The sequence below is a fragment of the Paenibacillus artemisiicola genome (assembly GCF_017652985.1).
GTDB lineage: Bacteria > Bacillota > Bacilli > Paenibacillales > Paenibacillaceae > Paenibacillus_Z > Paenibacillus_Z artemisiicola.
Map to the genome: position 1 here is coordinate 1 of NZ_JAGGDJ010000009.1, position 115,343 is coordinate 115,343.

General features: G+C 64.7%; 91 protein-coding genes (1 of these 91 running past the window's edge). 15 read left to right on the forward strand and 76 right to left on the reverse strand.

Going from position 1 to position 115,343, the window contains the following annotated elements; genetic code table 11:
- The 3 genes from I8J29_RS13960 to I8J29_RS13970 all read right to left on the reverse strand — a co-directional run.
- Nucleotides 1-576 (reverse strand): response regulator (locus I8J29_RS13960; protein ID WP_208848192.1); only part of this gene is annotated, 576 nt, incomplete at its 3' end.
- On the reverse strand, nt 551-2,314 hold the full coding sequence (locus I8J29_RS13965) for a sensor histidine kinase (protein ID WP_208848193.1): 1,764 nt from the start codon (nt 2,312-2,314) through the stop codon (nt 551-553). The genes I8J29_RS13965 and I8J29_RS13960, both read right to left, overlap by 26 nt.
- 228 nt (nt 2,315-2,542) lie before the next feature.
- Nucleotides 2,543-3,082 carry a GNAT family N-acetyltransferase gene (locus I8J29_RS13970; RefSeq protein WP_208848194.1) on the reverse strand — a complete coding sequence of 180 codons (540 nt, stop codon included), beginning with the start codon at nt 3,080-3,082 and terminating at the stop codon, nt 2,543-2,545.
- Between the two features lie 155 nt (nt 3,083-3,237).
- Here I8J29_RS13970 and I8J29_RS13975 point away from each other — a divergent pair, with 155 nt between their 5' ends.
- A complete protein-coding gene (locus I8J29_RS13975) occupies nt 3,238-3,414 on the forward strand; it encodes a hypothetical protein (RefSeq protein WP_177222377.1) in 177 nt (58 codons plus the stop codon).
- A 118-nt stretch (nt 3,415-3,532) separates the two neighbouring features.
- Here the strand turns inward: I8J29_RS13975 and I8J29_RS13980 are convergent, their stop codons facing one another.
- The 3 genes from I8J29_RS13980 to I8J29_RS13990 form a co-directional block, all read right to left on the reverse strand.
- Complete coding sequence (locus I8J29_RS13980) at nt 3,533-4,024, reverse strand: DinB family protein (RefSeq protein WP_208848195.1); 492 nt, start codon at nt 4,022-4,024, stop codon at nt 3,533-3,535.
- A gap of 190 nt (nt 4,025-4,214) precedes the next feature.
- The gene (locus tag I8J29_RS13985; protein ID WP_208848196.1) at nt 4,215-4,604 is read right to left on the reverse strand and encodes a VOC family protein; all 390 of its coding nucleotides are present in this window, start codon (nt 4,602-4,604) and stop codon (nt 4,215-4,217) included.
- Nucleotides 4,605-4,627: 23 nt separating this feature from the next.
- Nucleotides 4,628-5,752: a helix-turn-helix domain-containing protein gene (locus I8J29_RS13990; protein WP_240546184.1), complete on the reverse strand. Its 1,125-nt coding sequence runs from the start codon at nt 5,750-5,752 to the stop codon at nt 4,628-4,630.
- A gap of 231 nt (nt 5,753-5,983) precedes the next feature.
- Here I8J29_RS13990 and I8J29_RS13995 point away from each other — a divergent pair, with 231 nt between their 5' ends.
- Entirely contained in the window at nt 5,984-6,232 is a 249-nt protein-coding gene (locus I8J29_RS13995; RefSeq protein ID WP_208848197.1) for a hypothetical protein, read from the forward strand.
- 183 nt (nt 6,233-6,415) lie between these two features.
- Here I8J29_RS13995 and I8J29_RS14000 read toward each other — a convergent pair whose 3' ends face one another.
- The 3 genes from I8J29_RS14000 to I8J29_RS14010 form a co-directional block, all read right to left on the reverse strand.
- A complete protein-coding gene (locus I8J29_RS14000; RefSeq protein ID WP_208848198.1) occupies nt 6,416-7,222 on the reverse strand; it encodes a phytanoyl-CoA dioxygenase family protein in 807 nt (268 codons plus the stop codon).
- A gap of 191 nt (nt 7,223-7,413) precedes the next feature.
- Complete coding sequence (locus tag I8J29_RS14005) at nt 7,414-7,977, reverse strand: FAD-dependent oxidoreductase (RefSeq protein WP_090646759.1); 564 nt, start codon at nt 7,975-7,977, stop codon at nt 7,414-7,416.
- Between the two features lie 123 nt (nt 7,978-8,100).
- A complete protein-coding gene (locus I8J29_RS14010; protein ID WP_208848199.1) occupies nt 8,101-9,219 on the reverse strand; it encodes a Gfo/Idh/MocA family protein in 1,119 nt (372 codons plus the stop codon).
- 156 nt (nt 9,220-9,375) lie between these two features.
- Between I8J29_RS14010 and trpB the strand changes: the two genes are divergently transcribed.
- Together trpB and I8J29_RS14020 are read left to right on the forward strand one after the other, a co-directional pair.
- On the forward strand, nt 9,376-10,539 hold the full coding sequence (gene trpB / locus I8J29_RS14015) for a tryptophan synthase subunit beta (protein ID WP_208848200.1): 1,164 nt from the start codon (nt 9,376-9,378) through the stop codon (nt 10,537-10,539).
- A gap of 259 nt (nt 10,540-10,798) precedes the next feature.
- Nucleotides 10,799-12,052 carry an MFS transporter gene (locus I8J29_RS14020; protein WP_208848201.1) on the forward strand — a complete coding sequence of 418 codons (1,254 nt, stop codon included), beginning with the start codon at nt 10,799-10,801 and terminating at the stop codon, nt 12,050-12,052.
- Nucleotides 12,053-12,363: 311 nt separating this feature from the next.
- On the opposite strand, the gene I8J29_RS14025 is transcribed toward I8J29_RS14020, so the two are convergent.
- The 11 genes from I8J29_RS14025 to I8J29_RS14075 form a co-directional block, all read right to left on the reverse strand.
- Nucleotides 12,364-13,461 (reverse strand): LacI family DNA-binding transcriptional regulator, encoded by a 1,098-nt coding sequence (locus I8J29_RS14025; protein WP_338113165.1) that lies wholly within the window; start codon nt 13,459-13,461, stop codon nt 12,364-12,366.
- Nucleotides 13,462-13,483: 22 nt separating this feature from the next.
- Nucleotides 13,484-15,637, reverse strand: a complete 2,154-nt coding sequence (locus I8J29_RS14030) for a beta-galactosidase (RefSeq protein ID WP_208848203.1) — start codon at nt 15,635-15,637, stop codon at nt 13,484-13,486.
- Between the two features lie 6 nt (nt 15,638-15,643).
- Nucleotides 15,644-17,794, reverse strand: a complete 2,151-nt coding sequence (locus I8J29_RS14035) for an alpha-amylase family glycosyl hydrolase (RefSeq protein WP_208848204.1) — start codon at nt 17,792-17,794, stop codon at nt 15,644-15,646.
- 28 nt (nt 17,795-17,822) lie between these two features.
- Nucleotides 17,823-18,902 (reverse strand): Gfo/Idh/MocA family oxidoreductase, encoded by a 1,080-nt coding sequence (locus tag I8J29_RS14040; RefSeq protein WP_208848205.1) that lies wholly within the window; start codon nt 18,900-18,902, stop codon nt 17,823-17,825.
- Nucleotides 18,903-18,923: 21 nt separating this feature from the next.
- Nucleotides 18,924-19,874: a zinc-binding dehydrogenase gene (locus I8J29_RS14045; protein WP_208848206.1), complete on the reverse strand. Its 951-nt coding sequence runs from the start codon at nt 19,872-19,874 to the stop codon at nt 18,924-18,926.
- Nucleotides 19,875-19,894: 20 nt separating this feature from the next.
- Nucleotides 19,895-20,731: a carbohydrate ABC transporter permease gene (locus I8J29_RS14050; protein WP_208848207.1), complete on the reverse strand. Its 837-nt coding sequence runs from the start codon at nt 20,729-20,731 to the stop codon at nt 19,895-19,897.
- Nucleotides 20,728-21,672 carry a carbohydrate ABC transporter permease gene (locus I8J29_RS14055; RefSeq protein ID WP_208848208.1) on the reverse strand — a complete coding sequence of 315 codons (945 nt, stop codon included), beginning with the start codon at nt 21,670-21,672 and terminating at the stop codon, nt 20,728-20,730. Before I8J29_RS14055 ends, I8J29_RS14050 begins: the two co-directional genes overlap by 4 nt.
- Nucleotides 21,673-21,779: 107 nt before the next feature.
- On the reverse strand, nt 21,780-22,511 hold the full coding sequence (locus I8J29_RS14060; RefSeq protein ID WP_208848209.1) for a phytanoyl-CoA dioxygenase family protein: 732 nt from the start codon (nt 22,509-22,511) through the stop codon (nt 21,780-21,782).
- A 60-nt stretch (nt 22,512-22,571) separates the two neighbouring features.
- Nucleotides 22,572-23,471, reverse strand: coding sequence for a helix-turn-helix domain-containing protein (locus tag I8J29_RS14065; protein WP_208848210.1), 900 nt, complete (start codon nt 23,469-23,471; stop codon nt 22,572-22,574).
- A 93-nt stretch (nt 23,472-23,564) separates the two neighbouring features.
- Complete coding sequence (locus I8J29_RS14070) at nt 23,565-24,950, reverse strand: ABC transporter substrate-binding protein (protein ID WP_208848211.1); 1,386 nt, start codon at nt 24,948-24,950, stop codon at nt 23,565-23,567.
- A gap of 384 nt (nt 24,951-25,334) precedes the next feature.
- On the reverse strand, nt 25,335-26,201 hold the full coding sequence (locus I8J29_RS14075) for an SDR family oxidoreductase (protein ID WP_208848212.1): 867 nt from the start codon (nt 26,199-26,201) through the stop codon (nt 25,335-25,337).
- Nucleotides 26,202-26,710: 509 nt separating this feature from the next.
- On the opposite strand from I8J29_RS14075, the gene I8J29_RS14080 reads away from it, so the two are divergent.
- Nucleotides 26,711-27,103, forward strand: a complete 393-nt coding sequence (locus I8J29_RS14080; protein ID WP_208848213.1) for a hypothetical protein — start codon at nt 26,711-26,713, stop codon at nt 27,101-27,103.
- A 146-nt stretch (nt 27,104-27,249) separates the two neighbouring features.
- Here I8J29_RS14080 and I8J29_RS14085 read toward each other — a convergent pair whose 3' ends face one another.
- The 10 genes from I8J29_RS14085 to I8J29_RS14130 form a co-directional block, all read right to left on the reverse strand.
- Nucleotides 27,250-27,432 (reverse strand): DUF6954 family protein, encoded by a 183-nt coding sequence (locus I8J29_RS14085; protein ID WP_208848214.1) that lies wholly within the window; start codon nt 27,430-27,432, stop codon nt 27,250-27,252.
- A 113-nt stretch (nt 27,433-27,545) separates the two neighbouring features.
- Nucleotides 27,546-28,100, reverse strand: coding sequence for a GNAT family N-acetyltransferase (locus tag I8J29_RS14090; RefSeq protein WP_240546185.1), 555 nt, complete (start codon nt 28,098-28,100; stop codon nt 27,546-27,548).
- A 114-nt stretch (nt 28,101-28,214) separates the two neighbouring features.
- Complete coding sequence (locus I8J29_RS14095) at nt 28,215-28,790, reverse strand: class I SAM-dependent methyltransferase (RefSeq protein ID WP_208848215.1); 576 nt, start codon at nt 28,788-28,790, stop codon at nt 28,215-28,217.
- Between the two features lie 142 nt (nt 28,791-28,932).
- Nucleotides 28,933-29,931, reverse strand: coding sequence for a phosphotransferase enzyme family protein (locus tag I8J29_RS14100; protein WP_208848216.1), 999 nt, complete (start codon nt 29,929-29,931; stop codon nt 28,933-28,935).
- 39 nt (nt 29,932-29,970) lie between these two features.
- A complete protein-coding gene (locus I8J29_RS14105; protein ID WP_208848217.1) occupies nt 29,971-30,552 on the reverse strand; it encodes a hypothetical protein in 582 nt (193 codons plus the stop codon).
- A complete protein-coding gene (locus tag I8J29_RS14110; RefSeq protein ID WP_208848218.1) occupies nt 30,549-31,049 on the reverse strand; it encodes a hypothetical protein in 501 nt (166 codons plus the stop codon). Before I8J29_RS14110 ends, I8J29_RS14105 begins: the two co-directional genes overlap by 4 nt.
- 135 nt (nt 31,050-31,184) lie before the next feature.
- Nucleotides 31,185-32,372 carry a hypothetical protein gene (locus I8J29_RS14115; protein WP_208848219.1) on the reverse strand — a complete coding sequence of 396 codons (1,188 nt, stop codon included), beginning with the start codon at nt 32,370-32,372 and terminating at the stop codon, nt 31,185-31,187.
- A 153-nt stretch (nt 32,373-32,525) separates the two neighbouring features.
- Nucleotides 32,526-33,122 carry a P-loop nucleotide/nucleoside kinase family protein gene (locus tag I8J29_RS14120; protein WP_240546186.1) on the reverse strand — a complete coding sequence of 199 codons (597 nt, stop codon included), beginning with the start codon at nt 33,120-33,122 and terminating at the stop codon, nt 32,526-32,528.
- Between the two features lie 290 nt (nt 33,123-33,412).
- Nucleotides 33,413-34,603: a GNAT family N-acetyltransferase gene (locus I8J29_RS14125; protein WP_208848220.1), complete on the reverse strand. Its 1,191-nt coding sequence runs from the start codon at nt 34,601-34,603 to the stop codon at nt 33,413-33,415.
- A 78-nt stretch (nt 34,604-34,681) separates the two neighbouring features.
- Nucleotides 34,682-35,275, reverse strand: a complete 594-nt coding sequence (locus I8J29_RS14130) for a TetR/AcrR family transcriptional regulator (protein ID WP_208848221.1) — start codon at nt 35,273-35,275, stop codon at nt 34,682-34,684.
- A 233-nt stretch (nt 35,276-35,508) separates the two neighbouring features.
- On the opposite strand from I8J29_RS14130, the gene I8J29_RS14135 reads away from it, so the two are divergent.
- Nucleotides 35,509-37,005 (forward strand): DHA2 family efflux MFS transporter permease subunit, encoded by a 1,497-nt coding sequence (locus I8J29_RS14135; RefSeq protein WP_420831122.1) that lies wholly within the window; start codon nt 35,509-35,511, stop codon nt 37,003-37,005.
- A gap of 124 nt (nt 37,006-37,129) precedes the next feature.
- Here I8J29_RS14135 and I8J29_RS14140 read toward each other — a convergent pair whose 3' ends face one another.
- Complete coding sequence (locus I8J29_RS14140) at nt 37,130-37,912, reverse strand: alpha/beta fold hydrolase (protein ID WP_208848222.1); 783 nt, start codon at nt 37,910-37,912, stop codon at nt 37,130-37,132.
- A gap of 126 nt (nt 37,913-38,038) precedes the next feature.
- Nucleotides 38,039-39,292: an ATP-binding protein gene (locus tag I8J29_RS14145; protein WP_208848223.1), complete on the reverse strand. Its 1,254-nt coding sequence runs from the start codon at nt 39,290-39,292 to the stop codon at nt 38,039-38,041.
- A 198-nt stretch (nt 39,293-39,490) separates the two neighbouring features.
- On the opposite strand from I8J29_RS14145, the gene I8J29_RS14150 reads away from it, so the two are divergent.
- Nucleotides 39,491-39,886 carry a hypothetical protein gene (locus tag I8J29_RS14150; RefSeq protein WP_208848224.1) on the forward strand — a complete coding sequence of 132 codons (396 nt, stop codon included), beginning with the start codon at nt 39,491-39,493 and terminating at the stop codon, nt 39,884-39,886.
- Nucleotides 39,887-39,990: 104 nt separating this feature from the next.
- Here the strand turns inward: I8J29_RS14150 and I8J29_RS14155 are convergent, their stop codons facing one another.
- The 17 genes from I8J29_RS14155 to I8J29_RS34205 all read right to left on the reverse strand — a co-directional run bounded on the left by I8J29_RS14155 (nt 39,991) and on the right by I8J29_RS34205 (nt 67,659).
- Nucleotides 39,991-40,821, reverse strand: coding sequence for a phytanoyl-CoA dioxygenase family protein (locus tag I8J29_RS14155; protein ID WP_208848225.1), 831 nt, complete (start codon nt 40,819-40,821; stop codon nt 39,991-39,993).
- A 30-nt stretch (nt 40,822-40,851) separates the two neighbouring features.
- Nucleotides 40,852-44,247: a GH36-type glycosyl hydrolase domain-containing protein gene (locus I8J29_RS14160; protein ID WP_208848226.1), complete on the reverse strand. Its 3,396-nt coding sequence runs from the start codon at nt 44,245-44,247 to the stop codon at nt 40,852-40,854.
- 36 nt (nt 44,248-44,283) lie between these two features.
- Nucleotides 44,284-45,525: a glucoamylase family protein gene (locus I8J29_RS34470; protein WP_208848227.1), complete on the reverse strand. Its 1,242-nt coding sequence runs from the start codon at nt 45,523-45,525 to the stop codon at nt 44,284-44,286.
- Nucleotides 45,526-45,556: 31 nt separating this feature from the next.
- Complete coding sequence (locus tag I8J29_RS14170) at nt 45,557-47,974, reverse strand: beta-galactosidase (RefSeq protein WP_208848228.1); 2,418 nt, start codon at nt 47,972-47,974, stop codon at nt 45,557-45,559.
- A gap of 53 nt (nt 47,975-48,027) precedes the next feature.
- The gene (locus I8J29_RS14175) at nt 48,028-49,014 is read right to left on the reverse strand and encodes a carbohydrate ABC transporter permease (RefSeq protein WP_208848229.1); all 987 of its coding nucleotides are present in this window, start codon (nt 49,012-49,014) and stop codon (nt 48,028-48,030) included.
- Between the two features lie 58 nt (nt 49,015-49,072).
- On the reverse strand, nt 49,073-49,945 hold the full coding sequence (locus tag I8J29_RS14180) for a carbohydrate ABC transporter permease (RefSeq protein ID WP_208848230.1): 873 nt from the start codon (nt 49,943-49,945) through the stop codon (nt 49,073-49,075).
- Nucleotides 49,946-49,953: 8 nt separating this feature from the next.
- A complete protein-coding gene (locus I8J29_RS14185; RefSeq protein ID WP_208848231.1) occupies nt 49,954-52,278 on the reverse strand; it encodes a DUF5696 domain-containing protein in 2,325 nt (774 codons plus the stop codon).
- On the reverse strand, nt 52,271-54,343 hold the full coding sequence (locus I8J29_RS34475) for a YIP1 family protein (protein ID WP_208848232.1): 2,073 nt from the start codon (nt 54,341-54,343) through the stop codon (nt 52,271-52,273). The genes I8J29_RS14185 and I8J29_RS34475 overlap by 8 nt, the downstream gene beginning before the upstream one ends.
- Before the next feature lie 18 nt (nt 54,344-54,361).
- Nucleotides 54,362-55,237: a carbohydrate ABC transporter permease gene (locus I8J29_RS14195; protein ID WP_208848233.1), complete on the reverse strand. Its 876-nt coding sequence runs from the start codon at nt 55,235-55,237 to the stop codon at nt 54,362-54,364.
- Nucleotides 55,238-55,285: 48 nt separating this feature from the next.
- Nucleotides 55,286-56,179 carry a carbohydrate ABC transporter permease gene (locus I8J29_RS14200; protein WP_208848305.1) on the reverse strand — a complete coding sequence of 298 codons (894 nt, stop codon included), beginning with the start codon at nt 56,177-56,179 and terminating at the stop codon, nt 55,286-55,288.
- A gap of 62 nt (nt 56,180-56,241) precedes the next feature.
- Nucleotides 56,242-59,337 (reverse strand): extracellular solute-binding protein, encoded by a 3,096-nt coding sequence (locus I8J29_RS14205; RefSeq protein WP_208848234.1) that lies wholly within the window; start codon nt 59,335-59,337, stop codon nt 56,242-56,244.
- 75 nt (nt 59,338-59,412) lie between these two features.
- Entirely contained in the window at nt 59,413-60,897 is a 1,485-nt protein-coding gene (locus I8J29_RS14210; RefSeq protein WP_208848235.1) for an extracellular solute-binding protein, read from the reverse strand.
- Between the two features lie 156 nt (nt 60,898-61,053).
- Nucleotides 61,054-62,058, reverse strand: coding sequence for a LacI family DNA-binding transcriptional regulator (locus I8J29_RS14215; RefSeq protein ID WP_208848236.1), 1,005 nt, complete (start codon nt 62,056-62,058; stop codon nt 61,054-61,056).
- A gap of 1,024 nt (nt 62,059-63,082) precedes the next feature.
- Nucleotides 63,083-64,165 carry a Gfo/Idh/MocA family protein gene (locus I8J29_RS14220; RefSeq protein ID WP_208848237.1) on the reverse strand — a complete coding sequence of 361 codons (1,083 nt, stop codon included), beginning with the start codon at nt 64,163-64,165 and terminating at the stop codon, nt 63,083-63,085.
- 165 nt (nt 64,166-64,330) lie between these two features.
- Nucleotides 64,331-65,533 carry an enolase C-terminal domain-like protein gene (locus tag I8J29_RS14225; RefSeq protein WP_208848238.1) on the reverse strand — a complete coding sequence of 401 codons (1,203 nt, stop codon included), beginning with the start codon at nt 65,531-65,533 and terminating at the stop codon, nt 64,331-64,333.
- A gap of 38 nt (nt 65,534-65,571) precedes the next feature.
- Nucleotides 65,572-66,366 (reverse strand): SDR family NAD(P)-dependent oxidoreductase, encoded by a 795-nt coding sequence (locus tag I8J29_RS14230; RefSeq protein WP_208848239.1) that lies wholly within the window; start codon nt 66,364-66,366, stop codon nt 65,572-65,574.
- Between the two features lie 351 nt (nt 66,367-66,717).
- The gene (locus I8J29_RS34205) at nt 66,718-67,659 is read right to left on the reverse strand and encodes a hypothetical protein (protein ID WP_276316284.1); all 942 of its coding nucleotides are present in this window, start codon (nt 67,657-67,659) and stop codon (nt 66,718-66,720) included.
- Nucleotides 67,660-67,973: 314 nt separating this feature from the next.
- Here I8J29_RS34205 and I8J29_RS14240 point away from each other — a divergent pair, with 314 nt between their 5' ends.
- The 3 genes from I8J29_RS14240 to I8J29_RS14250 all read left to right on the forward strand — a co-directional run bounded on the left by I8J29_RS14240 (nt 67,974) and on the right by I8J29_RS14250 (nt 70,979).
- Complete coding sequence (locus I8J29_RS14240) at nt 67,974-68,633, forward strand: response regulator transcription factor (RefSeq protein WP_208848240.1); 660 nt, start codon at nt 67,974-67,976, stop codon at nt 68,631-68,633.
- Nucleotides 68,630-70,069 (forward strand): sensor histidine kinase, encoded by a 1,440-nt coding sequence (locus tag I8J29_RS14245; RefSeq protein WP_208848241.1) that lies wholly within the window; start codon nt 68,630-68,632, stop codon nt 70,067-70,069. Before I8J29_RS14240 ends, I8J29_RS14245 begins: the two co-directional genes overlap by 4 nt.
- Before the next feature lie 103 nt (nt 70,070-70,172).
- Nucleotides 70,173-70,979 carry a hypothetical protein gene (locus tag I8J29_RS14250; RefSeq protein ID WP_208848242.1) on the forward strand — a complete coding sequence of 269 codons (807 nt, stop codon included), beginning with the start codon at nt 70,173-70,175 and terminating at the stop codon, nt 70,977-70,979.
- Nucleotides 70,980-71,119: 140 nt separating this feature from the next.
- On the opposite strand, the gene I8J29_RS14255 is transcribed toward I8J29_RS14250, so the two are convergent.
- The 5 genes from I8J29_RS14255 to I8J29_RS14275 form a co-directional block, all read right to left on the reverse strand.
- Entirely contained in the window at nt 71,120-73,099 is a 1,980-nt protein-coding gene (locus I8J29_RS14255) for a glycoside hydrolase family 127 protein (protein ID WP_208848243.1), read from the reverse strand.
- A 43-nt stretch (nt 73,100-73,142) separates the two neighbouring features.
- Complete coding sequence (locus I8J29_RS14260) at nt 73,143-73,928, reverse strand: HAD family hydrolase (RefSeq protein WP_208848244.1); 786 nt, start codon at nt 73,926-73,928, stop codon at nt 73,143-73,145.
- A 64-nt stretch (nt 73,929-73,992) separates the two neighbouring features.
- The gene (locus I8J29_RS14265; protein WP_208848245.1) at nt 73,993-75,033 is read right to left on the reverse strand and encodes a Gfo/Idh/MocA family protein; all 1,041 of its coding nucleotides are present in this window, start codon (nt 75,031-75,033) and stop codon (nt 73,993-73,995) included.
- Nucleotides 75,030-76,067, reverse strand: a complete 1,038-nt coding sequence (locus tag I8J29_RS14270) for a zinc-dependent alcohol dehydrogenase family protein (RefSeq protein ID WP_208848246.1) — start codon at nt 76,065-76,067, stop codon at nt 75,030-75,032. The genes I8J29_RS14265 and I8J29_RS14270 overlap by 4 nt, the downstream gene beginning before the upstream one ends.
- 438 nt (nt 76,068-76,505) lie before the next feature.
- Entirely contained in the window at nt 76,506-77,516 is a 1,011-nt protein-coding gene (locus I8J29_RS14275) for a LacI family DNA-binding transcriptional regulator (RefSeq protein ID WP_208848247.1), read from the reverse strand.
- Between the two features lie 380 nt (nt 77,517-77,896).
- On the opposite strand from I8J29_RS14275, the gene I8J29_RS14280 reads away from it, so the two are divergent.
- Complete coding sequence (locus tag I8J29_RS14280) at nt 77,897-79,054, forward strand: hypothetical protein (RefSeq protein WP_208848248.1); 1,158 nt, start codon at nt 77,897-77,899, stop codon at nt 79,052-79,054.
- Between the two features lie 166 nt (nt 79,055-79,220).
- On the opposite strand, the gene I8J29_RS14285 is transcribed toward I8J29_RS14280, so the two are convergent.
- The 7 genes from I8J29_RS14285 to I8J29_RS14315 form a co-directional block, all read right to left on the reverse strand.
- Nucleotides 79,221-80,009 (reverse strand): enoyl-CoA hydratase-related protein, encoded by a 789-nt coding sequence (locus I8J29_RS14285; protein ID WP_208848249.1) that lies wholly within the window; start codon nt 80,007-80,009, stop codon nt 79,221-79,223.
- Nucleotides 80,010-80,025: 16 nt separating this feature from the next.
- Nucleotides 80,026-81,570: an acyl-CoA carboxylase subunit beta gene (locus tag I8J29_RS14290; RefSeq protein WP_208848250.1), complete on the reverse strand. Its 1,545-nt coding sequence runs from the start codon at nt 81,568-81,570 to the stop codon at nt 80,026-80,028.
- Nucleotides 81,571-81,587: 17 nt separating this feature from the next.
- Nucleotides 81,588-82,733: an acyl-CoA dehydrogenase family protein gene (locus I8J29_RS14295; RefSeq protein WP_208848251.1), complete on the reverse strand. Its 1,146-nt coding sequence runs from the start codon at nt 82,731-82,733 to the stop codon at nt 81,588-81,590.
- Nucleotides 82,734-82,866: 133 nt separating this feature from the next.
- On the reverse strand, nt 82,867-83,235 hold the full coding sequence (locus I8J29_RS14300) for an AtuA-related protein (protein ID WP_208848252.1): 369 nt from the start codon (nt 83,233-83,235) through the stop codon (nt 82,867-82,869).
- Entirely contained in the window at nt 83,232-84,602 is a 1,371-nt protein-coding gene (locus I8J29_RS14305) for an acyclic terpene utilization AtuA family protein (protein ID WP_208848253.1), read from the reverse strand. The genes I8J29_RS14300 and I8J29_RS14305 overlap by 4 nt, the downstream gene beginning before the upstream one ends.
- Nucleotides 84,603-84,880: 278 nt before the next feature.
- Nucleotides 84,881-87,889, reverse strand: a complete 3,009-nt coding sequence (locus I8J29_RS14310) for an S-layer homology domain-containing protein (protein ID WP_208848254.1) — start codon at nt 87,887-87,889, stop codon at nt 84,881-84,883.
- A gap of 264 nt (nt 87,890-88,153) precedes the next feature.
- Entirely contained in the window at nt 88,154-88,771 is a 618-nt protein-coding gene (locus tag I8J29_RS14315; protein WP_208848255.1) for a polysaccharide deacetylase family protein, read from the reverse strand.
- A gap of 195 nt (nt 88,772-88,966) precedes the next feature.
- On the opposite strand from I8J29_RS14315, the gene I8J29_RS14320 reads away from it, so the two are divergent.
- Nucleotides 88,967-90,640, forward strand: coding sequence for a ribonuclease J (locus I8J29_RS14320; RefSeq protein ID WP_208848256.1), 1,674 nt, complete (start codon nt 88,967-88,969; stop codon nt 90,638-90,640).
- Between the two features lie 264 nt (nt 90,641-90,904).
- Here the strand turns inward: I8J29_RS14320 and I8J29_RS14325 are convergent, their stop codons facing one another.
- The 7 genes from I8J29_RS14325 to I8J29_RS14355 all read right to left on the reverse strand — a co-directional run bounded on the left by I8J29_RS14325 (nt 90,905) and on the right by I8J29_RS14355 (nt 102,597).
- Nucleotides 90,905-91,984: a Gfo/Idh/MocA family protein gene (locus I8J29_RS14325; RefSeq protein WP_208848257.1), complete on the reverse strand. Its 1,080-nt coding sequence runs from the start codon at nt 91,982-91,984 to the stop codon at nt 90,905-90,907.
- Nucleotides 91,985-92,280: 296 nt separating this feature from the next.
- Nucleotides 92,281-94,323, reverse strand: coding sequence for a glutaminase family protein (locus tag I8J29_RS14330; RefSeq protein WP_208848306.1), 2,043 nt, complete (start codon nt 94,321-94,323; stop codon nt 92,281-92,283).
- A 209-nt stretch (nt 94,324-94,532) separates the two neighbouring features.
- Nucleotides 94,533-96,821 carry a 5-methyltetrahydropteroyltriglutamate--homocysteine S-methyltransferase gene (gene metE, locus I8J29_RS14335; protein WP_208848258.1) on the reverse strand — a complete coding sequence of 763 codons (2,289 nt, stop codon included), beginning with the start codon at nt 96,819-96,821 and terminating at the stop codon, nt 94,533-94,535.
- A gap of 141 nt (nt 96,822-96,962) precedes the next feature.
- Nucleotides 96,963-97,868 (reverse strand): LysR family transcriptional regulator, encoded by a 906-nt coding sequence (locus tag I8J29_RS14340; RefSeq protein ID WP_208848259.1) that lies wholly within the window; start codon nt 97,866-97,868, stop codon nt 96,963-96,965.
- 547 nt (nt 97,869-98,415) lie between these two features.
- Entirely contained in the window at nt 98,416-100,521 is a 2,106-nt protein-coding gene (locus I8J29_RS14345) for a transglycosylase domain-containing protein (RefSeq protein ID WP_240546187.1), read from the reverse strand.
- A gap of 259 nt (nt 100,522-100,780) precedes the next feature.
- The gene (locus I8J29_RS14350; RefSeq protein WP_208848261.1) at nt 100,781-101,980 is read right to left on the reverse strand and encodes a multidrug efflux MFS transporter; all 1,200 of its coding nucleotides are present in this window, start codon (nt 101,978-101,980) and stop codon (nt 100,781-100,783) included.
- Between the two features lie 47 nt (nt 101,981-102,027).
- Entirely contained in the window at nt 102,028-102,597 is a 570-nt protein-coding gene (locus I8J29_RS14355; RefSeq protein WP_208848262.1) for a cysteine hydrolase family protein, read from the reverse strand.
- 132 nt (nt 102,598-102,729) lie between these two features.
- Here I8J29_RS14355 and I8J29_RS14360 point away from each other — a divergent pair, with 132 nt between their 5' ends.
- The gene (locus I8J29_RS14360; RefSeq protein ID WP_208848263.1) at nt 102,730-103,365 is read left to right on the forward strand and encodes a TetR/AcrR family transcriptional regulator; all 636 of its coding nucleotides are present in this window, start codon (nt 102,730-102,732) and stop codon (nt 103,363-103,365) included.
- 154 nt (nt 103,366-103,519) lie between these two features.
- Here I8J29_RS14360 and I8J29_RS14365 read toward each other — a convergent pair whose 3' ends face one another.
- The 5 genes from I8J29_RS14365 to hutH all read right to left on the reverse strand — a co-directional run bounded on the left by I8J29_RS14365 (nt 103,520) and on the right by hutH (nt 109,627).
- The gene (locus tag I8J29_RS14365) at nt 103,520-103,885 is read right to left on the reverse strand and encodes a TFIIB-type zinc ribbon-containing protein (RefSeq protein ID WP_208848264.1); all 366 of its coding nucleotides are present in this window, start codon (nt 103,883-103,885) and stop codon (nt 103,520-103,522) included.
- Between the two features lie 163 nt (nt 103,886-104,048).
- Nucleotides 104,049-105,032: an agmatinase family protein gene (locus I8J29_RS14370; RefSeq protein WP_208848265.1), complete on the reverse strand. Its 984-nt coding sequence runs from the start codon at nt 105,030-105,032 to the stop codon at nt 104,049-104,051.
- Nucleotides 105,029-106,333, reverse strand: a complete 1,305-nt coding sequence (hutI, locus tag I8J29_RS14375; protein ID WP_208848266.1) for an imidazolonepropionase — start codon at nt 106,331-106,333, stop codon at nt 105,029-105,031. The genes I8J29_RS14370 and hutI overlap by 4 nt, the downstream gene beginning before the upstream one ends.
- A 56-nt stretch (nt 106,334-106,389) precedes the next feature.
- Nucleotides 106,390-108,063: a urocanate hydratase gene (hutU, locus tag I8J29_RS14380; protein ID WP_208848267.1), complete on the reverse strand. Its 1,674-nt coding sequence runs from the start codon at nt 108,061-108,063 to the stop codon at nt 106,390-106,392.
- Nucleotides 108,064-108,097: 34 nt separating this feature from the next.
- Nucleotides 108,098-109,627, reverse strand: a complete 1,530-nt coding sequence (hutH, locus tag I8J29_RS14385; RefSeq protein WP_208848268.1) for a histidine ammonia-lyase — start codon at nt 109,625-109,627, stop codon at nt 108,098-108,100.
- Nucleotides 109,628-110,028: 401 nt separating this feature from the next.
- Between hutH and I8J29_RS14390 the strand changes: the two genes are divergently transcribed.
- The gene (locus I8J29_RS14390; protein ID WP_338113161.1) at nt 110,029-110,478 is read left to right on the forward strand and encodes a GlcG/HbpS family heme-binding protein; all 450 of its coding nucleotides are present in this window, start codon (nt 110,029-110,031) and stop codon (nt 110,476-110,478) included.
- A gap of 132 nt (nt 110,479-110,610) precedes the next feature.
- Here the strand turns inward: I8J29_RS14390 and I8J29_RS14395 are convergent, their stop codons facing one another.
- Nucleotides 110,611-112,131: an ABC transporter substrate-binding protein gene (locus tag I8J29_RS14395; RefSeq protein ID WP_208848269.1), complete on the reverse strand. Its 1,521-nt coding sequence runs from the start codon at nt 112,129-112,131 to the stop codon at nt 110,611-110,613.
- Between the two features lie 69 nt (nt 112,132-112,200).
- On the reverse strand, nt 112,201-112,806 hold the full coding sequence (locus I8J29_RS14400) for a TetR/AcrR family transcriptional regulator (protein WP_208848270.1): 606 nt from the start codon (nt 112,804-112,806) through the stop codon (nt 112,201-112,203).
- Nucleotides 112,807-112,982: 176 nt separating this feature from the next.
- Here I8J29_RS14400 and I8J29_RS14405 point away from each other — a divergent pair, with 176 nt between their 5' ends.
- A complete protein-coding gene (locus tag I8J29_RS14405; protein WP_208848271.1) occupies nt 112,983-114,197 on the forward strand; it encodes an MFS transporter in 1,215 nt (404 codons plus the stop codon).
- Between the two features lie 54 nt (nt 114,198-114,251).
- Here I8J29_RS14405 and I8J29_RS14410 read toward each other — a convergent pair whose 3' ends face one another.
- Nucleotides 114,252-115,343 carry the 3' portion of a sensor histidine kinase gene (locus I8J29_RS14410; protein WP_208848272.1) on the reverse strand. It continues 84 nt past the right edge of the window, so 1,092 of the gene's 1,176 nt are visible here — the last part of the coding sequence; its start codon lies beyond the right edge, outside the window — the gene reads right to left on this strand; its stop codon occupies nt 114,252-114,254.

The window sequence follows — 115,343 nt, forward strand, 5'->3', positions numbered from 1 at the left end:
GCTCAGCCGCCAGCGGTCCATCGCGAACTGCCAGATGTCCCGGCCTTGCGCGGCGTCCGGCTTCCGGTGCGCGATCGCCTCGAGAAGAGCGTCGAACTTGGCGTCGTCCATGATCCATAGCACGCCGCCCGCCGTCTCGGCGATTCGCCGCGCCGCCGGCGCGTCCGCCGCGTTGTCCGGACGCGGTCCGGGCGATTCCGCCCGAACGGCCCGAACGATCCGTTCCATCGCCTGGTCGAGATCCATCTCTTCCAGCTGGGTTTTCACGATATAGTCGACCGCGCCCAAGCGCAGCGCCTCTTGAATGTAGTCGAAGTCCTGATGGCATGTCAGAATGACCGCTTTAATGGCCGGATCGTGCCGATGCGCCTCCCGGATTAGCTCGAGGCCCGACATGCCGGGCATCGTAATGTCGGTCAGGAGCAGCTGGACGGGATGCGTCCGCAGCAGCTGCAGCGCCTTCTCGCCGCTGGCCGCCTCCCCGGCGATCTCCACCCCGTACTTCTGCCAAGGAAACAGCAGCCGCATGCCTTTGCGCACCAAATGCTCGTCATCCACGATCAACGCTTGAATCAATGCCGGTCCCTCCCGTCGTGTCCAGGGGAAGCCGGATCGTAATGACCGTCCCGTTCCCCGGCTTGCTCTCCATCGTCAAGGCGGCCGCGGCGCCGTAGTACACCGCGAGCATCTGCTTCACGTACCGCAGGCCGATCCCGAGCCCCGACGCGTTCGCCGGCTCGCGCCGGTCCAGCAGCTCCGCCAATTGCGCCTCGGGAATGCCCCGCCCGTTATCGCGCACCTGCAGCAGCAGGCTGCTTCCGTCCCGGCGGATGAGGACGTCGATCTCGCCGCCTTCGTCCGCGTCGAAGCCGTGATAGAGCGCGTTCTCGACGATCGGCTGCAGGATGAACCGCGGGATGGGCAGCTCCAGCAGGGCGGCATCGACGTCGACCCCCACGTTGAAGGAATGATCGTAGCGGATATTTTGCAGCTCGATGTAATCCCGGATCGCCTCGACCTCCTCCCGGACGGTCACCAGCATGTTCTTCTTGCCGAGGTTGTAGTGCAGCACGCGGGTGAATACGGACACGAGCCGGGAGATATTCGTCTGGCCCTGCATGCGGGCGAGCCACTGGATCGTGTTCAGCGTATTGTGCAGAAAATGCGGGTTGATCTGCACGAGCAGCTTCTCCACCTCGAGCTGCCCCCGGCGCTTCTCCTTCTCCTCCACGTCCGCGATCAGCTCGCCGATGCGCCGGCTCATCTGCTGGAAGTTGGTCAAGATCCGGTTGAATTCCGTCAGGCCGGTGGCGGAGACGTTCGTCGTCGACTGGTTATAGCCGAACCGCGTAATCTCCTTGTTGATGATGCGGATCGGACGGTACACCATGCGCCAGATCAGCCACGCCAGGAACACGCCGAGCAGCAGCGAGAGCGAAGCGAACAAGCCGAATTCCCGCAACCAGCGGTTGAGTTCGCGGTTATACGAGGCTTTGGGGATCAGCTGCAAGATGGTCCAGCCGTGAAGCCCATCCGCCCGGAAGGATTTGTAAGCGGTTCCATTATCCCGGAAGCGGCTGCCTGCCGGCGCCGCGCCGCCCAGGGTGCTGTAGGCGATGCCGCCGTCCGGATCCGTGAGCACGTAATAGACCGGGGCGTCCGAGTCGGCCGCGGTCCGGCCGCCGCCCGGCGCGAACATGTCCTCGAGTCCCGTCGTATTCGTTTCGACGTAGGCGTACAGATACTGGCCGTGCCCGTATTCCAGCTTGCGCAGCAGCGAGAAGACCGGGAATTTGCGCTCCCCGGGGTCGAGGGAAGCGTGGGGGCCGAAGAAGGTAAACAGCTTCTGCGTGTAAAACACCGGCAGCGCTTTCGGATCGAACGCCAGCTTCGCGTTCGTGTTGGGGAACAATAGCGGCTCTTCGAGGTTCGGCGCATAGAAGAACATGACGCCGACGTTCGGATTGGAGAAATTGACGTTCGCCACGGATTGGGAAATATTCCGGTACAACACGGACCGCTGGTAGGAATCGCGGCTCGATATGAATTGGACGACCTCCCGGCCGATGCCGCCTTCGACGTCCAGCAGCTGGGACACCCGTCCGAGCTCCTCCAGCTTCCGGTCGAGCTCGTCCCGGTCCCGCGAGACTTTGGCCAGCCAATCCTTTTCGATTTTTTGCGTCTGCACGACATAGATCCAGCGATACGAAATATACCCGGTCAGCAAGCTCGGAATGACCGCGGCGATAAGCAGGATCACGATTAGCCTCCCTTTGAGGGACGGCAGGACCGCGTAACGGCGAATCAGGTTCATGGGCAGGCAGCCTCCGCTGAACAGCGCTTTCATAGTTGCCGCTATTATAGCAGCAAATCCCGCGTTTGTGGCGACGGCCGGTTAATTTTTCGATCGGCCGGGGCGAGGCAATCGAGGCAAGGGAATCAAAGCGAGGCAATCAAAGCGAAGGCAATCAAGGCGAGGGCATTCAAAAGCGAGGCAGCCGAACCGAACGGCCGCCCGCTTCGAAGCCTGCTTCGGCGGTGCCTAGCCGTCCTCGGGATTGATGATCGCCAGCACCTGATGATCCTCCCACACCCCGTTAATCTTCACGTTGCTGCGCGCGATTCCTTCCTTTTGGAAGCCGGCGCGCTCGAGCACGCGGATCGAGCCGGGATTCCGCGGCGACGCCTCCCCGACGATCCGGTGAAACTTCAGCGTTTCGAACGCATAGCGGACCACCTGCTTCACGGCCTCCGTCATGTAGCCCTTGCCGTTGTGCGCTTGATCCAGGCTGTAGCCGATCATGCAGCTCTGCAGCGCGCCCCGCGCCACGAAGGACAGCTGCACGTCGCCGATCACCCGGTCGTCCTCCGCAAGGCAGACGAGGAAGTTATAGCGGCGATCGGCCTCCCTGTCGGCCTGCGTTTCGATTATGGCTTGGCGCTGGTGCGCCTCCGTGTAATGCGCATCCGGCCTGCCGGGCGAGAAGGCTTCGAAAAACGCGCGGTTGCGCGCGTGCATCGCCGCCAATTCCGCGGCGTCGGCTTCCTGCGCGAACCGTACGTAGACGGGTTGTTCCATCATCCTGCACCTTCCTTTCGATCTTGGCTTAACCTTTGCGCGGCCACCGGTTCTCCGGCGAATCTATTTTATTTTGATTGGCGCGTATACAAGCCCAAACCATCCGCCTGCTTTCTCATATTAATAGAATCGGAGGCTTGTTGAAAGGAGGGATCTCCATGCTTAGTCTTCTGAAGCGCTATCGCGGCAAATTCATCGTGATCAAGACCACGTCGGGGCACGAAATCGGCGGCCGCGTCCTGATCGTGCGCAACGGCATCGTGGTGCTGAAAACCCCGCTGGGGACGAAAATATTCATTCCGCTCCGGAAAGTCCTCGCGGTTATCGCGAAATAACGAAAACGGGATGACCCGTTCGCCCATTGCGTGCGTTCTCTTCAATAAGCCGCAGATGGAAAACCGCGCGACAAAAAGGCCGTCGGCTAACGACGGCCTCTTTCCATGGATCGGCGGATCAGTTCGCCTCTTGCGTCTTGTACAAGCCCCGTCGAATCAAATTCGCGGTCACCGGCTGCTTGCCGAGCTCGCGGGACCAGACGGACAGCTGGCCGACGTGATGAATCTCGTGGGCGATGACATGCCGCATCACTTCCCCGTACGCGAAGCTTTCCCGCTGTCCGGGCGGCCCTTCGCCGGTCAACACCAGGTGCTCCATGCCATCGTTCCACGCCTGCACGAACGGCGCGACCGTCGCATGGCATTGCTCCGAGAACGCCTTTACCTTCCGCAAGCTCGCGTAGTCCTCGAACGGCGGCTCTCCTTGGTCCGGGTTCCCCTGCAGCGAGTTGATCCAAGCGAATTCGCATTCCGCGATATGGAACAGCGTGTAGAGAATGCTTCCCGGCCCGCCCGTCCGCCGCTTCAACAGTTCCTGCTCGTCCACCGTCTCGCACCAGTCGAACCACTCGTTTCGCACCTGCCAGTTGTATTCGAACAGTTTCTTCATCGTTTCGCCTCCCTTATCAATCCGTACATCCGGTCGGTTCCGTACATACTTCGACAACCGAAAGCCAAACCCTGCTAATATCTGTAAAACGCGGTCCGTTTCGCTCGCGCCGGCCAGGTCTTATACCGCAAAAGAAAAGCGAAGGAGGCAGCCGCGGCTGCTTCCTACGCGTCTGCCTATGTGCGCCGCTTCATCTCCCGATCGGAGTCGCGAGCATCCACACATGGCCGAAGGGATCCTCGATCTTCCCGACCCGGTCGCCGTGCGGTTGGTCTTGTACCTGACGAAGAACCTCCGCCCCTTCGAGGATGGCCCTCGTCACGGTCTTGTCGACGTCGCCGACGTATACGTACAGGATAACGGGCGTGCCGCCGAGCGACGCGGCCGACTGGTTATGTCCGGGAAACTCGTCCGCGACCATGATCCGGGCTTCCCCGACCTTCACCTCGGCATGGGCGATTTTCCCGTCGTCCGTCGTCATCCGGCTGATTTCTACGGCGCCGAAGGCGCGCTTGTAAAAGGCGATGGCGCGCCCGGCGTCATCGACCGCCAACATCGGAATCGCAGCGGTTCTGCTCATCGTTCGGGCTCCTCCTCCTCGGCTCACTCCGCGGCGCGCGACAGCGTCCGCTCCAGCATGCGCCGGACGAGCCGTTCCAGCGACGCCTTGTCCATGAACGGCGCCAGGCTCGAGAGGACGTCGGCGCCGAGCGCGCCGGACTCCGCATGCTCCAGCAGCTTCCCGATGCTTTCCCGGGACAGGAACGGCGCTAGGCCGACGATATGCTCGACGTCGATGGTGCCGTCGATGACCCGGTCGGCGAGACGGTCCAGCGTGCCGCGGCCGATGAACGGCGCCAGCGCGTGAATGGATTCCCAATCGAGCGTGCTCGCGTCGCTCTTCAGCACGAGCCGCTCGAGCTGATCGCCGTCCAGGAACGGCGCCAGGCCGACGAGATGGCTCATCTCGAGCTTGCCTGCGGCCGCGCGGTCCACCATGCGGGAGAGCGAAGCTTTGCCGATGAACGGAGCGAGCGCGTGCAGGACGTCCGCATCCAGCAGACCGTCCTCGACATAGCCGAGCATCGCGTCGATCGTGTCGCTGCCGAGAAACGGCGCGAGCTGCAAAATCGAATCCAAAGTCGGAAGTCCTTCGCGGCGCTTGTCGCGGGCGGCCTCTTGCTCCCGCTCGGCTTCCGCGCGTTCGTCCGCTTCGCCGATCGCGTCTTCGTCTTCTGCGACCGCTTCCGCGACCGCTGCGGCTTCCGCCTCCGCTGGCGGCGCCGCGATTTCTTCAGCCGCTGCTTCCGCGGCCGGCGCCGCTGCAGCCTCTTCTTCCGCCTCCGCTGCCGGCACGGCCTCCGGTTCCGCCGCCTCGCGCTCGGCCGCTGCCTCCACGGCCGGCGATTCCGCCGCTTCTGCTTCCGCCGCCTCAGCCTCCGCCTCATCCGCTGCGGCCTCCTCAGCCGCGGCGACGGCGGCTTCCGCGGCAACCGCCTCTGCCGGCGCGGCTGGCGCCCGTCGCTCGCCTTCGAGCAGCTCGTCGATGGACGTGCCGAGCAGCCGGGCAATGGCCGGCAGCGTGCCGATATCCGGAAGCGACTCGCCGCGCTCCCATTTCGATACCGCCTGATGGCTCAAGTTTAACCGTTCGGCGAATTCCGCCTGCGTCATGCCTTTTTCTTTTCTTAATCTGGAGATATAAGCGCCGATCTTCCGCATTTCCATTCCGAACCGCCTCCGATAACGAAATTTACAGTGCGCACTGTCTGGGTTCAGCATAGCATGCCGTCCGCTTCCGCTCTATCAAACGTCGGTTGAAGCGGCCGATTCAACCGGCGGTAGAATCGAAAGCGGCGATGGAATTCCTTTCCCGGACGTACGGCCATTATGCCGGATGGGGGACATGCGCCAATTCGGGCATCCATCGCCGGACATAAGCTGGAGCAACGACTAGCTATGAGGACGCTGATGCGAATGGCCTGCTGGATTCAAACCGCGATTATCGTAACCAACAACGGGACGATCCTGTTCGGCAACGCCGACATTCTCCCGATCGTCGGACGCGACCAAACGAAGGACGTCGTCGAAAACAACGAAGAAACGAACAGCCCCGCCGGCGGGGAAGCGGCCGAGGGCGTCGCGGATACCGCGTCGTACCGGCGCGGGTCGCGGCGGAAGCGGCGGCGGTATTCGAAGCGGCGTTAGTGCCTGCCGCCATGCGGCGCTATGCGCTCAGCGGCGCCTGGCCATGCAGCGGTACGCCAAGCGGCGTTAGCGCCGCAAGGACATGGCCCCCGCCGCCGCAGCCAAGCGGAGCTTCGGCGTGCAGTGCCGGCGCCGCGCGGTCACGGCCGTGCCCCGCATCCGCTCCCTCGACGGCCGGCCGCCTCAGCCCCGCGCCGGCTCCGCCATCTCGAGGCGCGCCTTGGCGCTCAGCGCGGCCAGATGGCCGTCGTTCGCCATCACCTGCTCCAGATGAACGAGCCGCTCCGGCGTCGCCGTGCGCATCATCGTCTCGGAATAGGCGCGATCGATCCAAAATCTCGCCGCCGTCCCGATATAATCCCGCAGCTCCTGCAGATCCTCCTCGGCGTACCGCTGGCATAGGTTGATCGTGAACATGCGGCGGTTCGCGCTGCCGTTCCACGACGAGTGGAACGTATTATGGTCGAACACGAGCAGATCGCCGGGCACGACGTCGAGCACGACCGCGGGCACGTCGGCGCCTTCGATCTCCCAGGACGCGCGCGGATTCCGCATGCGCGCCGTCAGGTCCCCGGCGTAGTTGTCCCGCAGCCGGTGGCTGCCCGGAATGACGCGCAGGGCGCCGCTTCCGCCGTCCAGCCGGTCGAGGTAGAAGGCGATTTTCAGATGCCGGTACTTCTCGTGGTAGCCGTCGCGGTGCCAGCCGGTATCGCCGGTATAGTAGTTGCCGTCGCTCCCCATGTAGTTGAAATCGTCGCCGAGCAGCGACCGGCCGATCGCGAGAATGCGCGGATCGTCGAGCAGCACGGACATGCGCTGGTCGATGAACGGAACGACGCAGGTGCGCTTCGTGCCGTCGTGCTTGTTCGTCCCGGGAAACGTCTTCGCGAATTCGCCGACGATCCAATCCAGCCGGTCAACCATCAGTTGCGGAAACTTCAGTAAGCCGAACGTCTCGAAATAATCGATTTGCGCTTGCGTCAGCCGCATGCCGAACCCCTCCGATACTGGTTTGCGCGCGGGACGGCGCGCCTCTCGTTAAAGCGTTTGCAACTAACACATTCCCCGATCCGCCCGGCGTTTCCTGCCGGCGGGCAAATAAAAACTCCCCGTCCTCTGGGGCGGCGGCGGCTGCCGGCGCTCCGGAGGACGGGGAGGTCACGTCGTTCGGATAAGGCCGATTATTTCAACAAGTCATGGTCGACGTACCGCGCGCCGTTCAGCTCGCTGATGACGTTGATGGCGACCTTCGCGCCGTCGCCCGCGGTCACGATCGTATGCACGCTGACGCCCGCGCATGTGCCGGCCGCCCAGATGCCCGCCACGTTCGTGCGGCCTTCGGCGTCCGCGTCGAGAATCGTCTTGATCCGCGGCTCCGTGCCCGGTTTCGTGCTCAGGCCGGACTTCTCCGCGAAGTCCAGGAAGAGGCCGGACGCGACGATGACGACTTTGGCGTCGTACGATTGGCCGGATTCCGTCGCGATCCGGAAGCCGTCGTCCGTCTTGGCGATCTCGGTCACTTTGCCCTGCACGTACTCGGCGCCGAATTTTTTCGCTTGGTTAATGCCGGTCTCGACCAGGTTCGGGCCCGTGATCTCCGGCACGCCGTAGTGGTTCTCGACCCAGGCTTTCTTCGTGATGCTCTGATCGCTGTCGATCAGCAGCGTCTTCTTGCCGGCCTTGGCCGCGAACAACGCGGCGCTTCCGCCCGCCGGTCCTGCTCCGATGATTGCGATTTCCGTCATGTTCTCGCCTCCCGAATGGAATGTAAGATACAAGCGCTTTCATACCCTATATTACGCTTTGAAGCCGGGTTGTTCAACTTCTCCCGTCGGTATGTCGCGAACGTCGCCGGCACGCCCGATTCGTTACGAAACCGGGCTCGCCTGCGCGCGGGCCGCCCGCTGCTCCGCCTCGTCCATCGCTTCGACCAGCATCCGGAACAGCGTCAGATCCTCCGCCGCGTCCTCGGGCGTCGTCTTGATCGGCGCGCCGTGCGCGATGGCGTCGTGGAACTGCCGCAGCTCGATCGTATACGAGTCCGTAAACGTCGGGCGGATCACCTGCTCCTTGTACGTCTCGCCGTCCGATTCCGTCACCGTCAGCGTCGTCGGCAGATGGCGGATGTAGGCCGTGTCGTAGTCGACCTTGACCGTGCCCGTCTCGCCCATGACCTCGATCGTGGCGTCGAACCGCCCCTGATGGTCGATGCCGGTCTCGAACAGCGCGTTGAAGCCCGCGTCGTACTGAAACATCGCGCTCATGAACTGGCCGTCGTTCCAGCGGGACGCCGCCAGCACCCGCGACGGCATGCCGAGCATCTCGCGCATCGCGGACAAGTCGTGGCTGCTCAATCCCGCCATGAGACGGTACGTGCCGTAAAACCGTTCCGCCCGTTCGCCCAGCGCCTCCTTCACCTGCGCGGCGCCGCGGACGAGCCGATCCTCCGCCTGCTCGGCCGGAATGTCGTCGAAGCGAACGACGTTCGCGGTCTGGCGGATGAAATAGCTGTTCGGCCCGATGATGTCGCGCACGCGCGCGTAATTGATCCGGCCCAGCTTCTTCGCTTCCGCCACGCCCTGCACGAACGCCGGCGCGTACCGGCGCATGTAGCCGACCATCGCCTTGCCGGCGGACGCGTTCTTCGCGGCGATGATCCGCCGCGCGTCGGCCTCGTTCAGGCACATCGGCTTCTCCACGAAAACATGCTTGTTCCGGTGCAGCGCGCCGACGACGCAGTCCGCATGGTATTCGTCGCTGTTCAGCACGAGCACCGCTTCCACTTCCTCGTCGTCCAGCAGCTCCTCCGCCGACGTGTACCGCCGCGCGACGCGATACTGTTCCCCGACCGCGTGCGCGAGTCCCGGCGAGACGTCGCAAACCGCCGTGATTTCGAACTTGTCCCCCATCGCTTGCAGCACGGGCAGGTGAATGACCTGCGCCGCCTCGCCGAGCCCGATCAATCCGAGCTTTACGACTTCGCTCATTGCGAGTATGCCTCCTTCGTTTTATCCCGATTTCGGACGATGATCGCGTTTCCAAGATTTCGCCCGCGTTCCGAGTTTTTACCAAGACCGTTGCTATGAATTATGCTACCATAGAACTGAAAGAGATGACCATACTAAATTGGAGGCGCTTGCAAAATGACGGAAAACGTAAAGACCGACGGCTACTTCGGCGAGTTCGGCGGCAGCTTCGTCCCGCCCGAGCTGCAGGAAGTGCTGGATTACTTAAGCGATCAATTCCATACATACAAGGACGACCCGGCGTTCAACGAAGAATTCCGCTACTACCTGCGCGAGTACGTTGGCCGCGAAAATCCGCTGACGTTCGCCAAGCAGCTGACGGAGGCTTGGGGCGGCGCCAAAATTTACCTGAAGCGCGAAGACCTCAATCACACCGGCGCGCATAAGATCAACAACGTTATCGGCCAAATCCTGCTCGCCAAACGGATGGGCGCGAAGCGTGTCATCGCGGAGACGGGCGCCGGACAGCACGGCGTCGCCACCGCCACGGCCTGCGCCATGTTCGGCATGGACTGCGTCATCTACATGGGCGCCGAGGATACGCGCCGCCAGGCGCTCAACGTCTTCCGCATGGAGCTGCTCGGCGCGACCGTCGTGCCGGTCGCCAAAGGCCAAGGCCGCCTGAAGGACGCCGTCGACGAAGCGCTGAACGACCTCGTCGCCAATTACCAGAACACGTTCTACCTGCTCGGCTCCGCCGTCGGCCCGCATCCGTTCCCGACGATGGTCAAGCACTTCCAATCCGTCATCAGCGAGGAGTCGAAGCGGCAAATTCTCGAGAAGGAAGGCCGTCTCCCGGATGCCGTGCTCGCCTGCGTCGGCGGCGGCAGCAACGCGATCGGCGCGTTCGCGCATTACTTGGACGAGCCGTCCGTGCGGCTGATCGGCGTGGAGCCGGACCAGGCGGCGACGCTGACCGAAGGCGTGCCGAGCCTGATCCACGGCTTCAAATGCCTGGTGCTGCTCGACGAGGAAGGCAATCCGAAGCCGACGTATTCCATCGCGGCCGGTCTCGACTACCCGGGCATCGGGCCGGAGCACAGCCACCTGAAGGTGACGGGCCGCGCCGAGTACGTCACCGTCTCCAACGAGGAAGTGCTGGCGGCGTTCCAGGAGCTGAGCCGCGTCGAGGGGATCATCCCGGCGCTCGAAAGCGCGCACGCGATCGCCCATGCCAAGAAGCTCGCCCCGACGATGGACAAGGACCGGATTCTGATCGTCAACCTGTCCGGCCGCGGCGACAAGGACGTCGAGCAAGTGTTCCGCATGCTGAATAAGTAAGCGAGCGGCCCCCTTGCCGGCCGTGAACGAAGCCCAAGCCAAGGCGAGCGCGCCCCGGCTTGGGCTTTTTCGCCGGCGAGGCCGCTCCGCGCCGCCGGCGCATCCCCGGTCGCATCCTCCGCCGGCCCCGCCTTCCGTCGGTCTCCCGATGGAGGACGCTTTCATCCCGGCGCACCTTTCGGGCATCCGGCCGGTTTTGTAAAGTGGAAGAGGACACCAAACGATAGCGCCTATTACGATAGACGGAAGGATGAAAAGGATGACGGACGATCGGCCGGCTCCGGCCTCTTCGCTGCTTCGCAACCGGTTCGTGCAGACGATTGTAATCTCGACGTTGTTTTTGGAAATCGGGATCTGGGTGCGCAATATCGCGATTTTGCTGTACGTCAAGCACATGACGAACGACGACGCCTTCGCGGTGTCCCTCATCTCGGTCGCGGAGTTCGCGCCGATCTTCGCGTTCTCGTTCGTCGGCGGCGCGTTCGCGGACCGTTGGCGGCCGAAGCGGACGATGGTGGGCAGCGACCTGCTGAGCGCCGCCTCCATTCTCGCGATCTTGGCGGCCATGGCGCTCGGTTCCTGGCGGGCCGTCTTCTTCGCGACGCTGGTCTCGTCGATCCTGTCGCAGTTCTCGCAGCCCGCGAGCATGAAGCTGTTCAAGCAGTACGTCCCGGAACGGCTGCTGCAGAAAGGGATGTCGCTCCATCAAACGATGTTCGCCGTCTTCATGATTTTCGGGCCGGTCATCGGCATGTTCGTGTACCAGCGCTTCGGCATCGAGACGTCCATCGGCATCATGGGCGTCGCGTTCCTGCTGTCGGCCGCCACGCTGTCGCTTCTGCCTCGGGAAAGCCGGGAAGCCGAAACGCAGGAACGGCGCAGCGTGCGGGAGGACATTCGGGCGGGCTTCGCCTATATTCGGTCCAGCCGGGTGCTTCGCAAGCTCGGCGGCGGCTTCTTCGCCGTCGGGTTCGGCCTCGGCCTGATACAGCCGATGGGCATCTTCCTCATTACGGAGCGGCTGGGGCAGCCGGAAGAAGCGCTGCAGTGGTTCTCGCTGGTCAACGGCGCGGCGATGATCGTCGGCGGCGTGCTGGCGATGGCGTTCGCGAGCAAGCTCGCCCCGGCGAAGCTGATGACGAGCAGCATGGCGATCGTCGGCCTGACGATCATGGGCATGGGGCTGACCACGAACTATACGGCGGCGCTCGCGTTCCAATTCGCCAGCGGGCTCGTTATCCCGAGCGTCAACGCCGGCATCAACACGCTCATGCTGCAGCATACGGAGGATGCGTTCCTCGGACGGGTGAACGGCTTCCTGAGCCCGCTCTTCACCGGCTCGATGGTCGTGACGATGATGCTGTCGAGCGTGGTCATGACCGCGCTGTCGCTCGTGTCCGTGTACGTGCTGGCGGGACTTTTCATTCTCGCGGGGGCGGTCGTGCTCCTGCCGTTGATCAAGCTGAAGACGGCCGCCGCGAAGCCGGAGCTGGAAAATGCTTTGGGCGGATGAGCCGTACGGGCGGCGGGGGTTGGTTGGCTATCCCCGCGGTCGAACGCGATTACCGATTGCGGATCCCGGACGCATCTCCGAAATGGTCCGCAATTGCTGGCAATTACCGCAGCGGCTGTAAGGTCGCAAAGAAACGAACGGCCGATCGTATCGATCGGCCGTTCTCTATTGTCCGTGTCCCCGCGCGAGTCATCGCGTGAGCCGAACCGGGCGCTTGAGCGTCGCCGACCCGTAGGCGGCGGGCGCGACCTCCAGCGCGCGCAGGCCGTCCGTGCCATTGACGCCGTCGTCCGCGCCCGCGCAGACCCGCCTCATCGCCGCGCCTCGGCGCCCTGCCGCAAGGCGGCGCCCGAGCTCTCGCGGACGATCAGCTCCGTCGGAAGGACGATCTTCCGCACGGTCCGCCGCTCCGGCTCCGTCTCCAGCGAGGCGAGCAGCAGTTGAACCAGCTCTTCGCCGATATCCGGGATCGGCTGCCGGACGGTCGTGAGCGCCGGCTTGAACAGCCGCGCGGAGAAGATATCGTCGTAGCCGACGACCGCGACGTCCTCCGGCACGCGGATGCCCGCCTCCTCCATCGCCTTGATCGCGCCGAAGGCGAGCAGATCGTTGCCGCAGAAGAGCGCGTCGAACGCGAGGCCGCTCGAGCGCAAAGCGCGCAGCCCTTCGTGCCCGTCCGCGAACGATTGGCCTTTCACGAGACGGATCAAGCCCTCGTCTACCCGATAGCCGTGCATCATGAGCGCCTTCCGGTAGCCGAACTCGCGCTCGATCGAGACGGCCGGCCCGCCGATATAGGCGATCCGGGCGTACCCGGCGCGAATCAGATGCTCGACCGCGGTCAGCGTGCCCTGCAGATGGTCCCCCACGACGCAGCTCACGCCCGCGATGTTCGGGTCGAGCGAGACAAGCGGCACCCCGGCTTCCTTGATCGCGTCGAGCCCGTCCCGCGCTTCCGGGCCGCAGTACGGGGACGAGCAATAGATGACGCCGTCCATCCGGCGCTCGAGGCACATTTTCAAGTACGCCTCGTCTTTATCCGGCTCGTTGTCCGTCGAGCAGATCAGCGTCGTATAGCCGCGCATCCACAGCGCGTCCTGGATCACCTCCGACATCAGCGCCCAATATTCGTTGGACAGCTGGGGGACGATGAGCCCGATCGTGCTCGTCTTCTTCATGATCATCGTGCGCGCGACGAAATCCGGCTGGAACTGCAGCTTCTCGATGACCGCCCGGACGCGGTTGATCGTATGGCGGCTGACCCGGTCCCGTCCGTTCAGCACCCGCGACACGGTGGAGATCGACACGCCCGCTTCCTTGGCCACTTCCTTGATGGTCATTTTCATCGTCATCCCGCCTTCGTTCGGTATCCGGGCGGCTTCCCGAAGGAGCGCTTTCCGGGACTTGATTCGCGGGAAACGCGCACCCGCCTTACTTCGGCCGGCATTCGACGAGCGCGTACAACGGCAGCGCCGGCAGCCGGACGGACAAGTACCCGTCCTCCCAGCTCCACTCCGCCTGCACGGTCTCGCCGCTCACCGTATGCACGGCCAGCGCATCCGCGCCTTGAGGCATCCGCAAGCGGAACGCCGCCGGCTCCGGCACGACGCGATCCAGCTCCCGGTCGAAACGGTAGTTCACGAGATGGACGGCAACGCCGCCATCCGGGAGCGCATGGGGATGCAGGCCGATATCCGGCATGCCCTCGACCTCGATCTGGAAGCGGGCGTCCGGCAGCGCGCCGCGAACGGCGGACACGAACCCGTACAGCTTATCCGCTTCCTCGCTGCGCGCGGTGCCCGGATGCGCCAGCACCCGCGCGGCCAGCTCGCGCGCGTCCGCGTCCGCGGCATCCGCCAGGCGACCGTAGACGACGACCCGGCCGCCGCCGGCCAGATACGTCAGCACGGCGACCAGCTGCTTCGCGGTCATGATCTCGTTGTCCGGGAGCACGAGGCATTTATACTTAGCCAGCCGCTCGGGCGCGAAGTCGTCCCGGAACAGCTCGCCGTCGTCCGAGACGACGACGTCGAAGGGCGCGTGCTGCCTGCTCAGCTGCCGGATAATGTCCCAGAACGGCATGACGACGTCCTTGTTGACCGCGGAGGACAGCATCGTCGCCTGGCCGCCGTCGTCGCCGACGGCGTCGTTCTCGCGGTGCCAGTAGCTCGGATAGCTGTAGTTGACGGCGATCTCGGCGCCGGATTCGGCCGAGATCAGATGATCGTGCGCCTTCAAAAACCGCTGCACCGCCATCGTCGGTTCCTTCGGCGCGTAGAACGCGTCGCGGATCGTATTGCCCATCCAGCCGCCGTACGGAATCGACAGGTTGCAGCCGAACGTCGTCGCCTCGAGCAGCAGCAGCTGGAATTGCTCCGCCATGCGGCCGGCCTTCAGCTGCTCGAGCAGCTCGGGCACGATGCCGCCGTACGGATTCTCCACGACGGTCATCGGCTTGCCCGCGGCGAAGCCGTTCGCGTACCGGTACCAGTAGGCTTGGCGGTACAGCGTATTGCGCATTTCCGTCGCGATGACGTCGACCTCCGGCTGGAGCGGCATGTATTGGTGCATGACGTGGAAGAAGTTGCCCGAGACGAGCACCTCCCGGCCCTTGGACCGGCCGTAGGCGCGAACGTGATCGGTCAGCTCCTTGAAATGGCCGGTCATGATTTTCATTTGGAAGCGGAAGTACTCGTGGAACAGCGGGACCGCCCCCCGGTTGGCGCCGGGAAAATCAATGCCGTTCGCCTTCAGGTACTCCGCGTAACGGAACGCGTCGAAGTCGGTCGACGCGAACGCCTCCGGCAGCAGGCCGAGCCGCTGGCGCTCCTTCAAGTACGCGTTGAACGGCTTCATGCAGTCCTTGCAGAAGCAGCCGCCATAGTTGATCGCGGTGATCGGCAGCTCGCACTCGTCGAGATGAACCCCGTGCACGCCGGCGTCGATCTGGATCTCGATGATTTTCTTCAGGTACGCCCGCCAGACCGGATTGTTCCGGCACATTTGATAGCAGATCTGCTCATGGCCGACGACCTCGACCCACGCGGCGTGGACCGGGGTGCCGTCCCATTTGCGCGCGGCGCATTCCTCCCACAGGTCGTCGACCGGCTCGCCGTCACTGTTATGCAGGCCGTCCGGAAAATAATCGCGGAACGTCTTCTTGAACAGCTTCGGGTACTTGTCCTGGCTGAACTCGCGCAGGCCGTACCACGTACGCTTGCCTTCGCCGCGCAGCGCGTTCAGGCCGAGCAGCCGCGTCTCGTCCGCGCTGAGCTCGGCCGGGAATTCCCAGCCCTGCACCTCGAAGACGACGCCGAACACCTTGATGCCGCGCTTGCCGCATTCGCGGATGAACTCCGCGTCGTTCATGTAGCCGTAGACGCGCAGGCGCTGCGGCACGTCGCCGAACGCCTCCTCCTCCAAATACGGGAGCGACAGGCTGCCGCCGCCGAGCGCGGACCAGACGAGCAGCGTCGCCTCGTAATCGGCCAGATCCTCCACCATCTGCGTCCTGCGCATCGGCAGGCTCGGGTGGAAGCAATGTTCGTCCCGGTACCATGCGTCGAAATAAATGCCGCGTTCCATGGCCACTCATCCTTCCCGCTTGATAGGCTGATTGAAGCGCGTCAGCGCGGACGGCGACGGGTCGAAGTCCGGCTCCTCGGCCGCGGCCGCCGTCCCCTCGCTCGCCGCCTCGCCAAACGCCCAGACGGCGCTGCCGTACGCGCCGAGCGACGCCTGTTTGCCGTGCAGCTCAGCCGCTCCATAGACGAGCGCGCCATCGGCCATTGCTTCCGGCAGCGCGAACGCGGCCGGTCCATCCGACAGATTGACGGCGACGAACCGCCGCCGCGCGCCCTCGCCCCGCCAGAACGCCGCGACGGGCGTACCGGTATAGACGTAGTCCGTCTCCATCGCATTGTCGAAATATCGCCGCCGCATCCCGAACAGTTCCTGGAAGAAGCCGCGCAGCTCCGGTCCCTCCTTGCGGCAGATCCCGGCATCCTCGTCTCCCTGATAGAGCATCGGCATGCCGTCGATGCAGCCGAGCAGCACCCAGAGCGCCTTTGCCCGTTCTTCGCCGTACCAGGCGGTCGCGCGCGCCTTGTTCCATACCCACGTCACGGTGTCGTGGTTCCCGAGAAAGCGGAGCTTGACCTGGCCCGGCACGGAGCTCAGATGCTCCGCTTCCAGCCAGCGGGTCAGCTCGCGCGCGAAGTCCGCGGGCGCGAGGCGCGCTTCCTCCATCTCGTAGAGCGCCCGGAAGAGCGCCATGTCGTAGAAGACGTCGGTCACCGGCGCATAGGCCGGGACGGGATTGAAGTTCTCCGGCATCGAGAGCGGCTTCCGTCCGGACGCGATGAAGCCCTCCCGGATCGCGCGGCTGATCGCGATGCCGCCCTTCAGGTTGGAATTGCTCGGCCGGTTCGCGCCGTATGGCCGCCAGTTCGTCAGGCCGCCCATCGCGCAGTCGATGCGCGCGCCGTCGACGCCGAAGCGCTCGGCATGCTCCCGGACGAGCGCCTTCGTATACGCCAGATAATCGGGATTCGCCATGTCGAAGCTCAGGCAATTCCATTCGATCTGGAGCTCGCCGTTCCGGCGGACGGACGCCCATTCGCGGCGGGCCTTCCCGAGCGGATCGTCCGGCTCGGGGCCGTGCGGCACGTAGTCGAACAGCAGCGTCATGCCGAGCTCGTGCAGCTTCCGGCCGAAGCGCGCGACGTCGTCGTCGGTCCCGTACCGGGGATCGATGATCCGCTGGTCGGTCGGATGATAGACGCCGCGGTCCAGATGCTCGAAGATCGGCAGCACCCAGACATGGTCGACGCCCATGTCGCGAAGCGCCGGCAGCTCCTCCGCGAACGCCGCCATGCCGCGGCGAAGCGGGAAGTCCGCGTCCATCGTGCCGTGCGGATGGCAGGCATAGAGCACCCCGTCGCGGTGCCCGTCCGCCGGCGGCGTCCAGCCTCGCGCGGCGTAGAGCTCGCGGATCGGCGCGAACGGATCGCCGGCGCCGACCGTCTGCACGTACAGCGTGCCGCAGGCCAGCGTTGCGCCGGGCGCCAGCTCCGCCTCCACGGCCGCGAGGTTGACCAGCCGCAGCGCGGCGCCGTCCCGGTATGCGCCGGTCCCCCACTTCTCCTCTTCGTCCATGAAGATCAGATTCGTCCTCGCGCCGCCGTCGTTCAGCCGGATGACGGGATTGACGAGCCCGGTTTCGACCGGCTCCCGGTCGGCCAACGCCGCGGCGTCGAAGACCCGGTAAGGCACGTTGCCCGGAAAATCGAACGAGACGCCGGCCGCTCCGATCGGCTGGCTGGTTATGAAGGCGACGCCGTTCACGTAGACCGCCGCCGGCCCGAGGTTCTCGAATGCCGCGTCGACGGCTGCGTTCCTCCCGACCGCGCGATAGCGGACCGCCAGCGCCAGCGTGCCGTGGCGGTAGCGGGCGACGACGGCATCCGCCGTCTCTTCCCAACCCTCGAACGACCAATCCGCTTCCAAGCCGCCGCCCGGCACGATGCGCGGCAGCTCCCACGTGCTCGCGTCCTCGAAGCTGCGCCAGGCGAGCCGTCCCGCCGCGTACCGGCCGTCGCGGCCGATGTCGAGCGACAAGCAGCCCCGCCATTCGCCGCCGGCCGCGCGCACGGCGCGCAGCCAACCGTCGCGCGCGCCGAACGCGAACGCGACCTCCCCGAGCGTCCGCTCCCGGAGGGGCAGCGCGTCTGTATCCAGCATGCCGATTCCTCCTTTTCCCGCGCGGCCGTTAGCGCCCGCAGGCGATCAGCGCTTGCGCGATCATCTTGAACAGCTCGAGGTCCTGCTTGTAATCCTCCGGCGTCGTCTTCGGAGCCGCTCCGTTCGCGACGACGTCGTAGAACGTCTCGAGCTCGACCGTGTACGGATCCTTCAGCGTCGGACGCTTGACGTACTCATGGTACGCCTCGCCGATCGTTTCCTTCACTTCCAGCGTCGTCGGCAGGTGGCGGATGTACGGCGTGTCGTACTTCACGGTCAGCTGCTTGCATTTGCCGAACACCTCGATCGACGCGTCGAACCGGCATTGCTCGTCGACGCCCGTCTCGAAGGTCGCGTAGTACCCGTCGAATTCGAGCGTGGCCGCGATATAGCCGCCGCCGTTCCACTGCGTCGCCGACACGACGCGCTTCGGCATGCCGAGCAGCTCGCGCATCGCCGACAGATCGTGGCTGTTCAGCCCCGCGAGCAGTCCGTACGCGTTATAGACGTCCTGCGGCACGTCCCCGATCGCGTCCCGGATCATCGCGGCGCGGCGCGTCCAACGTTCTTCCATCTTGTCCTGCGGAATATCGGAGAAGCGGTACACGCGGCTCGATTGGTCGATGATCTTCCGGTTCGGGCCGATGATGTCGCGGATTTTGGCGTATTGAATCGGGCCGAGCGTCTTGATTTCCTCCAACGCTTCCGTAAACGCCGGCGCGTAGCGGCGCATGTAGCCGACCATCACCTGCACGCCCGCCTCGTCGCGCGCCCGGATCATCGCGTCGGCGTCGGCCGCGTTCAAGGTCATCGGTTTCTCGATCAGGACGTGCTTGCCGTTCTTCAGGGCCTGGATGGCGGAGTCGGCATGGTATTCGTCGCTGTTCAGCACGAACACGGCGTCGAGATCGGCTTGCGCCGCGAGCGCCGCATAATCCGTATACAGGTTCGCCACGCGGTGCTTCTCGCCGAGCGCCGCCAGCAGCGACGGGGAAATATCGCACAGCGCCGCGATCTCGTACCGGTCCGCCAATTGTTCCAAAATAGGCAAATGCGTGATTTGGGCGACTTCTCCGAGTCCGATCAAGCCGACTTTCAATCTTCTCATGGTCGAGTTCTCCTTTGGCGGTTAGAATGTGACGACGGCCTTCAGGAAGCCGTCCGGTTTGCTTGCGGCCGTCCGGAACGCGGCGTTGATGTCCTTCAGTTCGAAATAATGGCTGAGCAGCGGCGCCACGGTCAGCTGGCTGGCTTCCAGCAGCTTGATGCCGGTCCGGATGCCCTTCAAATACGCCTGCGGGTCCCGCTCGTGCGCGTTCACGACGTCGAGTCCCTTCCAATTCCAAGCCTGCACGTCGATCGTGCGCTTGCCGCCCTGATGGTAGCCGAAAATAATGAGGCGGCCGCGGATGCGCGCCGCGTCGGTCGCCGCGTCGAGCGCCCCCTGCTTGCCGGTCGCTTCGATGACGACGTCCGCCCCTTCGCCTCCCGTCAGCTCCAGGATGCGGCGCGCGGCGTCTTCCTTCGACGCGTCGACGACGACGTCCGCGCCGAGCGCGCGGGCCAGCGCCAGCGATTCCGGCCGGGCGTCGACGGCGATGATGCGGGACGCGCCCTTCAGACGGGCGCCCTGCAGAATCAGGCCGCCCATGAAGCCGACGCCGATCAGCGCGACCGTGTCGCCGACCTCGATGCCGGAGCGCGCCGCGCCGTTCATCGCGCAGCCGATCGGCTCGCCGAGCGCCCAGTCGAAGGGCGTGCCCGCGTCCAGCCTGACCGCCCACGCCTCCGGCACGGCCACGTATTCGGCGTAGCCGCCCCGGTCGGTAAAGATCGTCACCCGGTCGCCGACCGCGAACCGGCTGGCTCCTTCTCCGAGCTCGGCGACGACGCCGCTGACCTCATGGCCGAAGAAGATCGGCTCCTCCGTCTTGAACGCCGGGTCGGCCCACATGCCGAGCTCCGACGAGCACAATCCGCATGCTTTCACTTCGACCAGCACTTCGCCGGGCTCCGGCGCCGGCCGGTCGATGTCCAGGACCCGCACGTCTCCGGGCCCGTATATGGCGGCAGCTTTCATGGTCATCCCCTCCTTTGCCTTTAGCCTTTGATGCCGAGGCTCGCGATGCCGCCGATCAGGTTCTTCTGCGCCACGTAGTAGATCACGAGCAGCGGGATGAGTATGACCGTGGACGCGGCCATCAGCAGGTTCCATTCGGTCGACCGGGACGAGACGAAGTTGGCGAGCCCGATGGCCAGCGTGAACTTCTCCGGCGAGTTCAGGTAGATGAGCGGCGACAGGAAATCGTTGTAGACGCCGGTGAACGTGTAGACGACGATGATGGTCAGCGACGGCCGCAGGATCGGGACAAGCACCCGCCACAGGATCTGCAGCTCGTTCGCGCCGTCGATTTTGGCCGCCTCGTCGAGATCCTTCGGGATGGTCAGCAGAAACTGCCGCATCAGGAACACGTAGAACGCGTTGCCGAAGAAGGCCGGCACGACCAGCGGCAGGTACGTATCGATCCAGTTCAGCTTGCTGTAGAACAGGAACGTCGGGATCATCGTCACCTGCTCGGGAATGAGCATCGTCGCCAGCATGAGGAAGAACAGCGCGTCGCGGCCGCGGAACCGGAACCGGGAGAAGCCGTAGGCGATGAGCGTGCAGGAGATGACCTGGCCCGCGATCGTCAGCGCCTCGAGCGTCAGCGTGTTCGCGACGTAGGTGCCGAACGGCGCCAGCGTGAACGCGTCCTGGTAGTTGTGCCAGAGCGGCGGCGACGGAATCCAGCGGGGCGGAAATTCCCACATGCCCGCCTTCGTCTTCAGCGAGGTGGAGATCATCCACAGGAACGGCACGAGGCACGCGGCCGACAAGGCCGCCAGCACGAGATGCGAGACGGTCGATCCCGCCAATTTGCGAATGCGGTAGGTCATGCCGGTTTCCCCTTTCCGCTGCCGTCGTCGGCGTCGTAGAACACCCAGCGGCTCTGGGATTTGTACACGATGATCGCGAGCACGAACGAGATGAGGCCCCCGACCCAGGCCATCGCGGCGGCGTAGCCCATGTCGAACGTCTTGAACGCCTTCTGGTACAGGTACAGCATGTAGAACAGCCCTTCGTTGTTCGGGCCGCCGCCGCTCGCGCTGCCGGCACGGCCGTTCATGATGAACGCGGACGTGAACACCTGGAACGAGCCGATGATGCCCATGAGCAGCTGGAAGAACAGCGTCGGCGTGAGCAGGGGCAGCGTGATCCTGGAGAAGCGCTGCAGCACGCGCGCGCCGTCGATCTTGGCCGCTTCGTACAGATGGCCCGGAATGTTCTGCAGCCCGCCGAGGAAGATGATGGCGCCGCCGCCGATGCCCCAAAGGCTCATGATGACGTACGTCGTCAAAATCCAGTTCGGATCCTCCAGCCACTTCGGCCCGTGAATGCCGACGAGCGACAGGAAGTAGTTCAGCAAGCCGTAATCGCTGTTGAAAATCCATTTCCACACCATGGCGATCGCGACGCCCGAGATGACGGAGGGCAGGTAGAACAGCGTGCGGTACGCGTTGATGCCCCGGATGTTCAGGTTCAGCAGCAGCGACAGCGCGAGCCCGAAGACGAGCCCGAGCGGAATCGCGAACGAGCTGTAGACGAGCGTTACGCGCATCGACTTGTAGAACAGCTTGTCGCGGAACAGATGGTTGAAGTTGTCCCAGCCGACCCAGGACGGCGACTGGTAGATGTCCCATTTCATGAAGCTGATGAGCAGCGACGCGACGATCGGAAACGCCGCGAACGCCGCGAACCCGATCAGCCAGGGCGAGATGAACGCATAACCGAGCCGTTCTTCCCTGCGTTCGGCCCTGCTCAAAATCGTTTTGGCCATGACCGGTCCCCCGTTCCTTCAGAGTTTGTCAAAACGTTTGCGCAAGCGGACGCGCCGAAGGGAAGGACGCGCCGTCCTTCCGCCGCCCTCGCGGGCGCGATCCCCTGTTAGGCGTTCACGTACGCATTGCCGGCGCGGTCCCGCCCTCGCGCCAGGAAGATCTGCCAGTTCTCGTTCTTCTCCGGCACGACCTTCGTGTCGGCCGAGAGGAACCGCATCGTGTAGCCGCAGCGCCGGTACGGGCTCGCATTGGCCGTCGCGCCGTGGATGATGCGGGAATCGTGCAGCGAGCATTCGCCCGGCTCGAGCTCGAAGTAGACGGCCCGCGATTCGTCGATGTTCTTGATCGTCGCGTGGAACGTGTTCACCGCCATGTCGACGGATTCGTACTCGGAGAAGCCGTTATGGTGCGTGCCCGGAAGAACCCGCATGCAGCCGTTCTCCTTGGTGCTGCGGTCGATGGCGAGCCAGACGGTGACGATGTTGTCGTACTTGTCGAAGCGGCCGTTCCAGTAGGCGGAATCCTCGTGCCACGGCGTCTGGCGGCCCTTGTACGGGTCTTTGCAGATGAAGTGGCTGGACCATAGGATGATGTCCGGGCCGATCAGCGGCTCGACCAGGTCGAGCACCTCGTCCGCCAGCAGGAATTCCAGCAGGCGCGGATCGCGGAAATGCGGCGTGTCGAGCTCGTCGGACAGCTTGTCGCCTTTCTCCGCCAGCTGCTCCTCGAAGATCGAAGCCAGCTTCGCCAGCTTCTCCGCGCCGAACACCGGCCGTTTGTACAGGTGATACCCTTGTTCGCGATAAAACGCGACGTCCTCCGCCGTTAAGTGGGCCATTGCGTTCCCTCTCCCCTCATGTGTTTGAAAGCGGTTGTAAAATCGTTTTGACGGCTTGGCCTAGACGGTACGGATGTTGGTTCTATGCGGATACGCCTGCTTCGAGGACGGGATCGCCTCTTTGCGGTTGCGCTTGCGGTATTTCGCCGGCGTGCAGTCGAAGCGCTCCTTGAACAGGTGATAGAAATGGCTTAAATTCTCGTAGCCCGCCTCCATGCACACCGAGACGATCGCCTCGTCGGTTTGCGCGAGCAGATTGGCCGCGTATTGCAGCCGAATGTCATGGATCCACTCCGTCGGCGTTTTGCCGAAGCGCTTCTTGATCACGCGGGTCAGATGCTCCGGGCTCTTGCCCGAAAGCTCGTAGAGCCGCGGCAGCCCTTCGGCGAAGTTCTCCTTCACGCGCATCTCGTTCGCGAGGTCGACCAGCCATTCGGGCACGGCGGCGGACGGCGCGGCGTCCGGCCGGCCGGAGAAGCAGCTCATGAAGATATCCGCGGTGAGCACGCGGATCTCCGCGCGGATCTGCCGCTTCCGCATGCCCGGCAGTACCGTGATCTCGTGGAGCTTATCCTTGATAAGCTCCGTCTGGTACGCGCCGACCTGCCTGACCGGCGGCATCGGATCGCCGAGCAGCCGCTCCGCTTCCACGCCGTCGCCCACGTACGCGAACATCGCCTCGGCCATGCGTGAGGAGAACGCGAGGTTCAGCAGCTCGACCGGCCGGTTGCCGTCCCCGGCGTAGCAATGCGCGTCCGACGGCCGGATGAAGCACAGCGTCCCCGCTTCGAGCAGCTCCTTCCGGCCGTTGATCAGATGCAGCACGGAGCCCTTCGTGATGAGGAAGATTTCGTAGAAATCGTGGTCGTGCATGGCCGTGATCGATTTGATCGATTTGTGATAGGCGTAATGAATTTCGGTTTCCTTATCCAGAAGGTCGTTCTCCAGCAGCTTCTCCACGCGATCACATCCCCGGTTCGTGTAAGAAACCGTCCTGGCGCCGGCTTCCGGGCGCCGAGGGCGGCGAAAACGTTACGACAAGCTTGGCGGAGCTTACTGCCCGGCGAGCAGCTCGTCGATTTTGGCCTGCATCTCGTCCGCCGTTTTCGGCAGCACCTCCGCCGGATCCTTGTAAGATTTGCCGTCCACCGGGTTGACGACGTCCGTGTACGCCTGGCTGAACATCGACGCGACTTCGTTCCAGGTCCGGTTGCGGTCGTAGGACGGCGCCTTGGTCGGCAGCTTCGCCTGCTCGAGGAACACCTTGAGCAGTTCGTCCTGCTCCAAGCCCTTCTCCTCCCAGACGCTCGGCATCGGCGGCCCCCACATGAACCGGGTGTCGATCGCCTGCTTGCCGACCTCCGGGCTCGACAAGTACTTCATGAACGCCCAGGTCGCGTCTTTCTTCTCGCTCTTGTTGTTCATGTACCAGCTGACCTCTTCGGTCCAAGCGAAATTGCCCGTGCTTCCCTCTTCCTTCGGAAAGCCGACGGCGCCGGCCTTGAAGCTCGCCTTCTTGATGTCGTTGTAGCCCCACAGGAAGCCGAGCGACATGCCGATCTTGCCGGCGGAGAACGGCCCTTGGTCGCCCGCGGTCTGCATGACCGACGACGGCGCGCTCACCCCTTCCTTGGACAGCGTCTGCGCGTATTGGAACAGCTTGATCATCTGCGGGGAATCGACGAAGCCCTTGACCTTCTTCCCGTCGTCGCTCGCGACGTCGCTGCCCATGTTCCAGATGATCGGATTGCCGGTAATGGCGTTGAAATCGCTCGCGAACAGGTCGGTGCCGTAGATGCCCTCGTCCGCGTGCGTGATTTTTTTGGCCGCGTCGCGGAAATCGTCGAGCGTCCAATCCGGCGTCGGGTACGGCACGCCGTATTTGTCGAACAGGTCCTTGTTGTAGTAGATGACCGCGTTGGACATGTCCCGGGGCAGCCCGTAATAATGGCCGTCCGTCCCCTTCAGGCGGAGCGCCGTCGCGGGCTGGAAATACTTGTTCATGTCGTAGTCGTCGCGGGCGATGAATTCGTCGAGCGGCGCGATGTAGCCGCGTTCGAATTCGTCCGGGGAGTACCAGCCGCCCCACATGTCGGGCCCCTTGCCCGCCGCGAACGCCGCGTTCAGCTTCTCGAAGAAGCCGTCCTCCGGAATGTTCGCCATTTTGACCTTGATGTCCGGGTGCGCCTGCTCGAACTGCTTGATCAGCGTCACGTAGAAGTCCTGCGTGCCCGTGCCGTCGAGCTGCCAGAAGTCGATCGTCGTCGTCTTGCCCGACGGCTTGTTCCCGCTCCCCGCGTCCGCGGCGTTGGAGCCGCCGGCATCGTTCGCGCCGTTCGTGCCATTGGAATCGCCGGCGCCGTTCGAACCGCCGGAGCAGCCGGCGAGGACGCCAGCGGCCAGCGCGACCGCGAGAGTGAGGCCTGCCCGTTTTCTCATAATGAATCCTCCCTTTTCTGTAGCAAGGTATCCCGATTCAAGAATTGACAAGTTGCGAAAACGTTTCGACAACGCGCGGGCGGCTGCCGTTAAAGCGTTTTCATGATCCTAATTATAGCGGAACGCCCGGTGAAATCTTGTACTATATTGATCTTCGTCTTTAAAAACGAAAAAACGTTCGCGGGCGCGAACGTTTCGTTTTGTCTGGCGAACATAGGCGTGCTTGCCGCCTGGATAGGCGGGCGGCGCGGCGGATTCAAGCTTGCTAGTTGAAGCTCCGCCGCTGCGAGGGGCTTCGTTCCGTTCGCCGCGGAGCCGCCGATCCCAGCTCAAGCTCCGGATGCGCAAGCGGCGCCGCCGGTTCTCGGGAACGCCGGCGCTGCCTTAGGCGTTCAGTTCGCCGATCAATCGGCGCAGCGCTTGATCGATCGGCGTGACCGGCCGGCCGAGCACCTTCTCGAAGTCGCTGTCCGCGATCTCCAGCAGTCCTTCCCGGATGCCCCGCTGGATCTCGACGAGAATCGGCACGACGAAGTCCGGCACGCCGGCGTCCCGCATCGCGGCGCCGTAGGCGGCATCGTCGACGTGCGCGACGGGCACGTCCTTGCCCAAGGCCGCGCCGACGGCGGACGCCAGCTCATCCTGGGTCAGGAGCGGGCCGGATAATTCGTAGATCGCGTTCTCGTGCCCTTCGCCCGTCAAGACGGCCGCCGCCGCTTCGGCGTAATCCTGCCGCGCCGCCCACCCGGTCTTGCCGGAACCCGCGGCCGTCAGCCACGGCACGCCCGCCATCGCGGCTCGAATGCTGCCGAGTTCGTTCTCGAGGTACCAGTTGTTGCGAAGGATCGCGTACGGAATGCCGGTCGCGAGAATTGCCTTCTCCGCCGCTTGATGAGGCGGCGCGAGGAAGAGCGCGCTGTCGCGCGCGTTCGCCAGGCTGGTATAGGCGATGAACTTCACGCCCGCGCGGGCGGCCGCTTCGACCGCGTTCATATGCTGGCGGATCCGCGTTTCGTTGTCCCCGTCGGCGGAAATGATCAGGATGCGGTCGATGCCCGCGAACGCCGCGTCCAGCGTCTCCGGACGGTCGAAATCGCCCTGCCGGACGTCGACGCCGCGCGCGCGGAGTCCTTCCGCCTTCTCCGGATTCCGCACGCTGACGGCCACGTTCGCCGCCGGAACGGTTTGAAGCAGCGTCTCCACGACTTTCGCGCCCAGCATGCCGGCGGCGCCGGTAACCAATAGTTTCATCGATGATACCCTCCAAACGAATGATTTGACCTTATGTAGGCCGCTCGTTGTAACCATTATAGTTACAACTTGATTCGGCTGTCAATCCCCATTCGGTCGCCAGCTTCAATCCGCCTCTTCGTTGCCGGCAGGGGTGCAAGGACGACAAAAAGACGGCCGATTCCGGATCGGCCGTCTTCAAGGCGCTGCTGATTGCATGGCATTGCTTCCTCTTTATCTCGGGGAAGCAGTCCTTTTACCAGGCCCGCCTCTCCTCCCCTTGCCGGCTCTCCTCCGGGAACCGCCGCGTCCGCCGCTCCGACGTCTCGTCGCATGGCTTTGTTTCGGTAACATGGACCACCCGCGCTTTCTTCCTCGCAGCCGCTTCCGCGCCGGCCCGATTTGCCAAGCCCTGATAGGTATCCAAGCATTTGGACCGCCGGGTCATATCCTGTTACAAGGGTCGCCCGCGCGCCGGATTCGCGTCCGGCCGCTTCGGCTATTCAATTCGTCGCGGAAGGAGGAATACGATGCCACTGTTCGTCCCGACCAATATGCAAGGCGCCAGCAGCTCCGACGAGGTGACGATCCCGCTCGGGGAAGACCCCTTCGTCGTGCTGGAATGGGGCCATTTGATCGAAAGCGAGACAAGCCTCTTGTTTGCCCAAGGCAAGATCGAGCTGCAAGCGTTCTCGACCGACGGGCCCGTCACGTTCAGCTACGTGCTGATGGTGGACGGCGTCATTATCGACATCGCGGAAAGCTCGGCCACGACGCCGCTGATCCTCCCGATCGGCGCCCGGCAAGAAGACTTGCCCGCGGAGCATCTGGTGTTTCAAGTGCTGGTGACCGGCGAAGGAGCGGGTTCGTTGGTCGTCGGAAACCGGGAATGCATGACGATTTCCGGCCCCGCCATTCTCTAAAATCCGCAGCCTTTCGCATCATGAAGAACCGTCCTCGGTTCCCGTCTTCGGAGGCAGCCTAACCATCGGCTGCCTCTTTGCGCGCCTGCCAAAGCGCGCCGCATGGACGCTTCGGACGAAGCCGTCGGCATTCCAGCGGCCGCGCCTTATCGCTTCCGGCGAAATACCCCGTACGCGGCAATGGCGAGCAGCGCATAAGCGGCTACGACCGAGCCGAGGGTCAGCAGCCGCTCGTGCCGGCTCCCGTCGGCGAACAGAACCGGCCCGAGGCCGAAGAACGTCACGACGGCGAACAATAAGAAGAGGACGATACCCAGTACCGTTTTCATGGCAACACCTCCCGTTCGCGGCGGAGTCGCTTCGTGCGATCGCGGATGCGTCCGCCCGTCTTCGACCGGCCCGGCTTCTGCGCGGCGCTCGTCTAGAGGCGCATGCGCCCGGCTCAAGTTGCGCTTCCGGCCGGCCTTTCCTTAATCAGCCACAAGGCCAATTCGTGTCCGACGTATACGGTCGTCTCCGGTTCCACGGGTACCCCGTGATCGGCGATGCCCCTTCCGTCCGGAATATAGCCGCGTTTCGCGTACAGCCGCTGCGCGTTTCCGTAGGCATGATAGAGGCCAACGCCGATGCCGACTTTAGCCGACCTTTCGAACGCGCGCGCTTCGATCGCGTCCATCAGCGCGTTCCCGATGCCGAGCCGCCGTCTTGCCGGCACCACGTCGAAATTGTTGATTTCCGGTATCCCTTGTTCGGCGAAAGGAGGATATACGGAGGTCTGCAGCAAGTGCAGCCAACCGGCAAACCGTTCTTCATGCCAGGCAATCAGCGTCGTTCTTCTCCCAGGATCTTGCTCCTGCCAACACCGCTCTATGTAGTCCAAGGGCTTGCCGATCCCGTGCTCGTTCAAGGCTTCGTAGACCGATGCCGCGTCTCCGCTCTGCATGGGCTTGATCAGAAGTCCGGCTACGATGGTTCTCCCCTCCTTCGATCGGCGCATGATTGTCCGTCGCCTAGATCCTCTCCCTCTCAACATTCGGACTCCCGCCAAGGCAGGCTGCCGGCGACCGGCAGCCTGGCGGCGGGCAAACCCTTCGCAAACAAACGACGGGGCTCACACGTTCTTGATGGCAAGCAGCGCGTCCACGGGCGGGTGGTCCTCGCCGAACGATCGGACGAATACCGGGTTGCGCCGGTCATGCTGTCCCTTCATCACGACGACGTCGAACCCGAGCTCCTCGAATTCTTCCGGCTCCCAGCCGCTGCGGTGCGTTTGGAATTCTTCGCCGTTCAGCCCGTAATGGTCCACGTTGGCCTGCGGGAAAAAGCCGCGCGGCGTGAACACGATGACCTGCTTCTTCGCGATCAGCTCGGCGTCGCGGAGCATCTTGAGCGCGTCGTGCTTGCCGAAATGCTCGATCGAATCCATGAAGGACACCGCGGAAAACGTCTTCGGAATAAAGAATTGCTCCATCAGCCGCGCATCCGCGTTGAGCGGCAAAATATGACCGGACGTCGTCGCGCGGTTCAGCAAATACGGCCGGTGCACATCCATGGCGACGATATGCGCGTACGGCAGATCGTCCAGGATCAAACAAGGTCCGCTGCCGACATCGAGCAAGCTCTCCGTCTCGGTCAGCCGCTCGGTCAGCAGCGCCAAAAAATTGCGATTATCCGTTACGTAGGCCACTGGCTTCGCCTCCTTTGCTCGAACTCTGTTACCAGTGTATGAGCATGTCCGGGATCCGGCGCGGGCAGATGCGCAGCCGACTGTCATGACTTTTGCCGCGCCGCTCCGGCAAGCCGGTGCGTATGGCGCGGCAGCAGTCCGGTCAGAGCGGGTCCAATTGATCGGCGAGCGTATCCCAATTCGCCTCGAGCCAGTGCATCTCCTCGACGAAGCGGGCCAGCAGCCCGCGCAGCTCGCCGTCGCGGCGCACCTCCGTGCGAAGCCACCAGCCGGATTCGATCACGTACAGCAGGCGCATCGCGCGGCTGAGCATCCCGCGCGGCGCTTCCGCGTGCGCGCGGTACCCGTCCAGGAAAGCCCGGGCTTCCTCCTCGCGGATCCGGCCGTCCCGCAGCGCGCCCGACAGGAGCGCGCGGGCGACGTCGATCTCGGGATAGGCGACGTCCATCCGGTCGAAATCCACGATGCCGGCTACGCCGCGCGCATGCAGCATCAGGTTGTCGACCCACAGATCCCAGTGCAGCCAGCCTGTCCGGCTCGGCGCGAACAGCCCGAAATCCAGCGCGTCCACGATCGTCCGCGATCGCTCCAGCCAGGACAACACCGTCCCGTCCCCCGCCGCCTCCGCCGCGTCCCAATTCCGCTGCCATTCCCGCCGGTACGCCGCTTTGTCGGGCGTCCAGACGGGCACGGCCGCCGGTGCGCCGGCGTTCAGCCGGCGGTGCATGCGGCCGACCGCCGCGCCGAGCGCGGACAGCTGCGCGGCATTCATGCCCCCCGCTTCGGCCGTTTGCCCCTCCACCCAATCGAGCGCGGCGAAATGCAAGCCGGAAGGCGTTTCCTGCAAGCATTGCCCCTCGTGCGCATAGACGCCCGGGCACGGAATGCCCGCGACGCTCAGCCCGTGCTGAATCCGGAGGTTCCGTTCGATCCCCTTGCGCCGCTCCGGGTTCGCGTGCAGCTTATAGCGCTCCGGATGATAATATTTGACGAACAGCGGCCCTCGGTCCGTGGTCATGCGCCACTTGACGTTGAGCCAGCCCTTGTCGATCGTGACGGCTTCCTGCGCGATTAGCCCGAATCGGCGCTTCAGCTCACCGGCGATTTCCTGCGCCAGCCTCTCGTTTTCGTTTTCGCCCATCCGCTGGCCCCTCCTTTCCTTGCTTTGCCGCCGCGGACGCTACCTCAGCTTCGCCTCGTACACGAGCTTCCCGCTTGCGTCGAGTCCGCGAACGGACTGCCACTCGCCATTATTGCCGTTGTCGGCCTCCCATAGAAACAAAAACATCCGATCTTCGCCGATCGGCGAATGCATGGAAGCCACGTTGCCCGATTTCTTCTCGGTCATGACCAGTTCGACCGCCGCAATCCGGTCGTCGGACACGTAGCCATAGAATTTGAAGGCCATCAAGCGATCGTGCGTCGCCGATCCGCTCCAGCTGTAGGTAAACGGTTTGGAAGGGTCGATTTCGACGCCGCCCACGCCGTCGCCCGGCACCCAGCCGCCGTGTCGGCGCTTCACGGTATCCGCGGAAAACCATGTCTTGTACGTCCCGAGGAACACGACCTGATCCTTGTCGAAGGGCGCCACGACCTTGCGCGCGACCGCGGTTGGCCCGTAATGGAAGCTCTTCTCCGAGAGGCGGTGCGCTTCCTCCGGCGTGCGGCTGCCCGTGTAAACGGGAAGCGTCTGGACGAACAGCCAGGCGAGCAGCAGGACGGCTGCCCACTCGGCGGCCGCGATTGCCGTGCGTCTCCTCATGCCTCCGCGCCTCCTTCGGCTAGCGGGATGTCCAGCCCGGCGCGCCGATCGTACAGCTCGTAGAACAGCGTCGCGCGGGTGGCCGGCGTCATCGGCGCGTCGTACCATAAGTAGCCGCGCTGGCCTCCCGGAAAGCCGCTCGAGCCGGATTCATGATTCTCCAGCACGCGGCCGTCCGGCAGCCGGAGCTTGAACGCGGTCGTCGGGAGCGACCAGCTATTGCGCGTGATTGTCGAACGGTACGTGTATGTCACCAGAATATGCTCGTCATCGACGTACACCTCGTCGACGGTGAATGTGTCCTCGTCGATCGCCATCGGCTTTCCGACGGAAATACGTATGTATGCGCCGTCGGCGTGCACCGCTTCCATCGGGTCATTGATGCCGCGGCCGCGCTCCTGCGTCCACCGCTCGATATAATACGGCAGCAGCAGCAAGGCCAGGACGACAAGGAGCGTTCTTCGGACGATCGCGAGGACCCGCCGGGTTCGCTTCATTCGGCTTCGCCGCCTTCCTTATTTTACCTGAAACAATAGACGCGATGAGCCCGGAAAGGTTGCGTGCCGGAAGCGGCGCGCGAAAAAGACAGCCGCTCCCGGCTGCCTCTCCGTTCCCAAATAGATGCGCCCCGTTCAGGCATCCGGTTCGACGCCGACGTAAACCGGCAGTCTCATTCCTTGCTGTTGGTCCAAATCGTCTTGCGGAACGAGCACGAGATGGAGTTCCGCCTTCCCGGCGCGCTCCCCGGTCAACATAATCCGGAAGGCATGCATGCGCTGGTTCATCTGCGCCATCCATTCGCGCATAACGCCCAGCTTCGCGGCGTCGGCCGGGTACAAGCTCAACAACCCGCCATCGGGAAATTCGAGTTCGGGAAACGCATACCGGTATCCGATGATCGACTCCCCGCCGGCCTCGAGCTCGAGCCGCTCCGGCTCGGCCGCGAACGCCTCCCGTTCATCGAATTGGACCGATCTCCGTTCGAGCATGCCCGCTCCCGCCGCGATCAGCCGCTCGTCGAGCGCCGGTCCCCAGAGGAGCACGGTCAGTCCGGTGAACGCTTGTCCTTGGCTTTGGAAGCCGAACGAAAGCTTGAACTCGCCGCCCGCGTCTCCCGTCACGAAAGATTCCCGGCTCGTAAACGCCAGCTTCGGCCCGTCCGGCGCTTCAATAAACGCCGACGGGCTTACGAGGCTGCGAAAGCGGAGGACTCTGGACTCGGCATCGGCCGCGCCGCCCGGTTGAACCTCCGCCTCCGGCTCATGGCCCCGGAGCGCCGCGCCGGCGGGAATGGCCAACAGCTCCGCCGCCCGGGCGAGCGCATCTTCCGCGAACAGCTCCTCGCTCTCCCAAATCTCCTTCAATCGTCCCGGCTCCACGCCCGCCGCGCATACCTCGGCCCACCTCGAAGGCAGCCCGTTCCGCTTCCGCTTGCGGCCCCCTTCCATCATCGCGTTGAAGGCGTCCAAATCGTTGACGATCGTATCGGCGGTTCCCCCGTTCCGATAGAGCCGCATCAGGAGCCAGTCGCTGTCATGCACGATGGAGCCGACGGCCGGAACCCCCAATCGCGATATGGCCGTGCCGATGGCGTCCATGGCATGGACATCCTGCTCGTCGAGCCTCTGGTCGTAGACGGAAATCCATCGGTCGGACGCTGCCCGCAGCAGCAGCGAACGGTCCGCCGAAGCGGCATCGTCCGCGAGCTCGTAGACGCCGTTAATGAGTTTATCGGTGATTGCCGTTTCAAGCTCGTCCAGCAGCGCCGAACGGTTTCTTCCCTCCGCCAGTACTTGAATATTGGCAATAAACGTCCCCATGCGCGATGCTCCTTTTCCATTCCGTTTCGCTGGAAGAATTCCTATGGTTATTCGCCGCCCGTCCGTCATTCGTTAAGGGCCGCAACCGGCCGTTGCCGCTTTCCTTCCGTCCGGCAGCGGAGTCCCCTCCGGCTTGATGGCGGATCCGCGGAATCAGATCCGCGCCAAAACCCAGTCCCGGATCAGACCGGCCGCCTGCTCGGGCGTCCGGTCGGTCGTATCGACCGTCACCAAGGGCGGATCGAACGCGGTCTCGCCGTTGTCGAGCAGCCAGCGCGCGAAGTTCTTGTGATCCTCGACGAACGCGTCCGTCGTGCCTCGCCACGCGGGACGTCCGCGCAGGCGGGCTTCCCGCGCCGCGTCGTCGCAATGCAGGTTCAGGTAATGCACCTCCCGGAAGAACCGGTAATGGTCGCAGCGCTCGACGTCCCCGGGCATCTGGGTGCCGCACAGCACCGTATGCCGCCCGCTCTGGCCGATCTGAAACGCGACCTTGAGCCAGTTGGACCGGGCTTGGTCCCAGTCCGCGGCGTGCATCTCGTCGGTATCGAAGACGTCGCAGTCCGGCAGCGCCTTGCGGAGATGCTTCGCGACCGTCGTCTTGCCCGCCCCGCTCGTGCCCGTCACGATAAACAGCGGCACCATGCGGATCGGCTCCGCGAATTCGCATTCGGGACAGACGCGCGTCCGCTCGTCCCGGTTCACCTTCGTCTCTACATATTCGCCGCATCCGCCGCATACGATCGGCATCCGGCAGCGCCCCTTTCGGATGGATGATTCGGAATTGGAAATGCCGCCCATCGCCAACCTTAGACGCTTCTGCCCGGCCAAAGTTGCGGCGGGCGGATGCGAGGCGTTAGCCGATGCCGGACGCCGAACGAAAAGGCAGCCGAACCCTGCAATCAGGGGACGGCTGCCTTTTCGGCTTGCGTTCGTTTCTCATAAGCTGCGGTTGCCGCTTGCTTCCGGTTGCTCCCGGTTGCTCCCGGCCGCTTCCGGCCATGCTACGTTGCAAGCACGCCCGCCACTAAAGGGATGAATCAGAAGAAATCCAGCAGGAACGTCGTGCGCCGCGGGAGCGCCGCTTCCAGCCGCGCGACCAGCTCCGGCGACCCCTGGAGCCGGCCGATGCCGGCCATGAAGCCCGGGGTCTGGTAGCCGAGGAAGAGGGCCGCCAGCGTCTGGATCGAGCAGCTCAGCAGGCCTTCTTCGTCCGGCGCTTCCAGCCCGGACAGCCGCGCGGCCTGCGCGCTCGTCCCGCCGCCGCCGAACTGCAGGCGGAAGATGCCCTGGTTCCACTCCGCATGCGGATCCGTGATCCGCAGATGCAGCGGTTCGGCGTCCGGCCGCGGCGCGTAGGCATACTGGGCCAAGAACGATTCCGCGTCCACGATGCGCGCCATGAAGTACGCGAGCTTCTCTTGCTTGATCGTCGGATCGTGCAGCAGGAACGGCAGCTGGTCGTCGCTCGGCGCCTTGACGACGATCTTCGCGATCATCGAATCGTGGTCCGCGATGAATTTCCACAAGCCCCGTCTCGCTTCCTCGTCCAGGAAGACGAGCTCGTGAATCGTCGCCGTCCGCTCTTTCACTTGATAATGCACATAGCCCCTCGGCTCGCCCTGCGCGTTCGCATAGACGGCGACCGTGCCCTTCTTGGACTTGAAATGGCGCTTCGTCCACCAGTCCTCGTCCCGCTCCAGCATGCCGTTGTAGCGCTTCGCGTATTCGACGTACAGCGGGTTCAGCCGCTCCCAGTCGGACGCGATGCGGCGGACCGTGCCCCCTGCCGGCGCCTCGAACTTCGGCAGCTTGTCGGCGGGAATCTCGTAGCGCATGTAGTCGACATACGTCTCCCAGCCGTACCTGCGATAGAATTCGAACTTGAACGGCGCGAGAAACGAAAGCGTCTGCCCCTGCTCCCGCATCGTCTTCAGCGTCTGCCCGAGCAGCCGCGCGACCATGCCGTTGCGCCGGTATTCCGGCCACGTGGCCACGCCGGCGATGCCGCCCATCGCGAAGCGGCGTCCGTTCAGCCAGGTGTGGAAATTCAAGAGCTGCAGCTTGGCCGCGAGCCGGCCTTCCTCGAAGAAGCCCCAGTGCTGGTCGGGATCCATCTTGCCGGCCTGCTCTTCTCTCTCCGCATCGGAGAGCTCGTACTGAAACGCGAACTCGGACAGCGTCACGCTTTCCGGAAGCTCCTCCCGGCGTAATTTGCGAATTTCGCTCATGCGATCACCTCATTAGGGCAGAATACCGACTTACTTCGCCGCCGCCCGCCGAAAGACCTGCACGCCGACCGGAATCGCTTACAGGCGATCGAATTGCCGCGCGTGCTTCCGCAGCAGCGTGAACTGGCCGGCGAGAAACTGCGGCGTATACGGGATGTCCTTGCGCAGCCAGGACACGATCGTGCCGATCAGCGCGGACGAGCCGTACCAGATCGCGATCTCCTTCTGAATGCCGGCCTTCTCGAGCGACGCGGCCCTGCCCCCGCTTTCGATCTTGTCCGCCACCAGCTGGCCGAGCAGCTTCAGCAGCCGGTCCGTGAAGACCGGCGTCCGCTTCGAGGCGAGCACGAGCTTGTAAAACTTCGCCTGCCCGGCGATATGCTCCAGCAGCCGAACCAGCATCGGCCAGTCCGCTTCCGCGGATGCCGGGACGGCGGGCGGCGTGCGCAGGATAGCCTCGAATTCCTCGATCATCTCGTCGGCCATCCGCTCCATCATGTCCGGGATGTCCCGGTAGTGCAGGTAGAACGTCACGCGGTTGATCGTCGCCCGTTCCGCGATCCGGTTGACCGATATTTTCTCGACGTCCATCTCCTCGAGCAGCTCGATGAACGCGTCCCGAATGAGCTGGCGCGTCCGGAGAACGCGGGGATCCGTCGCCTTCTTTTCCATCCGTTTCCGCCTCTTTCCTTGTCCGGCGCGAACGACAATTTGCCCGCTTCCGTCGTATATTCCGCCAGTGCGCGACGATTCGGCGCCGAGTGTCGACTAACCGACGGTTTCGCCCGGAATCGTCGCTTGTCATCCGCCCCGTTCCGGCTATAATCTACGTTATGCATTGTTGACTATACAACAGGTTGTAAATTAAATCTACGGAGAAAGAGAAACGAAAGGATGGAGTAGCTGTGAGCAAGCCGAACGAAACGAACGGCGGGGCAATTAAGAAAGGTCCGATCTTATTCATCATGATTCTGGGCGCTTTCCTCGCGACCTTGAACCAAACGGTCATGAGCGTCGCCGTACCGGAATTGATGGGGGATTTCAACATTACGGCGGCGACGGCCCAATGGCTGACGACCGGGTACATGCTCGTGAACGGCGTGCTCGTGCCGATTACGGCTTATTTCATGCAGCGGTTCTCGACGCGCCAGCTGTTCCAGGCGTCCATGCTGATCTTCCTGGCCGGCACGATCGTGTCGGCGATCGCGTCGAGCTTCCCGGCGCTGCTGACGGGACGGATGATCCAAGCGGCGGGCGCCGGCATCATCATGCCGCTCTTGATGAACGTCATTCTGACGCTGTTCCCGCCCGAGAAGCGCGGCGCGGCGATGGGGATGGTCGGCTTCGCGATCATATTCGCGCCGGCGATCGGCCCGACGCTGGCCGGGTACGTCCTCGAAAACTTCGCGTGGGAAACGATGTTTTACGGTATGATCCCGCTGGCCTTGATCGTCATCGTCTGCGGCTACGTTTATTTGCGGAACGTCTCGGAGCCGGTGCAGGCCAAGATCGACGTGCTCAGCGTGGCGCTGTCCACCGTCGGCTTCGGCGCCATGCTGTACGGCTTCAGCCGGGCCGGCAGCGAAGGCTGGTCGAGCGCGGAGGTCATCGGCTCGATCGCCGGCGGCGTCCTCGCGATCGGGCTGTTCGCTTGGCGGCAGCTCGCCTCGCGCCGGCCGCTGCTCGATCTCCGGGCCTTCAAGTACAACATGTTCTCCTTGACGACCGTCATCAATATCGCGGTCACGATGGTCATGTACGCCGATATGATGCTGCTGCCGCTGTATCTGCAGAACGCCCGCGGCTACTCCGCGCTGGAGTCGGGCCTGCTGCTGCTGCCGGGCGCGCTCGTGATGGGCTTCCTGATGCCGGTGGCCGGCAGGCTGTTCGACCGGTTCGGGGCGAAATGGCTCGCCGTCATCGGCATGGCCATCACGATCGTCACCACGCTCGGCTTCATCGACTTGACGGATTCGACGGGCTATACGTACCTGGTGCTCATGTCGACGGGCCGGCGGATCGGCATGGCGCTGCTGCTCATGCCGATCCAAACCGCGGGTCTCAATCAGCTCCCGTCCCGGCTTAACGCCCACGGCACCGCGATTTCCAATACGATCCGGCAGGTGGCCGGCGCCGTCGGCACGTCGCTGCTCGTCACGATCATGACGGACCGGACCAAGGCGCATCTGACCGACATGGCGGCCGCCGGGACGCAGGATTCCCAGGAGCACCTGATCGTGGAAGCGTCCATCCAGGGGATCAACGACGCGTACGTCGTCATCATCGGCATCGGCGTCCTCGCGCTGCTGCTCTCGTTCTTCATCCGCCGCACGGCGCAGGCGGTCGAGACGGAGCCCGTGAAGTCGCAGCCGCTGGCCCGGGAAATCGCGCCGGAAGCGTAAACCGCCCGCTAGCCCCGGTCAACCGCCGATCTCCGATTGAACGCGCAGCGCAGACAGGCAGCCGGACACTTGCCGGCTGCCTGTCGTCTTTTCCCCGATTATCCCACTACGCGGTTTCCTCGCGTTAACCGACGAACTCCCGCATCAGCTGGTTGAACTTGTCGCGCTCGTCGTAAAACGATCCGTGGCCGCTGAACATGAACGGCACGAGCTGCGAATGGGGAATTTTCCGGTGCATCTCCTCCGCCTGGGCGTACGGAATGACCTGGTCGTGAATGCCGTGCACGATCAGCGTCGGCACCTGGATGCGCGACAGATCGGCGCTTAAATTCAAATCCCGCAGCATGACGATGACCGCGGCCGTCGACCAGCCGGCAGCCTCCATGCCCATCCGGTTGAACCAGTCCGAGAACGGCTTGGAGATGTACCGGAAGAAGAAGATGTCCGTCACGCCGAGCATCATGTTCGCCCGGTCGTTCAACGTCTGCTTCAGCATCCGGGCCGCCGTCTCCTGCGTAAAGCCCGTCGGGGCCGCCGCGTCGATCAACACGAGCTTCGACGCGCCGCCGCCGTTGTACCGCGCGACGTACTTGATCGCGATCGCGCCGCCGGTCGAATGCCCGGCGAGGACGAAGTCCTTCAGCTGCAGCGCGACGACGACGGCGCGGATGTCGTCCGCGAGCCGTTCCAGATTGTATCCGTCATAGGGCCGGTCCGACTTGCCGAAGCCCCGCCAGTCGATGCCGATGCAGCGGTAGCCCATGCCGGGCAGCACGTCGAACTGGTATTCGAACTGCTCATGGCTGAGCGGCCAGCCATGTAAAAACACGATCGTCTTGCTTCCTGCCGGGTTGATGTCCTCCACGTAGAGCTTCACGCCCGGCTCCACCGTAACGTAGTATCCCACCGCCGATGCCTCCGTGAAAATAAAATCCGTTCCCGATAGGATACGCGCCCAGCGCCCAAACGTGAATGACGAGGCGGCGCTGCGGCCGGACGAATGGAACGGCGGCGGCGAAACGACGCGTCCGCGCTAGATGCTCGGAAGACTCGCGACCACCTCGGTCCCCTTGTTCTTCTCGCTGAAGACGCGCAGCGTGCCGCCGAACGACCGGATGATTTGGAAGCTCACCATCATTCCGAGCCCCGTCCCGCTCTTCTTGAGCGAATAGTACGGCGAACCGAGCCGCTCGACCTCCTCCTTCGACATCCCCACGCCCTCGTCGCTCACGCGGATCTCGATGCGGGACTCGTCGACGGCGATGCAGGACGCCCGCACGGCGCCCCCGTCCGGCATCGCTTCGATCGCGTTCTTCATGATGTTGATGAGGAATTGGTTGAGCCGCTGGACGTTGCCGCTGATCATGCAGTCCGGTTCGATCGTCGTCTCGATCGTGACGTTTTTGCCGAGCGCGTAATTCTCGATCAGGCTCGCGGTCCGCCGCAGCTGCCGGCCGACGTCGACTTCCTCCCGGTTGTCCGAGACCGGCTTGCCGAGCAGCAGAAACTCGCGGATGATCTCGTTCGCCCTGTCCAATTCCTCGATCGACAGCCGGATGTACTGCGTCTTGGAGGCCGGCGGCAGCTCGGGCGCGTCCAGCAGCTGGAGGAAGCCGCGGACGACCTGCATCGGATTGCGGATCTCGTGCGCGAAGACGCCCGTCAAGTCGCCGATCAGCCGAAGCCGTTCGGCGTCCTGCAGTTCCTTGCGCATCGTATGGATCTCGGCCATCGTCTCGATCAACCCGGTCATCGTCCAGACGATGCCGACGACCAGGCCTAGGTGGAAGAGCTGCACGACGAAGGTTTGCGCCGTAACGCCCTGAATCAAGCTCGCGAAGAAAGACCCCGTGACGCAATAGAAGACCGCCAGCAGAACCGCGATGCGCAGCCGCTTGCCCTTGGCGGCCTGCTCGAACATCCGCTGCGCGTACAGCACCGCGGAGAAGCCGAAGAGCAGCGACAGCGAGGTGGTCCAGAAGCCCGGTCCGGCGCCGACGGCGTAGAAGCGGTAGAGCAGCACGAATAAGCCCAAGCAAAGACCCGCCCTGCGTCCGGCATAGAGCGTGCCCATCATGAGCGGAACGATGCGAAGGTCGAGATGGCTGCCGTTGCCGTAGGTCACGGGAAACGACATGCAGAGGGCGATCGAGCTTCCCCATAATACGGCGAAGAGCAGCGTTTGTTGTTTGATCGGGCCGATATGGCCGAGTACGTAAGCGAGATAGATGCCGAGAGGGAATCCGACCAGCGAAAGTTGAAGCAAGAAATCTTTTGTGATGTTCACGCGCGGCCGCCCTTCACAAAATCCGATGGGATTCGATCCTACTTGAAAGTATTCGCGAACGAACGAAACTCTCCTGCCGTCGGGCGGGGCGGAAAACGATTTGAAAGATTTGGAGGCGGCCCGGCATAGCTTCCCTATGAACGGGCGATACTAGATCATAGAATGAATCTTTTCATAGACGGTAGGGGGATGGAAACGATGAATGGGCGCGGACCGGTCGATATGCAGGAGCTGTTCAGTTTTCTGGGAAGGGCGGGCGAGCAAGAGCCGCTGGTGGAGCTCGGCGTGGCGAGCGAGCGGCTGCGGCGCGCGTTCGCCGCGCACGAGGAGCGGCGGGAGGCGCTCGAGGCCGAGCTGCAGGAGGCATCCGTGAACGCGCTCGTCGCGATCCGGCGGCAGTACAGCGCGCGGGTGCAGACGCTGCAGGAGGAGCACGACGCGATCTGGCGCGAGATCAAGGATTCGCTCGGGCTGCCGCGCGACATGAAGCTCGCGATGGATCCCGGCACGGGCAAGATCGCCGGCCGGGGCGGACGTCGGCCGAGCGCGCCGGCCGAGGTAATCCCGTTCCCGGGCCTGCTCGGGCGGCCTTGATCGACGCAGGCAAAGAAGCTGCCGGCGATGCCGGCAGCTTCTTTTGCGCGCGGGGGTATGGGAGCGGCCGGGCGATCGGTAACCGCCGGCCGCTTCGGCAGCACTCAATCCGGCCGCGCGGCGGGGAACCCGATCTTCTCCTTACGCAGCAGCCGCCTTGCTTTCTCGGAAAGCCCGTCGTACGTCTCCCGCGGGATGGCGATGCTGCCTTCGCCTGGCCCGTTGGCCGCCGAGGTGTAGATCAACGCCATATTCGTCCGCGGCCGATCCGAACGGTTCGGCGTGCCGCGATGCCACATCCGGTCGTCACGGATCAAGATGGAGCCGGCCGGCATCGTCGCCTTGAACGAAAGCATATGCTCGGCGAGCCGCGACTTATCATGGGCGTTCGGACCGTACCACCGGTCCGGATGCAGGTGCGTGCCGCCCGGCCATGCCTCCATCGGGCCGTTCTCCTCCGTCACGTCGACGAACGGATAATTGACGACGAGATGGGTGATCGGCAGATTGGCGCCGCAGCGGTCGCCGAACCTCGCGCCCATGTCGGCATGAACATGCTGGGCTTTCGTCCCGCCCGGCATGGACGTGTTCGAGGCGAAATACGTGAGCAAGCAGTCCTCGCCCAAGATGCGGTCGACCACGTCGGTGACGAACGGATGGGCAATCAGCGATTCATGGCAAAACGGCTGTTCGAAGGGCAGATGCAGGCCGATATGGTTCGTTCCGTCATGGAACCCGTCGCGCAAATTGAAGCCTTTCTCTTCCATGAAGCCTTGAAGCAGCCCCTCCATGCGCGCGTACAACGCCTCCGTCTGCGCGCGGGGCAGCACCTCCTCGAATAGCACGAAGCCATTCACTTCGATGAGCCTTACCGCCAATTCGAGCGATTCCGGCGACAATCGGCCGGCGGCCAATTCTTCCGCGGTTACATTCATGCGATTCCCCACCATTCCCGATAGATTACGTTACGATTGCGTTGCATGCGACGATGGCCGGCCGAACGACATCCATAGCTCGATGACGTTGCCTTCTTCCTTCAGCGCGTGGACAAGCAGCTCCCGGGCGACCCGCAGCCCTCCGCGGCGATAGCGGTTCGCCGTCGGCGCGGCGGACGCCACGATCCCGTTCACGGCGATTTTCCGTTCGCCGGCGTTTCCGAGACGGTAGACGAACTCCACCGGCCAGTCCATGAACCGATAAGCGAATCGCAGACCGTTCAAGGCATCCGGCAGTACGGGATCGACGACCAGGTCCCCGTCTTCCTGGCGAATGCCCAGGCAATTCGAGACGAGCTGGTTCATGTAGATGCCCGGGCCGCTGGAGTAGATCCGCCAGCCGCCCTTGACCGGCACCCGGCCGTCCCGCAGTCCCTCGAACCCTTCCTGCGCCGCGTAGCGGTCGTTGAACTTCCCGTCCGAGCTGCTGAAGTACGCGTTGCGTTGGCGAGGCTCCGCGTTCGGCACGACGCCGGACAGGCCGACCGGGTTGATCATTAGCAGCGCCTTCCAGGCTTCGTCGCCATAGCCGAGCTTGGCCGAGGCTTCGACGAAGCGGATATGCGCGTGGACGTACTGCAGCCCGATTTCGCGGCCGAAGTTGGCCGCTTGCTCGGCTCGCTTGAACCGCACGCTGACGCCGCCCGCATACCGCGCCGGACGATCCATCAGCCGGACGCCGTCCGGAAAATACAGCTTCTCCTTAATCACGGCGTAGTGCTTCTCCGCCTGCTCCTTCGTCAACAGTTCGCCGATCATGCTCCGGGTCATCGGCAGCAGGCGATAGCGAATGCCCGTCGCCGTATCCTCCGGGTGAAGCATGGGTTCCGGCGCGCTCGGATTCTCCATGTACAAGAAGCCCGGAATGACGTCTTTGGCGAGCATGAACCGGTTAAAATCCAATTGAATCCCCTCCGCCAACGCTTGCAGCTCCGCTGACAAACCGGCGTCGTGCGGCTTGATCGCCGCCGCGAAGCCGCCGATCGCCTGATAGGTCAGCGCGACCGTCCAGCTGCTCACCATGTACCGCTTCAGCAGGGCGTTCGCCGGCTGCAGCGTGTCGTCCCAATCGCCGTCGCCGTACGCCGATAGATGCGTGCCGTGCACGAAGTGCCCGCGAATATAAGCGATTTCCTTCCGGACATGCGCTAACAGGCTCGCGTTGGCCTCCGTGAAGGCGAACGGCCCGCGCGCCATATAGGGAACCGGCTCCGCCAAAATGCCGAAGTCCCCCGTCGCCCGCAAATAATCGCCGAGCACCTTGAGCGGCCAGACGACGATATCGCCGTGGCTCTCGTCGGCCTGAATGCTCGCGTACCGGTCGAACATGAACCATTGCGGCCAATGGCCCGTGTCCTCGTACTGCTGCGCGTACACGCGCAGCAGGATCTCCCGGACCGTGCCATAGCGTTGCGCCGCCAGGAAATATTCGGCCGGTCCTTGGCAGACGTCCCGCGTTCCCCAGGCGGCGCCGCCGTACTGCTCCAGCCCGTGCGGCGCGGAGAAATGGACAAGCATGTTGTGCGCGTACCACCAAGCCAGCGTATTCATGCTCTCCAATTCGGCGGAGGCGCCGCCGTCCGAGGACAAGCGGAACCCGTTCAAAACCCCGCCGAGAAACGCGCGGTACCGCTCCTTCTCCTCGTCCGCCGACCGTTCCGCGAACGGCAGCGGCTCCCCGTGCAGCAAGCCTTGGACGGTCAGGCTCCAGGACGGGCTCGCGGACAGCGCCAGCACGGTGAGCGACGCCTCGCCCGGCTGCGTATCGTCGGCCAGCAGCCGTTCGTCGCCGACGTTCATGACGGCGCCCGTCACCCGCAGGCGATAGCGAAGCTCCGGGTACACAGAGGCGCTGAGCGCGCCCGCCGCGGCCCGGAACGTCAGCGTGTCGCCTTCTTGCGCGACCGACGCGGGCAGCTCGTATTCGTTCGCGTTCATGATGGCCTGGTTCGTGACGAGACAAGGGTAGGCGATACCTCTCTCCGATTCGAATCGCAGGCAAACCTCCGGCGTATCCGCGGACGCGAAGCACGTCACGAGGATGACGTCGTCCGCCAGCTTGTACCGCCAGCTGGCGTAATTAAAGCCCATCTCGAACAGCGAAGGCAGCGCGAGCAGCCGGTAGCGGCCCTCGAGCTCGACGTAAATGCGCTGGCCCGATGCCTTCATGACGTTCAGGGCGCTGCGGGTATTGGACAGCAGCTTGTGGAACGTCGTATTCCCGACGGCGAGCTGCGAGTTGAACACGCCGTACATGTAAACGGTGGTCGTCAGCACGTCATCGCGCACACGGTCGTTGCCGCCGGTCATCAGAATGTGCCCGTGCGGGCGCTCCACCCGCAGCTCCTTCTCCTTCAGGACGACATGCTCGCGTCCAGGCGTGAAGAACGACAAGAGCTCGCCGCCGCCGTATTCTTCCTGCAGCCGCTCGGGATACAAGCCGGCGAGCTCCGCGTCCGTCAAGGGCAGCGCGCGCAGCGGCGAAGCGATCGACGCCTTCCGCTTCGTCGTCTCCACGTCCTCTCCCGGCCCGAGCGGACGGTCGCCGGTCTGCCGCCATGCCTCGGCCACGTCCGCGCCGAACGCGGGCGCGTCCGCCGCTTCCGGATGATCGGCTCTCAGCAAGCCGTAAAAGACGACCCGGGCTTCGCCGTTCAGCCGGATACGCTCGGACTGCAGCGCGACGTAGGCGAATTCGTATTGATAAATCTCGTTGGCCAGCGACGCCATCGCTAGCCGCGCGGGCACGTCGGTGTCCTTGTACGAGAGGCCGAAGAACTGGAAGCCGTCGGTCGAGTATCCTGCCGCGCCGGTTAGCGCGCCCTGCTGCAAATAGGGAAACTTGCCGCCCTGCGGCTGATTTTGGCGCGAGCAGACGACGTAGCCCTTCGCGGGATCGCGGAAGACGGAGTGCCCGATATACTGCGAAACGTACGCCTCGTTGGAGCGGACCGCGCCGCGGTCGGCCAAGCCGACGTCCTGGCCGTAGATGACGTCGAGCTCGAGGCCGGCGTTGCCGGACAAGGCGACGTCCCAGAACCAGACGCCCTGCTCCGTCAGCCGGAACGTCACCCGGTAAGCCGCTCCCCACGCTTCGCCTTCCCACGCGAGCGCCCGCGCATGCCGGCGCAGACGGCTGGCGGAACGAACGCCGAGCAGCGGCACGGCCTCGATTCCGTCCGCCGCGAACCGGCGAAGGAACAAATTGCTCAAGGCGCCGTCGAGCGGGTTAGCCTGTAATTGGTTAATGAGCGTATGTTCGCCGTAAGCGGCCTCGAACAGATCGCCGCTCCGCAGAAACGTGAACCGGAACGGCCCTTCTTGCACGTGAAGCTTCGAATCCGTCGTCTGGAGTATGATGCTCACCCTGCTCTCCTAAGGTATTGATTCTCTCTCTGACGCTTACGCGATCGATCCGGCGCCGGCGCCTGCATCCGCTTCCGTTCCCAGGCACAGATCCATGCCGAGGCGGGCCGGCGGAACTTTCATGAAGTGGCGCCAAACGAAGCCGGTGCGATAATTCTCGATCATGAGGAGCGTGATGCCCTTGTCGATGCCGATGACGTCCTCGGCGTACCAGGCCGGCGTCTCGTCCAGGTTGAACGCGTCCTTAAAGCCGTAAGGTCCCCACAGCCGCGGGTGGTTCTCGTAATAATGGCGCAGCGCGGCGATCGATTCCCGCGGCGTGAAGACGATCGAGCCCGCGGCCCCGCAAGGCGGAATCGTGCCGTCCGCATAGTCCCGCTTCGTCGTGTTCGGATCGGCGCCGTAACCGCCGCTGTAACCGCGCGGGCCGTCGCAGGCGGTAAGCCCCCACGCGTTCGGGCCGAACGTCTTCGAGCGGTCTGCGCGGTCGATGCAGAATTGCCGGTTCGCGAGCGTCGCCCGCACCGAATTCTCGTACCAATCCACCCCGTATCGGTCGCGCCGGCCGCGGAAGTCGAACCAGGCATGCGAGAACTGATAGACGAACAGCGCACCGCCCGTGCTGTGGATGACCGGCCCGTGCCCGCCGTAGTAGCCCACGTACCGCACGAAATCCTCGAACATCGAAGCCGGTACGGGATGCGTCGGCGACGCGGCGCCAAGGAAGTACATCATGAACTGCTCCGCGTAATGGTCCCACGTGCCGAAGTGTTCGCCTTTCTCGTCGCTGTAGCCCATGTAGAATTGATTCGTCTCCGGATCGCGGTACCAATCCCACTCCACGCGCTCGTAGATCGCTTGCGCCAGCCGCTTGACCTCTCCGCCGAAATATTCGCCGGCCGTCAGCGCGCCGCAGATGCAGATGGCCGTATCGATCACGGACACCTCGCAGCCGCGGTACTGCTTCGCCGTATCCCTGTCGAGGAAGTGAAAGAAGAAGCCGTGCCGATGCTCGGCATTGCTCCAGCAGGTACGAAGGGTACCGACCGCGCGCGCATCGGCTTCCTCGCGCGAGATCCATTCCCGCTCGGCGCCGATCGCAAGCGCGGTCAGGCCGTAGCCGACGGAGGCGACGCTCGCCATCTCCGGCCGGCCGGGCGCCCGGTCTCGGATCAGCCCGTAGCCCGGGCTGCCGGGATCCGTGTTCGCCTGCTCCCAAAAAAATTGAAAACTTCGTTTGCTCTCCAGTTCGAGCAAGGTATCGTCCGATAGTGCCACGCTCGTTCTCTCCTCTCTCGCGATGCTCGCGTTACGCCTCGAAACGGACGATCAGCTCGTCTTCGACCTTCGCGTGCCGCAGCGATACGATCCGCTGCGCCGCGCCGCGGCGCTCGACCTTATAGGCTTCGCTCGGCGCGATCCGGCGCGCCGTCTCGAGCGCGATCCAATCCTGCGCCTGCGTCAGCCGGAAAGCGAGATGCGCCTCGCCGATCTCCATAATCTCCGCCGTGGAAGCCAGAATCGTCGCGCCCGCGGCCTTGACGCCGACCGGCAGCATGACGCCGTCCTTGGCGGCGATCGTCAGCTCGCGGCCCTCGAACAGCGCCTCGCCTCGATCGTAAAGGCGCAGCGTCTTGTCGAAGCCGTCAAGGTTCAGCAGATGAAGGAACCGTTCGCCGTCCGCCGACCGCGTCGAGGTCAAGAACAGGCCGTGCTCCGGGCAGTCGTGGGTCAAGCCTGCCTTCGCCCCCAGCCGCTCGAGCGCGTCCCGGAACAAGCCGATGTCGGTCCGGTAGCGCGCCGTCATGACGATCGCGCGCCCGCGGCCGACCGCGCAATCGAACCCGCACGCCTGTCCGCTGCCCTGCAGGCGGAAGAACGGCTCGGCGCCGCGCACGGCCTCGAAGGTCTGGGCGAAGTGCGTGCGCACCTCCGGCCGCGGCGCTGCCCAGCCTTCGGCGACGACGGACGGGTAATAATCCGGCCCGTCGCGATGCTCCGCCGCGAAGCGCAAGCCGAGGCAGTCCGACAGGATCGTGCATGGCCGGGCTTCCATGTCATACTGCGGCACCTCGCCGTACAGCAGCACGTTCCCGCCTTCCATAAGGTAGTCCGCGAGCTTGCGCTGCAGCGCCTCGTCCATGTAGCTTGCGGACAGCAGCGCCAGCACGGGCACCTCGGCAGCGCGGAGCGGCTTGTTCTGGATATCCGCGGCGCCGAAGCGGTAGCCCGCGAGCAGCATGGCGCGGGCCATCGTCTCCCAGCCCGAGTGCGCCCGATTCGCTTCGAGATTCGCGTACATCCTCCGCATCGCTTCGCTGCCCGCGTACCGGTATTCCGTCATGTAATAATCGGGAATGAACGCGAAAGCGACCGCGTCGCGCTCCTCGCGCATGACGGCGACTTTGTCCGCGACCGCCATCATCGCCCGGATGCCGCGCGCCATCCGCGGGAACGTGTAATTCGGCTCCCCTTCCGGGCCGATCGGGGCGGCGAAGCCATGGCGCTCGCCCGTGAAGGCCGCCCGGCCATTGCCGTCGTCTCGTCCGTGGTCGAGCAGGCCGTTGCGGCCGCCGCAGAACAAATAATAATTGACCAGCCGGTTGCCCTGTGCCACGCACATGCGCAGCTTGAAATCCGCGGCCGACACGTCGTACCGCGCGCCGAGCGTCTCGCCGAAGTTGCCGTCGCCGCAGTTGAATTCCATCGACGCAAGCGGCTGATGCTCGCCGTGCATCGCGTCCATGAAGCCGTTGATCAGGTACAGGTCCTGGAACGTGTTCATGTCGAGATCGCCGAAATAAATATCGGAGCCGGACAGGAAGCCCGGCTTCCCTTCGTACGTCTCGTACAGCTGGCTGATGCCGATCGGGAACGTGAACCCGCGGCCCCCGCCGGTGCCGTGAATGTTCACCGCGAACGGCACGCCGCGCGCGCCGAATTCCTCGGCGAATCCGCGCAGCGCGTCCACGTACCGGGCGAAACGGCCGCGCATGTAATGGCCGAGGTCGAGGTGCAGCGCCGGCGCATACGCCTCCCGCGGCGAGCGGATTGCCGCGGTCCGGACGGCCGGTTCCCCCAAGTCGAACGGGTACCGCTCCGCCAGCGACTCGGCCGGATAAACCTCCGTCAGCCATCGCGCAAAATCGTCCAAAACAAGCGGCGTCAGATCCGGACCGTTGCTCACCCAGGACAGCATGCCGATCTCGTTGTCCAGTTGAATCGCGATGACGTTCCCGCCGTTCGGCTGCAGCCGGGGAACGGCGACCGCCATCACCGCTTCGTACCAGCGGCGCGCCGCCTTCAGGAAGGCCGGCGCCAGGTAATCGACCGTCTTCGTCGTCGCCGGCCGGCCGTCCCAGCCGACCGGCACGATCTCCGGATATCGCTCGTAGAGCCAATAGGGCAGCCCCTCGTTTTTCATTTCCGCCATGATGAACGGCCCGGGACGGAGGAAGAAATACAGCCCGTTGTCTCGGCACAGGTCGATGAAGCCCGCCAAATCGTATTCGGGACGCTTCGCGCCGCGCAGGTCGATCTCGCCTTCGCGCTCTTCGTGGCAGAGCCACGGCACGTAGGACGCCACCGCGTTGCAGCCGGCTAGCTTCAACTTGTCGAGGCGGTCCTGCCATTCGTCCCGCCGCAGCCGGTAATAGTGAATTTCCCCGCACAAAATCAGCTCCGGCCGGCCGTCGATCCGGATTTCTTTATCGATGATTTCGATCACAGTCGCACTCTCCCCGTCATGTCATGGCTCCGCCGCATGCCTCGGCCAAGCCGCTATTCCCCGGTCAATCCCGTCTTGTCGACGACCTGGGTGAAATACTTCTGCGCGAACAGGTACAGCGCCAGCAGCGGCAGCACGATCAGCAGCGTGCCGGCCATCCGAATCGCTTCGTTGACGTCCGTCACCTTCGCGCCGCCGGTATACATCGCCTTGAAGGCGTCGTTGAACGTCTTCAGTTCCTGCGGCAGCGTCGTCATGGCGTTGCCCAGATACAGCGAGGCCAAGTACGTCTCGTTCCAGTGCCACACCATCGAGAACAGGTACACCACGACGATCGCCGGCACCGAAATCGGCAGGATAATGCGGACGAACGTCTTGAACGCGCCCGCGCCGTCGATGGCCGCCGCCTCCTCCAGCGCGACGGGAATCGTGCGGAAGAACTGCACGTAGATCAGGATGAACAGCGCCCCGCGAAGCCCTTGGGCGAAGAGGCCCGGCACGATGAACGGCAGCGGCGTTTCCAGCATGTGGTACTGCTTGAACAGCAGGAACATCGGAATCATGATGACCTGCTTCGGCACGACGAACGTGATGAGCATGAGCGCGAACAGCACCGGCTTGCCGGGAAATTTGTACTTGGCGAAGCCGTAGCCCACGATGGCGCACGAGACCGTCTGCGCGACGGCCGGCAGCACCGAATTGAGCAGGGAGACGCCGAGCGCCTTGAGGTAATGCAGCACGTGCCACGCCTGAACGTAGTTGTCCCAGTCGAGCTGCCGCGGGATCCAGCCGACCGTCGGGTCGAGCAGATCCTCGAGGCTTTTGAAGCTTTGCGAGATCATGAACAGCAGCGGATAGACATAGACGAATCCGACGATGACCAGCAGCGCGTACACGACGGTCTTGAGCAGCAGCCCGTCGTTGCCCTGCCGGCCCCACAGCAGATGCGTCGTCTTGTCCGTCCAGCGGCGGAGCGATGTCCGCCAGTTCGCCGCCCGGCGCGTCTCCCGCGCGAGCGGCTTTGCGGCTGCGTCTCTCATAGTCGTTCTCCTCCTCGCATTAGGGCTTTCGGTCTGCCTAACCTTCTGAATTGACCGTCTAATATCCGGCCGTTCTGCCTTCCCGGTTGCGGAAGAACCACGCGACGATCAGCAGCACGGCCAGAATGACGGCGAAAAAAATCCAGGCCAGCGCGCTGGAGTACCCGAAGCCCGTGTCCACTTGGAACATGTTTTTCTGAATGAGCGTAATGACGTCGCCGAACGTATTCGTGAACAGGTCGACCGTCGTATAGATGAGGTTGACCAGAATAAACGGCTTCACCTCCGGCAGCGTCACCTTCCAGAAACTGACCCACGGCGAAGCGCCGTCGATGGCGGCGGCCTCGTACACCTGCGGGTTCACCTTCTGCAGCGCCGCGAGGAAGATCAGAATCTGAACGCCGGAATACCACAGGATCAGGATGAATTTGTCGATGACCGCGATCAGCGGATTGCCCCACGCTTCGGGCAGCGACGTCTTCAAGTAGTCGATGACGCCGGACTGGTCCATCAGCGGAATCGTCGCCGCGCCCTGCGAGAACAGCTCCTGGACCACTTCGCCGCTCGTGATGACGACCGGCAGGAAGAAGATCGCGCGGAACAGCTGCCGTCCCCGAATCGGTTGGTTGATCAGCAGCGCCACGAACAGGGAGAACACGATGACGATCGGGATCATCAGCACGGTGGACTTGACGAAGAGCAGCAGCTGCTGAATGAATTCCGGATCCGTCAAAAACGCTTCCTTGTAATTGGCCCCGCCCACGTACGTCGTCTTGATGCCGTCCGGCGTGACGGCGACCTTATTGAAGCTCATGAAGAGCGAGAAATAGAGCGGATACGCCATGAACAGCAGGAATCCGGCGATCCACGGCAGCACGAGCGCATAACCGATCAAGGCCTCGCGCCTTGCTTTGGGCAATCTCAATTTCATTCCCGTCCTCATGGCTCGCCGCCTCCCGTCACCGCAAAGCCGCGCGCTTTCACCGCGACCGCGCCGCTCCGGTAATCCTGTCCGGTGTAGTTCACCCAGACCGCGGCGCCGTTGGAATAGCTTACTTTCACGACGCCGTACTCGGGCACCTCGCGTCCCGTCATGTACGCGCCTTGAACCGGCTTCAGCGCTTCGTTCGCCAAGTCGTACCGGCGCTTGATCTCCGGCGCCCAGTCGCCGTACGCGGTGGAGAACTGGTCGCTTGAAGGCGTATTCTGCAGCTTCCAGGACGGCTCCTTCGTGATGACGAAGGACGGATACGCGCCGTACTCGATCATCCGGAGCACGTCCTCCGCCGGGTCGGCCTGATGATTGGCGTCCTTCGCGTAGTAGTCGACGACGCCGTGAAGCACCATTTCAACGAACGGCACCGTGTCGGTCGCGTACATGAACTGCGACGATTCCAGCGGCATGCCGAGGTACGCGGATGCGCCTTTCAGCATGTAATCGTTCGGCCGGTTCACGAGGAGCCGGAGCGACTGCTTGCCCGCTTCCTCCAGCAGCTTGCCGTACGTCCCCATCGCGTCGGTGCGGGTAAGCGGCGTCTTGCCGCCGTAATCCGAGAACAGCGTGGAGCCGGTGCCGTTCAGCGCCAAGCTCGTCAGCCCGTCTTCGCGGAAAACGCCGAAATCGTCCTTCGCGAGTCGCAGCGCGGACTGCGGACGCAGGAAGTACCCGTTCAGGTCCTTGTACAGGCTGCTGACGAACTTGCTCACGAACGGATATTCCACCAGCCGGTCCGTGATCATCCGGGCGGCGTCCGTGCGGACGTTGGTCCGGGGGCTGCCCTTCAGCAGGTCGGTGTAGTCCGTTTCCAGGCTGAGCGCGATGCCCTGCGCCGCGGCGTAGTCGCGCAGCGCCTCGAAGCCGGAGCGGCCGCCGAGCTCGCCGGCGAACGACGGTTTGGCGGGACGCGCGCCGTTCAAGCCGCCGCTGTTCCACCCTTTCAGCACCGCCGTCACGCGGGTAACCCCTTGCTTGCGCAGATCCTCGAGGATCGCCTTCGCCTCCTCGAAAGACGTCAGCTTCAGCACATGCCGCCCGATCAGGCCGGGCTCGACGTCGCCGCCGAGAAAATCGATCTCCACCGGCACATCCCGATCCGTATCGGATGCCGCTGCCGCCGGTCGCTCCGGCAGTTGGCCGCCGCGCCGCAGGTAGGCGCGATACGCCGCGGCCATGCCGGCGTAATCCGCTTCGCGGCCGCTCAGGAACACGTAACGCGTGGATTTGTCGCCTTCGGTTCGGGCCTTCGTGAACGTATTGATCCCGCCCATCGATTGGCTGGTCGGCTGGAAATACGCGGACCGGATCTTGAAGCGCGGCGACACCCAGTAATAGTTCGTGTTGACGCCGCTCGGATACGCGACGATTTCCGCGTTCGCCTTCCCCTGCTCGACGACGCCCATCAACGCGTTTTGCCCCGCGCCGTGCACGATGCCGAACACCGGGTACGAGACGGCGTTCGCGAAACCGAAGCCGGTCGTCGCGACGTCGCTGCCGTAAATTTCTCCGACGTACGGCTCGTCGAACCTCGACTGCTGGTCGCGGAACCGGATCAGCGCGCCGCTGCCATCGGGAATGAACAGGTACCCCGGTACGTCCGCTTGACGTACGGAGCCAAGGAACGGATACGGCTGAACGGAGGCCAGCCGCCCGCTTCCCTTCTCCGCGATCGCGTCGTTCGGGACCGAAACGACGAGTCCCTGGTCGTCGAGGACCGTGCGGACGGTTAGCGAGATGCCGAGGTCCGGCAGCGCGTAGGTCACGTCCATCCCGCCCGGGACCGGCTTGGCCGACAGGGCCTTGCCATGCTGCGAACGGTAATTGCCCGACGCCGGCGTCGCGTCTCCCTCCTGAAAGTAATCGAACAGGAACGGCGACTGCATGGCGTTCAGCCAGTCCTCGTTCAGGTCTTCGCCGCGCATTGTCTTCGAATCGGGCTGCGAGGACCATACGTAGCCGGTGGCCTTGTTCTTGACCGCGATTGCGTACGTGGTCTGGTCCATGTACAATTCGAGTCCGGCATTCTCGCCGATGCGCGCGTATCCTTGGCCGATCGTCGTCTTCGGCACGTCCGCGCGCGCGGGCTCCGGCATCGTGAACCGGTTGGACCGGAAGAAGGCCTGCTCTTCCTGTTCGCCCGGCGCGGCGCCGGGAACCGGCCCGCCCCGGGAATCCGGCGTCTGCCCGAAGGCGTGCGCGATGGAACCCGCGAGCGCGATCGCCGCCAGGCCGAGCCCGATTCGAACGGCTTGCTTTCGTTTAGCCACGGTATTTCACCTCTTCCGCGATGCTCCGCACAAAGTCCCATACCTGACTGGACAAGCCGAAGAAAATAAAGGCGATGACCGCCATGATGACCATGCCGGACACCGTGATCGCGATGTTCTTGAACGTTTCCTTGAATTCGTAGCCGTGGATTTCCTTCACCATCAGGATGAACAGCACGGCGCACCACGCCACGATAAAGATGCGGCCGTAATCGTACACGACCGACTCCATCAAGGTCAGCCCCTTGGACAGAACGGTCAGCGGCGCGCCGAACAGCAGGTACGGGCTGAGCGCGTAGACCGAGCCCTTGAACACGTCCCGGAATTTGCCCTCGCCGTCGTTGATGACGCTGACCATGTAATTGCAGACGATCCATCCCAGCAGCGGCACGAACAGCTTGAGCAGCTCGGTCGGTATGCTTATCCGCAACGGATCGACGCCGCTGAAGATGAAGCTCGTCTGGAACACCTCGTAGAGCCGAACCGCCGCGAACAGCGCGAGCAAGATGGCGGCGGACAAGACGGACGCCTTTCCGTTCGTCAGCTCCTCGAACCCGTCGATCGGATGCCGCAGCATGCGGAAGACGTGGAGCAGCTGGCCGACGAGCCGGACGCGGCCGGTTCTTCTCGCCGCGTTCACGACGGGCGCCCCGAAGCCGAACCGGCGATGCAGCCGCTTCAGGATCATCCACGCGACGGCGAATCCGACGAGCACCGACAGCACCGTCGAAGCGTGCTTCATCAGCCACTCCCGCCGAAGCTCCCAATACGTGTTGGAATACTCGCCTGCGTTCTTCGCGAACTTCAGTTCGTCGAACGCTTCGTCGAAACGACCCTGCTTGTAGTAGGCAAGGCCAATGCCGAGGTGAGCCAGGTCGAACAGGCTGTCGAGGCGCAGCACCTCGCGCCACGGCTCCAGGCTGTCGACGTATTTGCCGTCGAGGTAGAGCGACACCGCCTTGTTCACGAGCGTCGCGAACGGCGTCGGCTTGAAGATCTGAATGTTGCCGCGCTCCTTGTCGAGCACGTACAACAACCCGCTGCCGCTCACCGCGATGCCCGAGGGCGACGTGAAGTACCCGAGACTCTGATAGCCCGCGTCCATGCCGCCGAAGCCGAACAGGAGGCTGCCGTCCTTATCGTAGACGTAGATGAAGCCTTCCACGGCGTCCGCGGCGTAGATGTTGCCCATGCGGTCGACGGTCACGTCCGCGATATTGCCGCTCATGTACGAGGACGAGTGCAGCAAATTATCGCCGGCGACGTTCAGTTTCTTGATGCCGGCCCCCTCGAGACCCACGGTTGCGGTGAAAACGAGGCCGTCCTCGCCGATGGCCACGTTGCTCGGCGAAGGCGGCAGCTTCTGCGACAGCTGGCTCAGCTGCTTGCGCGTGAAGAGCAGCTTCTGCAGCGAACGCTCCAAGCTGAAGCCCACGCGGTTCGCCCCGAAGTAGCCGAGAAAGCCGCCGTCCGGACTCAGCTGGGCCAGGCCTTGGACGAGTCCCTCGCCGACGACGTACAGGTTTCCCCGCAGGTCGGCGGTGATTTTGCGCGGCTTGAACGCATTGCTCTTGCCGAAGAGCAAGGACGCCGGCTTGCCGATCTCCGTCAGCTTCCGGCCGTCCGGCCCGTAGACGAACACCCGCTCCGCGCCGTGGTCGGCCACGTACAGCTTCCCTTCGCCATCGACGTAAATGCCCGTCGGCTCGTCGAGCTCGCCTTCGCCGAAGACGCGAATCACGCTTCCCCGCGCGTCCAGCTCCAGCACGCGGCCGTTGCCGGTATCCGCGACGTAGATATGGCCGCGCGCGTCGATGAACAGATCCTGCGGCTGGTCGAGCGCCGCCGTCAGCTCGCCTTTCTTCTCCCGCTCCGCGGCGCCCGCGCCGAACATGCCGTAGCCGTCGATGGCGCCCATCGGCACGTACGCGGTCTGCGTCAGCCGCGGCTGTCCGTTCTGCTTGAACGTGAAGGCGTCGTAGCCCGCGGCGCCGGCGGGGCGCGGAATGGCGGCCGCCAGCAGCGCGAAGGCGACGGCCGCCGCGATAAGCGATTTCCATTTCACGTTGAGCGTCTCCCTTCCCTACTTCAGCCCCGAGTGCGCCATCGTGTCCATGACTTTGCTCTGCATGAAGATGAAGATGATCAAATTCGGAATGAACATGATAAGCGCCGCGGCCGCGGCCACCCCTTGGCCGGCCACGTTGTTGCCGACCGTCGAGCTGAGCGTCGTCATATAGAACGCGAACGTCTTCAGCGTCTCCTTGCTCATATACAAGCTCGACGTCTCCGCGTTATTCCAGACCGTCTGGAACGCCAAGATCGCCACGGTGGCCATGGCCGGCGCGATCAGCGGCAGGACGATCCGCGCGAACACGTACCGGTCCCGCGCGCCGTCCATCGCCGCCGCCTCAAGCAGCTCGTTGGGAATCTGGTCCACGAACTGCTTGACCAAAAACACGCCGACGGGCAGCGCAAGCAGCGGGAGCAGGTGCCCCCAGTAGGTATTGATCAGCCCGAGCTTCTCGATGATCAAGTACCGCGGAATCGTCACCGCCGCCGGGACGAACATGAGCGCGATCGTATTGATCTCGAAGATGACCTTGCGCAGCCGGAACCGCTTCTTCGACAGCGCGTAGCCCGCCATCGCGCTCGTCAGCAGCGAGAGGGACACGACGACGCCCGAGACGACGATGCTGTTGAACAGGTACTTCGTCACCGGAATGACGCTCATGTCCTTCAGGCTAAGCAGCGAGGAGAGATTCTCGAAGGTCGGCTTGCGCACGAGAAACGTCGGCGGAAACAGGAACAGCTCGTCCAGCGGTTTCAGCGCCTGCGAAAACATGAAGACGATCGGCAGGGTCATGACGAAGCCCAGCGGCACCAGGACCGCGTAAAATTTCAGCTGCCCGAAGCCGAAGCGGCTCGGATTGATTTTATTGCCGTGAAAGGATGCCACCGGACCACCTTCTTACTCGTATTAGTCGATTCGCGGCCATCGCCGCCCTCAGTCCTTCTCGCCGAACAGCCGCCAGGCCAGCTTGGAGAAGCCGTAAATGATCAGCAGCAGCACGACCGAGACGGCGGAGGCGTACCCCATGTCGTACCGGATAAAGCCGTAGTCGGCGATATGGTTGATCAGCAGCTGCCCCGAATATTGCGGGGTCGGATTCGTGCCCGACAGCTGAACGCCGATTTCGCCGGCCTGGAACGTGCCGACGACCGCCATGACCGCGCCGAACAGCATCTGCGGCTTCATCGACGGAATCGTGATGTACCATACCTCCTGCAGCCGGCTCCGGATGCCGTCGATATACCCGGCCTCGTACATCTCCTTGTTGATGTTCAAAATGCCGGCCAGCATCGCGAGGAAGCCGACGCCCATGCTGTTCCAGAGCGTGACGATCACCATGATCGGCATCAGATAATGCGGCGATTGCGTCCATTGAATCGGCTGATGGATGACGCCCAGCTTTAGCAGCGTCGCGTTCAGATAGCCCGCGCTGTCGCCGCTGAACAGCGTGAGCCAGATGACGGTCATCGCCACGCCGGCCGTCATGGACGGCGAATACAACACGAGCGCCAGCACGGTCCGCGGCTTCCGCGAGACCTGCGACAGCAGCCACGCCAGCCAGAAGGACAGCAGGTAGCCGCCAGGGCCGACGAGCAGGGCAAACTTGATCGTATTCGGCAGGACGTACATCATGAATTCGCTGTCCTGCGTCAAGAGATTCACGTAGTTTTGCAGGCCGATGAACGAAGGCCGCTGCACCGTGTTGAAGTACGTGAAGGAGAGCACGATCGCCGCCCCGACCGGAATGATAATGAAGAGCGCGAACAGAATCAGGAACGGGCCGAGGAACAGATAGGCCGACAGCTCCTCCCGCGCCGAGCGCTTCATCGTTTTCTTCGCGGCCGGCCGGGCGCCGGCGTCGGCGCTTGCCCGCGCAAGGGTGGATTGGCTCACTGGTCATCCCGCCTTTCCGCGCCGGGGAGCTCCGGAACCTGAAGCTTCTTCACCCAGGCGCCGTTCTTCATGTAGCCGAATTCCTCCAGCTTTTTCGCGAGCTCGCGATTGGTCAAGATCGTCGCGTCCTCGATGGCGCGCCGCGGATTGACGCCATTGAACACGATTTTGTTCCAGGCGTCGCTGAGCTGCCGCTCGAGCATATAATCGCCCGGAATATGCGGCGTATCCTTCAGCCACTTCCACTGTTCCCGCACGACCTTGATATCGTCGGCCGGCCAGGCCATCTCCTGAAAGGCATCCAAGTTTGCCGTGTTCCACATGAAGGTCGGCCCGTAGATCGTCTGCATCCGGTTGCCGAACTGCTCCTGCGTCGCGGCGGAGGTCCACCATTTCAACAGTTCCCACGCTTGCTGCTGCTTCGTGCTGTTCTTGAAGATCATCGACGTCTGCGCCGTTCCCGCCGCCCATCGTTCCACCGTGCCGTCTTCGTTCTTCACGCCGGGCATCGGCGCGATTTTCCACAAGCCGCTGATTTCCGGGGCCGCCGACGTCAGCTGGACGTACGTCGTGAAATTCGAGATGCCGATCGGCAAGCTGCCGTCGCGGAAGTGGTTATAAAAGTTCGGCACGTTGAGCGGCAGATTGTAGACGGTGAACAGGTCGGTCATTTCCTTGATGCCCGCGATCGCCTGCTCGCTGTCTATGGCCGTCTTGCCGCCGTCTTCCGAGAAAAGTTCGCCGCCGTGCTGGAAGATGAACGGCGACGTGAGCCAGATCTGCTTGTTGCCGCCGGTCTGCGCGAGCGGATCGTAGAAGTTCAAGCCGTACCGCTGCAGCTCCGGGAGCAGCTTCTTCACGTCGTCCATCGTGTCCGGTACCGGCAAATGAAGGGCGTCCATGATGTCCTTGCGATAGAACAGCACCCAGAAATCCTGGGTTTCCGGCAGCGCGTACGTCCCGCCGTCGAACTGGTACGGCGGCATCGTCCCCGGGGAGAACCGCTTCATGACGTCCTCGAAGTCCGGGAACTGCCGCAGATCGGTCAGCGTCCCGCGCGCCGCGAGGTTGAACGGGGTCGTCGTGTTGATCGAGAGCGCGGCATCGGGCGAATTGCCCGCGGCGTTCGCGAGGATGAGCTTGGTCTCGTCAGGCATGAGGGAGAACGACACCTTGATGCCCGTCCGCTTCGTGAAGTCTTCGTTCGCCATCTGCTGCATCGCCATCACGTATTGGCGCGGACGGTTGACCCAGACTTGCAGCGCGTCGTTTCCGTTATCGTTGATTTTGCCGTAATCCTTCGTGAAGGAGCCGAAGAACACGGAGAGGTACGATTTCGCCCGGTCGAAGAAGCTTGCCTTCGCGGACGGAAGCGCCTTGCCCGAGTAGACGTAGAACCGGTCGAGCGTCAGCGGCTGGTTCGGCAGTTTCGCCAGCGTCTTGCCGAGCAGCTGCATGACGGAATTGGAGCCTCCGGACAGCTGGTCGGTCTTGTACGGGATTTCGTTCGGGTCCTTGGCGAGCGCGCGCAAAACGCGCGCGGAGATGACGAGCGATTTCGACGCGTCCGTCGTCTTGCCGACGAGCGCCATCAGCTCGGCGTTGCGCTTCTCAAGCAGATCGGCGTACCGCGACAGCCGCTCGGGCGCGTCCGGGATTTGGTCCGTCAGGTCCCAGTCCCGGTTCGCGTCCTGCCCGTTGCCCGTCGCCATCTTCAGCTCGATGATGAAGTCGTTGACGCCCTGCATCGCATCCTGAATCGCGCGGATCGTATCGCGGTACGGCGCATCGTCGGCGGTCAGCGTCAGCGTGTGCTCGCCCTTCGTCAGACGGAACCGGTACGGCTCGCCGTCCTTGCCCGACGCCGCCCGGTTGGTCCAGCCGTCCGCGTACGGGAACGCGACCTCGAGCGCTTCCCGGAACGGCACGGCGCCATCGAGGCGGAGCGAACGGTACACGGGCATGTCGGTGCCCGATTCGCTCGTGATCGGGTCCTGCTTATACTTGAACGCGAGACGGTAATCGCCGTCCTCCGGCACCCGGAACGTCCACGTCACGCTTTGCCCGCCGACCTGCCAGGAGTCGCCGCCGAGCGCGTTCAGGCGCAGCCGCTTGCTGCTGAACGGCACCGCGGACGGGTTGCCGTCCGCTTGGGCGCGAATGAACGGCTCGTTCTTCATCGCGATGTCCTCCGCTTCCACCGCGCCCAGGTACGCGGGCGCCTCGGTCCCGGACGCGCCGCGATAATCGGCGTAGGCCGGAAGCGGCGACGCGCTTTCGACGGCGACGTTCCCGAGCAGCGCCGGCTCGCTGACGAACGACAGCGCCACGACGTTGTCGCCCGCGCGAAACCGGAACAGCAGCGGCAGATCGTCCGCCGACGCCGGCGCCTGCACGTCCTGCGAGCGCCAGCCCGGCAGCATGACCTGATCCGGCAGCACGTCGTTGCCGAGCAAATCCTGCGCGAACGGATAGGCGCCGTTTTTCCAAAACTTCGGCAGCTCGAACTGCCGTGCCTGAAAATACGGGTAAGCTCCGTTAATCCGGATGCCGCGCTGGATGTCGATCACCTTGTCCGACAGCGGATAATAATCCAATCTCACCTGATAGAGCCCTTCCTGCGGCACCCGGACATGAAACGCGACCTCGGACGTCCCCTCGTCCCACCGAAAAACCGGCGCGCCGTAGCCTTTGCCGTCCGCCGCGGACGTCAGCGGCGCCTTGCTTCCGCCGACGGTGAACGCCTCCGGCGCCACCTCCGCGCGGAATCCGGCGACTTCGCGCACGCCGTCCGCGCGCCACCGCTTCAGAACGTCCGCGTAATCGTCGCCGACGATCGGCCTGGCGCCTTCCTCCTGCTGCCGCGGCCCGTCCTGCCCGCCAGGCTGCGCGGTCTCGGGGCCGCCCTTCGAGGGACCGCCGAACAGGGCATCGAGCACGTCCGAGTTGTCGGTGTCCGCTTGTCCGCCCGCGCCGCTCCCGTTTCCGTCGTCCGCGTAAGCCTTGGACGGGAACGCCGGCGCGCCGGGCGAGGCGGCGACGCCGGACAGCGTCGCCGCGATCAACATGACGGCTGCAAGCCTTCTTTTCATGTGCGTGCTCCTTTACTGCCAAATGATAGGCTCCTTCCTCACGCGTCGCGCGAAAGAAAGGAGCCGGCCTCGCGGTTACTTCGTCGCCGCGTCGATTTGCGTTTTGTTCTTGTCGAAGATCGCCGTCGCTTTTTGCTGAATGTCCTTCGCGACGTCTTCCGGCTTCACTTTGAGCGTCACGAGGTCCTTCTTCGTATCGTACGGGTTCAATACTTTATCGATGATCTCCGCGTCTCCCGGCAGCCACTTGTAGCCGTCGACGAAGCCCTCGCCGATCATGGAGATGACGTCCTTGATGCCCGGCGCCGTGAACGTCGTCTTCAGGTACGCGTCCCAAACGTCGCGGTCGTTGACCAGCGGCATCGTCTGGATCGGCTTCTCGATTTCGTTGATGCGCTGCATCCAGCCGTCCTTCGAGAACGTCAGCCATTTGATGAATTCGTACGCTTCCTTCGGATGCTTCGTGTTCGCCGCCATGCCGACGTAGTCCGTCACGATCGGCACGCGCTGGCCCTTGTCGGCCGGCAGCGGCAGGAAGTCCCACTTGAATTTCGCGTTCTTCGCGAGGTCGGCGAACGCCCAGTTGGCGTCGATCTTCATGCCGACCTTGCCGGCCACGAAGCCGCTTTTGTCCTTGCCGTACCACTTGTCCTGCTCCGCGCGCTCGTACAGGTCCACCGACGTTTTGTCGTTGTACACGATGTTGTTGATCCAATGAATCGCGTCGGAGAACGCCGGATTGTCGAAGTTGAACTTCGTGCCGTCGTAGGTCAGCCAGCCGAGCGACGGGTCGAACTGCGGCACGAACGCTTCGCGGGCGCCGACGATGTTCTCCACGCCGAACTGGCGGTCGCTTACCTTCGTCAGCTTCTTCGCGATGTCTTCGAACTCTTTCGTCGTCCAGTTTTTCTTCGGAAGCGGCACGTTTTCTTTGTTGAACAGGTCCTCGTTGATGAGCACGCCCGTCATGAACATTTGATGCGGCAGCATGTACTGTTTGCCGTTGTACTGCCCCGTCTCGCTCAAGTTGCTGAAAATCTTGTCCGGACTGTAGTCCGAATCCGCGTCCAGGTACGGTTTCATGTCCGCGAGCCAGCCGTTCGCCACGTCCGCCGGCCCGTTGAACACGAAGAACACGTCCGGAAGCTTGCCCGCCGCGGCCGCCGCGCCAAGTTTCTCGTCCCACGGCCAGGTGACGGATTTGTCGATTTCGATTTTGATGTTCGGATGGGATTTCATGAAGGCGTCGATCTTCTTTTGCTCGACGACGGGATCGCTCCACGTCGCGAACTTCAGCGTGACGGGCTCGCCCGAAGCGCCGCCGCCCGCATCCGCGTTCGTACCGGCATTCCCCGCCGTGCCGGCGTTCGCATTGCCGGCGTCGTCGCCGGCGGCATTGGCGCCGTTCGCGGCATTGGCGCCGTTCGCGGCGTTTTCGCCCGAATTCGCGGCATTTCCCCCCGTATTCGCGACATTGCCGCCGTTCGCGTTGCCGCCGCAGCCGGCCAACATGCCTGCCAGCAGAACGGTCGTGAGCATCGTGCCAACCGATTTTTTCATCGCCGTTTCCCCCTGTTATCGCGGGCATTCGCTGCCCGATAATGGTTAATTCGCCTGCCGGCATGCCGGCAGCCAAAATGTAAGCGCAATCATTCTTGGCAATAACGGGCCCTCGCCGGTCGCGCCGGCGCCCGTTAGTCCCTCACGGACCGTGATTTAATTCGAAACCGTCTTCTTCAGCCGTATGCCGCACGACTCCCGAACGACAAGCTCGGTGTCGAGCATGATTTTCTTGGGCTCGTCCAGACCGTCGAGCAGGGCTTGAAAAATCGTGTGCGTCACGATGGAGCCCCATTCGCGCATCGGATGCTTGATCGTCGTCAACGCGGGACGGACATACGACGATATCCGAAGATCGTCGAAGCCCACGATCGCGACGTCTTCCGGAACCTTGTAGCCGGCCTCCGTCAGCGCCTGAATGCACCCGATCGCCATCTCGTCGTTGGCGGAGAAAATCGCTTCCGGCACCTTGCCGCTCATGATCAACGACCGGGTTGCTTGATACCCGCCTTGCTCGGTGAAATGCCCTTGGGCCGTGTACGCGATCTGGAACGGCAGCCCCGCGTCCTCGAGCGCGCTTTTATAGCCTTCGAACCGCTTCTGGTTGTTGTAGGAATTCACGCCTCCGCTGAGGTATCCGATCGTCCGGTAGCCAAGTCCGGCCAGATGCTTGGTCGCGTTATACGCGCCCTGCACGTTGTTAATCAAGACCTGGTGCACGTGATCCGCCTTCAATTCCCGGTCCATCACCGCGATCGGAAAGGATCTGGAGGCCATCTGCACGAGCAGCTCGTCCGGAATCGTCGGACCGAAAACGACGGCGGCGTCGAACAGCTTCTCCTGAAGGAAGCGGCTCGACGAATCGTTGCCGGTGCTGCATGCGATGAGATCGTAGCCGTTCGATTCGACGACCTCCTGGAGCCCTTCGATGACCGAGCTGAAGAACGGACCGCCGAAACCCGTCACGAACAGCGCGATCGTCTCGGTCTTTCGGCGCTTGAGGTTCCGTGCCGTCGCGTTCGGGCGGTAATTCAGCGCGTCGACGACGGACAGCACCTTTTGTCTCGTTTGCTCGCTGACCCGCGGGTCGTTGTTCAGCACGTACGACACCGTCGCTACGGAGACGCCGGCTTGTTTCGCGACATCTTTAATCGTAGACATGGATGCCCCCTCTCGAGCCTCTTTCTATTCTCTAGCTGATTTTTGAAACGTTTCAAATTACAATATTTACTATAGCCCAACAGTAAAGCGATTACAATACCGAATTTGGGTAAATTTTCTTTAATTTTTAGGAGGAATTCAGGAAGGTTAGAGACGAAAGAGAATCTTTATCGAAACGATTAAAATACGTAAGCAGCCTAATTTTGCCCGCCATGCGACCTCTTCGGATGCCACACCGGGGCTGAACGATTAGGGGAAGTGATGGGCGATTGCCCTTGTTACGAATACAAGGCGGCGATCTGCTGAGGACTCCTTGCGGAGCTCGAGCTGGCGAGAAACCCGGGGTAAACTGCGGTTTCGATCCTAGTGACGCGGGGCCGCCCGCCAAGATCCTGGGCCGAACGGCTAAAGCGGTGTTCTGGCGATGATTAATGGACCAATGCCGAAAACGCTTGGCCATGCGGGCTGTTGCGGAAGTCCGGGACCGACCATCGGCCGAGCGAAAACCTTGCCCGTGCGGACTGTTGCGCGGCCACGGCAGACGATTAGAGACGCTGGGGCTACCCTCGCGGTTAGCGAAAGCCGCTTAGGGACCCGCTCTCCGGTTCCGCTCAAAGCCAAGCGGACATGAGATTCGCTATCGTTGGTTGTATGCGCTCTTTTAGCGGTTCGCGGACACAGGAAACGCTATTCGCTCCAAAAACCCATCCGATGCGGTCCCGAGCATCGGATAGCGGAACGTATGGCCGCCTAAATCGGATTAACCGCTCCGGGACGTAAATAACGGCAATGGTGTCCGCTTCCCGGCGAGCCGTCCGCCCCGCCGAGGAGCGGTCCGACTTTGCGCCGAGAAGCGTTCGCCCGTTTGGAGAGAAGCGGTCCGTCCGTTTCGCCGGAAACCTCTCCCTGCGCCGACGAAAGCGCCCCGAAACGCACCAAAGCCGCCGAAGAAACTTCGGCAGCTTTGGCTAAATGATAGCGGCACGTGTCGCCGGTTTGCGGCAGACAAGAGACCGTGCGCTTCTTAGTGAGGCAGCTCGACCGACACTTCACGGCGGGCTTCCGCCGAGCGGAGCACCCCGTCGATGATCGCCTGCTGGATGAGGATCTGGTCGCCCGGGATCGGAGCCGGACGGCCGTCGCGCAGCGCTTCGGCGAAATCGTGCACCTTTTGGTCGAACAGGTTCATTTTATGCTCGATGATCGGAATCGGCGTCGACGTGTGGGCGCCGAACTCGTCATGATACAGCGTGATGGAGCCGACCGAGCCGTCCCATACGCCCGACCACGGGCCGATGCCCGCCGGCGTCACCTTCAGGCCGGCGTCCGTGCCGAGGAACATCGTCGCGCCGAGCGTGTCCATGTGCATCGCCCAGGAGATTTTGAACTGCAGCACGAGGTCGTTCTCGAAGCGGACCATCGCCACGCCGAAGTCTTCGACCTCGAACTTGCTCGATTCCGGATGGTACAGCGCGTTGGAGCCGAAGTGGTTCGACGTGAACGCCGAGACCGTCAGCGGGCGCGGGTAACCCAGCGTGTTCAGCGCCATGTCGAGCGAGTAGCAGCCGATGTCCGCCATCGCGCCTGCGCCGGCGAGCGTCTTGCTGATGAACGTTCCGCCCGGCATGCCGCGGCGGCGTCCGCCGCCCGTCTCGACGTAGTACACGTTGCCGAGGCGTCCGGATTGCACGATTTTTTGCAGCAGCTTCATGTTCGGGTCGTAGCGCGGCTGGAAGCCCAGCGTCAGCATTTTGCCGCTTTCCTTCGCCGCTTGCGTCATCTCGATGCCTTCCTGAAGCGTGACGGACATCGGCTTCTCGAGCAGCACGTTCTTGCCCGCGCGCAGCGAGTCGACCGTCGTAATATGGTGGGATACGTTCGGCGTGCAGATGCTGACGCCGTCCAGCTCCATGCGGAGCAGCTCGGTATGGGTGTCGAACGCCGCCGCTTCCGTCAGCTCGTTCGCTTGGGCGAAGGCCGACGCCTTGCCCGGAATGACGTCCGCGACGCCGACGATGTCGACGTAAGGCAGCTTTTTGTACGCGGAGACGTGGGCTCTCGCGATGCCCCCGGTTCCGATGATCCCGATACGCAGGTTTTTGCTCATGATCCGATCCTTCTTTCTAGGAATGAGTAGTATGATCACTAACTGGCCATTTTCGCGATACACCTTGACCTTAGCATATCGGCGAAGCGAAGTTTACTTCAAATTGATGTCACCGGCGTGCGAATTTGCGACAGGCGGCGGACGAGCGCCGGCGAGCCGGCGGCGTTACGGCCGGACCGAGGTGCCGTCCGGCGTGCGGGCGAGCGTCCAGGCCGGCAGACGGTTGTCGCACGGATATTCGGCCGCCTTCTTCTCGTCGATGTCGATGCCGAGGCCGGGTGCTTCGTTCACGTACGCGTAGCCGTTCCGCAGCTCGGGACAGCCCGGGAACACCTCCCGGATCCGGTCGGTTAAGCCGTACCATTCCTGGACGCCGAAATTGATCGAGCTGACGTCGAGATGCAGGTTGGCCGCATGGCCGACCGGCGAGACGTCGCCCGGGCCGTGCCAAGCGGTGCGCACGCTGAACGCCTCGCACAGGGACGCGAGCTTCTTCGCGGGCGTCAAGCCGCCGATCGCGCTGATATGGCAGCGGATGAAGTCGATGAGCCGGTTCGCGATCAGCGGCGTCCATTCGCGCGGATGCGTGAACAGCTCGCCCATGGCGATCGGCGTCGCCGTCTGGGCGCGCAGCGTCTCGAACCAGTCGAGCTGCTCCGGCGCGAGCGGGTCTTCCAGGAAGAACAGCCGGTACGGCTCCAGCTCGCGGGCCAGCCGGACCGCTTCGATCGGCACGAGCCGCTCGTGGATGTCGTGCAGCAGCTCGACTTCCTCGCCGACCGCGCCGCGGATATGCGCGAACAGGCGGGGAACGCTCCGCATATACGCCTTCGGGTCGAAATACGCGCCCGGCAGCGGCTGCTCCGGCTGATGCAGCTTATGGTCCCGTCCCCCGTAGCCGCCCATCTGGCAGCGGATGTAATGGATGCCCTGCTCCATGTACTTGCGCACGTTCTCTTCCACTTCGCGCTCGTCCCGGCCGTCGGCGTGGCGGTAGATCGCCGCGCCTTCGCGGCATTTGCCCCCGAGCAGCTGGTACACCGGCAGTCCGGCGAGCTTTCCTTTGATGTCCCACAAGGCCATGTCGACCCCGGACAGCGCGTTGTTCAGGACCGGGCCGTTGCGCCAGTACGAGCTGACCATCGCGGTCTGCCAAATGTCCTCGATGCGCTGCGGATCCTTGCCGATCAGGAACGGCTTCAAGTATTCCTCGATCGCCGTCGCGACCGCCAGGTACCGCTGCGTAAACGTCGCGCAGCCTAGCCCGTACAGCCCGGGCTCGGACGTTTCGATCTTCACCACGACGAGATTGATGCCCTCCGGCGCCGTCAAAATGGTCTTGACGTCGCGAATCGTCACGTTCGCCATCGTCTATCCCTCTCCCTCATGCGCAAAATGGTGCTGCCTCACGCGTTCCATCCCGGACTGCCGCCGCGTTCCGGCATGCCGGGCAAAATCAGTCCTCCGTCGACGCGGATCGCGGCGCCGGTGACGTAGCTCGCTTCCTCCGAAGCGAGCCAGGCGACGGCTTCGGCGATGTCCGCCGGCCGTCCCATGCGGCCGAGCGGGATCTTGCCGCCGAGCTCGGCGTAGCCCGGTTCCCAGCGCGGATCTTCGCGCACCGCGGTCGCGCCCGGCGCGACGCAGTTGACGCGGATGCCGCGCGGGGCGAGATCGAGCGCGGCCGACTGCGAGGCGCGCGTCAGCGCCGCTTTGAGGCCGCCGTAGACGGCGTCGCCCGGATAAGCGCGTTCGGCCCGCGACGACGTGATGTTGACGATCGCGCCCCGGGCGCCGCGCGCCGTCATCCCCTTCGCGACCGCGTGCATCAGCACCATCGGCGCGCGGAAATTGATCGCGTAGACCCGGTCCATCTCCGCGGGGTCGAGCTCGGTTATCGGCTTGAACCGCACCAAGCCCGCGTTGTTCACCAGCACGTCGAGGCCGCCGAGCGTCTCCTCCGCGAACGCGGCGAGCCGGGCCGGCATGTCCGGCTCCGCCAAATCGCCCTGAAACACATGGCAGGCACGGCCGTATTCCCGCCGGATGCGTTCGGCCGTCTCTTCCGCCTCCGCCGGCTCCGCGTAATGGCCGATGGCGAGATCGTAGCCGCGGGCCGCCAGCAGCAGCGCGACGCCTCTGCCGATGCCCATGCTCGCCCCCGTGACCAGCGCCGTCCGGTTTCGTTCCGATTGCCCCATGCTTCATCCTCCTGTTCGACGTCGAACGCGCCGGGCTTGTCCGCCCGGCCGCTGAAAGCCCTTACAGATTTGGATTGCCGCCTTCGATTTCCCGTCGTCCGAGCCGCCCTCCTGCCGTTATCGCACGCTGCCGCCGCCGGACGACCTTCCTCGCCTCCCTGTTATTCATTCGCATTCCGTCAGGCATTTCCTGCACGCCCGGGAGAAAAGAACCGCCGGCAGCGCCAGGCTTCGTCCCGCTCCATGAACAAACGTCCCTTTGCGCATGGCAAAGGGACGTTGCGAAGGGCGACGACGCAGCCGCCGGCGCCGCGATGAGAAATGAACGCCGCGCGACAAGCCGCCTCCCGGCTAGCCCCAACCGGGGATGCCGCTGTTTTGCAAGCCGGCGTTCGGGAAACCGCCGCCGAACGGACCTGTTCCCGCTCCGGGGATACCGCTTCCGAACGCGCCGCCTTGGCCGCCGGGGAGCCCGCCGCCGAACGGACCGCCCGGGACGCCCATTCCCGGAAAGCCGCCTCCGAAGCCGGCGCCCGGGGCACCGGGGAATCCCCCTCCGCCGAACCCTTGACCCGGGAGCCCGCCGCCGAACGAAGCGCCCGGAACGCCCATTCCCGGAAATCCGCTTCCGAAGCCGGCGCCCGGGGCGCCGGGGAAGCCCCCTCCGCCGAACCCTTGACCCGGCATGCCGCCGCCGAACGCGCCGCCCGGAACGCCCATCCCCGGAAACCCGCTTCCGAAGCCGGCGCCCGGGGCGCCGGGGAAGCCCCCTCCGCCGAACGCCCCGAAGCCTTGACCCGGAAACCCGCCGAGGCCGCCTCCTTGGCCGCCTCCCGGGAATCCCCCTCCCGGAAACCCGCCGCCGAACATGCCTCCGCCCTGCCCTTGGAAGCCGCCGCCCGGTCCGCCGCCGGGAAATCCCCCGCCGAAACCGCCGGGGAATCCGCCGCCGAACGCGCCGAAGCCCTGCCCTTGGCCGCCGCCGAAGCCGCCGCCTGGGAATCCGCCGCCCGGCATGCCGCCGAACAGGCCGCCCTTCGAGCCGCCTCCAAACATGGATCCGAACATTCCGCCCTTCGGATAGCCGCTTAGCATGCTGCCCAGAAGTCCGCCTTTGGAGCCGCCGCCGAGCATGCTGCCCAGAAGTCCGCCTTTGCCGCCCCCTCCCAGCATGCCGCCCAACAAACCGCCGCCCCCCAGCATGCTCCCGAGCGCGCCTCCGCCCGGAAACCCGCCTCCGAGCAAGCCGCGTTGAATCGCGCGCACATGTGGCGGCAACGTATCGAATGTCATATGCTTGTTCCTCCGATAGCAAAATGTCTACTCCGATATCCTATGCCCGACCCGCGAACCGCGACACTCGCCCAACCCAACCGCCATTTATTCCCGGTTTGGACGCGGCCGGAACTCCAGGGCCCGTCCGTTTCGTTATTACATTGTACGCGGCGGCCGGACGGACCTCCCGGGTCTTCGGCTCTTTGAGCCGATCCGCCCGCATCCGCCATGGCCGCGCGAAGGATATTACAACTTATTTACAACCTGGTGACAGGTTGCTGTACATTTTCCTCTATTATCGAGAGAACAAAGAATAGCGGCGAGGTATCGGAATGAAAAAACTCATCATCATCGAAGACGACCCGGCGATTTCCGATCTGATCCGGCTGAATCTGGAGTTGGCCGGTTACGAGTGCCGGCAGGCGTACAGCGGGCAAGAGGCGCAGCGCGCGCTGGCGGAGTTTGCGCCCGATCTGGCGCTGCTGGATATCGCGCTCCCCGACATGGAGGGGTACGAGCTGCTCGACCGGTTCAAGCACGGCGAAGTGCCGGTCATTTTCCTGACGGCCCGGAACGCCTTGGCCGATCGGGTGAAAGGCCTGAGAATGGGAGCCGACGACTACATCGTCAAGCCGTTCGAAGCGATGGAGCTGCTCGCCAGAATCGAGGCGGTGCTGCGCCGGTACGGCAGGACAAGCGACCGGACGGACATCGGGGGACTCCAAATCCACCTGGCGGAGCGCACGGTCAAGCGCGACGGCGTCCCCGTCGAATTGACGATGAAGGAATACGAGCTGTTCTGGCTCCTCCTCAACAACCGCAACAAAGCCCTGTCCCGGGACAAGATCCTGGAGCTCGTCTGGGGCTACGAATATCTCGGCGAGACGAGGACCGTCGACATTCATATTCAGAAGATCCGCAAGAAGCTGGGCTGGGAAGACCGGATCAAAACCGTCTACAAATTCGGTTACCGGCTCGAGGTTTCCCCATGAAGCTCTGGCAAAAGGTGTTTTGGTGCACCTTCCTCCTGTTCGAGCTGCTGTACAACGCCTCTTCCTTCTACTTGATCCGGCATAATTTCAACCGAAACCTGGTCCGGGAGGTCGATCGCGGGCTGGCGGACCAGCAGCTCATCGCCGCTCAGATCGAGACGGACTGGTCGTATATCGCCAATTTGAATCAGCTTCTGCATGGCGCCGAAGAAGACCCCGGCGACTTTCTGAACCGCAACGCGCCGAAGTACCTGAAGTCCTTCGATCCCGGCAGCGTATCCATCGAAATCAAGGACGACCGGGGTCGAACGGTTTTCACCGATTTCCCGGGCGCGATCGCCGGCCCGAGACCCGAGCTGGCCATCGGGCATCCCGCCGACCGCAACTACATCATCCGGAGCATCGGCCCGAAGAGCGTCTTGTTCGTCTCCGGGGCGCTCGACTTGGGCGGCCGCGGCTTCAAGCTCACGTACTTGCTGGATTTGACGAGCCTTTACGCGGATAAGCACGCGCAGATCCGCAATTTCATCCGGCTCAATCTCGTCATCGCCGTCGTGCTCGCCGCCGGCCTGTACGGCCTCATCTGGTTCCTCACCCGCTCCGTCCGCCTGCTCGGCGAATCCGCGCGGACGATCGCTTCGGGCCGGTACGCGCATCGCGTCGCCGTGCTGTCCAAGGACGAGATCGGCCTGCTCGCGGAACAGTTCAACACGATGGCCGCGGCGGTCGAGGAGAACGTCCGCGCGCTGGAGACGGCCGCCGAGAACAAACAGCGGTTCATCCACTACTTGACGCATGAATTGAAGACGCCGCTCACGTCGATCATCGGCTACGCCGACCTGCTCCGCGCGACGACGTTCAACGAGGACGTGTTTTACCGGTCCCTGAACTATATTTACGGCGAAGGCAAACGGCTGGAGAGCCTCGCGTTCAAGCTCATGGACCTCATCCTCGTCGAAAATCGCCTGCCTGGCCTGAACGTCGGGGAGATCCGCCCGCTGTTCGAAGAGACGGCGCAATTGATGAAGCCGCAGCTGGACAAGGCCCGGGTGAACCTGTCCCTGTCCGCGGAAGCCGCGAGCCTGCCGATGGAACGGGATTTGCTCCATATCCTGTGCACGAACCTGATCGACAACGCCGTGAAAGCCTCGCAAGCCGGAAGCGGCATCGGATTGCGCGGGTACCGGTCGGAAGGCGGCCGCTACGTCATCGAAGTGCGGGACGAGGGAATCGGAATCCCCAAACCGGATATCCCGAACGTCTTCGAGCCGTTTTACACGGCCGACCGGGCCCGTTCGTGGACGAGCCGCGGCGCCGGCTTGGGCCTGGCGATCTGTTCCGAAATCGTCCGGCTGCACGAGGGCGAGCTGAGCATCCGAAGCCGCCCGGGCGAAGGCACCGTCGTCCGCGTCAGCTTGCCCGGAGCATACAACTAATTTACAACTTGCCGATCCTGCTGAAATATCGCGCTTCTATACTGAAGGTGCGAGTCGGAACTGCGCAGTCCGCTCCGCAAATCCCCTATCCGGAGGTCATCCTATGAAACTTCTCGAAGCAGTCAAAAGCAAACGAATCGCCGGCACGCTCCTGGCGTCGGCGCTGGTCATCGGCAGCTTGGGCACCATTACCGCCTTCGCGGCAAGCGGCGGCGACGCGATTCCGAAGAACACGGTCATGACGGCGTCCGCGCCGGCCGACGCGCCGGCAGCGGCGGACGCCGCCCAAGGTACGATCCAATACGGGAAGACCGTGTATTCGACGACCAACGGCAGCCAGAACTTTACCATGGAGCACTGGTACGATCCGCAAACGAAGGATTACCGGTCGGACGTGCAGGAGTATTCGGCCGATCATCGGCTTCTCAGCTATCGCAGCACCTACTTCCTGAACGGCCGCAGCGAGCTGGTCGTGATTCAGCGGAACCAAAACGGCGATCCGGTCAGCGGCAAGCTGCTCAAGCGGGCCGACGATGCGAAGCCGTTCGAGCCGCTCGATCAGAAGAGCCTGGATTTCAGCGCCGTCAAGCAAACGTACCAAGCTTCCTACTGGACTTCGGTCGGCACCGGGCAAACGGAAGACGGGAAGACGCTGAACAAGCTCATGAACAGCTATCAGTCCACGCTCGACGACGGCACGCAGGCCAATATGCAATACATCGTGTACCTCGATCCGCAATCCGGCTTCCCGGTCAAGGACGAGCTGTACGAGGACTCCACCGGGACGTACAAGCTTTTCAGCTCCGAGACGGAAGACTACCGGTACGTCCCGGCCGACGATTCCGTCTTCAATACCGGCGGCGTAACGCTCGCGCCGGTCAAAACGTCCGACGAGATGTACGCCAAGTAATCGTTCTTCGAGCCAAAGCCGCGCATCAGTTCCGCTAGCATTAGGTTCCTAACGCGGAAAAGCGAATCGCCCCCACCGTACGGTGGGGGCGATTCGTCGTTCGCGGCCGGCTGCTCTTCCTCCGGGCGCTTCCATCGCGGTCAATCGCGCGCGATTTTCCGGTACAGCTTGTTCTCCCAGCCCGCCTCGTCCGCCGGATGGCCGTGCCCGAGCCAGACGTCCATCGTGCCGCGGGAACGGTTATTCCAGTACGGATACGGAATGGCCGTCAGCGGGCGGCCGTTCGCGTCCGCCGTCCGGACGAGGACGGCGCCGCCCAAGAACGCGGGATCATGCTCCGTCTCGAAGACGGGGACGTCCGGCAGCCTGCGGTTCAGGCGCGCGTCCTTGTCCAACGCTTCGCGCGCGTAGCGCACCGTTTCGCCCTCGTACCTTTCGTTGTCCGTCGACTCCAGGCAGTACAGCATCGGCCCCCGGCGGATGGCCGCGCGGTTCGCGTGCGTCGTCACCTTCGGGTGCGCCTCGATCAAATCCACGGACAGCTCGAGGTCGAGGCGAACGACGTCGTCCGCGCCCCACGTCCGATCGAGGACGGCATAGCCGTTCGCCAGCTCATGGACGGCTGCCTGGCCGTTGACGGTAAGCGCGTACCGCTCGCACCATTCGGGAATCCGGACGCGCACGGCAAAGCGCGCCTCTCGTTCCGGCAGGACCGCGATGCCGACGGATCCCGTCCACGGGTAGCCGGTCTGCTGCTTCAGCCGGACCGGCACGTCCCCGATCGCGAATTCGCCCTCGCTCGCGACGAACAGATTGACGTACGCGCCCTTGCCGTCGTACGCGTAGACGTACGAAGCGATTTCCGGCAGCAGCTTCAGGATCATCGGCGGGCAGCACGGGCATGGATGCCACTCCCACCGGTTATGCCCGCCGTCGCTGACGAGCGGGTTCTCGTAGAAATATTTGTGTCCGTCCAAGGACCGACCGGCCAGCACGATATTGTAGAGAATCGTCTCCAGCTTGTCGATGTAGCGGCTTTCCCCCGTCGCGAGGAACAGGTTCCAGCTGAAGAAGCCCATGCCGGCGGCCGCGCACGTCTCCAGGTAGCCGTTGTCGGGCAGCTCGTACGCGCCGCCGAATTTCTCGTCGTGATGAATGGCGCCGACGCCGCCGGTAATATGCGACTTGCGATAGGCGATGTCGTCCCATAGCGTTTTGGCCGTCCCGAGATACGCCGCTTCGCCGGTCGACAGGTACAGCGCGGTAAGCCCCGCGTACAGGAGCGTCGCGCGCACCGCGTGCCCGACCGCTTCGGCCTGCTCCAGGACCGGCTTGTGGTCCTGGGCATATTCGCCGTCGTGGGAGACCCTGCCTTCGTGGTTGCCCCGGTTATGAATCCAGAACGAAGCGAGCGCCAAATAATCGGCCGCCTCGAACGGCAGCTTCAGCTTCGCCGCGAGCCCCGGCTCGTCGAGCGCCAGCTGGTGCAGCTTCAGCACCGCTTCCTCCGGCAGCGAATGCGCCGGCACGATGTTGCGCTTCGGCGGAGGTCCCATCAGGCCGCTCATGTGGTTGGCGAATTTCACGGCGACGGCGAGCAGCGACGTCTTGCCCGTCGCGCGGTAATGATGGACGCCGGCTTCGATCAGGCAGCCCGCGTTGTACACGTCGTGCTGCCAGCGCAGGCTGCCGCCGTTGTCGGCCCAGCGTTGGTCCGGACGGTCGAGCAGCGTATACGTGTTCAGATAGCCGTCGCCGACGGCGTCCTGCGCGCGGGCGATCTTGGCGATGATCCCGTCGAGGCGCCGGTCGAGCGCCTCGTCCCCCCGCGCGGCGAGCAGATCCGAGATCCCGCGGATCGTCTCGTAGACGAGGCCGTCGAACCACGGCTCGCCGCTGTGGTAGCCGCCGCTCCCTTCGGCCACGAAATCGAAATTGCGCAGCGCGCCGTCGTGCTCGAACTTGTTCAGCACGTCGTGCGCGGTGACGCGCCGCAGAACCTCCAGCTTCGGAGCCCAGAACGCATCGTCGATGCGGACGGAGGCGACCGGGAGATTCAGGACCGTCTGATGCTTGTATGTCGTCGGGCGCATGTGCGCCTGCGTCGTATGGCTGAACAACGGGAACACTCCTTTGAATCGTTAATTTGCGCTCGCCGGCGCGTTATGCGCCGGCAAGCCAGGCGCGCAGCGCGTCGGCGACCGAGTCGGCCGCATGCGTCGCGGCGTCCCGCACCGGCTCCGGCGCGTGGGTCATCGCCACGCTGCGGGCGCATGCCCGGAACATGGCCAAATCGTTGAACGAGTCGCCGATGCACGCGGTATCCGCCCGGCCGATGCCGAGCCGCGCCATGAGCGCTTCCGCGGCCGTGCCCTTATCGACGCTGCCGGGCATGACGTCGATCCCGTCCGGATCGGAAAACGACGCCGTGACCCGGTCGCCGAATGCCGTCCGGAGCTGCTCGAGCAGCTCCCGCAGCGCCGGCACCTCGCCGTAGATGGAGAACTTCGTGATCGGCAGCCCGTCCGCGATCTCCTCCGCCAGCCGCGCGCGTTCGCGCAGCGGGGTCAGGAACCGCTTCCCGACCTCTTCCGCCCGCTGCGTCAAGTCCGCCACGTAATTGCCGTCGGACCCGCAGACGACGGGGACGAAGGGCTCCCGGTCCGTGAAGGCCCGGACGGCCGAGGCGAGCTCGGCGTCGTACCGGTTCGAACGCAGCGTCTCGCCGTCCGGGCCGACGAGGTCGGCGCCGTTCTGGCAGATCGCGTAGCAGGGCACCCCGAGCAGCTCCATGACCTGCCGGATCTCCGCGTACATGCGGCCGGAAGCGAGGCCGACGGCGACGCCGCTTCGGTGAGCCTCCCGGATCGCCTCGATGTCCTCGGCATGGATTTCCTTCCGGCTGTTCATCAACGTCCCGTCGATGTCCGATAGAAACAGTTTCTTCATCGCGCGTACCGCTCTCCTCTCGCTCGTTCGCGTCCGCTATCCCTTGGCGGCGCAGCAAACCTGCCTATCGCTCGCCGACGGCGACCCTCCGGCCGCTCTCGAACGAACGGACCGCGGCGTCCGCGACAAGCAGCGCCCGGTAGCCGGCCATGGCGCCCACCGGCGGCGCTTCGCCGGCGCGCAGCGCCGCGAGCACCGCGTCGGCGTGCTTGTCGAACGTCCGGTGGAATTCCCGGTCGGCGTCGTTGAAGTAGCCGGCTTCCCAGCTTTCGCCGATTTCGCTGCCCGCGGCGTGATACGTGTATTTCTTCACCGTGTCGTGAATGACGGAGCGCCCGCGCGTCCCGTCGATCTCGACGCGGTGCGTGTCCGGGTACGCGTAGGACGAATCGTACGTGCCGATCAGGCTGCCGACCGCCCCGCTCCGGAACCGCAGCGCGAGCGACATCGTGCGGTAGCCGCCGCCCGTCATGTCCGTCATCTCCGCCATGACCGATTCGATCGGGCCGCACAAATATTCCAGCATGTCGATGCCGTGGCACTGCGTCTCGATCAGATTGGCGTGCGGGTGGCCGGGGCCGCCCTCGCCGCCGAACCGCCAGGAGGCGAAGGTGACGTCGCCCAGCCGCCCACCCAGGATCGCGGCTTTGGCCAGCTCTACCGGCTTGGCGTAGCGGTGGTTGAAGTTGATCGCGAAGAAGACGCCCCGCTTGGCGGCTTCGTTCATGAGCTCGTCGGCTTCGCGGAGGTCGAAGACCAGCGGCTTCTCGACGAGCAGCGGGAATCCGGCCCGGATCACCTGCAGCGTCGCGTCGAAGTGCCCTTGGTTCGGCAGGCAAAGGCTGACCAGATCCGGCGTTTCCCGCTCGAGCATGTCCGCGATCGACGTATAGGCCCGCGTGCCGAACAGATCGGCCTTCGCCTCCGTCCGCGCTTCGTCCCGCCCGACGATCGCGCAGAAATCCACGTCCGGCCGCGACGACCAGATGCGCGCGTGCTGCATACCCCAGCTGCCCGCCGACCGGAAGCCCGCGGGCGATCCGATCGCCTCGGCGGATCCGCCGGCGCCGATCAGCGCGACCTTCAGCTTGTTCGCGGCGCTCACTGCTCGATCAGCACCTTTCCGGTGTCGCCTTGGAAGAACAGCTCGTAGGCTTCCTGAATCCGGTCGAGGCCGAACCGGTGCGTGATGATCTGGGACAGGTAGGGCAGGTTCGCGAGAATCAAGCGGTGATTCTCTTCCAGCTCGCCGTATTGGAAATATTCGCTGCCGAGCACGGTGCGTTCGGTTGCGATCAGGTCGCCCGAGACGTTCAGGTTCAGCTCCTGGCCGTGGCCGACGCAGACGAGCACGCCCCGCTGGTTCAGCGCGTGCAGCGCCGCGTGGCGGCCGGCCGTCTTGCCGCTCGTGTCGACCGCGGCGTCGATGCCGTCGAAGCCCGCCGCGCGGATGGCGTCGATCGCCTGCTCCTCGGCCAGGTTGATCGGAATCGCGCCCATGCGCTCCGCCAGCTCGAGGCGGTACGGGACGAAGTCCATGACGAACACCGGCGTTTCGGCGCCGAGCAGCAGCTTCGCCATCGCCAGCACGCCCAGGCCGATCGGGCCGGCGCCGCCGATCAGCACGGATTGAATATCCGGATGCACGAGCTTGGCGCGCTTGATCGCATGGCCGCCCGTGCCCATGATGTCGAGCAGCATCGTCGCTTCGCCGAACGGGATGGACGGATCGAACGGGAAGAACACGTTCTCGTTCACGACCATGTACGGGCCGTAGCCGCCGTCGTGCGAGAAGCCGTAATCCGCCCGCTTGTTCAGGCATTGGTTCGTGAAGCCGAGCTTGCAGCTGCGGCATTCCCCGCAGAAATCCATCAGGAACACGACGCCGTGCGTGCCGGGCGCCGTCTTGGCGCCTTCGCCGGCCCCGACGACGATGCCGGCGGCTTCATGGCCGGGCGTCGTCGCGCTGCCGTCGTAAAATTGCCCGCGGTCCGAGCCGCACAGCGCGTTGGCCTTCACCTGCAGGAGCAGCTGTCCCGGGCCCGGAGCCGGAACCGGCTTCTCTCCGTACGCGATTTTCCCTTGCCCGACGAACAGCGGGATCGCCATCGTCTGCGGCGTATTGACTGCTTGACTCATGTTCATCATCCTCCGTTAGCGGCGAATTGCGGCGTCCGGGATGTCGCGGCAGAAGACCAGTCCGCCCGGCGCGCCGATTATTATACGTTAACATTAACGATAATGTAAAAGTAACATTCCTCTTTTTCCCTGTCAATAGCTTTTGAGATTCATAGGGTCGCGGATCGGAAACCGTTTTCAAAAACCGCGGGTAAAAAGGGATGCGCCCGCGAGAATTCCAAAGGCAGCCTCTCCCCGCCGCTTTGAATCATGCGCGTCGGCTTCATGGCGCCGGGTTCGGCCGTTCGCGTCCGGTCATGCCGGCCAATGCCTTTAGCGTTCAATCGCGATTCGCCCGGGCGTTCGGCTTCCAACGGACGCTTCGTCCAGCCGATTTCGTTCCCGTCCGCCGGGCGCAAAGCCGCCGTCCCGCAGACGTCCCGCACCCGTCGCGCCGCCTCACTTCGTGCTCTCCCGCAGGATCAGCGTCGTGTCGATGACCTCGCGGAACCGTTCCCGCGAATCGGGATGGTTGATTTTGTGCAGCACGATATCCACGGCCCGTTTGGACATTTTCCCCTTGGAGTTGCTGACCGACGAGAGTTGGAACGGAATGAACAGGCGCGACTGGATGTTGTCGAAGCCGACGACGGCGTAGTCTTCGGGCACGCGGAATCCGTACTTCTGCAGCACGTACGCCGCTTCCCAGGCAATGACGTCGTTGAACGCGAACAGGCCCGTGAAGTCGGCCTTCCGCTCGATCAGCCCTTTGACGATCTGCCGCGTATCGCCCGCGGACGCCCCGACCTCGATGATCAGCTCCCCGGAGACCGGCAAGCCGGCTTCGCGGTGCGCGCGGCGGTAGCCGTCCAGCCGCTCCCGCGCGCTCGAGATGCGGTCCGGCCCGTTCAGGAACAGTACCCGCTTATGGCCGTTATCGAGCAGATGCTTGGTCGCCAGATAGCCGCCCTTCTCGTCGTCGCAGATGACGTAGTCGAAATCCGGCTCCTCCTCGAACCGCCTCCCGATGAGGACGAACGGCACGCCGTTCTTCTTCAGGATGCGGATCGTCTCGGCGCTGCGCTGGGAAGGGCAGATGATGATGCCGTCGACGTTCTTGCCGATGGCCGTATAGATCGCCCGCTCCTCCATCTCGTGCTCGTCCTCCGTATTGATGACGAAGATGGTGTAGTTGTGCTTCCGGGCGGATTTCTCGATATCCTTGACCATGATGCCGAAATGCGGATTCGCCACGTCGCTGACGATGACCGCGATCGTCTTCGTCAGCCCGGACCGGAGGGAGCCGGCGAGGGCGTTCCCGACATAGCCCATTTCCTTGGCCAGGTCCTTGATCGTCTTCCGGGTGGAGAGCGCGATGTCCTCTTTGTCCTTCAGCGCCCGCGAGATCGTATTGACCGAAAGCCCCGCTTTCAGCGCAAGATCCCGGAGCGTAACCTTCTTGCCTTCCATGCTCTCTCCCCTTCTGCCGCGAATGCCCGCACGTCGTTTTCCGGATTAATCAAAAGCATAGCATCCCGCTATTTTGACGTCAATCGAACGAATCCCGCGGGAATATCCCGCCGGATAAGGCAATCGCGTCGCCGACGCCGCCCCGTCTGGGCAATCGTGCCCGTAAGCGAAATGAGACGATTGGATCAAGAAGTCCTTGTTTCTCTCCTATTTTCGGACTTCGAACGCGATGTAAATATGGCAAAAAAAGGGATAATTGTATGATTGTTTAATCCCTTTGGGCTTATGATAATGGATTTAAGGCTGCTATGCCGACATGTAGCTTCCTTTCGATTGAACAGCTTGCCGATTGAAAAAACGAAACAGGAAGGGGTAATCCGATGAAGCGCCGATTGATACCGTTCGTTTTGGCATTCATGCTGCCAATGTTAGTCATGCTCCCTTTCAAGACGGCCGCCGATGCGAACGACAAAGCAACCAAATCGCTCCTGAACACGTTTAACGGAACCATCCTCGATTTTGATGCAAGCCGCATCGCATGGAAAGAAAAAGATAAAGTCCTCTGGTTGTTTAACCGCAAGGACGGCACGCAAGTAAAAGTATTCGATGGCACCGGTTCGACGAATATCATCCGTCAAGCGAAGCTGTCGGCGCAAGGCGTGGTGTACAACCTGTATACCGATCCCGGAAGCGGCGTGTGGCCCAGGGTGAGTTCGGTCTACTATTGGAAATCCGGGGAGACTTCGCGGATCGCAGCCGACGAAAGTCTGTTCGATATCCGGGGAAACGGGAATTTTGCGCTGCTCAGCCGGCATAACGTGGATCTAACGACGGGACAGACCCGCGAGCTCGGCTATGACAGAGTCGAGTTCTCGGCCGATGGTACCATGCTGTACACGTCTCCGGTTGCGCCCGTTAACGCGTTTGCGCTCTTTCGGTCTCTTCCTGACGGTACGGTGACGCAGCTGGCGACGCCCTCCAACAAGGTCGTGTCGTTCGACTCGAATTTCGGCTTTTACGGGCCGTTAACGGACGGAAAAAACATCCTCTACCGGGAACTCGTCGAGAGCAACAATTATGCCAAGCAAGTATGGGCGCTTCGTTTGCGCAGCGCGGATAATACGGTGACGACCTTGTCGGTAAACCCTCGTTTGGCTTATACGGCCAATACTTATTACCGGATCAACAACGGATGGATTGCTTATATCGAATACGATAAAGCCATAAGCCGCCAAGTCGTGAATGTCCGGTCGCCGGAAGGCATCGTTAAACGGGTCTTTGAAAGTCCTTATTGGTGGTCGTGGACGCGCGCTCCCCTCGCCATCGACGAGCTGGGACCGGATGGTACGGTCGCGTTCACGTTCAACGACAAAACGTACCTGTATTACATGAAAGAAGAGAAGACGGTAAGCATTCAAAGAAGCCCGTCGAAGTTCCAATACCGCGAGCACGTCTTCGACGGGCCCGGAGATTCGCCATACCGGGCCGGCGTTTGGTATTTGCAGTCTGCCGATTCGTTGTACGCGGTGCGAATCTAACTGCGGGCGAACCGCGATCCAAGCAATCAAAACGGCCGGAGCAGCTACATGCCTCCGGCCTTTCGCGCGTTATTCTGCCGGTAAGTTCCCTCAAGTCGCGAAGCACGTAGATCCGGCTGCGCGAAGCTCCGCCGCGCCGCACTTCCTGACGCTCGCGCCGGCCGCCTTACTCGCCCGTAAACCGCGGCGGCCGCTTCGCCCGAAACGCCTCCAGCGCCTCGACCCGGTCCTTCGTGCCGATCAGCGCCGCATAGGCTTCGGCCTCGATCGCCATCGCCGTCCCCGGATCCGCGTCCAAGCCCCGGTCGATCGCGGCCTTTGCCTGCATCACGGCCAGCGGCGCGCTGGCGAGCAGCTCGCCCGCCAGCTCCGCGCACCGCTCCCGGAGCTCTTTCCCGTCTTCCGCCACTCCGTTCACGATCCCCCACGCCAACGCTTGCTCGGCGGAGATCTTCCGCGCCGTCAGGATGAGCTCCTTCGCCCGCGCCGGTCCGATCAGCCGCGCCAGCCGCTGCGTGCCGCCGGCCCCGGGAATGATGCCGAGGCTCGTCTCGGTGAGCCCAAGCAGGGCGTCCCGGACGGCGATGCGGAAATCGCAGCTGAGCGCCAGCTCGAGCCCTCCGCCGAACGCGAGCCCGCCCATGGCGGCGATCGTCGGCTGCGGCAGCCGCGCCAACGCGCCGAAGACGGACTTGATCCGGCCGACGCCGCGGAGGATCGCCTCCCGCTCCGTCAGCGCGAGCCGCTCCTTCAAGTCCGCGCCGGCGCAGAACGCCCGCCCCGCGCCTTCGACGATGACGACGCGAATCTCGCGCGGACGCCGGCCGGCCGCGCCGACGATCGCGTCCAGTTCCTCCAGCATGGCCGCGTTCAGCGCGTTCAATCGTTCCGGACGGTTCAGGACGATCCGCCCGACATGGCCCTGCTCCTCCCACAGCACCGGTTTCGCCGTCATCGGCCCCGCTCCCCGTTCATACCGGATACACCGGATGCTTCCGGTCCGCGAATGCGACGCGCTTCGACGCGTAAGCCGCGAACCGCTTGATCAGTTCCTTGCGCAAGCCGTGCGGCGGCACGATGCCGTCGATCACCATGTCCGACGCCAGCTGGTACAGGTCGATGTCGCGGCCGTATTCCTCGCGCTTGCGTTCGACGAAGGCCGCCCGCTCCGCTTCCGGCAGCTCGGCGATTTTGCCCGCGTATACCGCGTTCACCGCCGCCTCCGGCCCCATCACCGCGATTTGCGCCGACGGCAGCGCGAGGCAGCAGTCGGGCTCGAACGCCGGGCCCGCCATCGCGTACAGCCCCGCGCCGTAGGCTTTGCGGACGATGACGGATATCTTCGGCACCGTCGCCTCGGAGACGGCGGCGATCATTTTCGCGCCATGGCGGATGATGCCCGCCTGCTCCACCGCCGTGCCGACCATGAACCCGGGCACGTCCGCGAGGAACAGCAGCGGGATCGAGAACGCGTCGCACAGGCTGACGAATTTGGCGGCCTTGTCGGCGGAGTCGTGGAACAGGATGCCGCCCTTCGTCCGCGGCTGGTTCGCGACGATGCCGACCGTCTTGCCCCCGAGCCGCGCCAGCCCGGTAACGAGCTCGCGGGCGAACAGCCGCTTGATCTCGAAGAACGAGCCCTCGTCGATCAAGCCGTCGAGGAATTCGTACATGTCGAACGGCGTATACTGGTCGCCGGGAATCAGCTCGCCGAGCGACCGTTCGCTGTCGGCCGGCGGCCGCGGTTCGCGCTCCGGCGGCTTCTCCTCGTAATTCGCGGGGAAGTACGCCATGTAAGCCCGCGCCAGGGCGATCGCCTCCTCCTCGCTCTTGGCGAGCACGTCCCCGCAGCCGGAGACGGCGCAGTGCATGCGCGCGCCGCCGAGCGCTTCGAGCGTCGCCTTCTCGCCCGTCACCATCTCCACGATGCGCGGGGAGCCGAGGTACATCGACGCATTGCCCTCCACCATGATGACGACGTCGCAGAATGCCGGAATATAGGCGCCGCCCGCGGCCGAAGGTCCGAACAGCAGGCAGACCTGCGGGATTTTGCCCGACAGCTTCGCTTCGTTGTAGAAGATCCGCCCCGCCCCGCGCCGGCCGGGATACATGAGCGCCTGGTCGGTGATGCGCGCGCCGGCCGAATCGACGAGATAAAGCAGCGGCACCCGCAGCTTGTCGGCGGTCTCCTGCATGCGGATGATTTTCTCGACGGTCCGCGCGCCCCACGACCCCGCCTTGACGGTGGAATCGTTGGCGACGACGCAGGCCGTCCGCCCGTGGATCCGGCCGATGGCCGTCACGACGCCGTCCGCGGGCAGGCCGTCTTCCGCGCCGCTCGCGAACAGCGCGTCTTCGAGCTCGACGTCGTCGTCGAACAGCAGGCGCAGCCGGTCCCGGACGAACAGCTTGCCCTGCTCCGCGTTCTTCGCGTGGTATTTTCCGGCGCCGCCCCGCTTGATCGCGGCGGTCTCCTCCCGCAGCCGGCCGAGTCCGTTATCGCGTTCGCGCTCCATCCGCCGCCCTCCTTCCGTCAGTCTTTGCAGCCGAGCTGCGCCGCGATGACCAGCCGCTGGATCTCCGAGGTCCCTTCCCCGATCTCGAGCAGCTTCGCGTCGCGCATGTAGCGTTCAACCTCGTATTCCTTCATGTAGCCGTAGCCGCCGTGGATTTGCACCGCTTGATCGCATGCCCTCATGCACGTCTCCGTGGCGAACAGCTTGGCGATCGCGGCTTCCTTCTTGAAGCTCTTGCCCCGGTCCTTCAGCCAGGCGGCCTTGTACACCATGGTACGGGCCACCTCCGCGTGCATCGCCATGTCCGCGAGCTTGAACTGGATCGCCTGAAACGAAGACAGCGCGCGCCCGAACTGCTTGCGCTGCTTGGCGTACCGGAGCGAGCGGTCGAGCGCCGCCCGGGCGATGCCGACCGCCATGGCCGCGATTCCGATCCGGCCGCCGTCGAGCACGGCGAGAAACTGCTTGTAGCCGCGGCCTTCCGCGCCGAGCAGGCGGTCCTCCGGCACGGCCACCCGGTCGAGGATCAGCTCGGCCGTGTTCGACGCGTGCAGCCCCATTTTCTCGTAGCCGGCCCGCACGGCGAAGCCGGGCGCGTCCGTCGGGACGATGAACGCGCTGATTCCGCCCGTGCCCTTCGAGCGGTCGGTAACCGCCGTCAGCGTGAGATTGCGCGCGTAGGACGCGTTCGTGATGAAGCACTTCGAGCCGCTGATGCGCCACCCGCCGTCCTCGCGCGCGGCCGTCGTCCGCGTGCCGCCGGCATCCGAGCCGGCGTCGGGCTCGGTCAGCCCGAACGCCCCGAGGTACTCGCCCGCGCAGAGCGGAGCCAGGAAGCGCTCCTTCTGCGCCTCGGTGCCGAACATCGCGATCGGCGCGCCGCCGAGCGAGACGTGCGCGGAGTACGTAATGCCGGTCGAGGCGCAGGCCCGGCTCAGCTCCTCGACCGCGATCGCGAAGCTGACCGTGTCCGCGCCCGCGCCGCCGTAGCGCTCGGGGAACGGCAGCCCCATCATGCCGAGCGCGGCGAGCTTCGCGAAGACGTCCGCCGGAAACGTCCCCGTCCGGTCCCGCTCGATTGCCCCCGGCGCCACCTCGCCGTCCGCGAAATCGCGCATCAGCGCTTGGATCATCGCCTGCTCCGCCGTCAATTCGAAATTCATCCGCGTGCCTCCTTCCTTCCGATCGAAGCCCCAAGCCGCGGACCGCCGGTGAACCCCCGCCGAAGCGCCGGCCTCGCGGCTTGCGGTCTCCGCAGGCCGCCCGAAGAACCGGCTATCGCAGGGTCCGCGCGCGTCAGGGCTCGCTGCAGGGCGACTCGGGCTCGCCTCCGGGCCGCGCTGGCTCGCCGTCGTACTCGATCTCCAACCGCATGAGATTGGACGCGTAGCATTTGCCCAAATTATCCATGCGCAGCGTCGCGGAGCCTCCCCCGTCCAGCGCGTCCCGGCAGACGAAATTCATCGCTCTCAGATTCGGGAGCACGTACCGGACGACTTCCCCGCGCACGAGGCCGTCGAAGTGCGCCTTCACGCGCTCCGCGGTCACCTGCGCGGCCAACGCGTCGAACACGTCGTCGTTCGGCGCGAACAGCGCGATGTTGACGCTGTTGCCCTTGTCGCCGGACCGGGCCTGCGCGAGATGGCGCAGCTGGACGCGGGTCATGGCCGCACCTCCTTCACGGTGACGCTGACCTTGCGCTCGACGAGCTCGCGCGGCACGAGACAGGACCACATGCCGAGCAGCTCGCGCGGCTTCAGCATCCCGAGGAAGGCGCCCATGGCCGGCGGGCCGCTCAGCATGAGCGGCGGCACGAGCCGTCCGAGCTTGGCGGCTTCGTCCCGGCTCTTCGTCCGCACGGCCAGGCGGACGTAGACTTCGTTCGGTTCCTCGGCGGGCGCCGCCGCGAGCGGCCCGTGCAGGGAATCGAGGCCGAGGAAGTCCGTGCGGATCTCGTCGGCCCGCAGTCCGCTCCGTTCGATCTGCTTGCGCACGATCCGGTCGGCCGCGCGCGCCTTCGCCGGCGCGTCCGGCCACGAATAGCCCCAGATCGCCTGCCCCAGCCAGCCGTCCGCGTAGCCCATGACGACTTTCAGCGTCTCGGGCCGCTTCGCGCCGCGGGCGCCGGTCACCCGGACCCGGTTCGGCCCCGCGTCCTCGAGGGCGACCTCGCTGACGTTCAGCACGACGTCCGGCGTCGCGTACGCGAACGGGTCGTGAATCTCGTACAGCAGCTGCTCCTTCACGGTATCGACGGATACGAGGCCGCCGGTCCCCTCCGGCTTCGTCAGCACGAACGTCCCGTCCTCCGCGATCTCCGCGATGGGGAACCCGATGTCCTCCAGCGCCTCGACGGCCTGCCAATCGCCGCTGAAATTGCCGCCCGACGCCTGGCCCGAGCATTCCAGCAGATGGCCCATCAGCACGCCTTGGGCGAGCCGGTTCCAGTCCTTCGGCCCGACGCCGAACTCGTGGATGTACGGGGCGAGGAACAGCGCCGAGTCGGCCGCGCGTCCCGTGATGACGACGTCCGCCCCCTGCCGAAGCGCCTCGGCGATCGGCTTCGCCCCCAAGTAAGCGTTGGCAAACACGATCCGGTCGCGGACGTCCGCGATGTCCCGGCCGTCCTCGAGATGCTCGAGCAGAGCGCCCTGCTCCCGGTAAGCGTCGAGCTCTTCCAGCACGTCGTCGCCGGTGACGACGGCGAGCTTGAGGCCCTTCAGGCCCAGCTCCTTCGCGACCCGCTCCGCTTCCCGCAGCGCCCCGGCCGGATTCATGCCGCCGGCGTTCGTGATGATCCGGATGCCGTTCTTCCTCGCGACCGGAAGCAGCGCGCGGAGCTGCGCGCCCAGGTCGGCCGCGAACCCTTTGGCCGGATCCCGCTGCCGGTCCTTCTGCAGAATCGCCAGCGTCAGCTCCGCCAGACTGTCCATGCAGAGGTAGTGGATGCCGCCGCGCTTGGCCGTCTCGACGGCCGGCGCGGCCGAATCGCCGTAGAAGCCTTGCCCCGCGCCGATGCGTATCGTTTTCATCCGTTCCTCCTTCCCCCCGCGGTTTTCGCGGGGTTTGCGGAACTGCAACGGCACATGCCGTGTCATAGTACATTGTATGGCGGGGCGATAGGGGGTATTCGAGCGCGTTCGCGCAGGCCGTCCACCTGCTAGGACGCTATACGCGAAAAAAACCTCCCCTTCGACACGAAGGGGAGGGAGCGTCATCGCCGGGTAGCCGGGTCTATTGCATCCCGGCCGACCGAACTGGCCGGCCAGGATGCACCTGCCGGTTGGGCTGAACCGGCCGGAGCCTCGGTTCAGCCGTCGATCAGGCCCGCCTGGCGCAGCAGCCGCTGCGCGAGCTCGGCGGTCTCGGCGCGCGTCATGGCGGCATTCGGCCGGAGCTCCCCGGCCGAGCCCCGCACGAGGCCGGCGCGGATCAAGGCCGCCGCGGAAGGCGCGGCCCAGCCGGCGAGCGCGGCGCGGTCCTTGAAGCCCGCCAGCGCCGCGGCCGTCTCGGCGCCGCCGGCCGGGGCCGGGAGCCCGGCCCGCTTCGCCGCTCGCGCGAGCATGACCATCGCTTCCTCGCGGGTCACCGCGCGGTCCGGGCGGAAACGGCCGTCCTCGTAGCCGTCGACGAGGCCGTAGGCGGCCGCTTTCGCCGCCGCGCCGGCGTACCAGGCGGACGGGTCCACGTCGCCGAATTCGGCCGTGCCGCCGGCCCGCAAGCCGAGCGCGCGGAGCAGGATCGCCGCGAATTCGGCGCGCGTGACCTGGTCGTCCGGCCGGAAGCGGCCGTCCGCGCCGCCGCTCAGCACAAGACGCGACGCCAGATCAACTATCGCGTCCTGCGCCCAATGGCGCCCGGTGTCTGTGAATGACGCTTCATGATGAATCAGCGCGATAACGCCGTTCGTCAGGCTGCTAACGACCGCGGCCGGCACGCCTTCGCGCGTCTCGCGCGAGGTCGGCACGGCATGTACGCCGCCGTCTTCGTCCAGCATGACCGCCGTCGTCAGCCGCGCGGAATCCATGCCGTTCGGCAGCGGTATGCCGCGCTTCGCGAACGAACCGAGCGCCTCGATCGGAACCGTCTTGCCGCCGGCCTCGATCGCGGCCGCGAATTCGACCGGCGGCGCCAGCACCTCGAAGCCGCCCTGCGCCGCCGCGGCCTGCAGCCGGTTCGCCGCGTCGCCGCCGGCTTTGGCGATCGTGACGCGGATCTTGGCGTCCGCCGGGGAAGCGCCCGATGCGGTCAGCGTCTTCGCCAACGCCGCCGCGATTTCCTCCGCCGGCAGCGCGTAGCTGCCGATTGCGGTTCGCAGAAGCAGCGTCCCCGAACGGCCGGCGAGCGCTTGGAGCCCGCCCGCCGTCAGCAGCGCGTCGACGCGGTCGAAGCCGTCGCCGACCGGCAGGACGACGACCGGCTTGCCGCCCGCCTGCGCCAGCAGCTCGGCCAGCTTCGCGTCGTCGATGGCCGCGGTCATCGTCGCGCGGCCGTCCCGCTCGCCGGCCGTGCCCGTCGCGAGCTGCACCGCGGCGCCGCCGGCCGTGCCCTGCAGGCCGGTCGTTCCGGACGGCGCCGTCGTGCCGCCGGACGGCGCCGACGGGCCTGTCGGGCCGCTCGGGCCCGACGGGTCCGTGACCGGCGGCTCCTTCGTCACCGGGAAGCCCGTCACCGCTTCCGAGGCGATGCCGCGGGCTTCGCCGCGCACCGCGTCTTCCCGCAGCGAGACCTCGAGCTCGCCGTCGCCGGCGGCCGCGTCCGACAACGTCGCGACGACCTGCCGGTACGCCCCCGCTTCGCCGGCGTAGCCGGCGCTCTCCACCGCCGCCGCGGTCCCTTCCAGCGACAGATAGCGCGCCGGCGAGACCGCCGGATCGAGCGGCTGGTCGAACGTCAGCGTCAGCTTGGTTCCTGCGGCGTCCAGCTTGGCGTCCGTCAACGCCGGCCCCGCCTCGCCGCAGCGAGGATGAAGGCCGTAGCAGAGCGCCAGCCCTGCCGCGAGCTTCGGTTCGTTCCAGGCGTACAGCAGCCCGCCGTAATCCGAATCGCCGGCATCCTGGATGCCCGCGAGCGCCTTGCCGCCGGCATCGAAGTCCGGATCGCCGCTCGCCGTCGCTAGATATTGGACGCGGACGTCGCCCGTTTTCTCGTATAGGACGGTTTGGAACGACAGCGGGGCATCGCTCTCGTCATCCAGCGAGTAGACGCGGTCCCACTGCACGATGAACCGGCGGTCGCCCGGTTCCCCGACTGTCTTCGCATAGACGCGCGAATCGGCGTCCGGTCCGCCTTCGTCCCGCGATTCCGGGCCGCCTTCAGGCCCGCCGCCCAGCGCCCGGCGCAGCACGAGATCCGACAGGAACGGATACACCGCCGCCGGCGCGTCGGCATCCGGGAACCGGTCCATGCCGTAAGCGGTATAATCGCCGTCGCCGAAATAGAGCGCCCCGTTCGTGCCGATGCCGACTTTGTCGTACGTCCGGCCGTAGAAGGCGAAACGGAACCCTTCCGGCAGATCGACCGCGGTCGTCGCGTCGTCAAGGTTATCGAAGGCGATCTCCGTGCCGTCTTGAGACGCGTCCAGGTCGGCGAGCGGCACGCGGTCGTTCACGACGTACGGATAGAGCACGCCGGCCTGGACGTCGAAATACGAATGCACCGCGTTGCCGGCCTCGGCCTTCGTCTCGCGGATGCTCCGGTTGCGATCGTCGGGCTTGACGACGGCCGCCGCGTAAGGCCTGCCGTCCGCGTTCGCCTGGATCGCATACGGCCCGGGATCCGCCAGGTCCGCCGCGAAGGTCAGCCGCCCGCCGGCCGCGTCGTACGCGACGCCGGCATCGCCGGGCTTCAAGACGACCGAAGCGCCGGTCTTGGCCGTAACCGTCACGGAAGACCCGGGCAGCAGCGATTCCGGCACGTTCACGGCGCCGCGGACGGTCGACATCATGCTCCACGTATACGTCGCTTCGTCCACCGGATCGCCGCCGGCCACGGGTACCGTCTTGACCTCGAACGTGACGGGATGCGGGTCGTCGAGATCGAAATTCGGCACCCAGGTGTACGGATCGACCGCGATCGTGAACGGCTCCGCGGGATCGGTCTCGCTCGTTGCCCGGTACAGCAGCTCATGCCGTTCGTCGTAAGAAGCGACGTCCAGCGCGTAGCCTTCCCCGTAGTCGGGGTCCGTCACGTTGAACGCGTACGGGCTGTCGGTCCCCTCCAGTTTGATCTCCGCCGACGCCAGCACGGGCGCCAGCAGCTGCGCGCCGAGCGACAGCGCCAGAACGGCGCTCAGTTTGTTGCGTTTCCCCATCTTCATGCATGCTCCTCCGCCAATTAATTCAAGCTGCTTCTAAATGTAGCGGAGACGCACCGGCCAAACAATTAACGAAAGTTAACTTTTCGCCGCGATTCGACAGGAAATGCGGCGAACCCCCGGCCGAAGATTCGGACCGGGGGCTCGTATGCCGCCGCGCATTCGCGGCGCGGGAAAAAGATCGGATGATTCCGTGCGCCGGACGCAGGCAGCCTGGACGCCGCTTGCGCGGCCCGCGCGGCACAGGCCAGCCGGCCCGCGGCCTGCTTATTCGCTCCGCCGCGACAGCAGCTCGCTGACCGTGACCAGCTCGTACCCTTGCTCCGTCAGCTCGCCGATCAGGATGCGGATCGCCTCCATCGTCTGGGAGCGGTCGCCCGCCCCGTCATGAAACAGCAGGATCGCCCCGTCGCGGACCGTATCCCGCGTATGCGCGAGGATGTAATCGACGCCCGGCGTCTCCCAGTCGCGGGTCTCCAGGTTGACCGCGCCGATGGAGCGGTAGCCGAAGCGGTCCGCGATCGCGGTCGTCTCTTCGTTCGCGTCCAAGTACGGCGCGCGGAACACGGCCGGGCGGCTGCCCGTCGCCTGCTCGATCCGCTTGTCCGTCCGCTCCAGCTCGGCCAGGACTTCGTCGCCGGGGATTTTCGTCAGAAACGGATGCGAGTACGAATGGTTGCCGATTTCATGGCCTTCCTCGTGAATCTGCCGTACGAAATCGGGCATCTCCCCGATTTTCTCGCCGAGCATGAAGAACGTGGCTTTCCCGCCCGCGGCGTTGAACAGGTCCGCGGTCTGGCGCGTGTACAGGGCGTTCGGCCCGTCGTCGAACGTAATGGCGACGGCTTTGCTCGCTGTCGGAACGGCATGGATCGTTTCGGACATGGGGATGCTCCCTTCGCGGCCGGCGCCGGCGAACCGCCGCGCGCCAAGGCCCGTTATGGATGTAAGCGTTACCCCATTATACCAAACCGCCACCGCCCGGCGATGGATAATTTTAGACGGGATGGGTAATCTTAATCGTATTTCCGCGTAAACGGACCGGCTGATCCGTACAGCCGCGAAAGGAGTCAGCTACTTATGAAACGCTCGGAAGACAGGCTCTCGATCGTCGCCTTGGGCGGCGTGAACGAAATCGGCAAAAACATGTACGTCGTGCAATACAACGACGACATCATCGTGATCGACTGCGGCTCCAAATTTCCCGACGAGAGCTTGCTCGGCATCGACGTCATCATTCCCGACATCGCCTATCTGCTCGAAAATCGCGACCGGGTGCGCGGCTTGATCGTCACGCACGGCCACGAGGACCATATCGGGGGCATCCCGTTCGTGCTGAAGCAGCTCAACATCCCGATCTACGCGACCCGGCTCACCTTAGGGCTGATCCAGGGCAAGCTGCGGGAATACGGCCTGCTCGGCACGGCGAAGCTGCAGCAAATCGACGCGGGCACGGAGCTGACGCTCGGGGCGATTCCGATCCGGTTCTTCCGCACGAACCACAGCATCCCGGACTGCCTCGGCATCGCCTTCCACACGCCGCAGGGCACGGTCGTCCATACGGGCGACTTCAAATTCGACCTGACCCCGGTCGGCGGCCAGTACGCCGACATCCACAAGATGGCCGAAATCGGCCGGAGCGGCGTGCTCGCGCTCCTGTCCGAAAGCACGAACGCCGAACGGCCGGGCTTCACCCCGTCGGAGCGGCTCGTCGGCGCGCATATCGAGGAGGAGTTCGCCAAGGCCGAGGGGAAAATTTTTCTCGCCACCTTCGCCTCCAACGTGCACCGCGTCCAGCAGGTCATCGACGCGGCGGAGAAGGCGAACCGGCGGGTCTGCCTGCTCGGCCGCAGCATGGTCAACGTGGTGGACGTCGCCTCCTCGCTCGGCTATTTGCGGGTGCCGGACGGGATGCTCGTGGAGCCGGCGGAAGCCAACCGGTATTCGCCGCGCGAGCTCGTCGTCCTCTGCACGGGGAGCCAGGGCGAGCCGCTCGCGGCGCTCGCCCGCATCGCGAACGGCAGCCACCGGCAAATCGGCGTGTCGCCGGGCGATACGGTCATCCTCGCCGCCACGCCGATTCCCGGCAACGAACGGAACGTCGCCCGCATCGTCGACAATCTGTTCGAGCGGCGCGCCAAGGTCATCTACGGCTCGGGGACCGTGACGGGCATGCACGTGTCGGGGCACGCGAGCCAGGAAGAACTGAAGCTCATGCTTACGCTGATGCGGCCCAAATATTTCATCCCGATCCACGGCGAATACCGCATGCTCTACCAGCACCGCGTCATGGCGGAAGCGGTCGGCGTGGAAAGCGGCCATACGTTTATTTTGAACAACGGGGACGTCGTCGATATCGCCGGCGGCGTCGCCCGCCAGGACCGCAAAATCCCGAACGGCAACACGCTCGTCGACGGGCTCGGCATCGGGGACGTCGGCAACATCGTGCTGCGGGACCGGAAGGTGCTGTCGGAGGACGGCATCCTCATCCTCGTCATGTCCGTCGCCAAGTCGGGCGGCAAGGTCGTCACCGGACCGGACGTCATTTCCCGCGGCTTCGTCTACGTGCGGGAATCGGAGGGGCTGCTCGAAGAGGTGCAGCGGATCGCGCTGAACGCCGTCTCGCAGCTGGACGGCTCGAAGCCGAACCAGTGGGCGTCCTACAAGCAGGCGGTCAAGGACGAGGTCGCCAAATTCCTGTACATGCATACGAAGCGCAGGCCGATGATCCTGCCGATCATTATTCAAGTGTAGCGTCCCGCGACGCTTCGGTTGCGGGCGGCGGAGACGCCGATCGCGGCCGAAGCGGCAAACGCCGATGCCCGTTCGCGGGTACCGGCGTTTTTTTTGCGTCCGCGGCGCGAGACGGCAAAAAACCCCGGCGGCTGGCCGCGCCGGGGTTTCCTGACCGTGATGGGACTGCCGATCGTTGCTCGCCGGTCCGTTCTAAATCACTATTAAATCAGCGGGTCACGGTCCCGATGTCCGCATCCGCTTGAGCGGCCTTCCGGGCAGGCATCAGGAGCGGGGATGCCACGCCTGCTTCGCGGAGGTCACCGTCGTGCCTTCCGCGATCGCCCGCTGGACGAGCAGATTCAAGTAATGGTCCTGCGAGGCTTCGGCCAGGCTGTAGAACGACGGCCCGCCCCGCGCGTAGTCGCCCATCTTGGCGAGCGACGTCGCGACGGCGACCTCGTCGTCGGTCAGCCGCCCCGGCACGAACGGATTGACGTACAGCCATTCCGCGCCGAGCAGGATGCCGCCGTAGTTGAAGCCGAGCACGTTTCCGTCGAAGCCGTTGTCGATGCGCCGGAGCTTCAGGACGACCGGCGTCCGGAAATCCTGCAGCCACGCGGCTTCGTCGCCGATGATCTCCCCGCGCGGGCCTCTGACGAGCACCCGCTCCCGCCGAATCCACGAGAAATACTGGTCGCCCGTAAAATCGAGCACGCCGAGCTTGTCCCCGAAGCGCAGGAAGACGATGTCCTGGCTGGAATCCTTGACGATCTCCTCCCGCGGCGGCCCCTGCCTTCCCGGTCCCTCCACGATCGGCGAGACGAACCGCTGGCCGGAAATGACGGCCTCCTCGAAGCGCACGCCGAGGAACTGGCGGATCAGGCTGATGCCGTGATAGCCGTGCGCGACCGACACCTGCGCCTGCGATACGTCGCCGAGCTTGCCGGAGCGCGCCAGCGCGATCCGCGCCGCGTGCATCGGCTGGAACAGGAGCTGCTCCGCCACCTGCACCTTCGCCTCGCCGCCGACCGCTTCGTACAGCGCGGTCAAGCCCGCGAGATCCGGCGCCGGCGGCGTCTCCGCCAGCACCGGCACGCCGCGCGCGGCCAGCTCGCGGATATAGACCGGGCAAACGTCCCACGGCACGGATACGACGACGAAGTCCAGGTCCGCGTCCGCGAGGAACGCGTCCAGGTCGCGGTAGACGTCCACGCCCCACGCCGCGCGCAGGGCGGCGGCCGTCTCTTCCCGGCGGACCAGCATCCGCGCGGCTTCGAACCGCTCCGGCAGCTCCCGCGCGATGCGCAGGTAGAAATCCGCCCGCCAGCCGTGGCCGATGATGCCGAACTTGATTTTCTCCATTCCTCTTCTCCCCTCTCGATTGCGCATGCCGAACTGCTAGCCTCACTATACCATAATTCGGCAGGCGCGATGGCGAGCAGGTTATGCGCGACGGATCGAATCGAATGCGAGCATGCGGGATGACGAACATGCGGGATGACGCGCATAAGCAGAAAGAAGCCGCGTTTTGCGCGGCTTCTTTCTCGTATCAAGATTGCGGACAGCCGATAGAGACGCAAGATTGCGAGATGACTGGAGTACGTGCCGCGGCTCGAACGGCCTGCCGGCTGGTCAAGAATCGCTTGCGGCAAGCCGGATTAACCAGCCGTCTCCTGTCCTTGCGGGACGGCGCCGCCGAGCAGCAGCCCTTTGTCCTTCAGCAGCTTCATGAAGATGCCGCCGACGACGCTGCGGTGCTGGAAGTTCAGCTGGCGCGCCGTCAACGTGTCCGTCCAGTCCGAGAACGGCACGCGGTCCGGCGATTCGTTCAGCATCGTCCAGACCGGCTCGACGAGCGCGATGAAATCCTCGCGGTCCTCCGCGAACGACGCCGACCAGACGACCCAGTCGGACTTGGTGTACGACGCCCGGCTGTCGAGCGGCGTGCCGTACCGGTTCCGGCGCGACAGATACCAGGCCGTCTCCTTGCGGAAGGTGTCCGCCCCGAACAGATCCGTGCCGAACAGAACGTCCCAGATGAGATTGTACTTCAGGCTCCACGTGCCGTCCTGGCCGAACGCGAGCTTCGTATGGTCTCCGTCGTCCGCGAGGGCGCGCCATTGATCGGCCATGGCTTTCGCCGTCCGCAGGTAGCTCGCCTTCGCTTCTGCGTCGCCCTCGATGCCCTTGAGCAGCGCGAAGCTCGCCACGCCCATGACGGCTTTGACGGACAGGTTCGCGTTGCGCGCGAGATGCCCGGCAAAATCGTCCGTGCACAGCTGGTTGGCCGGATCCAGCCCGTGCTCGATCAGATAGCCCGCCCACTGCGTCCAGAGCGGCATATGGCCGAGGATGTAGTCCGGGCTGCCGCCGGCGAGGCAATAAGCCGCCGCCATGGTCAGCATGTTGCCGCATTCCTCGACCGGCATTTGGCCCTCGAGCGCGTTGTCGCTGTATACCTGGCCGTTGCCGAGCGGATATTGGCCGATATCGTGCGGCGCGAAGTCGAACGGCCACGCGTCGCTCTGCGCGTAGCACAGGATCGGCCGGATCATCGCCTCGACGAGCGACGGATTGTAAAGCAGGAACAGCGGCACGGACGGATAGCTGACGTCCACCGTCGCCATGCAGCCGTTGCTGTAGCATTCCTTGGACAGGAACAGCAGGCCGCCGTCGTTATCCGTGACCAGCTTGTGGGCCGCGATGGCCTGGCGGTACGACAGCGCCAGCAGGTCGGCGTACTTCTCGCCGCCGGCCGCCTCGGCGTCGGCCAGCAGCCGCGCGTCGAAGGCGTCGCAGCGCGCCGCGAGCGCGCCGTACTCCGCGAACGCCGAGGCGAGCAGCGCCGGAACGGTCAAGCCGCCGCGCTTCCAGTACGCTTCCAGCCGGGCGCCGAAGTATTCGATCGCGTACACGTCGTCGTACGCGAGCACGAACTTCGTGCCGGCGGGCACGTCGGCGACCTCGCCGAATTCGTGCACGAAGGCCATCGCCGGCTGCGCCTCTCCGACGCTGCGCGGCGTCTCGGGATCGCCGTACGGCCGCAGGCGCTCGCCGCGGACGAACGCCTTGCGCATCTCCGCGGAGCCGATGAACGCGGTCAACCGCTCGGACGTTTCCGCCGCCAGATAGAAATGCCCCCAATCGATCCGGTGGTCGTCCCCGGAGCGGTTCAGGTACTCCTGGCGCTCGTGCGACAGCCGCAGCACCTCAAGCCCGCCTTCCGCCGTTTGTTTGCCGGTCACGGCCTGCGTCGGATGATCGACGCACCACTCCCCGGTCACGTCGAAATAAAGCGCGGTCTCGTGACCGCGGCCGTCCGTCGACTTAGCCTCGAACGAGACGTAGGATGCCGGACGGGACAGAATGTCCAAGTCTTCGAGCAGGAGCGGCGTCGTAAAGCGGACCGTGAGGGCCACGCCGCCGGCTTCGAACGTATAGACGGTGCTGAGCGGAGATACGGTCAGGCCGGTCTGCTCCATGGCCGGCGGCTCCGTGTAATACCGGTTGGCGTTGGCCTGGACCTTGCCGGCGAAGCGCCAGACGGTGCCGTCGATCCGCAGCAGGCCGGTCATGGCCTGGCGCTGCCCCGTCCAGTGGCGGGTGAAATCGTCGGTCAGACGGTCGGCGTTCGACCACACGCTGAAATAAGGATCCACGGCAACTAACGGCACGGCAGGGGGACGAAGAGTGGTAATGATGGGCACCTGCTTTCGATATAGGTTTTTTATAATATATATATAATATTATCTATATATAAAAGTTGTCAATAACCGTTCTCAATTCCTCGCCCCGATTCCGGTAGCTTGCCGAATGCCGCGTACGCAAACACCCCCGCTTCGCGGCGGCGCGAAGCGGGGGTGACCCGTCGATCTATTATTCCATTAAACCCTCCTGAATGACGGAAAGCTTATACCTGCGCCGCGAGGCTCGCCCGCGCCCGCTCCGTCGCCTCCACCATGTTGCGCAGCGAAGCGACCGTCTCCGGCAGGCCGCGCGTCTTGAGGCCGCAGTCCGGGTTGATCCAGAAGAGGTTCGGATCCAGCACGCGGAGCGCGCGGCCGATCATCGTCGTCATCTCCTCCGCGGACGGCACCCGCGGGCTGTGGATGTCGTACACGCCGAGCCCGATGCCGAGCGGGTACGTGTGGTGCTCGAAGCTCTCGATCAGCTCGCCGTGGCTGCGCGACGTTTCGATCGAGATGACGTCGGCGTCCATCGCTTCGATCGACGGAATCATGTCGTGGAACTCGCAGTAGCACATATGGGTATGGATTTGCGTCGTGTCCGCGACCGTGCACGTCGTCGCCCGGAACGCCTTGACCGCCCAGGCGAGGTAGTCCGCCTGCTCGCCCGGTTTGAGCGGCAGCCCTTCCCGCACCGCCGGCTCGTCGACTTGAATCATGCCGATGCCGGCCGCCTCCAGCGCCTCCACTTCCCGGCGCAGCGCGTACGCGATCTGGTACGCGATCGCCTCGCGCGTCAGATCCTCCCGCGCGAACGACCAGTTGAGGATCGTGATCGGCCCCGTCAGCATGCCTTTCACGGGCTTGGACGTCTTCGACTGCGCGTAACGGGTCTCGCGGACCGTCATCGGCGCGACGAAGGCGACGTCCCCGAAGATGACCGGGGGCTTGACGCAGCGGGAGCCGTAGGACTGCACCCAGCCGTTCGCCGTGAACGCGAAGCCTGCCAGCTTCTCGCCGAAAAACTCGACCATGTCCGTCCGTTCGAATTCGCCGTGAACGAGCACGTCCAAGCCGATCTCCTCCTGCAGCCCCATCCACTGGTCGATCTGCGCGTCGATGAACGACTCGTACCGCGCGCCGTCCCATTCGCCCCGCCGCCACGCTTGGCGCGCTTTGCGCACCTCGGCCGACTGCGGGAAGCTGCCGATCGTCGTCGTCGGCAGGACCGGCAGGCGCCAGTGGTCCTGCTGCCGCGAACGCCGCTCGGCGAACGGCGCTTTGCGGGCCGCGGGCTCCTCGGCGATGCGCGCCGCGGCCCGCTGCACGTCCGTCCGGTTACGGTCGGCCGACGCGCGCAGCGCCTCCACGGCGCGGTCGCTCGCGGCGAAGGCGCCCGCGAACGCTTCCGTGCGGCCGCTCAAGCCGTAGACGAGCTGCACGACCTCGGCCAGCTTCTCGTCCGCGAAGGCGAGCGCGTCCTTCAGCACGGGCGCGAGCTTCGTCTCGCGAGCGGCCGTCACGGGCACGTGCAGCAGGCTGCAGGACGTCTGCACGATGAGCCGTTCCTGCGGCACTAACGCCTCCAACTCCTCCAGCAGCGCGAGTTTATCGCTCAAGGCGGCCCGCCAGATGCCGCGCCCGTCGATGACGCCGGCGCCGAGCGTCTTGTCCCGCGGGAAGCCGTGCTCGCGGATGGCCCGCAGATTGCCTTCGCGGCCGTGAACGAAATCGAGGCCGAGGCCGTGCACGGGCAGCTCGGCGAGCAGCTCGTAATGCTCGGCGGATTCGAAATACGTCTGGAGCATCAGCTTCAGCTTCGGCGCGGCGGAAGCGAGCGCGGCGCAGCTGCGCTTCAGCCGCTGCCGGTCGTCCGCGTCCAGCCCGGTCACGACGATCGGCTCGTCCAGCTGCACCCACTCGGCGCCTTCGGCTTCCAGCTCTTGCAGCGCCTGCGCGTACAGCGGCAGCAGCCGGTTCAGCCAGGCATCCGTTTCGCTCGGCGCGTAGCCCTTGGACAGCTTCAGAAACGTCAGCGGCCCGACGAGCACCGGCTTGCCTTCGATGCCGAGCGCTTCCTTCGCCTCGCGGTACGCGGCCAGCGGCTTATTGTCCACGAGCGCCGGTTCCGTCCCGCCGAGTTCCGGCACGATGTAGTGGTAGTTGGTGTTGAACCACTTCGTCATTTCGCAGGCGGTCGTGTCCGCCGTGCCCCGGGCCATCCCGTAGTAGACCGCGAGCGGCACCGGGCCGCCCGCATGGCCGAACCGCGCCGGCACGATGCCGAACATCGCGGCCGTATCCAGCACCTGGTCGTAATAGCTGAAATCGTTCACGGGAATCAGGTCGATGCCCGCCTCCCGCTGCTTCCGCAAATGCTCCAGCCGGATGCCGCGCAGCTCCTCGTGCAGCTCCGCCTCTCCGAGCTTGCCGGCCCAAAACGCCTCCAACGCCTTCTTCCATTCCCGGTCGGCTCCGATCCGTGGATACCCCAACACGCTGCTTCTCGCCATCCTGCCCTCTCCCTTTCGCGCGTCCGGCGGTCCTGTCGGCCGCCGCCGCTTTTCGTTACAAGAAAGATAGCATGCCGGAGTAGCTATAGCGTAACGCCTAATATCTATTGCCAGTCATAGTCAAAAGCTATACCGAACCGGTCAGACGGCTCCGATCGCGGCCTTGAGCGCTTCGACGTAGTCCGCCCCGAGCTTCGACAGCGTCATGCTGCGGTGGCTGATCCAGCCGACGTTGATCGTCTCCTCGCAGTCGAGCGGCACGGGAATGATTTCGTTCCCGTTCAGGTCGGAGCTCAGCACGCCCGTCGAAATCGTGTAGCCGTTCAGGCCGATCAGCAGGTTGAAGAGCGTCGCGCGGTCGTGGACGCGGATGCTTTTCTTATGCTCCAGCGTGCTGAGAATTTCCTCCGCGAAGTGGAACGAGTTGTATTCGCCTTGGTCGAACGACAGGTACGGGTACTGCTGCAGCTCCTCGATCGTGACGATCGGCTGCTTCGCGAGCGGATTGTGCACGCTGATGAAAATATGCGGCCGCGCCGTGAACAGGCTCGTGAACTGCAGCCCCGCTTCGTGGAGCAGCTTCCGGATCACTTTGCCGTTGAACTCGTTCACGTACAGGATGCCGATCTCCGAGCGCATCGTCTTGACATCCTCGATGATCTCGTGCGTCCTCGTCTCGCGCAGCGCCAGCTCGTACTCCTCCTGTCCGTGCTCCCGGACGAGGCTGACGAAGGCGTTCACCGCGAACGCGTAATGCTGCGTGGAGACCGAGAAATGCTGCGGCGACGGCTTGGCGTTCCGGTAACGGCTCTCCAGCAGCTCCGCCTGCTCGACCACCTGGCGGGCGTAGCCGAGAAACTCCGCGCCTTCCTTGGACAGCGAGATGCCCTTGTTCGAACGCTCGAAGACGGAGATGCCCATCTCCTCCTCCAATTCGCGGATCGCGTTCGACAGGCTGGGCTGCGAGATGAACAGCCGCTTGGCCGCCTCGTTGATGGAGCCGCGCGCCGCCACCTCGATCACGTATTTCAATTGCTGCAGCGTCAAGGCTGCCACCTCCCGGACCGGTTTATTCGTGCAACCATCGTACCACATCCCGGGGGATCCCCGCCCGTCCCCGAATGCGGCGGCATGCAAAAACCGCGCGGAGCGGTCGCTCGCGCGCGGTAAATTTGGATGCACTGAAGGTGACTCCAGCGCCTACATGGGCGAAGTAGCGCACCGTTCTGACCCAAAAAAGTAACTCCATCACCTGCATGGGCGAGGAACAGCCCCGTTCTGGACCAAGAGGGTGATCCCCGCCCCTACATGGGCGAGGAATAGCCCCGTTCTGGACCAAGAAGAGGACTCCCTCACCTACATGAATTTGAAAACACCCCGTTCTGGACCAAGAGGGTGATCCCAGCCCCTACATGGGCGAGGAAACGCCCTAATCTAACCCAAGAAGGTAATCCCAGCTCCTACTTGAACTGGAAACGCTCCTTTCTAGCACAAGAGGGGGCTCCCATCACCTACAGAGCGGGGAACACCCCGGCCCCGGCCCCGGACCCGGTCAGAACCGAGCTTACCCGCGGTCTTCGCCTTAAGGCGCGAGTCAATCGTCCCCGCGATGTCCTTTGCCTTTGTCGTGATCTTTGCCGTGCTTCGGGCCGTCCGGCTTGTCGTCCTTCTTGGGCGGGTTCGGTTTGTCGTCCTCGTTCCCTTTCCCGTGCCCTTTTCCCGGCTTATCCGGCTTATCCGGCTTGTCGTCGTCCTCGTTGTTGCCCGGCTCGTCGTGCTTCTTCCCCGGTTTGGACGAAGGCGGCGGCGCCGGGAAGTCCATGACCTTCTCGTCCGCCAGCGCCGCGCCCATCAGCTTCTGGAATACCGCGGCGGCCGCCTTCGACGTCGTCGTCAAATAATGGCTCGCGTCCGTATGATCGTACCCGAGCCAGACCGCTCCGACGAGCTGCGGCGTGTACCCGACGAACCAATTGTCCTTGATCCCGTCCCCGCCGGTGCCCGGCATCTCCGTCGTCCCCGTCTTGCCCGCGACCGGCCGGTCCCCGAGCGAGGCCAGCTCGCCGGTGCCTTCCCGGACGACGCCCTGCAGCACGGACGTCATCGTCCGGGCGACCTCGGGTTCCGTCACGCGGATGCCGGCGTCCGCGGGCGCGGGCGCTTCGGCCACGAGCGCGCCGTCGGCGGATTCGATGCGGGCGATCGCATGGGCCGGCATCCGCGTCCCGTCGTTCGCGAAGACGCCGAACGCCTCGGCCATCTGAAGCGGCGACACGCCCTCCTGCAGACCGCCGAGCGCCAGGCCGAGCGTGCGGTCGGCATCCGTCAGCGGGATGCCGAACCGCTTCGCCGCGTCCATGCCCGCGTCGATGCCCATCTCGTTCAGGAGCTCGACGGCGGGGATGTTGTAGGAATTGATGACGGCGTCGTAGATGGACACCTCGCCGTGATAGCCGCCTCCGGCGTTCTTGGGCCGATAGCCGCCGAAATCGACCGGTTCGTCCATCAGCCGGTCCTCCGGCGTGTATCCCCGCTCGAACGCAGGCGTGTAGACCGCGATCGGCTTCATCGCCGATCCGGGCTGGCGCTTCAGCTGCACCGCGCGGTTGAAGCCGCGGAACGGCTGCTTGCCCCGGCCGCCCACGAGCGCCTTGATGCCCCCGTCGCGCGGATCGACGAGCGCCGCCCCGCTCTGGATCAGCTGGTCCGCCGAGCTCGCGGGGAAGGCCGAATCGTCGGCGTACACCCGCTCGGCGGCCTCCTGCATCTTCGTGTCCAGCGTCGTGTAGATGCGAAGTCCGCCGTGCAGCACGTCATTCTCCGACAAGCCGTACTGCGCGGACGCCTCGCGAATAAGCGCGTCGACGTAATACGGGTACTTCATCGCCTCGTGGGTGCCGGATTCGGACGTCCGGAGCTTGATCGGCGCGCGGAGCGCCGCGGCATACGCCGGCGCATCGATCTTGCCCTGGTCCTTCATCAGCTGCAGCGCCGTGTCGCGCCGCTCTTTGGCGGCCTCGGGATGCTTGACGGGCGACAGCGCCGACGGCGCGCGGATGATGCCCGCGAGCAGGGCCGACTCGGACAGCGTCAGCTCCTTGACCGGCTTGCCGAAATAAATATCCGCCGCCCGTTTGATACCCCAAGCCCCTTCGCCGAAATAAATCTGATTCAGATACATGTCCATGATCTGCTGCTTGTCGTAATTCTCCTCGATCTTCTGGGCCAGCAGCACTTCCTTCCATTTGCGCGTCCACGTCCGTTCCTGCGACAGGAAGACGTTTTTGGCCAGCTGCTGCGTGATCGTGCTGCCGCCCTGCACGGTTTTGCCGCTCGTCAGATTGACCGCGAGCGCGCGCCCGATCCCCCAGACATCCGTGCCGCCGTGATCGAAAAACCGCTTATCTTCCACCGCGACCACCGCATCGATCAAGTGCTGCGGCAGATCGGCGTAATCCACGGGCTCGATCGTACCAAGCGCGATGCGGGTCGCCTCCTTTCCGCTATCGTCGTAAATGATCGTCGGCGCCGGCAGCGGCTTCTCCAGCAGGGCGATATCCTGCCCGGCCACCAGCACGCGAAACGCCGTCCATCCGCCGGCGGCGAGCAGTACGCTCCCGCCGACGAGCGCGATCAAGGCCGCGCGCCACGGAAATCTTCGCCTTCGATGCGAAGTCTTCTTCTTCGATCGATTATTCAAGTTCGGCTGTTGCTTCGACGGTTGCTGCCCGCCTACATTCGGTTCATGATCCGATTCCATGCCTCTTCCCCCAAATTCATGTTGCTTTCTCTACCTTCGTCATACACAAACCTTCGCAAGACGAAACGTTTTTCGGTACGTTGGTCCTAGTCAGCTTGGCGCCGAGCCGGCAGAAGGAACCGAGCGGCGCGGCCCGCAAAGGATTCCGCAGCCGAAAAAACCGGCCGCGGGCGAGCCCGGGCCGGTCGTTCGGCTGCCGTCACGCCGACGGCACCCGCTGCAGTTTTCGATACACCTTCACGTACACCCAGACGGCATTCGCGAGCAGCAGCGCGCTCGTGAGGTAGAACACGTACCGGATGCCGAACCACGCCGCGGCCTGCCCGCCGAGCACCGCGCCGCCGAACGCGCCGAGATACATGGCGGACATGTTGAAGCCGAATACGCGGCCCGTCAGCGACGGCGGCGTGATTTTCTTGACGAGGACGTTCACCGACGGCGCCAGGCCGGCGGACGCCAGACCGAACAAGAACCGGAGCGCCATGAGCTGCCACGGACTCGTCGCGAACGCCTGCGGGATGAAGAGGAGGCCGGCCGCCGCCAACGCGAACAAGATGACTTTATGCGCGCCGACCTTGTCGGACAGCTTGCCGAGCCGCGGCGCGGCGATGATGTTGGCCAGCCCCGAAGCCGAGAACGTGATGCCGGCGATCAAGGCGACGTGGCTGCCCCCGCCGGACAGATGGTTCACGTACACGGTCAGGATCGGCTCCACGGAATAGAGCGCCACGGTGAGGACGAAGAACGTCGCGAACAGCGTAAGCGTCAAGCTCTTCTCCGGGACGGCGCGCCACGCCTCGCGAATGCTCTGCGCCTTCTTGCTTTGGCGAACGAAGGTTTCCTTCACGAACAGCAGCGTCGTGACGAACGCGACCATCATGAAGCCGCCGGTAATGTAGAACACGTTCTGCAGCCCGAAATTTTCCCCGATGAAGCCGCCGATCGTCGGCCCGAGCAGCGAGCCCGAGACGTTGGCCGTGGACAGCGTCCCGAGCGCCCAGCCGGAATGCTCCTTGTCCGTCTGCGTCGCGATCAGGGTGGTGCAGGCCGTGCCGTAGCCGGTAATGACGCCCTGCAGCAGCCGCAGCCCGACGAGCTCGTAGACGTTGTGCGCGAACCCCATGCAGAACACGACGATCGCCATGCCGAGGCTCGCCCGCAGCAGAATCGGCTTGCGTCCGTATTTGTCCGCGGCGAGTCCCCAGATCGGCGAGAAGATCGCGGAAATCACGAACGTGACGCCGAACGCGAGACCGGAATATTGCGCGATCGCGTCGGGATCGTCGACGCCGAGATGCTTGATGTAGAGCGGCAGCACCGGCGCGAGCTGGCTCATGCCCACGCCCGTGACGAACATGCCGAACCAGCACACGAACAGATTTCTTTTCCAAATCGGCATTGCCATGCGCCTTCTTTGCTAGTCAGGATGATTGCGAATGCGAACGATCAACCCAGCGCGTCGATCCAGGCGCCGGCGGTCATCACGTCCGCCTGGCGCGGGAATACTTTCTCGGTCATCACGCGATGCACCTCGGGATCCAGATCGAGGCACGCGTCCGCCAGCACCTTGACGGCGAAGTCCTTGTCCGCCGCTTCCCGCAGCGTCGACAGCACGACGCCGCTCGTCGAGATGCCGGTCAGCACGAGCGTATCGATGCCGCGCGCGCGGAGCAGGACGTCGAGATCGCTGCCCGCGAACGCGCTGACGCGCCGCTTCGTCACGACCGGCTCGTGGGGCAGCGGCTGGACGAAGGCATGAATTTGCGTCGCCTCGTCCGTCTCGCTCATGCCGCCGTAGCCTGCCAGCGCCGAGAAGCTCTTGTTCCGCGGGCTGATCTCGGCATACCCTTCGCGGAACGCGACCCGGACGTAGATGACCGGAATTTCCTTCGCCCGCGCGGCTTCGACGGCCTGCCGGAACGGATGGAGCAGCTCTTCCTTGTCCGCGAATCGCGATACGATGCCGTTCTGCAAATCCATCACGAGCAAAGCGGTTGTCGATAACGGTAGTGTCATGCGTTGTGCACGCTCCTTCTTTCATGGTATGATCGCCTTAAACGGAGATCTCTCCGCTTAATAGTAAACAGAGACCTCTCCGTTTGTCAACGAAAGACGATGCTCCTCTAGAGCCAAAGGACGTGAAGCCGCATGAACGACGCGCAGGACAACCCGAGTCCGAATCCGAACCCGGCCCGGGCCGAACGCCGCGACGCCGCCGAGAACCGCCAGCGGATCCTGAACGCGGCGCAGAAGCTCTTCGAGCTGCAGGGCGTCGGGCAGGTCAGCATGAACCAGATCGCCCAGGAGGCGCAGATCGGCCCCGGCACGCTCTATCGCCGCTACCGCAACAAGAGCGAGCTGTGCCTCGATCTCATCAAGGACCAGCTGGTCCTCTTGTTCGACGATATCGACGCCTACTTGGAGGCGAACCGGCAGGAGCCGCCGAGCCGCCGTTTGCGCGAGGTGATCGCCCTGTTCCTCCGGTTCCGCGAGAAGAAGGCGCAGCTGCTGACCGGCGTCGAGGACGGCGGCGCGCCCGGCCGGACCCGGCCGCGCTCGCAAAGCCCGGTCTACGAGGAGCTGCACCGCCAATTCGCCGGCTTGTTCGACGAGCTGGCCGCGGCCGACGGCCGGTCGGGTCCCCGGCCCGACAGCGTCTTCAAGGCGGATATTCTGCTGACCGCCCTGACCCGCGACGCCTATCTGTTTCAGCGGGACGAACGCGGTTACGCGCCGGAAGACATTCTGAATCAGCTCTGCCTGATCTTCCTCCCCGCCGAATGACGCCGCCGCGAACGAAAAAGCTGCCCGGACCGGCAACGGATTGCCGCGGGCAGCTTTTTGGTTTCGGTTTCGGTCTCGGTTTCGGTTACGAGTTTCGGCTACGATTGCGCGATCCTGCGATACGAACCGCAGGAATCGCAGTCGCCGGCTCCGATCAATCGAACAGGTCGCCGAACACGTCCAGGACGGACTTTTTCTTTTTCTTGTGAGGAGGGCCGTAGCCGCCGTGCTTGTCGTAGCCTTGGCCGTAATTCGGATTACCGTAGCCTTGCTGCTGGCCGGAAGCCGGCGGCGGATAGCCGCCTGGCGCCCGGCGCCGGCGGTCGTCGTCGTCATCGTCGTCGTCGTCGCGGTAATGCCATTGATTGTAGGCGTCCCGCGCTTCGCGGACGTCGCCCATCAGCTTGTCCAGCTCTCCGCGATCCAGCCATACGCCCTTGCAGCTCGGGCACACGTCGATCAGAATGCCGTTCTTTTCCACTTCCCGCATCCGGGAGTCGTTGCAAACCGGGCAATTCATCCGTAATCGCCTCCTTCGCGTATTCCCCGTTCCATACGTTCGGGAGCGCGTTTGGTTTCGGATCGGCTGTAAGCGATTCCGGAAAAGGGCCGGCGCCGCGCCGGAGACGAACCGCGGCCGGAGGCGGGATTCGTCTTCCGGGCGCCCCGGCCGGCCGCGCGGGTCAGACCCGCGGATCCGGAAGCGAACGGACGGCCAAGCCCGCCAGGAAGCTCAGCATGAATTGAACCGCGAGCCGCGACGTGACGTTGCGGACGTCGACCGTCGGATCCATGCAGACGAAATCGATGCCGGCCACCTGCGGGCAGGCGCCCAGCCGGTGCAGCGCGTCCATCGCGTCCCACGGGTCCAGGCCGCCCGTCCCGACGGCCGGGCAGCCGGGCGCGTACGCCTGATCGATGACGTCGACGTCGAAGCTGACGTAGACGGCCTCGGTCCCGTCGCGGGCGATCGCGAGCGCTTGATCCAGCGCCGGCCCGATCCCCGCGCGCCGCACGTCCCGCGCGGAGAAGACGGCGACGCCGTTGGCCAGCACGTAATCGTGGTACGGCTTCGCGTTCATGAACCCGCGGATGCCGATCTGCGCGACGTTGCGGCCTTCGGCGAGCCCCGACTCCAGGATGCCGCGGAACGGCGTGCCGTTCGTGACGCCGCCGTCCTCGAAATTGCGCACGTCGTGATGCGCGTCGAAGTGGACGATCCCGATCCGCTTGCCCGGGTACCGGCCGGCGAACGCGGCGACCGACGGGAGACTAACGGAATGGTCGCCGCCGATCACGACGGGCACGATGTCCGGCTGCGCGGCATAGATCGCGCGCAGGCTCGCCTCGATGCGCCGCCGGCATTCCGCCATGTCCGTCGCGTGCATCCGGATGTCGCCGAGATCGCGGACGGCCATGTCCTGCAGGTCCACGCCGTAGTCCAGGGAATACGTCGTGAACGACTTGAAGGCCGCCCGGACCGCCGCCGGCGCGACGGACGCGCCGGAGACCGACAGCGACGGCTTCGAGAGCGGCACGCCGACGATCCCCGCCCGCAGCGGCTCCCTGCAGTCCCATTGGCGAATCCAGTGCGCGACCTTCGTCTCCATTCGGTCCTTGAACGCCGCCAGCTCGGGCGCGGCCAAATACGGGATTTCCTCCGTCATCCGTTCGTCTCCTCCTTGTCGGCGCGCGGCCCGGCGAGCCGGCGGTCCCAGACGGCGGCGCGGCCGTTCTTGATGACGCCGAACGCGTGATTGATCCCGAAGCGGTACGGCAGGTAGGCGAGATTCGGCGCGTCGAACAGCGTCAGGTCCGCGCGCTTGCCGACTTCGATCGAACCGATGTCCGCCCCGCGGCCGATCGCGTTCGCCGCGTTCAGCGTACACGCCGTCAGAATCTCCTCCGGCGTCATGCGCAGGTTCAGCGAGGCCAGCGTCATGATCAGCTGGATCGAATCGGTCGGGCACGAGCCGGGATTGAAGTCCGTCGCCAGCGCGACCGGCAGCGCGTAATCGTCGATCATCGCGCGCGCGCGGGCATGCCGGTTCAGCCCGAGGTTGAACGACGTGCCGGGCAGCAGCACGGGGATGACGCCCGCGGCGGCAAGCGCGCGCAGCCCTTCGTCCGAAGCCGCCAGCAGGTGGTCCGCGGAGACCGCGCCGACTTCCGCGGCCAATTCGGCGCCGCCCAGCGATTCGATTTCGTCGGCGTGGATCTTGGGCGTCAAGCCGTGCTTCCTGCCCTCCAGCAGGATGCGGCGGGACTGCCCGACGGTGAAGACGCCCTGCTCGCAGAACACGTCGCAGAATTCCGCGAGCCCTTCCTTCGCGGCTTCGGCGATCATGGCGCAGACCAGCTCGACGTACGCGTCCGGCCGGTCCCGGTGCTCGGGCGGAACGGCGTGCGCGCCCATGAACGTGGACGCGACGTCGACGGGATGGGCGTCGTTCAGCCGTTTCGCCGCGCGCAGCTGCTTCAGCTCTTCCTCCTGCGACAGGCCGTAGCCGCTCTTCGCTTCCGCCGTCGTGACGCCCTGCAACAGCATGTTGTCGAGGCTGCGGTACGCCCGCCGGAACAGCTCCTCCTCGCTCGCCGCCCGCGTCGCCCGCACCGTGCTCAGAATGCCGCCGCCCTGCGCCAGAATCGTCAAATACGGCACGCCGGCGCGCTTCAGCGCAAGCTCGTGCTCCCGCGAGCCGCCGTGCACGAGATGCGTGTGCGGATCGACGAGGCCGGGCGCCGCCAGGCGTCCTCCGGCGTCCAGCGTATCCGTGACTTCGACGCCCCTCAGGCGGCCGAGCACCTCCGATTCGCCGCCGAACAGCGCGATCCGTCCGTTCCGGACGGCGATCGCGGCGTCCGGAATCTCGCGCAGCGCCCGCATCTCGCTCCCGCGGCGCGGCGCGCTGCCGGGCGGGGTAACCAGCAGGCCGATCCCCTTCAACAGCAGGTCGATCCGTTCCATGCGCGTAACCTCCCGATTCTCGATTGTTCGCCTGCGCCCACCGGCTTCCCGTTCGCTTAGTCCCGCATCGGAATCCGGACGCCGTGCTCCCCCGCGCTCTCGATGGCTTCGTCATAGCCCGCGTCGGCGTGGCGGATGATGCCCATGCCCGGGTCCGTCGTCAGCACGCGGCGCAGGCGGTCGGCCGCATCGTCGGTCCCATCCGCGACGACGACCATGCCCGCGTGCAGCGAATAGCCCATGCCGACGCCGCCGCCATGGTGGACGGATACCCACGAGGCGCCGGCCGAGGCGTTGACGAGCGCGTTCAGGATCGCCCAGTCGCCGACCGCGTCGGAGCCGTCCTTCATCGCTTCCGTCTCCCGGTTCGGCGAGGCCACGGAGCCGCAGTCCAGGTGATCGCGGCCGATGACGACGGGCGCGCGCAGCTCGCCGCGCTTCACCAGGTCGTTCAGCGCGAGGCCGAAGCGCTCGCGCTCGCCGTAGCCCAGCCAGCAAATGCGCGCCGGCAGCCCCTGGAACGCGACGCGCTCGCGCGCCATCTCGATCCAGCGGCGAAGCCGGCCGTTCTCCGGGAAGAGCGAGACGACGAGCTCGTCGGTCTTGCGGATGTCGTCCGGGTCGCCGGACAGCGCCGCCCAGCGGAACGGCCCCTTCCCTTCGCAGAAGAGCGGCCGGATGTACGCCGGCACGAAGCCGGGGATGTCGAACGCGTCCGTTACGCCCTCGTCGAAGGCCGCTTGGCGGATGTTGTTGCCGTAGTCGAACACGACGCTGCCGGCCTTCCGGAAATCGAGCATCGCCCGCACCTGGGCCGCCATGCCGGCTTTCGCGAGGCGGACGTACCGGTCCGGGTCGTTCGCCCGCAGCGCGGCCGCTTCGTCCGGCGCGAAGCCGGCCGGGATGTACCCGTTCAGCGGATCGTGCGCGGACGTCTGGTCCGTCACGAAGTCCGGCTTCGCGCCGCGGCGCGCCAGCTCCGGATAGATCTCCGCCGCGTTCCCGAGCAGGCCGACGGCAAGCGGCCGGCCCGCCGCGGCCGCTTCGCCCGCCAGCGCCAGCGCCTCGTCCAGCGACTCCGCCAGCGCGTCGCAATACCGCGTCTGGATGCGGCGCTCGATGCGGGCGCGGTCGGCCTCGACGGCGATGACGACGCCGTCGTTCATCGTGACCGCGAGCGGCTGCGCGCCGCCCATGCCCCCGAGGCCCGCCGTCAGCGTCAGCGTGCCCCGCAGCGTGCCGCCGTTATGCCGGCGGGCGGCTTCCGCGAACGTTTCGTACGTGCCCTGCAGAATCCCTTGCGTCCCGATATAGATCCAGCTCCCGGCGGTCATTTGGCCGTACATCGTCAAGCCTTTGCGCTCCAGCTCGCGGAAATGCTCCCACGTCGCCCATTTCGGCACGAGCACGGAATTCGCCAGCAGCACGCGCGGCGCGCGCTCGTGCGTCCGGAAGACGCCGACCGGCTTGCCGGATTGGATCAGCAGCGTCTCGTCGTTCTCCAGCCGCCGCAGCTCGCGCACGATGGCGTCGAACGCGGGCCAGCTTCGCGCGGCTTTGCCGGTGCCGCCGTAGACGACCAGCTCCTCCGGCCGCTCGGCGACCTCGGGGTCGAGGTTGTTCATCAGCATGCGAAGGGCGGCTTCCTGCCCCCAGCCCTTGCAGGACCTATCCGTTCCGCGCGGGGCGCGGACGAGGCGATGCGAACCGTTGCCGTGAAGCTCCGTCATGGCGGTAACCTCCCTGAACGTTATCGGTGAAGCGTTAATAGAGCGGCCCGGCGACGGCCTCCACCGCGCCCAGCCATTCCCCGGCCAGCAGCGCGGCCGCGACGCGTTCGATCTCGCCGGTGAGCGAGCGGTCTTCCGTCACCGGCTTCACGGCGCCGCGCAGCCGGTCGTAGAGCGCGCGGGTCGCGGGCGCCAATCCGTCCGCGCCGCGCAGCTCGGCGGCTTCGGCCGCGCAGATCAGCTCCACCGCCAGCACCTTCGCCGCGTTGGCGACGACCTGCGCCGCGTGCCGGGCGGAGGTGGTGCCCATGGAGACGTGGTCCTCCTGATTCGCCGACGACGGAATCGAGTCGACGCTCGCGGGATGCGCGAGCACCTTGTTCTCCGAGACGAGCGAGGCGCTGACGTACTGCGTGATCATGAGCCCCGAGCCAAGGCCGGGATCGCGGCTCAGGAAGGCGGGCAGCCCGCCGGACAACGCCGGGTTGACGAGCCGCTCGGTGCGGCGCTCGGCGATGTTCGCGAGCTCGCTCATCCCGATCTTGAGCAGGTCCATGGCGAAGGCGATCGGCTGCCCGTGGAAATTGCCCCCGGAGACGACCTTGCCCTCCGCGAGGAACAGGAGCGGATTGTCCGTCGCGGCGTTGATCTCGATGCTCAGCTTGTCGCGCGCGTAATCGAGCGCTTGGCGGGTCGCGCCGTGCACCTGCGGCAGGCAGCGGAGCGAGTAGGCGTCCTGGACGCGAAGCTCGCCCTGCCGCGTGGTCAAGGCGCTGCCCCGCAGCAGCGCGCGGAGATTGCGCGCCACGCCGATCTGCTCGGGATACGGCCGCGCGAGCTGCACTTCCTCCGCGAACGCGTCCGGGATCCCGCGCAAGCCTTCCAAGGTCAGCGCCGCGATGACGTCCGCGATCCGCGCGAGGCGCAGCGCCTTGACGTAGGTCAGCGTGCCGACGGCCGTCATGATCTGCGTGCCGTTGATGAGCGCCAGCCCCTCCTTCGCCTGCAGGGCGATCGGCCGCAGCCCCGCCTTCGCCAGCGCCGCCGCGCCCGGCAGCCGCTCGCCCCGGCAGAAGGCTTCGCCTTCGCCCATAAGCACGAGCGCGACATGCGACAGCGGCGCCAGATCCCCGCTTGCGCCGAGCGAGCCCTGCTCGGGCACGACCGGCAGCACGTCATGGTTGAGGCAGTCGATCAGCAGCCGCAGCGTCTCCGGGCGAATGCCGGAGAAGCCCTTCGCCAGCGCGTTCGCGCGCAGCAGCATGATCGCCCGCACGGTATCCGCCGGCAGCGGATTCCCGACGGCGCACGCATGGCTGCGAATCAGGTTGATTTGCAGCCGCGCCGTATCATGACTAGATATATGCACGTCGCTGAATTTGCCGAACCCCGTGCTGACGCCGTACGCGATTTCGCCCGCGGCGACCAGCTCCTCCACCATGTTCCTGCTCTCGCGCACGCGCGCCTCCGCTTCGCGGCTGAGCGCGGCCTTCGCGCCGCCGGCGGCCGCCGCCGCGACCGCTTCCGGGGTCAATCCTTGACCGTCCACGCTAATCGTCCTCATGCCGGCACCCCTCTCTTGATGTTCGATCGTTTGCATGTCCCGGAAATCCCCTTTCTTGCTTTAACATAAGAAAGGGACCGCGCGGAAGCTTTTCGCTTCCGTGCGGTCCCTTTTTGCAAGGGCTATGCGATTGTCCCGGCTCACGCTTTCGCTTCACGTTCATCGCGCCCCACCCGTTTCGAGTATGGATGTTGAATCCTGGTTCAATTGTCACACGCCGCCCGGAGCGCTGTCAATGGGCAGCCTGCGGAGGGCTGGCCGCGCGCAAATCGCAGTCGGATTCGGCGCTCCGCCGGGCCGTTCGGCAGGAGGACGGCGCGCGCGCATTCACCAACGGGGAACCCGATCATACATTGTAGGGTCAATGCCTATCAAGCCGTAAGAGAAGGAGCGTGCCACCGGTGAAACTGACGCTGGAATTGGCGAAGCGGATGCTGAACGAAGCGGAGCGCAAGGCGAAGGAGCTCGGCATTCTCGAAAATATCGCGATCGTGGACGACGGCGGCAATCTGCTTGCGTTCCATCGCATGGACGGGGCGCGGATCGGCGGCATTCAGATCGCCGTCGACAAGGCGTGGACGGCGCTGGCCATGCAGACGCCGACGGCCGCGCTGAGCGAGACGGCCGTGCCGAACGGTCCGCAATTCGGCATCAACACGACCAACCAAGGCCGGATCGTCATCCTGAAGGGCGGCGTGCCGCTCGTCAAGAACGGCGAGCTGCTGGGCGCGATCGGCGTCAGCGGCAGCTCGGGCGACAACGACGTGCTGGTCGCGCAAGCCGCCGCCGCGCTGCTGCAAACGATGCCGCTGGCGCGGATCGGACGGTCCGCGCTGTCCGAGCCCTTATAAGCGCGCGCCCGATCGGCCGGGCGCGGCCAAGCCGGCGCGGTGCCGTACCGGATTGGCGCGCCTCGTCCGCCCCGGTACGGCCGGCCTCGTCCGCTTGCCGGCACCGGTCGGCCGCGCGCCGCTCGCTTCGCGCTACTTGCCGCGCGCCGCGAGCCAGGCGTCCAGCTGCTTCTGCTTCTCCGCGACGATGGCGTCCATGCCGACCGACTTGAGCTCGGCGACGAACTGCGGCAAGTATTGGCCGGGATCGAGCACGCCGTTCTCCAGCCCGTTGACGTAGCGGGCCTTGACGGCTTCGACGGCCGCGTACGCCGTCCGGACGGGCTCGAGATTGAAATTAAAGCCGAAGGCGGACGACTTCGACGCCGCGTCGTTGAACGCCTTCTGCCGTTCCCAAATGTCCGCGGCGTCCGGCTCGAACGCTTTCGTCAGGAACTGGTTGCCCCACATCCAGCTCCACGTCGGATTGTACGCGGCGTTCGCCGCCGTCACCCCGGCCGGGAAGCCGACGACGTTCCCCGCCTTCTCCGCGTAATGGACGCCCTGGATGCCGTACGACAGCAGGTTCAGCACGTCGGCGTCGGTGTACAGCAGCTCGAGGAGCATGGCGGCCCGCTCGGGATTGCGGGCGACGACCGGAATGCTCCACATGATGTTCGCCACCGTGGAAGTCGTCGCGATCGCCGGCGACAGATGCGCCGCGACCATCGCTTGTCCGACGGCGCGGCCCTCCTTGTCCTCGTAGCCCGGCTTCATGCGCGCCATTTGGCCGGCCGCGACGCCGGTCTTGATCAGCACCTCGGGGCTGCTCTTGTTCGTGGACAGCCGCTGCGGAACGGCCCCCATAAGATACCATTTCCGGATGAGCGCGAGCGACCGCTTGTACGCTTCCGTCTCGTACATATCCACGACCTGGCCGCCTTCGTTGCGCGGCAGCACGCCGTTGTAATCGCCGAGCGAATCGAAATCGACCGGCGCCATCCCGTCGTAGATCGTCGCCCCCGCCTTCTCCGACGCCACGGCGGGCATCCGCTCGCCCTTCACGATCGTTTCGAAGACCGGCGTCAGCGCCGCGAAGCTCTTCGCCTTCGAAAGGTCGATGCCGTACTTGTCCGCGAGATCCTTGCGCATCATATACCCGTAATCGGCCGCCCAATCGCGGATGCTCGGCACGGCGTACTGCTTGCCGTTTGCCTCCGTCGCCTCGCGGATGTCCGCCCGGATGGCCTTCGGCACGTCCGGGGCATAGCGGGCCAGCAGGTCCTCCAGCGGCAGCAGCTGCCCCCGCGACGCTTGCTCGTAGTAATCCAGCCAATCTCCCGTAATCATGAGATCCAGCCGGTCGCCGCCGGTAATGAGGATGTTCATTTTCTGGGCGTAGTCGGACGCAACCACCGGCACGAGCTTGACCGTGGCGTTGATTTTCGCCCGGAGCATCCGGTTCAGCGCTTCCTGCACCTTCCCCAAATCCTTCGTCGTGCCGACGTCCAGGCAGGCGACGGTCAATTCGACGGGCGGCAGCTTCGGCGCGGCGTTGTCCGCCGCGTTCGCCGGCGCCCGCTTCGCGGCCGGAGCGGTCCCGCCGCAGGCGGTTGCCAGCAACGCGCCGAGCAGCAGGACGTGGGCAAGCGCGCCTCTTCGTAACCCGTTCATATGCCATGCCTCCGAATCTCTCGTATGTAGATCATGCTCGCGGGTCTTGGCGCCTTAACGCCGGGCCGCTTACCGTCCGGGCTTGTCCGAACGACCGGACGCGGCAAGGCCGCCGAAAGCGGCTTCGACAAGCCGAGCGACTGCCGCCTCGTCGAGCGGCTCCCCCGTGACGAGCAGCCGATAGAATAGCGGGCCGTAGACGACGTCCACGCCGAGCGCCGGATCCAGCCCGCCGCCCAGCTCGCCCCGGTCCGCGCCGCGCTTGATGATCGCGGCCGCCTCCTCCCGGCGAGGACAGATATACCGCGACCGGATCGCTTCGGCCAATACCGCGTCGACCTGCGCCTCGCCGATCAGCGCGGCGATGATCGCCCCTTCCGGGCTGACCATGAAGCGGCATAAATTCGCCGCGTGAAGACGCACGTCCTCGAGCACGCTGCCGGTATCGGGCACGGGCATTCTCTGCGCGGCCGCATTCAGAAAGCCGTCCATGACCACCGCCGCTTTATTGGGCCACCACTTGTAGATGGTCGCTTTGCTCACGCCGGCCCGCTCCGCGATCTTCTCGACCGTGACGTTCTTGAAGCCTTCCTGCAGCAGCAGCTCGTAGGAGGCGAGCAGAATCGCCTGTTGGGCGGCCCGATTCCGCGGCCGCCCTCGCTTCGTCTCCGTCATTGCGCGTCCCTCCTTTAGCCGAGTAATGTCCATCCCTTAGTATAAACATTTTCGACGGCGCGATAAAGAACGCTCGCCTATTTACAAAACGATACGTTCAGTATATATTTATCACATCCAATATCTAAACGCTTCGTTCAGTAATTAGACAGAGGAAAAAGAGAGGATGTGCACGCATGAAGAATGCGAAGAATACGGAACAATTACGGCGCGGACACGAAAACCGGCTATCCGCCGGCTTGATGGTTCTGCTGGCGGCGGCATGCGGCATGGTCGCGGCGAACCTCTATTATTCGCAAACGCTGGTCGGTCCGATCGGCGAAGCGCTCGGCATGCCGTCCGGAGCCGCGGGGCTTATTGTAACCATTACGCAGATCGGTTATGTCGTCGGCCTGCTCTTCGTCGTCCCGCTCAGCGACATGCTCCCGAATCGCCGGCTGATCGTCTCGCTGCTCGGGTTTCTCGTCGTCTCGCTCGCCGCGGCGTCCTTCGCCGCCGGTTCGTTCCTGTTTTTGGCGGCATCGCTCGCGATCGGGCTCGGGGCCGTCGTCGCGCAAATTCTGGTGCCATTCGCCGCGTATCTGTCCGCGGAGGAGCAGCGGGGCCGCGCGGTGGGCAACGTCATGAGCGGCCTGCTGCTCGGCATCATGCTGGCCCGGCCCGCCGCGAGCCTGATCGCCGGCCTCTGGGGGTGGCAGGCGATCTACGTCCTGTCGGCCGGGCTGATGGCGCTGCTCGCCATCGTGCTGGGACGTCTGCTGCCCGAACGGCGGCCGGCGAAGAGCCTGAGCTACGGGCAGCTAACGGCTTCGCTCCTCGCGCTGTTCCGCGGCACGCCGCCGCTGCGGCGCCGCGCGTTCTACCAGGCCAGCCTGTTCGGGGCGTTCAGCCTGTTCTGGACGACGGTGCCGCTGCGGCTCGCGGACGAATACGGCCTGTCCCAGCAAGGCATCGCGCTCTTCGCGCTCGTCGGCGTGGCGGGCGCCGCGGCGGCACCGATCGCGGGACGATTGGCGGATCGCGGCCGTTCCCGGGCGCTGACGCTCGGCGCGATCGCGACCGCCGTCCTGTCCTTCGCGGCGGCCGCCCTCGTTCACGGCCGGTCGCACGCGTCGCTCGCGCTGCTGCTGCTCGCCGCCATCGCGCTCGATATGGCCGTCTCCGGCAATTTGGTGGTCGGACAGCGGGCGATCTACGCGCTGGGCCATGAAACGCGCGGCAGGCTGAACGGCCTGTTCATGGCGATCTTCTTCCTCGGAGGCGCCGCGGGATCGTTCCTCGGCGGATGGACGTACGCCCACGGCGGCTGGGCGGCGGCCGCTTGGATCGGCGCTCTGCTGCCGTTCCTCGCGCTCGTCTATTTTATGACCGAATCCAGGCCGGCGGCTTAAGCAGGCGCCGCGCCGGTCTCGTCCCGCCAGGCGTCTTCGCACGGCTTGGCGCCGTCAAGCGTCCTTGGGGAACGAGACCGTGAACGTCGTGCCGCCGCTGCCGCTTTCGGCCTTGATATGCGCGCCGTGGCGCCGGATGATTTCGTAACAGATCGACAAGCCGAGTCCGGTGCCGCTGCCTTTCGTAGTGAAGAAGGGGATGCCGAGCCGCTCGAGCACGTCAGGCGGCATGCCTTCTCCTTCGTCCCTCACCGTAAAGCCGACCGCATGCGAATCTTCGAACAGCCCGACGCGGATTTCGCCTCCGGGCGGGGACGCCTCCAGGCCGTTTCGGACCAGGTTGATCAGCACCTGCTGCATCTCCCTCGCGTTCATGTCGACCGGAGGCACCGCTGCCGGTTCGAAGGTCACCTTCTTGCCCGTCATCAGCGCGTCCGCTTCAAGCAGCGGCATGACGGCGTTGAAGGCTTCGAGCAGTCCGGTCCTTTCGCGATGGTCGGCGGCCGGGGACTTCGACAAGGACAGGAAATTGCCGATCATGGCGTTCGCGCGGTCCAATTCGCCGACGATGAGCTCGTAATGCGCGCTAAGCTGTCCGGTCGGCTGGAGCTGATGCATCAGCTGGAGGAAGCCTCGCACGGTCGCGATCGGATTCCTCACCTCATGGCTGATGCTCGCCGCCATCTGCGCGATCAGGTTCAGCCGGTCGAGCCGTTCCAGCTCGATCCGCAGCTTCGCCTGCTCTTCTTTCCGTTCCGCGGCCAGATTCTCGAAGAACTCCTTGTCCGCCTGCATCCGGCGTTCCTGAAGCACGAAATCCGTGATGTCCTCCGAGACCGCGAGCACGCCGAGCGCGTCGCCTTCGCCGTTCAGGATCGGCGTCGCGTTCCAGACCGAGATCATCCGGTGGCCGTCCTCCCAGACGAATTCCAGCACCTCGTCGAGCACGTCCACCTTCCGGCGGCCCGAACGCTGCATCGGCATTTCGCCGGCCGACAGCTCGATCCGGTTCCGGTACACGGTTACCTTCGGGGGATGGACGGAGGAATGGGAAAAGTCTCCGCCCGACGATACCCGCAGCATCCGGGAGGCTTTCCGGTTATGCAGGATTATCTTGCAGAGCGGATCGGTCGCGATGGATACGCC

Bases quoted from the DNA above. Each gene is read 5' to 3' on its own strand.
- I8J29_RS13965 (WP_208848193.1), bottom strand. From the start codon at position 2,314: ATGAACCTGATTCGCCGTTACGCGGTCCTGCCGTCCCTCAAAGGGAGG.
- I8J29_RS13970 (WP_208848194.1), bottom strand. From the start codon at position 3,082: ATGATGGAACAACCCGTCTACGTACGGTTCGCGCAGGAAGCCGACGCC.
- I8J29_RS13975 (WP_177222377.1), top strand. From the start codon at position 3,238: ATGCTTAGTCTTCTGAAGCGCTATCGCGGCAAATTCATCGTGATCAAG.
- I8J29_RS13980 (WP_208848195.1), bottom strand. From the start codon at position 4,024: ATGAAGAAACTGTTCGAATACAACTGGCAGGTGCGAAACGAGTGGTTC.
- I8J29_RS13985 (WP_208848196.1), bottom strand. From the start codon at position 4,604: ATGAGCAGAACCGCTGCGATTCCGATGTTGGCGGTCGATGACGCCGGG.
- I8J29_RS13990 (WP_240546184.1), bottom strand. From the start codon at position 5,752: ATGGAAATGCGGAAGATCGGCGCTTATATCTCCAGATTAAGAAAAGAA.
- I8J29_RS13995 (WP_208848197.1), top strand. From the start codon at position 5,984: ATGAGGACGCTGATGCGAATGGCCTGCTGGATTCAAACCGCGATTATC.
- I8J29_RS14000 (WP_208848198.1), bottom strand. From the start codon at position 7,222: ATGCGGCTGACGCAAGCGCAAATCGATTATTTCGAGACGTTCGGCTTA.
- I8J29_RS14005 (WP_090646759.1), bottom strand. From the start codon at position 7,977: ATGACGGAAATCGCAATCATCGGAGCAGGACCGGCGGGCGGAAGCGCC.
- I8J29_RS14010 (WP_208848199.1), bottom strand. From the start codon at position 9,219: ATGAGCGAAGTCGTAAAGCTCGGATTGATCGGGCTCGGCGAGGCGGCG.
- trpB (WP_208848200.1), top strand. From the start codon at position 9,376: ATGACGGAAAACGTAAAGACCGACGGCTACTTCGGCGAGTTCGGCGGC.
- I8J29_RS14020 (WP_208848201.1), top strand. From the start codon at position 10,799: ATGACGGACGATCGGCCGGCTCCGGCCTCTTCGCTGCTTCGCAACCGG.
- I8J29_RS14030 (WP_208848203.1), bottom strand. From the start codon at position 15,637: ATGGAACGCGGCATTTATTTCGACGCATGGTACCGGGACGAACATTGC.
- I8J29_RS14035 (WP_208848204.1), bottom strand. From the start codon at position 17,794: ATGCTGGATACAGACGCGCTGCCCCTCCGGGAGCGGACGCTCGGGGAG.
- I8J29_RS14040 (WP_208848205.1), bottom strand. From the start codon at position 18,902: ATGAGAAGATTGAAAGTCGGCTTGATCGGACTCGGAGAAGTCGCCCAA.
- I8J29_RS14045 (WP_208848206.1), bottom strand. From the start codon at position 19,874: ATGAAAGCTGCCGCCATATACGGGCCCGGAGACGTGCGGGTCCTGGAC.
- I8J29_RS14050 (WP_208848207.1), bottom strand. From the start codon at position 20,731: ATGACCTACCGCATTCGCAAATTGGCGGGATCGACCGTCTCGCATCTC.
- I8J29_RS14055 (WP_208848208.1), bottom strand. From the start codon at position 21,672: ATGGCCAAAACGATTTTGAGCAGGGCCGAACGCAGGGAAGAACGGCTC.
- I8J29_RS14060 (WP_208848209.1), bottom strand. From the start codon at position 22,511: ATGGCCCACTTAACGGCGGAGGACGTCGCGTTTTATCGCGAACAAGGG.
- I8J29_RS14070 (WP_208848211.1), bottom strand. From the start codon at position 24,950: ATGAGAAAACGGGCAGGCCTCACTCTCGCGGTCGCGCTGGCCGCTGGC.
- I8J29_RS14075 (WP_208848212.1), bottom strand. From the start codon at position 26,201: ATGAAACTATTGGTTACCGGCGCCGCCGGCATGCTGGGCGCGAAAGTC.
- I8J29_RS14080 (WP_208848213.1), top strand. From the start codon at position 26,711: ATGCCACTGTTCGTCCCGACCAATATGCAAGGCGCCAGCAGCTCCGAC.
- I8J29_RS14085 (WP_208848214.1), bottom strand. From the start codon at position 27,432: ATGAAAACGGTACTGGGTATCGTCCTCTTCTTATTGTTCGCCGTCGTG.
- I8J29_RS14090 (WP_240546185.1), bottom strand. From the start codon at position 28,100: ATGCGCCGATCGAAGGAGGGGAGAACCATCGTAGCCGGACTTCTGATC.
- I8J29_RS14100 (WP_208848216.1), bottom strand. From the start codon at position 29,931: ATGGGCGAAAACGAAAACGAGAGGCTGGCGCAGGAAATCGCCGGTGAG.
- I8J29_RS14105 (WP_208848217.1), bottom strand. From the start codon at position 30,552: ATGAGGAGACGCACGGCAATCGCGGCCGCCGAGTGGGCAGCCGTCCTG.
- I8J29_RS14110 (WP_208848218.1), bottom strand. From the start codon at position 31,049: ATGAAGCGAACCCGGCGGGTCCTCGCGATCGTCCGAAGAACGCTCCTT.
- I8J29_RS14115 (WP_208848219.1), bottom strand. From the start codon at position 32,372: ATGGGGACGTTTATTGCCAATATTCAAGTACTGGCGGAGGGAAGAAAC.
- I8J29_RS14120 (WP_240546186.1), bottom strand. From the start codon at position 33,122: ATGCCGATCGTATGCGGCGGATGCGGCGAATATGTAGAGACGAAGGTG.
- I8J29_RS14125 (WP_208848220.1), bottom strand. From the start codon at position 34,603: ATGAGCGAAATTCGCAAATTACGCCGGGAGGAGCTTCCGGAAAGCGTG.
- I8J29_RS14130 (WP_208848221.1), bottom strand. From the start codon at position 35,275: ATGGAAAAGAAGGCGACGGATCCCCGCGTTCTCCGGACGCGCCAGCTC.
- I8J29_RS14150 (WP_208848224.1), top strand. From the start codon at position 39,491: ATGAATGGGCGCGGACCGGTCGATATGCAGGAGCTGTTCAGTTTTCTG.
- I8J29_RS14155 (WP_208848225.1), bottom strand. From the start codon at position 40,821: ATGAATGTAACCGCGGAAGAATTGGCCGCCGGCCGATTGTCGCCGGAA.
- I8J29_RS14175 (WP_208848229.1), bottom strand. From the start codon at position 49,014: ATGAGAGACGCAGCCGCAAAGCCGCTCGCGCGGGAGACGCGCCGGGCG.
- I8J29_RS14180 (WP_208848230.1), bottom strand. From the start codon at position 49,945: ATGAAATTGAGATTGCCCAAAGCAAGGCGCGAGGCCTTGATCGGTTAT.
- I8J29_RS14200 (WP_208848305.1), bottom strand. From the start codon at position 56,179: ATGAAGCGCTCGGCGCGGGAGGAGCTGTCGGCCTATCTGTTCCTCGGC.
- I8J29_RS14205 (WP_208848234.1), bottom strand. From the start codon at position 59,337: ATGAAAAGAAGGCTTGCAGCCGTCATGTTGATCGCGGCGACGCTGTCC.
- I8J29_RS14210 (WP_208848235.1), bottom strand. From the start codon at position 60,897: ATGAAAAAATCGGTTGGCACGATGCTCACGACCGTTCTGCTGGCAGGC.
- I8J29_RS14215 (WP_208848236.1), bottom strand. From the start codon at position 62,058: ATGTCTACGATTAAAGATGTCGCGAAACAAGCCGGCGTCTCCGTAGCG.
- I8J29_RS14220 (WP_208848237.1), bottom strand. From the start codon at position 64,165: ATGAGCAAAAACCTGCGTATCGGGATCATCGGAACCGGGGGCATCGCG.
- I8J29_RS14225 (WP_208848238.1), bottom strand. From the start codon at position 65,533: ATGGCGAACGTGACGATTCGCGACGTCAAGACCATTTTGACGGCGCCG.
- I8J29_RS14230 (WP_208848239.1), bottom strand. From the start codon at position 66,366: ATGGGGCAATCGGAACGAAACCGGACGGCGCTGGTCACGGGGGCGAGC.
- I8J29_RS34205 (WP_276316284.1), bottom strand. From the start codon at position 67,659: ATGACATTCGATACGTTGCCGCCACATGTGCGCGCGATTCAACGCGGC.
- I8J29_RS14240 (WP_208848240.1), top strand. From the start codon at position 67,974: ATGAAAAAACTCATCATCATCGAAGACGACCCGGCGATTTCCGATCTG.
- I8J29_RS14245 (WP_208848241.1), top strand. From the start codon at position 68,630: ATGAAGCTCTGGCAAAAGGTGTTTTGGTGCACCTTCCTCCTGTTCGAG.
- I8J29_RS14250 (WP_208848242.1), top strand. From the start codon at position 70,173: ATGAAACTTCTCGAAGCAGTCAAAAGCAAACGAATCGCCGGCACGCTC.
- I8J29_RS14260 (WP_208848244.1), bottom strand. From the start codon at position 73,928: ATGAAGAAACTGTTTCTATCGGACATCGACGGGACGTTGATGAACAGC.
- I8J29_RS14270 (WP_208848246.1), bottom strand. From the start codon at position 76,067: ATGAGTCAAGCAGTCAATACGCCGCAGACGATGGCGATCCCGCTGTTC.
- I8J29_RS14275 (WP_208848247.1), bottom strand. From the start codon at position 77,516: ATGGAAGGCAAGAAGGTTACGCTCCGGGATCTTGCGCTGAAAGCGGGG.
- I8J29_RS14280 (WP_208848248.1), top strand. From the start codon at position 77,897: ATGAAGCGCCGATTGATACCGTTCGTTTTGGCATTCATGCTGCCAATG.
- I8J29_RS14285 (WP_208848249.1), bottom strand. From the start codon at position 80,009: ATGACGGCGAAACCGGTGCTGTGGGAGGAGCAGGGCCATGTCGGGCGG.
- I8J29_RS14290 (WP_208848250.1), bottom strand. From the start codon at position 81,570: ATGGAGCGCGAACGCGATAACGGACTCGGCCGGCTGCGGGAGGAGACC.
- I8J29_RS14295 (WP_208848251.1), bottom strand. From the start codon at position 82,733: ATGAATTTCGAATTGACGGCGGAGCAGGCGATGATCCAAGCGCTGATG.
- I8J29_RS14300 (WP_208848252.1), bottom strand. From the start codon at position 83,235: ATGACCCGCGTCCAGCTGCGCCATCTCGCGCAGGCCCGGTCCGGCGAC.
- I8J29_RS14305 (WP_208848253.1), bottom strand. From the start codon at position 84,602: ATGAAAACGATACGCATCGGCGCGGGGCAAGGCTTCTACGGCGATTCG.
- I8J29_RS14310 (WP_208848254.1), bottom strand. From the start codon at position 87,889: ATGAAGATGGGGAAACGCAACAAACTGAGCGCCGTTCTGGCGCTGTCG.
- I8J29_RS14315 (WP_208848255.1), bottom strand. From the start codon at position 88,771: ATGTCCGAAACGATCCATGCCGTTCCGACAGCGAGCAAAGCCGTCGCC.
- I8J29_RS14320 (WP_208848256.1), top strand. From the start codon at position 88,967: ATGAAACGCTCGGAAGACAGGCTCTCGATCGTCGCCTTGGGCGGCGTG.
- I8J29_RS14325 (WP_208848257.1), bottom strand. From the start codon at position 91,984: ATGGAGAAAATCAAGTTCGGCATCATCGGCCACGGCTGGCGGGCGGAT.
- metE (WP_208848258.1), bottom strand. From the start codon at position 96,821: ATGGCGAGAAGCAGCGTGTTGGGGTATCCACGGATCGGAGCCGACCGG.
- I8J29_RS14350 (WP_208848261.1), bottom strand. From the start codon at position 101,980: ATGCCGATTTGGAAAAGAAATCTGTTCGTGTGCTGGTTCGGCATGTTC.
- I8J29_RS14355 (WP_208848262.1), bottom strand. From the start codon at position 102,597: ATGACACTACCGTTATCGACAACCGCTTTGCTCGTGATGGATTTGCAG.
- I8J29_RS14360 (WP_208848263.1), top strand. From the start codon at position 102,730: ATGAACGACGCGCAGGACAACCCGAGTCCGAATCCGAACCCGGCCCGG.
- I8J29_RS14365 (WP_208848264.1), bottom strand. From the start codon at position 103,885: ATGAATTGCCCGGTTTGCAACGACTCCCGGATGCGGGAAGTGGAAAAG.
- I8J29_RS14370 (WP_208848265.1), bottom strand. From the start codon at position 105,032: ATGACGGAGGAAATCCCGTATTTGGCCGCGCCCGAGCTGGCGGCGTTC.
- hutI (WP_208848266.1), bottom strand. From the start codon at position 106,333: ATGGAACGGATCGACCTGCTGTTGAAGGGGATCGGCCTGCTGGTTACC.
- hutU (WP_208848267.1), bottom strand. From the start codon at position 108,063: ATGACGGAGCTTCACGGCAACGGTTCGCATCGCCTCGTCCGCGCCCCG.
- hutH (WP_208848268.1), bottom strand. From the start codon at position 109,627: ATGAGGACGATTAGCGTGGACGGTCAAGGATTGACCCCGGAAGCGGTC.
- I8J29_RS14395 (WP_208848269.1), bottom strand. From the start codon at position 112,131: ATGAACGGGTTACGAAGAGGCGCGCTTGCCCACGTCCTGCTGCTCGGC.
- I8J29_RS14400 (WP_208848270.1), bottom strand. From the start codon at position 112,806: ATGACGGAGACGAAGCGAGGGCGGCCGCGGAATCGGGCCGCCCAACAG.
- I8J29_RS14405 (WP_208848271.1), top strand. From the start codon at position 112,983: ATGAAGAATGCGAAGAATACGGAACAATTACGGCGCGGACACGAAAAC.